Source organism: Porphyrobacter sp. MBR-155 (genome assembly GCF_040547625.1).
Lineage (GTDB): Bacteria > Pseudomonadota > Alphaproteobacteria > Sphingomonadales > Sphingomonadaceae > Erythrobacter.
On record NZ_JBEPQB010000001.1, the window covers coordinates 55,465 to 170,807 of the forward strand.

General features: G+C 62.7%; 99 protein-coding genes (2 of these 99 only partly in view). 46 read left to right on the forward strand and 53 right to left on the reverse strand.

Annotation, left to right across the window (positions count from 1 at the left end; all coding sequences use genetic code 11):
- Positions 1-2,943, reverse strand: partial view of a TonB-dependent receptor domain-containing protein gene (locus ABIE62_RS00300; RefSeq protein WP_354322568.1) — the 5' portion only. It extends 96 nt beyond the left edge of the window; the window shows 2,943 of its 3,039 coding nt (coding positions 1-2,943); its start codon is at positions 2,941-2,943; its stop codon lies beyond the left edge, outside the window.
- Positions 2,944-3,228: 285 nt separating this feature from the next.
- Between ABIE62_RS00300 and ABIE62_RS00305 the strand changes: the two genes are divergently transcribed.
- The 7 genes from ABIE62_RS00305 (at position 3,229) to ABIE62_RS00335 (ending at position 7,238) form a co-directional block, all read left to right on the forward strand.
- A complete protein-coding gene (locus ABIE62_RS00305; RefSeq protein ID WP_454184757.1) occupies positions 3,229-3,552 on the forward strand; it encodes a BufA1 family periplasmic bufferin-type metallophore in 324 nt (107 codons plus the stop codon).
- Between the two features lie 21 nt (positions 3,553-3,573).
- Positions 3,574-3,912, forward strand: coding sequence for a BufA1 family periplasmic bufferin-type metallophore (locus ABIE62_RS00310; protein WP_354322569.1), 339 nt, complete (start codon positions 3,574-3,576; stop codon positions 3,910-3,912).
- Between the two features lie 66 nt (positions 3,913-3,978).
- Positions 3,979-4,848 (forward strand): MNIO family bufferin maturase, encoded by an 870-nt coding sequence (bufB, locus tag ABIE62_RS00315; RefSeq protein WP_354322571.1) that lies wholly within the window; start codon positions 3,979-3,981, stop codon positions 4,846-4,848.
- Entirely contained in the window at positions 4,835-5,578 is a 744-nt protein-coding gene (locus ABIE62_RS00320) for an HvfC/BufC family peptide modification chaperone (protein WP_354322573.1), read from the forward strand. The genes bufB and ABIE62_RS00320 overlap by 14 nt, the downstream gene beginning before the upstream one ends.
- Positions 5,579-5,610: 32 nt before the next feature.
- Positions 5,611-6,069 (forward strand): DoxX family protein, encoded by a 459-nt coding sequence (locus ABIE62_RS00325; RefSeq protein WP_354322574.1) that lies wholly within the window; start codon positions 5,611-5,613, stop codon positions 6,067-6,069.
- Complete coding sequence (locus ABIE62_RS00330) at positions 6,066-6,590, forward strand: sigma-70 family RNA polymerase sigma factor (RefSeq protein WP_354322575.1); 525 nt, start codon at positions 6,066-6,068, stop codon at positions 6,588-6,590. Before ABIE62_RS00325 ends, ABIE62_RS00330 begins: the two co-directional genes overlap by 4 nt.
- A gap of 3 nt (positions 6,591-6,593) precedes the next feature.
- Positions 6,594-7,238, forward strand: coding sequence for an NrsF family protein (locus ABIE62_RS00335; RefSeq protein ID WP_354322576.1), 645 nt, complete (start codon positions 6,594-6,596; stop codon positions 7,236-7,238).
- A 13-nt stretch (positions 7,239-7,251) separates the two neighbouring features.
- Here the strand turns inward: ABIE62_RS00335 and ABIE62_RS00340 are convergent, their stop codons facing one another.
- Together ABIE62_RS00340 and ABIE62_RS00345 are read right to left on the reverse strand one after the other, a co-directional pair.
- Positions 7,252-7,902 carry a DUF6969 family protein gene (locus ABIE62_RS00340; protein ID WP_354322578.1) on the reverse strand — a complete coding sequence of 217 codons (651 nt, stop codon included), beginning with the start codon at positions 7,900-7,902 and terminating at the stop codon, positions 7,252-7,254.
- 77 nt (positions 7,903-7,979) lie between these two features.
- Positions 7,980-8,129: a hypothetical protein gene (locus ABIE62_RS00345; protein ID WP_354322579.1), complete on the reverse strand. Its 150-nt coding sequence runs from the start codon at positions 8,127-8,129 to the stop codon at positions 7,980-7,982.
- 529 nt (positions 8,130-8,658) lie between these two features.
- Here ABIE62_RS00345 and ABIE62_RS00350 point away from each other — a divergent pair.
- The 5 genes from ABIE62_RS00350 (at position 8,659) to ABIE62_RS00370 (ending at position 16,408) form a co-directional block, all read left to right on the forward strand.
- On the forward strand, positions 8,659-9,867 hold the full coding sequence (locus ABIE62_RS00350; protein ID WP_354322581.1) for an acyl-CoA dehydrogenase family protein: 1,209 nt from the start codon (positions 8,659-8,661) through the stop codon (positions 9,865-9,867).
- A 25-nt stretch (positions 9,868-9,892) separates the two neighbouring features.
- Entirely contained in the window at positions 9,893-11,023 is a 1,131-nt protein-coding gene (locus ABIE62_RS00355; protein ID WP_354322582.1) for an acyl-CoA dehydrogenase family protein, read from the forward strand.
- Positions 11,024-11,042: 19 nt separating this feature from the next.
- Positions 11,043-11,945 carry a DUF1295 domain-containing protein gene (locus tag ABIE62_RS00360; protein WP_354322583.1) on the forward strand — a complete coding sequence of 301 codons (903 nt, stop codon included), beginning with the start codon at positions 11,043-11,045 and terminating at the stop codon, positions 11,943-11,945.
- Positions 11,946-12,090: 145 nt separating this feature from the next.
- The gene (locus ABIE62_RS00365; protein WP_354322584.1) at positions 12,091-14,724 is read left to right on the forward strand and encodes a TonB-dependent receptor plug domain-containing protein; all 2,634 of its coding nucleotides are present in this window, start codon (positions 12,091-12,093) and stop codon (positions 14,722-14,724) included.
- A gap of 250 nt (positions 14,725-14,974) precedes the next feature.
- Entirely contained in the window at positions 14,975-16,408 is a 1,434-nt protein-coding gene (locus ABIE62_RS00370) for a porin (RefSeq protein WP_454184766.1), read from the forward strand.
- Positions 16,409-16,433: 25 nt separating this feature from the next.
- Here the strand turns inward: ABIE62_RS00370 and ABIE62_RS00375 are convergent, their stop codons facing one another.
- The 4 genes from ABIE62_RS00375 to ABIE62_RS00390 form a co-directional block, all read right to left on the reverse strand.
- Entirely contained in the window at positions 16,434-18,209 is a 1,776-nt protein-coding gene (locus ABIE62_RS00375) for a DEAD/DEAH box helicase (RefSeq protein ID WP_354322588.1), read from the reverse strand.
- Positions 18,210-18,380: 171 nt separating this feature from the next.
- Positions 18,381-18,641, reverse strand: a complete 261-nt coding sequence (locus ABIE62_RS00380) for a hypothetical protein (protein ID WP_354322590.1) — start codon at positions 18,639-18,641, stop codon at positions 18,381-18,383.
- A gap of 166 nt (positions 18,642-18,807) precedes the next feature.
- Positions 18,808-19,833 carry a LacI family DNA-binding transcriptional regulator gene (locus ABIE62_RS00385; protein WP_354322592.1) on the reverse strand — a complete coding sequence of 342 codons (1,026 nt, stop codon included), beginning with the start codon at positions 19,831-19,833 and terminating at the stop codon, positions 18,808-18,810.
- A gap of 2 nt (positions 19,834-19,835) precedes the next feature.
- Entirely contained in the window at positions 19,836-21,164 is a 1,329-nt protein-coding gene (locus ABIE62_RS00390) for an MFS transporter (protein ID WP_354322594.1), read from the reverse strand.
- Between the two features lie 176 nt (positions 21,165-21,340).
- Between ABIE62_RS00390 and ABIE62_RS00395 the strand changes: the two genes are divergently transcribed.
- The 3 genes from ABIE62_RS00395 (at position 21,341) to ABIE62_RS00405 (ending at position 25,835) form a co-directional block, all read left to right on the forward strand.
- Positions 21,341-23,806 carry a TonB-dependent receptor domain-containing protein gene (locus tag ABIE62_RS00395; RefSeq protein WP_354322596.1) on the forward strand — a complete coding sequence of 822 codons (2,466 nt, stop codon included), beginning with the start codon at positions 21,341-21,343 and terminating at the stop codon, positions 23,804-23,806.
- An 86-nt stretch (positions 23,807-23,892) separates the two neighbouring features.
- Positions 23,893-24,978 (forward strand): glycoside hydrolase family 68 protein, encoded by a 1,086-nt coding sequence (locus ABIE62_RS00400; protein WP_354322597.1) that lies wholly within the window; start codon positions 23,893-23,895, stop codon positions 24,976-24,978.
- Entirely contained in the window at positions 24,975-25,835 is an 861-nt protein-coding gene (locus ABIE62_RS00405; protein WP_354322599.1) for an ROK family protein, read from the forward strand. Before ABIE62_RS00400 ends, ABIE62_RS00405 begins: the two co-directional genes overlap by 4 nt.
- Here ABIE62_RS00405 and eda read toward each other — a convergent pair.
- The 4 genes from eda to ABIE62_RS00425 all read right to left on the reverse strand — a co-directional run bounded on the left by eda (position 25,827) and on the right by ABIE62_RS00425 (position 31,063).
- On the reverse strand, positions 25,827-26,438 hold the full coding sequence (eda, locus tag ABIE62_RS00410; protein ID WP_354322600.1) for a bifunctional 4-hydroxy-2-oxoglutarate aldolase/2-dehydro-3-deoxy-phosphogluconate aldolase: 612 nt from the start codon (positions 26,436-26,438) through the stop codon (positions 25,827-25,829). The genes ABIE62_RS00405 and eda overlap by 9 nt on opposite strands.
- Positions 26,439-26,440: 2 nt before the next feature.
- Complete coding sequence (gene edd / locus ABIE62_RS00415; protein WP_354322602.1) at positions 26,441-28,252, reverse strand: phosphogluconate dehydratase; 1,812 nt, start codon at positions 28,250-28,252, stop codon at positions 26,441-26,443.
- Positions 28,245-29,684 (reverse strand): glucose-6-phosphate dehydrogenase, encoded by a 1,440-nt coding sequence (gene zwf, locus ABIE62_RS00420; RefSeq protein WP_354322604.1) that lies wholly within the window; start codon positions 29,682-29,684, stop codon positions 28,245-28,247. The genes edd and zwf overlap by 8 nt, the downstream gene beginning before the upstream one ends.
- An 89-nt stretch (positions 29,685-29,773) precedes the next feature.
- Positions 29,774-31,063, reverse strand: a complete 1,290-nt coding sequence (locus ABIE62_RS00425; RefSeq protein WP_354322605.1) for a sugar MFS transporter — start codon at positions 31,061-31,063, stop codon at positions 29,774-29,776.
- A gap of 138 nt (positions 31,064-31,201) precedes the next feature.
- On the opposite strand from ABIE62_RS00425, the gene ABIE62_RS00430 reads away from it, so the two are divergent.
- On the forward strand, positions 31,202-32,236 hold the full coding sequence (locus tag ABIE62_RS00430; RefSeq protein ID WP_354322607.1) for a LacI family DNA-binding transcriptional regulator: 1,035 nt from the start codon (positions 31,202-31,204) through the stop codon (positions 32,234-32,236).
- A gap of 22 nt (positions 32,237-32,258) precedes the next feature.
- Here the strand turns inward: ABIE62_RS00430 and ABIE62_RS00435 are convergent, their stop codons facing one another.
- Entirely contained in the window at positions 32,259-35,039 is a 2,781-nt protein-coding gene (locus ABIE62_RS00435; protein WP_354322609.1) for a phosphoenolpyruvate carboxylase, read from the reverse strand.
- A complete protein-coding gene (gene glk / locus ABIE62_RS00440; RefSeq protein ID WP_354322610.1) occupies positions 35,036-36,034 on the reverse strand; it encodes a glucokinase in 999 nt (332 codons plus the stop codon). The genes ABIE62_RS00435 and glk overlap by 4 nt, the downstream gene beginning before the upstream one ends.
- 166 nt (positions 36,035-36,200) lie before the next feature.
- Here glk and ABIE62_RS00445 point away from each other — a divergent pair, with 166 nt between their 5' ends.
- Positions 36,201-37,040, forward strand: coding sequence for a hypothetical protein (locus tag ABIE62_RS00445; RefSeq protein ID WP_354322612.1), 840 nt, complete (start codon positions 36,201-36,203; stop codon positions 37,038-37,040).
- A 32-nt stretch (positions 37,041-37,072) separates the two neighbouring features.
- Here the strand turns inward: ABIE62_RS00445 and hemN are convergent, their stop codons facing one another.
- The 11 genes from hemN to ABIE62_RS00500 form a co-directional block, all read right to left on the reverse strand.
- Entirely contained in the window at positions 37,073-38,383 is a 1,311-nt protein-coding gene (hemN, locus tag ABIE62_RS00450; protein ID WP_354322614.1) for an oxygen-independent coproporphyrinogen III oxidase, read from the reverse strand.
- Positions 38,384-38,428: 45 nt separating this feature from the next.
- Positions 38,429-38,647, reverse strand: a complete 219-nt coding sequence (locus ABIE62_RS00455) for a hypothetical protein (protein WP_354322616.1) — start codon at positions 38,645-38,647, stop codon at positions 38,429-38,431.
- On the reverse strand, positions 38,644-38,793 hold the full coding sequence (ccoS, locus tag ABIE62_RS00460) for a cbb3-type cytochrome oxidase assembly protein CcoS (RefSeq protein WP_354322618.1): 150 nt from the start codon (positions 38,791-38,793) through the stop codon (positions 38,644-38,646). The genes ABIE62_RS00455 and ccoS overlap by 4 nt, the downstream gene beginning before the upstream one ends.
- Positions 38,790-40,910 carry a heavy metal translocating P-type ATPase gene (locus tag ABIE62_RS00465; protein ID WP_354322620.1) on the reverse strand — a complete coding sequence of 707 codons (2,121 nt, stop codon included), beginning with the start codon at positions 40,908-40,910 and terminating at the stop codon, positions 38,790-38,792. The genes ccoS and ABIE62_RS00465 overlap by 4 nt, the downstream gene beginning before the upstream one ends.
- The gene (locus tag ABIE62_RS00470) at positions 40,907-41,365 is read right to left on the reverse strand and encodes a FixH family protein (protein ID WP_354322622.1); all 459 of its coding nucleotides are present in this window, start codon (positions 41,363-41,365) and stop codon (positions 40,907-40,909) included. Before ABIE62_RS00470 ends, ABIE62_RS00465 begins: the two co-directional genes overlap by 4 nt.
- Entirely contained in the window at positions 41,362-42,903 is a 1,542-nt protein-coding gene (gene ccoG, locus ABIE62_RS00475) for a cytochrome c oxidase accessory protein CcoG (RefSeq protein WP_354322624.1), read from the reverse strand. The genes ABIE62_RS00470 and ccoG overlap by 4 nt, the downstream gene beginning before the upstream one ends.
- On the reverse strand, positions 42,896-43,822 hold the full coding sequence (ccoP, locus tag ABIE62_RS00480; RefSeq protein WP_354322626.1) for a cytochrome-c oxidase, cbb3-type subunit III: 927 nt from the start codon (positions 43,820-43,822) through the stop codon (positions 42,896-42,898). Before ccoP ends, ccoG begins: the two co-directional genes overlap by 8 nt.
- Complete coding sequence (locus ABIE62_RS00485; protein WP_354322627.1) at positions 43,812-43,976, reverse strand: cbb3-type cytochrome oxidase subunit 3; 165 nt, start codon at positions 43,974-43,976, stop codon at positions 43,812-43,814. The genes ccoP and ABIE62_RS00485 overlap by 11 nt, the downstream gene beginning before the upstream one ends.
- Complete coding sequence (ccoO, locus tag ABIE62_RS00490; protein ID WP_354322628.1) at positions 43,973-44,737, reverse strand: cytochrome-c oxidase, cbb3-type subunit II; 765 nt, start codon at positions 44,735-44,737, stop codon at positions 43,973-43,975. Before ccoO ends, ABIE62_RS00485 begins: the two co-directional genes overlap by 4 nt.
- Before the next feature lie 22 nt (positions 44,738-44,759).
- Positions 44,760-46,427, reverse strand: a complete 1,668-nt coding sequence (gene ccoN, locus ABIE62_RS00495; RefSeq protein ID WP_354322630.1) for a cytochrome-c oxidase, cbb3-type subunit I — start codon at positions 46,425-46,427, stop codon at positions 44,760-44,762.
- An 88-nt stretch (positions 46,428-46,515) separates the two neighbouring features.
- On the reverse strand, positions 46,516-47,316 hold the full coding sequence (locus ABIE62_RS00500; protein WP_354322632.1) for a Crp/Fnr family transcriptional regulator: 801 nt from the start codon (positions 47,314-47,316) through the stop codon (positions 46,516-46,518).
- Positions 47,317-47,413: 97 nt separating this feature from the next.
- On the opposite strand from ABIE62_RS00500, the gene ABIE62_RS00505 reads away from it, so the two are divergent.
- Together ABIE62_RS00505 and acs are read left to right on the forward strand one after the other, a co-directional pair.
- Positions 47,414-48,094, forward strand: a complete 681-nt coding sequence (locus ABIE62_RS00505) for an OmpW/AlkL family protein (protein WP_354322634.1) — start codon at positions 47,414-47,416, stop codon at positions 48,092-48,094.
- A gap of 275 nt (positions 48,095-48,369) precedes the next feature.
- A complete protein-coding gene (acs, locus tag ABIE62_RS00510) occupies positions 48,370-50,301 on the forward strand; it encodes an acetate--CoA ligase (RefSeq protein ID WP_354322635.1) in 1,932 nt (643 codons plus the stop codon).
- Between the two features lie 13 nt (positions 50,302-50,314).
- On the opposite strand, the gene ABIE62_RS00515 is transcribed toward acs, so the two are convergent.
- The 5 genes from ABIE62_RS00515 to ABIE62_RS00535 all read right to left on the reverse strand — a co-directional run bounded on the left by ABIE62_RS00515 (position 50,315) and on the right by ABIE62_RS00535 (position 58,188).
- Complete coding sequence (locus tag ABIE62_RS00515; RefSeq protein WP_354322637.1) at positions 50,315-52,090, reverse strand: sodium:solute symporter family protein; 1,776 nt, start codon at positions 52,088-52,090, stop codon at positions 50,315-50,317.
- Between the two features lie 13 nt (positions 52,091-52,103).
- The gene (locus ABIE62_RS00520) at positions 52,104-52,475 is read right to left on the reverse strand and encodes a DUF4212 domain-containing protein (protein ID WP_354322639.1); all 372 of its coding nucleotides are present in this window, start codon (positions 52,473-52,475) and stop codon (positions 52,104-52,106) included.
- A 163-nt stretch (positions 52,476-52,638) separates the two neighbouring features.
- Positions 52,639-52,941 carry a hypothetical protein gene (locus tag ABIE62_RS00525; protein WP_354322640.1) on the reverse strand — a complete coding sequence of 101 codons (303 nt, stop codon included), beginning with the start codon at positions 52,939-52,941 and terminating at the stop codon, positions 52,639-52,641.
- A gap of 155 nt (positions 52,942-53,096) precedes the next feature.
- The gene (locus ABIE62_RS00530) at positions 53,097-55,946 is read right to left on the reverse strand and encodes a M16 family metallopeptidase (RefSeq protein ID WP_354322641.1); all 2,850 of its coding nucleotides are present in this window, start codon (positions 55,944-55,946) and stop codon (positions 53,097-53,099) included.
- A 40-nt stretch (positions 55,947-55,986) separates the two neighbouring features.
- On the reverse strand, positions 55,987-58,188 hold the full coding sequence (locus tag ABIE62_RS00535; protein ID WP_354322642.1) for an acylase: 2,202 nt from the start codon (positions 58,186-58,188) through the stop codon (positions 55,987-55,989).
- Positions 58,189-58,392: 204 nt separating this feature from the next.
- Here ABIE62_RS00535 and clpB point away from each other — a divergent pair, with 204 nt between their 5' ends.
- Positions 58,393-60,969 carry an ATP-dependent chaperone ClpB gene (clpB, locus tag ABIE62_RS00540; RefSeq protein ID WP_354322644.1) on the forward strand — a complete coding sequence of 859 codons (2,577 nt, stop codon included), beginning with the start codon at positions 58,393-58,395 and terminating at the stop codon, positions 60,967-60,969.
- Positions 60,970-61,059: 90 nt separating this feature from the next.
- Here clpB and ABIE62_RS00545 read toward each other — a convergent pair whose 3' ends face one another.
- Together ABIE62_RS00545 and ABIE62_RS00550 are read right to left on the reverse strand one after the other, a co-directional pair.
- On the reverse strand, positions 61,060-64,251 hold the full coding sequence (locus ABIE62_RS00545; RefSeq protein ID WP_354322646.1) for a TonB-dependent receptor domain-containing protein: 3,192 nt from the start codon (positions 64,249-64,251) through the stop codon (positions 61,060-61,062).
- A gap of 336 nt (positions 64,252-64,587) precedes the next feature.
- Positions 64,588-67,533: a TonB-dependent receptor domain-containing protein gene (locus tag ABIE62_RS00550; protein ID WP_354322647.1), complete on the reverse strand. Its 2,946-nt coding sequence runs from the start codon at positions 67,531-67,533 to the stop codon at positions 64,588-64,590.
- 270 nt (positions 67,534-67,803) lie between these two features.
- Here ABIE62_RS00550 and ABIE62_RS00555 point away from each other — a divergent pair, with 270 nt between their 5' ends.
- From ABIE62_RS00555 to ABIE62_RS00580, 6 genes are all read left to right on the forward strand, one after another.
- Positions 67,804-68,358, forward strand: a complete 555-nt coding sequence (locus ABIE62_RS00555; RefSeq protein ID WP_354322649.1) for a hypothetical protein — start codon at positions 67,804-67,806, stop codon at positions 68,356-68,358.
- A 226-nt stretch (positions 68,359-68,584) separates the two neighbouring features.
- Positions 68,585-69,754 carry an acetyl-CoA C-acetyltransferase gene (locus ABIE62_RS00560; RefSeq protein WP_354322651.1) on the forward strand — a complete coding sequence of 390 codons (1,170 nt, stop codon included), beginning with the start codon at positions 68,585-68,587 and terminating at the stop codon, positions 69,752-69,754.
- 112 nt (positions 69,755-69,866) lie between these two features.
- On the forward strand, positions 69,867-70,652 hold the full coding sequence (locus tag ABIE62_RS00565) for an SDR family NAD(P)-dependent oxidoreductase (RefSeq protein WP_354322652.1): 786 nt from the start codon (positions 69,867-69,869) through the stop codon (positions 70,650-70,652).
- A 169-nt stretch (positions 70,653-70,821) separates the two neighbouring features.
- Positions 70,822-71,133 (forward strand): GIY-YIG nuclease family protein, encoded by a 312-nt coding sequence (locus ABIE62_RS00570; RefSeq protein ID WP_354322654.1) that lies wholly within the window; start codon positions 70,822-70,824, stop codon positions 71,131-71,133.
- A 283-nt stretch (positions 71,134-71,416) separates the two neighbouring features.
- Entirely contained in the window at positions 71,417-72,289 is an 873-nt protein-coding gene (locus ABIE62_RS00575) for a crotonase/enoyl-CoA hydratase family protein (protein WP_354322656.1), read from the forward strand.
- The gene (locus tag ABIE62_RS00580; RefSeq protein ID WP_354322658.1) at positions 72,282-72,758 is read left to right on the forward strand and encodes a MarR family winged helix-turn-helix transcriptional regulator; all 477 of its coding nucleotides are present in this window, start codon (positions 72,282-72,284) and stop codon (positions 72,756-72,758) included. Before ABIE62_RS00575 ends, ABIE62_RS00580 begins: the two co-directional genes overlap by 8 nt.
- 44 nt (positions 72,759-72,802) lie before the next feature.
- On the opposite strand, the gene ABIE62_RS00585 is transcribed toward ABIE62_RS00580, so the two are convergent.
- The 7 genes from ABIE62_RS00585 to ABIE62_RS00615 form a co-directional block, all read right to left on the reverse strand.
- Positions 72,803-73,798 carry a type II secretion system F family protein gene (locus ABIE62_RS00585; protein ID WP_354322659.1) on the reverse strand — a complete coding sequence of 332 codons (996 nt, stop codon included), beginning with the start codon at positions 73,796-73,798 and terminating at the stop codon, positions 72,803-72,805.
- A 19-nt stretch (positions 73,799-73,817) separates the two neighbouring features.
- Positions 73,818-74,789: a type II secretion system F family protein gene (locus ABIE62_RS00590; RefSeq protein ID WP_354322661.1), complete on the reverse strand. Its 972-nt coding sequence runs from the start codon at positions 74,787-74,789 to the stop codon at positions 73,818-73,820.
- A gap of 107 nt (positions 74,790-74,896) precedes the next feature.
- Entirely contained in the window at positions 74,897-76,177 is a 1,281-nt protein-coding gene (locus ABIE62_RS00595; RefSeq protein WP_354322663.1) for a pilus assembly protein CpaE, read from the reverse strand.
- A 3-nt stretch (positions 76,178-76,180) separates the two neighbouring features.
- A complete protein-coding gene (locus ABIE62_RS00600; RefSeq protein ID WP_354322664.1) occupies positions 76,181-76,858 on the reverse strand; it encodes a CpaD family pilus assembly protein in 678 nt (225 codons plus the stop codon).
- Positions 76,859-76,877: 19 nt separating this feature from the next.
- On the reverse strand, positions 76,878-78,464 hold the full coding sequence (locus tag ABIE62_RS00605) for a type II and III secretion system protein family protein (protein ID WP_354322666.1): 1,587 nt from the start codon (positions 78,462-78,464) through the stop codon (positions 76,878-76,880).
- 85 nt (positions 78,465-78,549) lie between these two features.
- Positions 78,550-79,650 carry a Flp pilus assembly protein CpaB gene (cpaB, locus tag ABIE62_RS00610; RefSeq protein WP_354322667.1) on the reverse strand — a complete coding sequence of 367 codons (1,101 nt, stop codon included), beginning with the start codon at positions 79,648-79,650 and terminating at the stop codon, positions 78,550-78,552.
- Positions 79,651-79,739: 89 nt separating this feature from the next.
- Positions 79,740-80,231, reverse strand: a complete 492-nt coding sequence (locus ABIE62_RS00615; protein WP_354322668.1) for an A24 family peptidase — start codon at positions 80,229-80,231, stop codon at positions 79,740-79,742.
- Between ABIE62_RS00615 and ABIE62_RS00620 the strand changes: the two genes are divergently transcribed.
- From ABIE62_RS00620 to ABIE62_RS00630, 3 genes are all read left to right on the forward strand, one after another.
- A complete protein-coding gene (locus ABIE62_RS00620) occupies positions 80,215-81,306 on the forward strand; it encodes an alpha/beta fold hydrolase (RefSeq protein WP_354322669.1) in 1,092 nt (363 codons plus the stop codon). The genes ABIE62_RS00615 and ABIE62_RS00620 overlap by 17 nt on opposite strands.
- Positions 81,303-82,430 carry an NAD(P)/FAD-dependent oxidoreductase gene (locus ABIE62_RS00625; protein ID WP_354322670.1) on the forward strand — a complete coding sequence of 376 codons (1,128 nt, stop codon included), beginning with the start codon at positions 81,303-81,305 and terminating at the stop codon, positions 82,428-82,430. Before ABIE62_RS00620 ends, ABIE62_RS00625 begins: the two co-directional genes overlap by 4 nt.
- A gap of 63 nt (positions 82,431-82,493) precedes the next feature.
- On the forward strand, positions 82,494-82,670 hold the full coding sequence (locus tag ABIE62_RS00630; protein WP_354322672.1) for a YegP family protein: 177 nt from the start codon (positions 82,494-82,496) through the stop codon (positions 82,668-82,670).
- A 36-nt stretch (positions 82,671-82,706) separates the two neighbouring features.
- Here the strand turns inward: ABIE62_RS00630 and rnhA are convergent, their stop codons facing one another.
- Genes rnhA through ispH form a run of 3 tightly spaced genes read right to left on the reverse strand, consistent with a single transcriptional unit; the run spans position 82,707 to position 85,160 of the window.
- The gene (rnhA, locus tag ABIE62_RS00635; protein WP_354322673.1) at positions 82,707-83,153 is read right to left on the reverse strand and encodes a ribonuclease HI; all 447 of its coding nucleotides are present in this window, start codon (positions 83,151-83,153) and stop codon (positions 82,707-82,709) included.
- 26 nt (positions 83,154-83,179) lie between these two features.
- On the reverse strand, positions 83,180-84,151 hold the full coding sequence (locus tag ABIE62_RS00640; RefSeq protein WP_354322675.1) for a homoserine kinase: 972 nt from the start codon (positions 84,149-84,151) through the stop codon (positions 83,180-83,182).
- A gap of 16 nt (positions 84,152-84,167) precedes the next feature.
- Positions 84,168-85,160, reverse strand: coding sequence for a 4-hydroxy-3-methylbut-2-enyl diphosphate reductase (gene ispH, locus ABIE62_RS00645; RefSeq protein WP_354322677.1), 993 nt, complete (start codon positions 85,158-85,160; stop codon positions 84,168-84,170).
- Between the two features lie 102 nt (positions 85,161-85,262).
- On the opposite strand from ispH, the gene ABIE62_RS00650 reads away from it, so the two are divergent.
- The 9 genes from ABIE62_RS00650 to tatC all read left to right on the forward strand — a co-directional run bounded on the left by ABIE62_RS00650 (position 85,263) and on the right by tatC (position 92,710).
- On the forward strand, positions 85,263-85,913 hold the full coding sequence (locus ABIE62_RS00650) for a hypothetical protein (protein WP_354322679.1): 651 nt from the start codon (positions 85,263-85,265) through the stop codon (positions 85,911-85,913).
- 186 nt (positions 85,914-86,099) lie between these two features.
- The gene (gene argS / locus ABIE62_RS00655) at positions 86,100-87,848 is read left to right on the forward strand and encodes an arginine--tRNA ligase (RefSeq protein ID WP_354322680.1); all 1,749 of its coding nucleotides are present in this window, start codon (positions 86,100-86,102) and stop codon (positions 87,846-87,848) included.
- Positions 87,849-87,879: 31 nt separating this feature from the next.
- Positions 87,880-88,572 (forward strand): SPOR domain-containing protein, encoded by a 693-nt coding sequence (locus tag ABIE62_RS00660; protein ID WP_354322681.1) that lies wholly within the window; start codon positions 87,880-87,882, stop codon positions 88,570-88,572.
- 197 nt (positions 88,573-88,769) lie between these two features.
- Positions 88,770-89,792 (forward strand): beta-N-acetylhexosaminidase, encoded by a 1,023-nt coding sequence (nagZ, locus tag ABIE62_RS00665; protein ID WP_354322682.1) that lies wholly within the window; start codon positions 88,770-88,772, stop codon positions 89,790-89,792.
- Complete coding sequence (locus ABIE62_RS00670; RefSeq protein ID WP_454184760.1) at positions 89,789-90,580, forward strand: segregation and condensation protein A; 792 nt, start codon at positions 89,789-89,791, stop codon at positions 90,578-90,580. Before nagZ ends, ABIE62_RS00670 begins: the two co-directional genes overlap by 4 nt.
- Positions 90,577-91,182: an SMC-Scp complex subunit ScpB gene (gene scpB, locus ABIE62_RS00675; protein ID WP_354322684.1), complete on the forward strand. Its 606-nt coding sequence runs from the start codon at positions 90,577-90,579 to the stop codon at positions 91,180-91,182. The genes ABIE62_RS00670 and scpB overlap by 4 nt, the downstream gene beginning before the upstream one ends.
- Before the next feature lie 97 nt (positions 91,183-91,279).
- Positions 91,280-91,516: a twin-arginine translocase TatA/TatE family subunit gene (gene tatA / locus ABIE62_RS00680; protein ID WP_354322686.1), complete on the forward strand. Its 237-nt coding sequence runs from the start codon at positions 91,280-91,282 to the stop codon at positions 91,514-91,516.
- 35 nt (positions 91,517-91,551) lie between these two features.
- Positions 91,552-91,926 carry a Sec-independent protein translocase protein TatB gene (gene tatB, locus ABIE62_RS00685; protein WP_354322688.1) on the forward strand — a complete coding sequence of 125 codons (375 nt, stop codon included), beginning with the start codon at positions 91,552-91,554 and terminating at the stop codon, positions 91,924-91,926.
- Positions 91,913-92,710, forward strand: coding sequence for a twin-arginine translocase subunit TatC (gene tatC, locus ABIE62_RS00690; protein WP_354322690.1), 798 nt, complete (start codon positions 91,913-91,915; stop codon positions 92,708-92,710). Before tatB ends, tatC begins: the two co-directional genes overlap by 14 nt.
- On the opposite strand, the gene ABIE62_RS00695 is transcribed toward tatC, so the two are convergent.
- Complete coding sequence (locus ABIE62_RS00695) at positions 92,711-94,363, reverse strand: amidohydrolase (protein ID WP_354322692.1); 1,653 nt, start codon at positions 94,361-94,363, stop codon at positions 92,711-92,713.
- Between the two features lie 153 nt (positions 94,364-94,516).
- Between ABIE62_RS00695 and ABIE62_RS00700 the strand changes: the two genes are divergently transcribed.
- The 4 genes from ABIE62_RS00700 (at position 94,517) to ABIE62_RS00715 (ending at position 103,360) form a co-directional block, all read left to right on the forward strand.
- Positions 94,517-95,779, forward strand: coding sequence for a threonine ammonia-lyase (locus ABIE62_RS00700; RefSeq protein ID WP_354322693.1), 1,263 nt, complete (start codon positions 94,517-94,519; stop codon positions 95,777-95,779).
- Positions 95,780-95,986: 207 nt separating this feature from the next.
- Positions 95,987-96,832, forward strand: a complete 846-nt coding sequence (locus ABIE62_RS00705; protein ID WP_354322695.1) for an arginyltransferase — start codon at positions 95,987-95,989, stop codon at positions 96,830-96,832.
- On the forward strand, positions 96,801-99,137 hold the full coding sequence (locus ABIE62_RS00710; protein ID WP_354322697.1) for a BamA/TamA family outer membrane protein: 2,337 nt from the start codon (positions 96,801-96,803) through the stop codon (positions 99,135-99,137). The genes ABIE62_RS00705 and ABIE62_RS00710 overlap by 32 nt, the downstream gene beginning before the upstream one ends.
- Positions 99,137-103,360, forward strand: a complete 4,224-nt coding sequence (locus ABIE62_RS00715; RefSeq protein WP_354322699.1) for a translocation/assembly module TamB domain-containing protein — start codon at positions 99,137-99,139, stop codon at positions 103,358-103,360. Before ABIE62_RS00710 ends, ABIE62_RS00715 begins: the two co-directional genes overlap by 1 nt.
- Here the strand turns inward: ABIE62_RS00715 and ABIE62_RS00720 are convergent.
- On the reverse strand, positions 103,354-104,019 hold the full coding sequence (locus ABIE62_RS00720) for a lysozyme (RefSeq protein ID WP_354322701.1): 666 nt from the start codon (positions 104,017-104,019) through the stop codon (positions 103,354-103,356). The two genes, ABIE62_RS00715 and ABIE62_RS00720, sit on opposite strands and share 7 nt — an antisense overlap.
- Positions 104,020-104,198: 179 nt before the next feature.
- Between ABIE62_RS00720 and ABIE62_RS00725 the strand changes: the two genes are divergently transcribed.
- Positions 104,199-104,324 (forward strand): hypothetical protein, encoded by a 126-nt coding sequence (locus ABIE62_RS00725; protein ID WP_354322703.1) that lies wholly within the window; start codon positions 104,199-104,201, stop codon positions 104,322-104,324.
- Positions 104,325-104,361: 37 nt separating this feature from the next.
- On the opposite strand, the gene ABIE62_RS00730 is transcribed toward ABIE62_RS00725, so the two are convergent.
- On the reverse strand, positions 104,362-104,748 hold the full coding sequence (locus ABIE62_RS00730) for a hypothetical protein (protein WP_354322704.1): 387 nt from the start codon (positions 104,746-104,748) through the stop codon (positions 104,362-104,364).
- A 175-nt stretch (positions 104,749-104,923) separates the two neighbouring features.
- On the opposite strand from ABIE62_RS00730, the gene ABIE62_RS00735 reads away from it, so the two are divergent.
- A complete protein-coding gene (locus ABIE62_RS00735; protein WP_354322706.1) occupies positions 104,924-105,130 on the forward strand; it encodes a helix-turn-helix transcriptional regulator in 207 nt (68 codons plus the stop codon).
- Positions 105,127-105,804 (forward strand): hypothetical protein, encoded by a 678-nt coding sequence (locus ABIE62_RS00740; protein ID WP_354322708.1) that lies wholly within the window; start codon positions 105,127-105,129, stop codon positions 105,802-105,804. Before ABIE62_RS00735 ends, ABIE62_RS00740 begins: the two co-directional genes overlap by 4 nt.
- Positions 105,805-105,831: 27 nt before the next feature.
- Here the strand turns inward: ABIE62_RS00740 and ABIE62_RS00745 are convergent, their stop codons facing one another.
- The 7 genes from ABIE62_RS00745 to ABIE62_RS00775 form a co-directional block, all read right to left on the reverse strand.
- Positions 105,832-107,055, reverse strand: a complete 1,224-nt coding sequence (locus ABIE62_RS00745) for an IS256 family transposase (RefSeq protein ID WP_354322710.1) — start codon at positions 107,053-107,055, stop codon at positions 105,832-105,834.
- Positions 107,056-107,149: 94 nt separating this feature from the next.
- Entirely contained in the window at positions 107,150-108,109 is a 960-nt protein-coding gene (locus tag ABIE62_RS00750) for a calcium/sodium antiporter (protein ID WP_354322711.1), read from the reverse strand.
- A 156-nt stretch (positions 108,110-108,265) separates the two neighbouring features.
- Complete coding sequence (glnA, locus tag ABIE62_RS00755; RefSeq protein WP_354322713.1) at positions 108,266-109,675, reverse strand: type I glutamate--ammonia ligase; 1,410 nt, start codon at positions 109,673-109,675, stop codon at positions 108,266-108,268.
- A 79-nt stretch (positions 109,676-109,754) separates the two neighbouring features.
- Positions 109,755-110,093: a P-II family nitrogen regulator gene (locus ABIE62_RS00760; RefSeq protein ID WP_354322715.1), complete on the reverse strand. Its 339-nt coding sequence runs from the start codon at positions 110,091-110,093 to the stop codon at positions 109,755-109,757.
- A gap of 199 nt (positions 110,094-110,292) precedes the next feature.
- Positions 110,293-111,228, reverse strand: a complete 936-nt coding sequence (argC, locus tag ABIE62_RS00765; protein ID WP_354322717.1) for an N-acetyl-gamma-glutamyl-phosphate reductase — start codon at positions 111,226-111,228, stop codon at positions 110,293-110,295.
- A 3-nt stretch (positions 111,229-111,231) separates the two neighbouring features.
- Positions 111,232-111,594 (reverse strand): hypothetical protein, encoded by a 363-nt coding sequence (locus ABIE62_RS00770; protein ID WP_354322719.1) that lies wholly within the window; start codon positions 111,592-111,594, stop codon positions 111,232-111,234.
- A 106-nt stretch (positions 111,595-111,700) separates the two neighbouring features.
- Complete coding sequence (locus ABIE62_RS00775) at positions 111,701-113,098, reverse strand: leucyl aminopeptidase family protein (RefSeq protein WP_354322721.1); 1,398 nt, start codon at positions 113,096-113,098, stop codon at positions 111,701-111,703.
- Positions 113,099-113,319: 221 nt separating this feature from the next.
- Here ABIE62_RS00775 and map point away from each other — a divergent pair, with 221 nt between their 5' ends.
- Entirely contained in the window at positions 113,320-114,147 is an 828-nt protein-coding gene (gene map / locus ABIE62_RS00780) for a type I methionyl aminopeptidase (protein WP_354322723.1), read from the forward strand.
- 267 nt (positions 114,148-114,414) lie between these two features.
- Here map and ABIE62_RS00785 read toward each other — a convergent pair whose 3' ends face one another.
- A complete protein-coding gene (locus ABIE62_RS00785; RefSeq protein WP_354322725.1) occupies positions 114,415-115,065 on the reverse strand; it encodes a heme exporter protein CcmB in 651 nt (216 codons plus the stop codon).
- A protein-coding gene (ccmA, locus tag ABIE62_RS00790) for a heme ABC exporter ATP-binding protein CcmA (protein WP_354322726.1) crosses the window boundary here: on the reverse strand, positions 115,062-115,343 show its end. The gene runs 330 nt beyond the window's last position; only the last 282 of its 612 coding nucleotides appear in the window; the start codon falls outside the window, past its right edge; it ends in the stop codon at positions 115,062-115,064. The genes ABIE62_RS00785 and ccmA overlap by 4 nt, the downstream gene beginning before the upstream one ends.

Here is a 115,343-nt window from a genome sequence, read left to right on the forward strand (position 1 = left end):
GGTGGTCGCGGCGTTGGCAAAACCGCTTTCGTTGTTGGTGTTCAGCAGGTTGAACACATCCGCGCTCACCTCGATCCGTCGGCCCAGCACCGGCAGGGCATAACGCAGGCCCAGATCGACCGTGGCTGACCACGGCAGGCGTTCGCTATTGCGGCTGGCACCGGGGAAACGGTCGGAATTGCCGACGAAGTTCTCGCCAAAGCTCGCCCCGTCGCCGTTGAGATCCTGCGTGCCGAAGATCAGCGCATCGGGCACCAGATTGACCGGTTGGCCCGATTGAAACAGCCCCGCCAGCGTCACCGTCAACCCGTCAACCGGATACACATATCCCACCGCCGAAATGACATGGCGGCGATCATTGGCTGATGGCCCCCATTCGGTGCTGAAATCATTGGCATTGGGGCTGCGGAAATTGATGTCGTCGGTATCATTGCGCAGCCGCGACAGCGTGTAGTTGATCTGAAAGCCATAATCATCATCGCCGCGCGCCTTGTTCGCCTGCAGGATCAGCGCGAGATATTCGGCCTTGCCTTCGGTTTCGGAGGTGGTGATCTGGCGCGCGCCGCCGGGCAACAGGCCGACCGGGCGCGACGCATCGGCATCAGCTTGCGAACGCACCAGCCCCAGGTTTTGGGCGAGCGCAAACCGGGCGGCATTATCGGGCTGGCTGCGCAACAGCGCAATGTTCGCTTCGGTCAGATTGGCGATGTTGGGCGTGAAGGATGCGGGCGCATTCAGATCGCGCAGCCGCACCAGATTGTGCGAGCGGCTATACAGCCCATCAATTGATAGCGTCAGATTATCGGCGGCCTGATACTGATAACCGCCGCTCAATTGCAGGCTCCATGGATTGTCAAAGCCATCGGGGTTGAGCACCCGCGCCTCATTGATGATCGCGGTGTCGCGCAAGTCCTGCACCTCAGCCGGGGTGGGGCATTCGGACACGGTCGCACAGGGCGGCGATACGGCAAGGTTGCCGTCAAAGGTAATCTCACTCAGATCGGCCCCGGCAGGGATCACGCCTGCCGCTTGCAATTGGCTGAGCTGGGTCAGGAACCCGGCTGAGGTGGTGTTGCGTTGCAGGGCGTCGGAAATCACCGCGTAGGATAGCTTGCCGGTGAAAATCCCCGCGCCAAACCGCACCGATGATCGCGCATCGGGCTGCCAGTTGAGCGCAAAGCGCGGGGCGATGTTGTCATAATCGCCGCCCCCGCCGCCGCGCGCGGTCAGGGTGTCGTAATCCCACCGCAGGCCCAGCGTCGCCGTGACATTGGGGGTGAGCTGCCACTGGTCTTCAAGGTAAAAGGCGATCAGGCTCTGGCTGGTACCGAAACTTTGCGGGCGCAATTCAACCGCGAAATTGGCAACCACCGGGTTGAGCGCGAGCACATCCTGCGCGGTCAGCCCCAGCCCGGGCGCGGTCAGGCTGGCGAGTTGATCGGCGGTCAGATCGACGGTGAAATTGCCCTCGGGATTGCCGCCGCCCAGCAGCGAAAAATCGGAATGGATCAGGTCCGCGCCGATGCTCAGCCGGTGCGCGCCGAAATCGCGTTGCAGTTTGTGGGTGGTCTGCCAGGTTTCCTCCAGATCATCGAACACAAAGCCCGGATGGCCAACCACGCCCGCCACCAGCCCCGATGGATCGCGCAGCGTCACCTGCGGCCCCGGTTCGCCGATCGGCTCACCGAAATCCCAGCGAAAGCGGCTATATTGCAGAGCCCCGTCATAGCTCCATTCCAGCCCGGAATAGCTGGCGGTGGCGGCCAGCAAGGTCGAAAACCGATCCTGCTTTGATCCAGCCGAGGGGAAGGTGGCGTTGCCGCCGCCCAGCCCGCCGCCGGGCCGGTCAATCGTCACCCGCCCGACATTGGCACGAAAACCCAGCGTCCAATCCTCGGTCAGCCGGTGGTCGAGCCGCAGCGAGCCGAGATGAAATTCATTATTGCCGGTGACAGTATCGACAATCCCCAGCGCGGGCGCATCGACCACCTGGGTGTTGCGATCACGGGTATATTCGTAATTGGCGTAAAAGAACGTGCGGTCGCGTTGCAGCGGCCCGCCGACGGCGAACCCGGTCTGATAGCGTTCAAAGCTTTCGCCCACGGCATTGCCCGAAAGGTCGCGGCGCGGGAACGGGGATCGCGAATCGAGCGGGCGGCCGGGGCGCACCAGCGCATAGACTTCGCCAGTATAGTCGTTGCTGCCCGAAGGCGTGGTGTAATTGACAATCCCGTTGGCCGTGCGCCCGAAGGCGGCGGAATAGCTGTTGGCCAGCACGGTCACTTCGCGGGTGAACCCCAATGGCACGGGAAACTTGATCCCACCGAGGAAATTCTCGTTATTGTCCATCCCGTCGATCAGGTAATTGGTGTCCAACCCGTTCGATCCGTTGATCGAAATCGACGGCGCTTCGGCAAAGAACCCGGTTGATGGCACCACGCCCGGCAGGCGGATCAGTGCGCCGATCACGTCGCGCCCTTCGATCGGCAAGGCCACCAGTTGTTCGCGCCCCAGCGAAGCGGAGATTTCGGCGTTGGAGGTGTTGAGCCCGGTAATCGCGCGCGATGCGGTAACGGTGATGCCTGCGCTGCCGACGTCGGCCAGTTGCAGGATCACGCTGCGCGAGAAATTGGCGCGCAATTCCACCGGGCGGGCGGCGATGGCTTCATATTTGTCCGAACCGGGAACCGAGACGAGGTATTCGCCCGCCGTGGTCAATCCGTCGACCCGCGCCTGCCCGCGTGCGTCGGTGCGAACTGTGCGGGCAAGGCCGATGGCGGTGTTTTCGATGACAACCTCGGTATCGGCGACCGGCGCACCGCCCGCATCGACCACCGCAATTTCGATGCCCGCCTGCTGGGCATATGCGGGCGGGGCAAGCACAAGCGAACCCGCGCCAAGCGCCGCAGCCCCGACGCTTGCGCGCAGAATATTCAAGATCATCAATGTCCTCGTATTGTTTTACCGCGCGGCACAGGCGGGTAGCGCGTCTCCGCCATCGTTCGTCTGTCTTGGGCAGGAGGTTACATGGCGTGGCCGATGCGCATTGGCAATGTTGATTGGGCGCGGGGCGCTCCCCTCCCTGCCGCGCTGGCAAGTTACCATTGCACCAGAGCGGCAATAGTGCCATGTTTTACCGCAGGATTGGTGTCCAGCTGCGGTTGGTCGATTTACCTGTAACCAATCCACGCATGCATTCGAACAAGTGCATGTGAGCCCACGAGGCTCATGCTGGTATGGGAAAGGAACCCCAACATGAAATCGACATTTGGTATGGCAGCTGCCTCGATGGCATCGCTCGCAGTAGCTTCGCTGATCACCGCTTCACCCGCCGTTGCTCAGGAAATGGGCGCCAAGGAAAAATGCTATGGCGTCGCGCTTAAGGGCAAGAATGATTGCGCTGCGGGCCCGGGCACCAGCTGTGCTGGCACCTCGACCGTTGACTATCAGGGCAATGCCTGGAAGCTGGTTGACAAGGGTGAATGCGAAAAAATGGGTGGCTCGCTCGCTGCCAAAAAGGGTAATACCAAGCCCGTGCCCAAACAGGGCTGATCTCGTTAGAAGGAAACACGAATGAATATTGCATTGGAAACCCGTGGCCTGATGGCCGTGATGGCATCGTCCGCACTGCTCGCAGCCTGTGGCTCGGGCGGCACCGCTCCTGCCGCTGAAGGTGACGGCGCGGCCGAAGCCACCAAAACTGCAGCAGCGGAACAGGAAAAATGCTTTGGCGTGGCGCTCAAGGGCGAAAATGATTGCGCTGCCGGGCCGGGCACGAGCTGTGCTGGCACTTCGACGGTAAACTATCAGGGCAATGCCTGGAAGCTGGTTGACGCCGGGGCCTGTGAAACCATGGGCGGGTCGCTGGTTGCCAAGGAAGGCAATGAAGCTCCGGTTCCCCAGCAGGGCTAACGCCCTCGGGTTGCCGCAATGCTGGCCGATATCACCCCACCTAGTCCTCTCCCCCCAGGTACTGGGGTGGGGCTCAAGCCGCAGCATTACTCGCAAGCGCTTGATCTGGTATCGGCCAGTACTTTCTGCACTGACAGCGTCCTCAGCTGGTTTGAGGTGCATCCGCAGAACTACTTTAGTGCAGGTGGCCCGCCACATCGCTGGTTGACCGCCTTTGCCGAACGCGTCCCGCTCAGTTTTCACTCGGTCGGCCTGTCGCTGGGCAGCCGCGATGGCGTGGATCTCGATGAGCTGGAGCAGCTCGCCGCGCTGTGCGATCGCTATGCGCCAGCGATGGTGTCCGATCACCTCAGCTGGAGCGGCAGTGCCAGCAACCGCTACCCCGATCTTCTCCCGGTGCCTTACACCGACGAGGCGCTCGATCACTTCGCGGCGCAAGTCGCCCGGGTGCAGGATCGCTTGGGCCGCACCATGCTGATCGAAAACCCCTCGCGCTATCTGGCCTTTGCCCGGGATGACATGAGCGAGGCTGATTTCCTGCACGCGCTGTGCGCCCGGACAGGCTGCGGTATCCTGTTTGATATCAATAATATCGAAGTGTCGGCCACCAATCTCGGGCTTGATGCCGATGCGATGGTCGATGCGATCGATCCGACGCTGGTCGGCGAAGTGCACCTGGCGGGCCACGCCCGTGAAGATCATGTGCACGGCGCGCTGCTGATCGATGACCATGGTTCGCAGGTGACTGATGAAACCTGGCACCTGTTCGAACGGTTCGCACTGCGCGCAGGCGCGCGTCCGGTGCTGATCGAATGGGATACGGATATCCCCGAATTTGATGCCCTGCTGGCCGAAGCCGCAATCGCCGCTGCAATCACCCGGCGGGCAACGCGCAACCGCCAATCGGTGCGGGGAGAGCTCCATGCGCTGGCTTGACAGCGGCCAGAGCGCGATGATGGCGGCGCTCGATCACGGTCCGGCGCATCTGCCCGCAGAACTGTTTGCCGGGTCGCCCGAACGGGTGCTGGCGGGCATGAAGGTTCATGCCAACACCATTTCCCATGCCCGGCTGGTGGCGCTGGAAGAGACATTTCCGCGCACCCGCGAACATATCGGGCATGATCGGTTTAACGAACACTCCCGGTTGTTCCTCCTTCAGCCGGGAGTGACCGCGCAGCCGCTTACGCAGATTGGCGCGGGGTTTGAACAGTTTCTGATCGATCAAGGCGAAGCCGCAGGCACCGCCGATCTGGCCCGGTTTGAATGGCTGTGGCTTACCGCCTATCACGCTGCCGAGGCAGAGCCGCTCGCGCTTGACGTGCTGACCAGCTTTGCGCCCGATGAATTGCTTGAACACACAATCGTGCATCATCCGGCGGCCATTGCCAGCCGGTTTGATCCGCTGGTGCACCAGGTGATCGGCGCGGAGGTTGCCGGGCTCGACGCGGCGGAGGCGATCGTCATCGCCCGCCCGCAAGCCCAAGTTCTGGTTTCCCCGGCGAGCGCGTTGATGGCGCAATTGCTGGCCGAGGCAAAAAATCCCGTCACCATCGGTAACCTTCTGATGCAGACGGGCGAAAGCATGGATAACAACGAGGCTGCGGTGGCTGCAATCATGCAGGCGCTGGTGGCGCTCATCAATGCAGGTGCCATCGCCCGATTGTGATGGTATCTGTTCGATAATTTAAGGGGACCGACATGAAAGCCATTTTTTCTGCCTATGATCGCGCCGTCGCATTTGTCAGTGGCACCATGGTGGAAGGCCTGACGCTGCTGCTCACCCGCATCGTGCTGGCGGGCATTTTCTGGCGTTCGGCGCGAACCAAGGTTGAAGAGGGTAGCTGGCTGTCGATCAATGACGGCACCTATTACCTTTTCGCCAATGATTATTCGGGTGTTCCGCTGCCCAGCGAATTTGCCGCTGTGCTGGCGACGGTTTCCGAACACGTCTTCCCGATCCTGTTGGTGCTGGGTCTGTTCACGCGCTTTTCTGCCTTGGCGCTGCTGGGGATGACGATGGTGATCCAGATCTTCGTCTATCCCGAACAATGGTGGGCGGTGCACTCGCTTTGGGCCGCGCTGGCGCTGATTCTGGTAGTGCGCGGCGGCGGGATGATCAGCCTTGATGCGGTCTTGCTTAAGGCTCGTCCCGCATGAGAGCTGACGAAGCCTCGCTGGCACGCCTGATGGCGATGTCGCAAAAAGGCGATCGGCACGCCTATGCGACGCTGCTGACGGAATGCCAGCGTTGGCTACAGAGGTATTACAGTCGCCGCATTGCTCCGGCGCAGCTTGATGATCTGGTGCAGGAAACGCTGATGGCGCTGCACAACAAGTTGGCCACGTGGGATTCCTCGCGCCCGTTCTTGCCGTGGCTGGCAGCGATTGCGCGCTATCGCTGGGTTGATCACCTGCGCCGCCTGTATCGCGCGGATGAATGTGAATTGGATACGGATTTTGCCGGGCATGATGATGAGCCTGCAATTTCCGCGCGGATCAGCATTGATCGGTTGCTGGGCATTCTGCCCGACGCTCAGGCCCGCGCTATCGAATTGGTAAAGATCGAAGGATTAAGCATTGCCGAGGCATCACAAGCCACCGGACAAAGCGAATCGCTCATTAAAGTAAACATCCACCGCGGCCTCAAGAAGCTGGCCCACATGGTCGAGAAAGCCTGATAAATGACACACAACTCCGATGTCCTGATTGCGAATCTGGTCGGCAATCTTGAGCCGGTAAAGCCGCTGCGCTTTGCCCACGGGTTTGGGCTGGCGCTGCTGGCTGCGGCGATATCGACGGTGCTGTTGATCGGCCTCTATGGAATGCGCCCGGATCTTCAGGTGGGCCACGTCAATCCGGTGCACCTGATCGCTACGGGCCTGTATCTTGGGCTGGCGATTGCCGCGAGCGTGACGGTAATCGTGATGAGCCGTCCGTGCGTTGGCACGGATCACAGCGGCTGGACATGGGCGGCGGCGATGGCTGCGCTGTTACCGGCGGCCGGGCTGATTGTCGGGCTGGCGGGCGGCGGCGACTTGTTGTCGCAGGACAGCCTTCGTCACGGGATTAATTGTTTCATGATCGGCGGGGCTGGCTCGCTGCTGGTGTTCGCGATGCTGGTGTGGTGGCTGCGCAAGGGCGCGCCGACCGCGCCTGATCGTGCTGGATTGGTGGCCGGGATCGCGGCAGGCAGTTTCGGCATCTTCGCCTTCTCGCTGCACTGCGCGGAAAACGATATCGTCCATATCGGTGTGTGGCACAGTGCTGTGGTGCTGGCGATGGCAGGCGTGGGCCGCGCGATTGTGCCGTCGCTGGTGCGCTGGTAATCGGCCCCGGCTTCTATTCGAGGTCAAGGCTTTCGATCTTGGCGTCAAGATCAATCGGGATGATTGCCAACACGGCATTGTCCGCCTCGTAAGCGGCTGGCCCTTGCGCCTCGATCAGCGGCACCATTGCAGCGTCGCGCGCATGCAGCAGGTCAACCAGCTCATCCCGATAAAGCGCGACCATTGCGGTCAATAACCGATTGACGAGCGTATCTTCAGCCGTCTGGTCGACATCGTAGCGCGCCAGATGCGCTGCCATGAACGGCGCCGGGTACAGAAACTCGTCAGTGACCCAGCGATTGGTGACAAACCAGCTGATCGGAATGCCGACATGGTTGACCGACAGCCCGGCAATATGCGTGACGTGCGCGGGTGCGTCTTCGCCCGCAGCTGGCGCCACGGTAAACGCTGCCGGATCATCCAGCTGGGTGCGGTGCAGGAAAAGATGGAAATGGCCATGTTCGCCCGGATCACGATCGCCCGGCGCATGTACGTGGTAATACCAGCGTGAGCGGGTGCGTTTGTCGCGGGCGTCTTTGTCGGGATAGTGTTGCCAGAACCGTACATCGGTCTCTGGTAAAACGCGCTGCATCAGCGGAACGCCTTCACCGGCCATCGCGGTGATCGTTTCGATAACGGTCAGGGCTGCTTGCCGCTGATCCATTGCTGCAATGCTCCTGCGCGTCATGGTGGGTCTGACGGGCAGCTATTGCCTCCGCCAGACCCGAACCAATCAAGCTGTCAGCGATTACTCGGCTGCAGCGGCGCAACCAGCGGCAGCACAACCAGCAGCAGCGCAACCAGCAGCGGCGCAGCCAGCAGCGGCGCAACCGTCAGCGGCGCAACCAGCAGCGGCGCAACCGTCAGCAGCGCAGCTGTTGGCAGTTTCATCAGCAGCCGCTTCGGCAGCGGGAGCGCAGTTGGCAGCTTCACAGGTGCCCGAGCAGGCGCCGGTTGCGAGCGTCAGGCCGCCCATGACGGCGAGCAGGCTGGTCAGTTTTGCATTCTTCATCGAATAAGCCCCTTATTGATCACGGTGCGATTGTTGAACCCTGATCCGCCGTGCACCAGCGACGAATCAGAACCTTGCAGGATTGCTCCTGCACAAATGGCGGCACTCGTTTGGCGCGAAACACAGGTTCGTGACAAGGTGGAAATGCCCCCCGGTCGCTTTTCGCTTCGTAGCGCGCCGTGGTTACAAGCGAAAAAAAATTATCAAACAGGCCATCTCATCAAGCCATCCGCGCCCGTGCAGACTTACTGACCGCACACTACGCCGACAATCGATCCGATCGACAATGGCCACATAGCTGCCACTTTGTCTTGGTGCAACGATTGCGTTCAGATTGCCTCTTTCAGTCCAGCCGCTCTCGTGACAAGAGGCAGGGTAACAACAGTCCCATCCAGGAGTGCCAAAATCATGAATCTCGAATTCACCCCGGAAGAGCAGGCGTTTCGCGACGAAGTGCGCAGCTTCATCGCTGACAATTATCCCGCGCATCTGGCCGATTTCGGTATGCGCGAAGATATGTCGCCTGAAGACATGCTCGCCTGGCACAAGATTCTGGGCGCGAAGGGATGGTCGGTTCCGGCCTGGCCGGTCGAATATGGTGGCACCGGCTGGACCCCGACCCAGCGTTATATCTGGTCGGAAGAAAACGCCCGCGCCAGCACCTTCATGCCGCTGCCGTTCGGCGTTTCGATGGTTGGCCCGGTAATCTACACCTTCGGCAACGAAGCGCAGAAAGCCCAGCACCTGCCCGGCATCCGCAGCGGCGATGTGTGGTGGTGTCAGGGCTATTCCGAACCGGGCGCGGGCAGCGATCTTGCCAGCTTGAAAACCACCGCCGTGCGGGACGGCGATCACTACGTCATCAACGGGCAGAAGACCTGGACCACGCTGGCGCAGCACGCCGACTGGGGTTTCTTCCTGTGCCGCACCGATCCCGCTGCTGCCAAGCCACAGGAAGGTATCAGCTTTATCCTGGTCGACATGAAAACGCCGGGCATCGAAGTGAAGCCGATCAAGCTGGTGGACGGCAGTTACGAGGTCAACGAAACCTGGTTGACCGATGTGCGCGTGCCGGTTGAAAATCTGGTGGGCGTCGAAAACAAGGGCTGGACCTATGCCAAGTTCCTGCTCGCGCATGAACGCAGCGGGATCGCCGGAGTCGCCCGGTCAAAACGCGGGGTGGAAAAGCTGCGCGAAATTGCTGCGGCTGAAACGCTGGACGGCGCGCCGCTGATCAAGGATTTCGATTTCGCCCGCAAGGTCAGCCAGCTGGAAATCGATCTGGCCGCTTTGGAAATCACCGAATTGCGCACGCTGGCAGGCGAACAGGCGGGCAAGGGGCCGGGGCCGGAAAGTTCAATCCTCAAGATCAAGGGCACCGAAATCCAGCAGCGCCTGACCGAACTGACACTGGAAGCGGTCGGCACCTATGGCACGCCGTTTTACGGAAATATCGCCAAGGTGCCGGGCGATGCGGGGTCGAACCAGTATCCGGTCGGCCCGGATTACGCGCAGCACGCCGCCGCGACCTATTTCAATATGCGCAAGACCTCGATCTATGGCGGATCGAACGAAATTCAGCGCAACATCATCAGCAAAATGATCCTCGGCCTTTAAGCGCCTGAGTGACGGGAGAGTTTACGTGGATTTCAATTTCACCGAAGAACAGGAAATGGTGCGCGATGGGCTGTCGCGGCTGGTGCGCGAACAATATGACTGGGAAACGCGGCGCAAAGCGGTCGCCAGCAATGATGGCTGGCGTCCCGAAATCTGGGCGCAATTGGCTGAACTGGGCATTCTCGGGATGCCGTTCAGCGAAGCTGATGGCGGCTTTGGCGGCGGCGCGGTTGATTCGATGATCATCATGCAGGAATTCGGCAAGGGGTTGGTGGTTGAACCCTTCCTGCCCACCGTGGTGTGCGCGGGCGGCTTTCTGAAGCACGCGGGCACGCCTGCACAAAAGGACGAACATATCGGCGGGATCGTGGCGGGCAGCCGGGTGTTCGCCTTTGCCTATGCCGAACCGCGCGGGCGCTATGACTATGCCGATCTGGAAACCACCGCGAAGAAGGACGGCAGCGGTTATGTGCTCAATGGGCACAAGGCGGTGGTGATCGGCGCGCCGTGGGCGAGCCATCTGATCGTGACCGCGCGCACCAGCGGCGAACGGCGCGATCGTGCTGGCGTGTCGGTGTTCGTGGTCGATAAATCCGCCCCCGGCATCGTTACCCGCGATTACGAGACCTTTGATGGCCGCCGCGCGTCGGAAGTCTATTTCGAAAAGGTGGCGATCCCGGCTGATGCCTTGATCGGGGAAGAGGGCGCAGGCCTGCCGCTGATCGAACTGGTGACAGATGAAGCCATCGCCGCGCTGTGCGCCGAAGCCTGCGGGGCGATGAAGGTCGCCCACGCGATGACGGTCGAATATTCGCGCCAGCGCAAGCAGTTCGGGGTGGCGATTGGCAGCTTCCAGGTGCTCCAGCACCGCATGGTCGATATGTACACCGCCTACGAACAATCAGTGTCGCTGACTTATCTTGCGACGCTGCGGCTTGACGCGCCCGACGCCGAGCGCGAGCGCGCGGTTTCGGCAGCCAAGGTCGGGGTTGGGCAGGCGGCGCGGCTGATCGGTCAGGATGCGGTGCAGATCCACGGCGGCAACGGCGTGACGGATGAATATGCGATTGGCCATTACTTCAAACGGCTGACCATCTTCGATTCCGAATTCGGCAATGTCGATCACCATATGAAGCGCCACATCGCATTGGCCTGAAAAACGACGGGGGGTAGACATGGAGAAAGACGGCTTATCATTCCGCCATGCACCGCGCAGCCTGCTGATTACAGTTGTGGCGGCGAATATCGGCCTCGCTTTTGCATGGCTGTCCGGTAGCGCTAGTATTGTGATTTCAGGGGTGCCAGCGGTGTTTTTGTGCGCGTGCCTGGCATTCGCGGTCAACTGGCTGGCATTCATACCGGCCGCGCTGTTCCAAAGCGACCGGTTTTACGACACGACCGGCGCGCTCACTTATCTGACGGTGATCGCGGCGGCGTGTCTGGCCGCTTGGCCGCTGGATAGCCGCGCGGCGGTGGTGGCGGTGATGGTGGCGATCTGGACGGTGCGGCTCGGCAGTTTCCTGTTTACGCGCATCCATGCCTCGGGCGGCACCGATCAACGGTTCGCAAAGATCAAGATCAACCCCCCGCGCTTTCTGGTGGCGTGGACGTTGCAGGCGGTGTGGGTGATTTTCACCGCATCAGCGGCGCTGATCATCATCACCGCGCCCAATCCTGTGCCGCTCGACGGCTTCTTCTGGGCGGGCGCGTTGCTGTGGGTGATCGGCTTCGCGTTCGAAGTGATCGCCGATGAACAGAAACGCCGGTTCAAGGCTGACCCCGCGAATGAAGGTCGCTTCATCACATCGGGCCTGTGGGCATGGTCACAGCATCCCAATTACTTTGGTGAAATCACGCTGTGGCTGGGTATTCTGGTGATCGCGCTGCCGCTGCTGTCGGGCTGGAGCTTCCTTGCGATTATCTCGCCGCTGTTTGTGGCGCTGTTGCTGACCAAGGTGAGCGGGATCAACCTGCTCGATGGCATCGCCAGAAAACGTTGGGGCGATGATCCGGCCTATCAGGCCTATCGCAAGACCACCCCGGTGCTGTTCCCACGGCCGCCGCGCGCGAACGGCTGATCTGATCCGAACAGAAGTTGCTCTAAACTGTGGCCTCTCGGTAACATGATGCAAACGTTTGTCGCTGTGTTGAATTTTTATTGCACCATTTTGACACTTTTGCGTTCATGGCGCGTCTCAGAAAAAATTTGAAACAGGGGTCTCTATGCGAATTCGTGCTCTGCTGCTTGCCAGCCTCGTCATGCCTGCAGTGCCCGCCTATGCGCAGGATGCCGACACCGCCGTTCAAGACGCCGGGCAGGCGATCATCGTTACCGGTTCGCGCCGGGCCGACCGCACCGTGGGTGACAGCGCGGTGCCGATCGATGTGATTTCTGCTGAACAGCTCAGCAATTCCGGCTTCACCGAAACCACGCGTCTGCTGCGCGATCTGGTGCCCAGCCTCAATTTCCCGCAGCCGTCGGTTACCGATGGCACCGATGTAATCCGCCCGGCAACCCTGCGCGGGCTGGGCGCGGATCAGACGCTGGTGTTGATCAATGGCAAGCGGCGCCATGCCTCGGCCCTGCTCAACATCAATGGTTCGGTCGGGCGCGGCACGCAGGCGGTGGACATCAACTTCATCCCCTCCTCCGCGATCCGCCAGGTCGAAGTGCTGCGTGACGGCGCGGCGGCGCAATATGGCTCGGATGCGATTGCAGGTGTGATCAATTTCCAGCTGAATAACGCCAGCGAGGGTGCAACCTTCAGCGCGACCTACGGCGGCTACATCACCTCGATTGAGGGGGTGAACCAGATTGACGGGCTGGCGTTGGATGGCAACGGTCAGCCCACCCTGGCACCGGACGGCACGCTGGCGGTCAATGATACCGGGCGCAACCGGAGCGTCGAAGATGGCGGCGTGCTGACGCTGGCGTCCAATTTCGGCCTGCCGCTGGGCGAAAATGGCTTTCTCAACCTGACGGCGGAATATCGTGACCGCAATGCGACCAACCGCACCGGCGCTGATCGCCGCCCGCAATTCAATGTGGTCGGCGGGGTGTTTGACCCGCGCGAGCAGAATTTTGATCGCCTGTCGCACCGGTTTGGTGATGCCAAGACCGAAGATTTCTCGCTGTTCGCCAACGCGGGCATCGAACTGAACGAGCAGGTCAACCTCTATGCCTTTGGCGGATATGGTGAACGCGATGGCAATTCTGCCGGATTTTTCCGCAGACCATCGGATGCGCGCAATGTGCCAGCCATTTTCCCTGACGGGTTCCTGCCCGAAATCGATACGCAGACGACCGACTGGGCGATTACCGGCGGCGTGCGCGGCGAAGTCAGCGGCTGGAATTACGACCTGTCGACGCAGTATGGCCGGAACGAGGTCGATTTCGAGATCCTGAATACGCTCAACGCATCGCTCGGCGCGGCCAGCCCGACTGAATTTGATGCGGGTGGCCTCGAATATACCCAATGGGTCAGCAATTTTGACGTCAGCCGCGACATCGCAGGCTTGTTCCAACGCACGACATTGGCCCTGGGGCTCGAATACCGGCGGGAAACCTTTCAGTTAAGCGCCGGTGAACCTGACAGCTTCCGCTTTGGCGGCGTTACCATAAACCAGAATAACCCGCTCAATTCCAGCACGGCAGGCGCTGCGCCCGGTAGCCAGGTGTTCCCCGGCTTCCAGCCGACCATCGGCGGGGTGTCGGTGGTGGACGGCAATGCCCGCAACAACTTCTCGGCCTATGCCGAACTCGACATCGACGTGATCGAACAGTGGAACGTCCAGTTGGCTGGCCGCTATGAAGATTATTCGGATTTCGGCAGCGACTGGAACGGCAAGATCGCCACCCGGTTCGAAGCGACCGATTGGCTGGCGCTGCGCGGTGCGGTTTCCACCGGTTTCCGCGCGCCGGGTGTGGCCCAGCAGTTCTTCGCCGCTGCGGCTACCAATAACGTGAACGGTGTGTTGGTGGATGCGGTGACGCTGCCGGTTGGCAACCCGGTTGCACAGGCGCTGGGTTCTACCCCGCTCAAGGCTGAAACCGCGGTCAACTGGTCGGTCGGGGCGGTGTTCAATCCGATCCCGCGGTTCAACCTGACCGTCGACTGGTTTCAGATCAATATCGATGATCGGATCGTGCTGACCGAAAACCTGACGGCGTCGCGTGACGCTGCCGGCAACCCCAACGGCAATCCCACGCAGCAAGCGATCGCGCAGATCCTGAATGATGCCGGGTTCAACACGATTTCCGCCGCGCGGTTCTTCATCAACGGGGTCGACACGCGCACGCGCGGGATTGATGCGATCGCCACCTATCGCATGGATGTTGGCGATGAGGGCAAGCTCAATCTGACCGCAGGCTACAACTGGACGCAAAACCGCATTACCGCGCGCAATGATACGCCCGGCGCGCTCAATCAAGTGCCGGGGATTGAACTGTTCGGGCGGCAGGAATCGCTGCGGATCGAACAAGGTCAGCCGCGTAACCGGACGAATCTTGGGCTGGATTATTCGCAAAACTGGCTCGGGTTTACGCTGCGCGGCAACCGCTACGGACGGGTGCTGGCTGCGGGCGGCAGCGAGTTTACCGATCTGAACATTGAATCGGCCTGGGTAGTGGATGCCGAAATCCGGGCGGAAGCGGTCAACGGGCTAGAGTTTGCGGTGGGTTCGAACAACCTGTTTGACAAATTCCCGACCAACCTGCCGACCGGCGTGGGCGTTGATCCGGACACCGGCAACCCGCGCAACAATTCAGCGAACAATTTCTTCCTGCCGTTTTCCAGCTTTTCACCGTTCGGGTTCAATGGCCGGTTTGTCTATGGCCGGGTGAGCTACCGGTTCTAGGGCAGTCTGGGCCAGTCTAAGGCAGGGCAAGAAAGAACTGATGCCAAAGGTCGACGAGTCAGACTCGTCGGCCTTTGGTTATGCCTGCGAACCAAGCTGGGCAAACCGGACTGGTCGCATTTGTCACATGGATGACACATAAACGCCATAATGGCGCGCAGGTGCTCACGCTTTGGTGGGCGTTTGCCAAAGGCTGTTGTCGATGCCGTTTGCGGTTCGGAATATTGGTGTGAGTGTTCTGGCTTTGGCGATGGCGGCAGGTGCCCATGCGCCGGTGCTAGCCCAATCCAACGCTGCTGCCGAAGCGGGCGAGGCCGATCAGGCCCGAACCATCGCCGATCTTCAGCGCCAGATTGATGAATTGAAGGCGGTGGTTGAACAGTTGAAAGCGGCGCAAGTGGCGACCGGACCTGCGCCCGAACCCGCCGGCACGGCGCTGGCGCAGCAGCAGCCTGTCCAGCAGGCAGTCAACCCGACTCAGCCGACTCCAGTTCTGGCACAGGTCGAAGCCCCCACCCGCGCCGCTGCGCCAACGCGCAAGGCCTGGTATGAAAAGCTGTCCCTGCGCGGCTACACCCAGATGCGGATAAACGAGATCGTTTCCGGCGATTCGACCGCACCTGCGGGTGTTTCGCGCCTGCGCACGATCGGCGATAGCGGCGTTCGCGATAACAGCAATTTCAGCCTGCGCCGCGTCCGCCTTGCGGTGCAGGGCGACGTCAACGACCATGTCTCGATCTACCTCCAGCCCGATTTCGCCGTTGCGGTATCCAACCAGACAGCGGGTGAGCGGCGCGAGGGGTTTGTGCAGTTGCGCGATGCCTATGCCGACGTGTTCCCGACCGGCGACAAGTCGTTCCGTATCCGGCTTGGCCAGGCGAAAGTGCCCTATGGCTGGGAGAACCTGCAATCGTCGTCCAACCGCCTCGCGCTGGATCGGACGGACGCGATCAACAGCGCCGTTCCGGGGGAGCGCGATGTGGGGATCGCCGCCTATTACACCCCGCCTCAGGTGCGCAAGATCTGGGATCGCTTGTCAGCCGATGGGCAGAAACTTTTCGGCAATTACGGCGCGTTCGGGCTGGGCGTGTTCAACGGACAGGGCACCAACCGCACCGAAACCAATGATAGTGTGATGACTGTGGCGCTGGCCACCTGGCCGTTTGAACTTGATGGTCTGGGGCTTGATGGGCAGGTGCTGGAACTGGGCGGATCGGCGATCCGCAACCGTTTCAACCCAGAACTGCGCAGCGGCGGGGTCAGCCCTGTCAGTTTCAAAGACAATCGCGCCGGGGTGCACGCGGTGCTGTATCCGCAGCCTATCGGTCTGCAGGTCGAATGGAACTGGGGCACCGGGCCGGAATTTGATCCGGCGACCGGGCAGATCGAACAACGTTCGCTCAATGGCGGCTATGTGCAGGCGATGGGGCGGGTCAAGCAGTCACCGCTCGGGCCGTTCTATCCCTTCGCGCGGTGGCAATATTATCGTGGCGGCTTCAAGGGCGCGGTCAATGCCCCCCGGCTGGAAACCGAGGAGCTGGAACTGGGTCTCGAATTCCTGCCAACTTCGGCGCTGGAACTGACCGCGACCTATGGCTGGGCATCGCGCAAGGAAGCCGACGAACGCCGGTTAGGGCAGGCTGACGGCCAGATCCTGCGGTTGCAGGCGCAGTGGAATTACTAATACCGGCGCGCTGGCATAGCGCGCTTTAGCCGCGACCCGTGGGTTTTGGCTTTGGCTTTGGCTTTGGCCTGCCATGCGCTGGGGCGTGGGGTTTGGCCTGTGCGCCCGCATGGGGCTTGGGCTTGAACGGGCGTGCCTGCGCGGGGCCGTTGGGTTTGCCGCGCTTGGCATTTTCGCGCGCGGCCATGCGCGGCGGTTCGGTGGAGGGGGCAATCGCGACATAACCGCCGTCCTCCTCGTTTCCGGCGGTTGCCACAATCGCTTCGGCAAATTTGCCTGCAATCGCGCGCGGCACCTGGAAAAAAGTTTCCTGCTGGCCGATGCGGATCGCGCCGATTTCGTTGCGGGTGATGTGACCGCGGCGGCAGATCAGCGGCATCACCCAGCGCGGATCGGCGTTCTGGCGGCGGCCGATATCCATCTTGAACCAAACCGTATCTTCAAATCCGGGGCGGTGTTTATCCTGATGCGCGCTACGCTGCGCTTCGACCGAGGCGGCGAGCAGTTCTTCGGGTTCGGGCATCGACGCGCGGTGCGCCTGCACAAGCATCGCGGCGATTTCCTGCGGTGAGCGGGTTTCGAGCAGCTTGTCCGCCAATTCGCGGTCGCCATCGGTCACTTCGACCGGCTGCATCAGCTTGTCGAGCAGCCGCACCCGGTCTTGGGCAATGATCGCATCACGATCAGGCGCGGTGGTCCATTCGGCGTTGATCTTGGCATGGCGCAGCATCGATTCGATCCGCTTGCGGCGCGGGTAGGGGACGATGATGACCGCCACGCCTTTCTTGCCCGCGCGCCCGGTGCGGCCCGAACGGTGCTGCAGGGTTTCGGCATCGCGGGGGATTTCGACATGGACGACCAGGCTGAGCGACGGCAGATCGATCCCGCGCGCGGCCACATCGGTCGCCACGCAAACGCGGGCGCGGCGGTCGCGCAGCGCCTGCAACGCCTGATTGCGTTCCTGCTGCGAATGTTCGCCCGACAGTGCGACCACGCCGAACCCGCGTTCCTGCAAGGTGGCATGGAGGTGGCGCACATTTTCGCGCGTCGCACAGAACAACATCGCGGTTTCCGCCTCGTGGAAACGCAGCAGGTTGACCACCGCGTTTTCAATCTCTGACGGTGAAACGGTGACCGCCTGATAGGCAATATCGCCATGCCCACGCTCGCTGCCGGCGGTGGAGATGCGCAGGGCGTTCTTCTGGTAACGCCGGGCCAGTGCCTCGATCGGGCGCGGCATGGTCGCCGAAAACATCAGCATCCGCCGTGTTTCGGGGGTGGCATCGAGGATTTCTTCCAGCTCTTCGCGGAACCCCATGTCGAGCATTTCGTCGGCTTCATCGAGCACCACGACCGCTAGCGATGACAGGTCGAGCGCACCGCGTTCCAGATGATCGCGCAGCCGCCCCGGCGTGCCGACAACTATGGTCGCCCCGGCTTGCAGCGCGCGGCGTTCGACCTGCGGGCTCATGCCGCCGACGCAGGTGGCGATGCGCGCACCGGCGGCCTTGTAAAGCCAGTCAAGCTCGCGCGCGACCTGCAACGCGAGTTCGCGGGTCGGCGCAATCACCAGTGCCAGCGGCGCGCGCGCGGGCGGCACCCGGCCATTATCGCCCAGCACCTGTTCGGCAAAGGCAAGGCCAAACGCCACGGTTTTGCCCGAACCGGTCTGCGCCGACACCACCAGATCGCGCCCATGCGCTTCGGGTTCCAGCACGGCGGTTTGCACCGGGGTGAGCGCTTCGTAGCCGCGCTGGGTCAGGGCCTCGGCAAGGCCAGCGGGAAGATCGGGAAATGGCATGGAAAAAGGCTTTCAGGCGAGTGCGCGCGCCAAGGGCAGGGGCACAAAGGAATGTGAAATCGACCGAGCAAGAACGGGGCGCTTGGCCCGTTCGCGGGTGCGTCGATGCGCGGCCCATACACGTTTGCAGGCGGTTTGGCTTGCGTTTAATTATACGGGCGCGGGCAGGGGTCAATCAGGCGCGGCGGCGGCCAGCATATCGATCAGATTGCGCGCGGCTTCACGGTCTTCCTCATGCGCGAAGGCAATGTCGAGATCGGGCGCATCGCCCAGCACCATCAACAGCGTCCACAGGGCAAAGCGCTGCCCGCGATCCTGCACCATGCCGAAATCCACCCGCATCCGCTCCACCCCGGCGGGCAGCGCAGCGGGCGCGACCTCGGCCAGATCGCGGGTGCCGAAATAACGTTGCAACAGGTCAGCCATGTCCATGACGGGGGCTTTATCGCAGCATTGCCCGCTTGGCTATCGGGTCATCGGGCGCTCAGAACGACTGCACCATTTGCAAGGGCATTTCATCGGGCGGCCACTGACTGCCGCAGATCTGGCCGCGCTGGTCAGCCAGCCTGAACCTGTCGCCGCCTGAAGGCCGCCAGCGTCAGGCGGTTTGCCGCACCACCAGTTGCGGGGGCAACACCAGGCTTTCGGTCTGTTCCCCGGCCAGCCGCCGCAGCAGCAGGTCAACCAGCCCGCGCGCGCCGGCCGCGATGTCCTGCTTGACCGTGGTCAGCAGCGGCACGGTATGCGACGCGATCGGCAGATCATCGAACCCGATCAGCTTGATGTCACCCGGCACCGCCACTCCGCGTGTCCGCAGGGCCGTGAGGCATAGCGCCGCAAGCGTGTCGGTCGCAGCAAAGATCCCGTCGATCCGGCCCATGACGGTGTCAAGATGGCGGGCAATTTCATCGCTCGCTCGCTCGGGGGAAAGGTGGGTCGGCAGTTCGATAATTGGCGGCAGGCCCATGCGCCGCGCGACATCTTCGGCGCCGGCAAAGCGCGCGGCGAATTCGATCGCGGTGGTGTCGCCCAGAAACGCCAGCCGCTGCGCTCCGGCAGCGATCAGGCGTTCAGCCGCCTGCCTGCCGCCCAGCCGGTTATCGGTGCCGACCACGCAATGGCGCTGGCCTTCGGCATGATTGCCCCACACCACCATCGGGCCATAGCCATCGGCGACCTCCTCGATCCGGTCGAACTGATCGGACTGACCGATCACGATCACCCCGTCGATCATGCCTGATCCGATGAACCGGTCGAGCCAGTCGGCGTCGTCCTTGGGCACCACGCGCCGCAGCATCAGGTCATAACCTCTGAGCGTAAGTTCATCGGCAAGGAAGCCGAGCAGGGTCATGAAGAAGGTGTCGGAAATCTGCTGGCGGGTGTCATGCCCCAGCGGGATGACCACCCCGATCACCCCGGTTTTCTGGCGGCGCAGCCCGCTCGCCATCTGGTTGGGGCGGAACCCGTGTTCGCGGGCAATCGCTTCGATCTTCTCGCGGGTTTTGGCGTTGACCAGGCTCTTGCCCGCCAGCGCGCGCGATACCGTTCCGGGCGATACCCCGGCCAGCCGTGCCAGATCGGTGATGGTGCGCACTGCGGTGCGCGCCGTTCTGTCCTCGCCCATGTCTAGCTTGCCACCAGCCCCTGTTCGCGCGGGCGGCGGTGCCCGGCATCGACCCGCAGCGTAGCTATCGCGCCAGCCAGCATCAAGACGCCGCCCAGCATCAGCACATTGCGCGGATCGCCGCCCAGCAGCGGGCGATAGATCAGCGGCATGGTGAGCGTCTGGATCAGCATCGGGATGACGATGAACAGGTTGAAAATGCCCATGTAAATGCCGTTTCGCGCCGGGGGGATGCAATCGGCCAGCATCACATAGGTGTTGCCCATCATCCCCGCCCAGCCAATCCCGATGCCCAGCATCAGCACAAACAGCGCCGCAGGCGTGCTGGCGCCAGGGATCATCAGCATCGCCGCGCCCGATGCGGCGAGGCACACCGCATGGACGTGCCGCGCCCCGAACCGCGCCACCACCGGGATCAGCGCCAATGCGCCCAGAAACGCGATGAAATTATACAAGGCACCCGCCTGCTGGGTGGTCAGCGTGGCTTCACGAAAGGCGGCGCTGGCAGGCGCGCTAGTATTGTAGATGCTGCGCCCCACGGCAAAGGTGATATATTGCCAGTATGCGAACATCGCATACCATTGGCACAGCATCGCGGCGGCAAGCTGGCGCATCGGGCGCGGCATATCGCGGATGGCGGAACCAATGTCAGCAAAGGTGGCGCGCACGGTCAGCGGTTTGGCCTCCAGATCAGCCAATTGTTCGGGCGACAGCGGCAGTTCGCGCACCCGGAATACCGACCACACAATGGTCGATATCGACAGGATCGCCCCGATGATGAAGGCAATCCGCACGATCACCGGAATGCCATTGGCGTCGAGCACATCGCGCGCCACGAACGCGGTCAGCAGGCTCGGCGCGAGATAGGACAGCGTCTGCGCAAGCCCGGTAAAGGCGCTCTGGGTCAGGAACCCGACCGAACGCTGGCTCGCCTTGAGCCGGTCGGCAACATAGGCGCGGTATGGCTCCATCGTGATGTTGTTGCCCGCGTCGAGGATCCACAGCAGGCTGGCTGCCATCCACAACGTGCTGGAATAGGGCATGGCGAACAGCGCCAGCGAACAGATCACCGCGCCGATCAGGAAATAGGGCGTGCGGCGGCCCAGCCGGGTGTTGGTGCGGTCGCTCATCGCGCCGACAATCGGCTGGATGATCAACCCGGTCATCGGGCCTGCCAGCCACAACAGCGGCATGGTTGCCTCGTCCGCGCCAAGAAAGCCGTAGATCGGCCCCATATTGGCCTGTTGCAGCCCGAAACTGAATTGCAGCCCGAAGAAGCCGATATTCATTTCGATGATTCGCAGCAGCGAAAGCCGGGGCTTTTCCGTCATATGCGCCTGTCCGATCCTCTTGTCCGCACGGATCTGTCGCCGCGCTGTGACATGGAAGTGACACGTTTCCCGGTAAAATGCAAACGTTTGCAAGATTCCTGTTGCAAACGTTTGCAATGGGCGTAGTCATGAACGTGTCGGCGCCACAGAAGCGCGAATTCGAGAGGAGACTACCCATGAAATTGCGTATCGCGCTTTGTGCAAGTGCAGCCCTGTGTGCCATCGCCAGTCCGGCTGTGGCGCAGGATAATCTCGCTGATGAAACGGCTGAGACCCAAGGCAACGAAATCATCGTCACCGCGGTTGCGCGCGGCCAGAACCGGATCGAAAGTTCGGTTTCGGTCAGCACCATCGGCGCGGACACCATCGCCAATCTTGGTTCGCCGTCTTCGGCTGACCTGATCCGCCAGATCCCCGGCATCCGTTCCGAAGCATCGGGCGGTGAAGGCAACGCCAACATCGCGGTGCGCGGCATCCCGGTATCAACCGGCGGGGCACGCTATATCCAGTTGCAGGAAGATGGCCTGCCGATCCTTGAATTCGGCGACATCATCTTCGGCAATGCCGATAACTTCCTGCGCGCCGATCGTTCTGTCGCCCGCGTCGAAGCGGTGCGCGGCGGCTCGGCCTCGACCTTCGCCTCGAACGCGCCGGGGGCGGTGATCAACTTCATCTCCAAGACCGGCCAGCAGGAAGGCGGCGCGATTCAGGGCAGTGTCGGGCTGGATTTTGAAAGCTACCGGCTCGATTTCGATTACGGCGCGCCGCTGGCTGATGACCTCTATTTCCATGTCGGCGGCTTCTACCGCACCGGCGAAGGCCCGCGCGATATCGGGTTCAACGGTTATGATGGCGGCCAGATCAAGGCCAATATCACCAAGGAATTCGATGGCGGCTATATCCGCTTTTCGGCCAAGTATCTGGATGATCGCACCCCGACCATTCTGCCGCAGCCGGTATTTGTGGGCGGGACTGACGCCAGCCCGGATTTCAACGCGATCCCCGGCTTCAACCCGCGCCGGGATTCGCTGCTCAGCCCGTTCCTGACCCCGGCGGTGACGCTGGATGGCAACAACAACCCCGCCAGCTTTGATTTCCGCGACGGGCTTTCGGTCGAAAGCTTCGCCTTCGGGATCGAAAGCGAGATCGACGTGGGTGGCGGGTGGACGCTGACCAACCGGTTCCGGTTTGCGGACAATTCGGGCAGCTTCCAATCGCCCTTCCCGGCGAGCGCCGACACCGCGCAGAATGTTGCCGACGCCATCGGCGGCGCGGGTTCGACGATCGAATTTGCCTCTGGCCCCAACACCGGCGCGGTCGCCAATGCGGCCAATATCGGCGGCAACGGGTTGCTCACCAATGTGGTGGTGTTCAACGTCCGGCTCAACAGCCTCGACAACATCACCAATGATTTTCGGGTGAACAAGGAATTCGATTTCAGCGGCGGTTCGGCCAATTTCACCACCGGCTTCTACCTGTCGCGCCAGACCATTGATACCGACTGGCTGTGGACGTCACACGTCCAGACCGTGCAGGGCAATGGTGAGGCGGTGCTGGTCGATATCCGCGATGTGAATGGAGATCTCGTCACGCAGAACGGCACGGTCGGGTTCGGCGCAAGCTTCTTCGGCAATTGCTGCCGCCGCAATTATGATGTCGATTACAGCACCTACGCACCCTTCGCGTCGCTTTCGCTGGAACTTGACCGACTGACGCTCGATGGCAGCATCCGTTATGACTTTGGCGATGCCGATGGCACGATCACCGGGGCTGACAGCGGCTTTGGCATCGGGCTGACCAGCTTTGATTTCGATAATGACGGCGTGATCAGCCCGGCTGAGGCGCAGACCAGCGTGCTCCCGCTCGGCAGTGCGCGTCCGGTCAATTACAACTTCGATTATTTCAGCTTCTCGCTCGGCGCGAATTACCTGCTGACCGATGATCTGGGCGTCTTTGCGCGTTACAGCCAGGGCGGCCGTCACACCGCCGACCGCAGCCTGTTTTCGCCCGCAGTCAGCGCGGTCGATGGCAGCCTGCCGGGCGGCGATTCCGGGGTGATTGCCAAGGTCGATCAGCTTGAAGCGGGGCTGAAATATCAGGCCAACGGATTGTCGGTATTTGCCACCGGCTTCTATGCTGAAACATCGGAAACCAATGTCGATATTGCCCCGGTGGTGCTGTTCGATACCGAGTTTGAGGCTTACGGTGTCGAACTCGAAGCTGCATACCGCATGGGCGGTTTCACCCTGTCAGGCGGCGCGACCTGGACCGATGCGGAAATCAAGGATGCGCTTGACCTCACCGTCATCGGCAACACGCCGCGGCGTCAGGCTGATCTGGTCTATCAGGCGACCGCGCAATATGATGCCGATCTGTTCACGCTGGGCGCGAATGTGGTGGGCACCACCAACAGCTTCACGCAGGATTCAAACCAGTTGAAGCTGCCCGGATTTACGCAGGTGAATGCGTTTGTCGCGGTGCGCCCGGTTGACCGGATCGAAATCGGGCTTAACGCGCAGAACCTGTTCAATTCCAACGGGTTCACCGAAGCGGAAGAAGGCGCAATCCCCGGCAACAACATCGTGCGTGCGCGCTCGATTGCGGGCCGGACGGTGCTGGCTTCGGTGCGGTTCGACTTCTGATCCACACCATCGCAAACGGGCTGGCCGCCAACTCTCCCGGTGGCCAGCCCGGTTTTTTGATTCAAGATTTGGGATAAGCTGCTGCCATGACGACAGCCTGGACCGCGGAGCACGTGCGCCAGATTACGCCGGGCGCTGCGGCGTTGATCCCGCCGATTATCGCGCCGGATTACTCGCGGCTTGATCCCGCGCGGCTCTATTGGGATATGTGGCCGGTGCAGGACGCGCACGGCCAGCCCGCCACCATCGCCGGGCGCGCGCTATGGATGGCCCTGACCGCGCCTGACAGGGGCGATCCGGGGCTGCGCCACTTCGAAGCGAAGATACACCTGATCGAACGGCGAGAAGGTGAATGGCTGGATCTTGGCCCGGTCCTCCCTGATTTTGATGTGCCATACGAACGCGAATGGGCAGGATCGGCGCTGTTTGATGACGGGGTGATGACGCTGTTCCTCACCGCCGCCGGCACCGCCGCAAAGGCCGGGGGCTATCAACAGCAGCTTTGGCAGGCGAGCGCGGCGGTAGGGGCCGATGGCCTGCCGGGCGAATGGAGCTTTCCCACCCCGTGTTTTGATAATTACGGCGCAGATTACATGCCCGCCGATGCCCATGATGGCGCACCCGGCATGATCAAGGCGTTCCGCGATCCGGCCTATTTCCGCGATCCGGCGGACGGCACCGAATACCTCGCCTTCACCGCGTCGCTGGCCGGGTCTGACAACGCGTTCAACGGTGCGTTCGGATTGGCGCGCAGGGATGCGTCAGGGTGGGTGTTGATCCCGCCTTGCCTCCATGCAGACGGCGTCAATAATGAGCTGGAGCGCGCGCATCTGGTGTTTCACGGCGGGCATTACTATGCCTTCTGGTCAACGCAGACAGGGACATTCGCACCCGAATTGCGCCATGCGCCGGGGGGGCTTTACGGGATGGTGGCGACATCGATGCAGGGGCCGTGGAAGCCGTTGAACGGCACCGGGCTGGTGCTTGCCAACCCGGCCGACCGCCCGCTGCAGAGCTATAGCTGGTTCGTCGATGCCAGCCTGACGGTGTGTTCCTTTGTCGATATGCTGCCCGATGGCGGTTTTGGCGGCGTGCCCGCGCCGTTGTTGCAGCTGGAACTGGATGGCGAGCGCGCGGCGCTGCGCGCGGTGCAATCACAAGGGGTCGCATGATGCTGGGCGGGATCGAGGCGGGCGGCACCAAATTTGTGCTGGCGGTGGGTTCTGCGCCTGATGCGATCAGCGCCCGCCACACCATCCCCACCCGCGATCCGGCCACGACGCTGGCCGAGGCGGCGGCGTGGTTCAAGACGCAGGGCGCGATCACAGCGCTGGGGATCGGCAGTTTCGGCCCGGTTGAACTTGACGCAGGCAGCCCACGCTGGGGCTTCATCACCAACACGCCCAAACCGGGCTGGGCCGATTGCGACATTGCCGGGTTCTTTGCAGGCAAGCTTGGCGTGCCGGTCGGCTTCGATACCGACGTGAACGCCGCCGCGCTGGCCGAATATGTGGCGGCCGGGGGGCAGGGCGGCAGCCTCGCCTACCTTACCATCGGCACCGGCATCGGCGGCGGACTGGTGCTGGATGGCGAGCCGGTGCATGGCATCGCGCATCCGGAAATGGGCCACATCTACCCGCGCCGCCACGCGGATGACCGCGACTTTGCCGGGATATGCCCGCATCATGGCGATTGTCTGGAAGGCCTTGCCAGCGGCCCCGCGATTGCCGCACGCTGGGGCAAGTCATTATCGCAATTGCCCGCGGATCACCCCGGCCATGCGATCATCGCCGACTATATCGCGCAGGCCTGCCATATGCTGTTCGCGAGCATCGCGGTGGGCGAAGTGGTGATCGGCGGCGGCGTGGCGAACACGCCCGGTCTGATCGAGCGGGTGGCTGATCGCGCACGGGAACTCGATGCGGGCTATCTGCCCGGCGGCCCGCGCCACCGCATCATCCGCCCGCGACGCGGCGCAGACGCCGGGATTATCGGCGCGCTGATGCTGGCGAAAGGTGTCTCAGCCTAAGCCGTAAGCGGCCTTTGCCATCGCTTCGATTGCTGCCTTGTCAGGCGCGCCCTTGGGAGACACCCAGCTTCCGCCAACGCACAGCACCGGATCGAAGGTGAGCCATTCGGCGGCATTGTCCGGCCCGATCCCGCCGGTGGGGCAGAACCGGCACTGACCAAACGGCGCGGCCAGCGCCTTTAACGCGGGCAAGCCGCCCGCCGCCATCGCGGGGAAGAACTTGAACCGGGTCAGCCCCATGTCCAGCCCGCGCATGATGTCACCGGCATTGGCGATGCCGGGCAGGAACGGGACACCGCTGGCAATCGCCGCCCTGCCCAATGGCTCGGTCAGGCCGGGGGAAACGATAAACTCGCTCCCCGCCGCCAGCGCCGCGTCCAGTTCTGCCGGGTTGGTGACGGTGCCCGCGCCGACAATCGCGCCGGGAACCTGTTTCATCGCGGTAATCGCGGGCAGCGCCGCCGGGGTGCGCAAGGTGACTTCGAGCACGCGCAATCCGCCTGCCACCAATGCCTCGGCCAGCGGCACCGCGTGGGCGACATCGTCAATCACGATCACCGGGATCACCGGGGCGATGCGCATCAAGTCATCAATCGTGGCCATCGTCAGATTCCCCCGGTGGCGAGCATCGCGCTCGCGCCTTGTTCGGCCCCATCGGCAAAGCGGCGCATCATCCCGAACAATTCGCGCCCCGTGCCCATGTCGGCGCGCGGATCGGGCACCGGATCGCGGGCCGAAAGATCGGCGGTGGTCGAAAGCTCACCCGTGACCGCGCAGACCTTGACCACATCGCCATCGCGCAGGCGCGCCAGCGGGCCGCCACCCAATGCTTCGGGCGTGCAGTGGATCGCGGCGGGCACCTTGCCGCTCGCCCCCGACATTCGCCCATCGGTGACGAGCGCCACGCGGAATCCGCGATCCTGCAACACGCCCAATGGCGGGGTGAGCGAATGCAGTTCGGGCATTCCGTTGGCGCGCGGGCCCTGGAACCGCACCACCACCACCACATCGCGGTCAAGCTCGCCCGCCTTGAACGCAGCCGAAACGGCGGCCTGATCGGCAAACACGCGGCACGGCGCCTCGATTGTCCAGCGTTCGCGATCAATCGCCGAGGTTTTGATGCAGGCGCGCCCCAGATTGCCGGTCAGCAACCGCATTCCGCCATCGGGCTTGAACGGGTCAGACACCGGGCGCAGCATCGTATCATCGCCCGCCGCGCCCACTTCGCGCCACGTCAGTTCTTCGCCATCAAGGCCGGGTTCGCGCGCATAGTCGCTGAGATCGCTACGCCCCACGGTCAGGATATCGCGGTGGGCAAGGCCCGCTTCGATCAGCTCGCCAATCACATAGCCCATGCCGCCCGCCGCGTGGAACTGGTTCACATCGCCCGATCCATTGGGATAGACCTGCGCGATCAGCGGGACGACCGATGACAGCGCCGACAGATCATCCCAGTCAAACACGATCCCCGCCGCGCGTGCCATCGCGGGAAGGTGGATCGCGTGGTTGGTCGATCCGCCGGTCGCCAGCAGGCCAACCGCGGCGTTGATGATCGCCTTTTCATCGACGCAGCGGCCCAGCGGGCGGTAATCATTGCCCTTGCGCCCCAGCGCGGCGACACGGTGCACCGCTTCACGGTCAAGCGCCTGACGCAATTGCGTGCCGGGCTGGATGAAGGCGCTGCCCGGAATGTGCAGCCCCATCATCTCCATCATCATCTGATTGGAATTGGCGGTGCCGAAAAAGGTGCAGGTGCCGGGCGAATGGTAACTGCCCATTTCGCTGGCCAGCAGTTCGGCGCGGGTCGCCTTGCCTTCGGCATACAGCTGGCGGACGCGCTGCTTTTCCTTGTTGGGAATGCCGCTGGGCATCGGGCCGCTGGGGACGAAGATGGTCGGCAGGTGTCCGAACCGCAGCGCCCCGATCAGCAATCCGGGCACGATCTTGTCGCAGATGCCGAGCATCAGCGCGCCATCATACATCGCATGGCTGAGGCCGACGGCGGCGGACAGCGCAATCACATCGCGGCTGAACAGCGACAATTCCATGCCGCTTTCGCCCTGTGTCACCCCGTCGCACATCGCCGGGGTGCCGCCCGCCACCTGCGCCGTGGCACCGATTTCGCGGGCGTAAATCTTCAGCCGATCGGGATAGCGGCCATAGGGCTGATGGGCGGACAGCATATCATTATAGGCGGTGATGATCCCGATATTCGCGCCCTTGCCCGCAACCAGCGCGGCCTGATCTTCCACCGCCCCGGCATAGGCATGGGCGAGGTTGGAGCACGATACAGCGCTGCGTTCACCCATATTATCGGCTTCGCGCGCGATCAGATCGAGATAGGCGGCGCGGCTGGAGCGGGAGTTTTCGATAACCCGCTGGGTGACGCGGTGAAGCGTGTCGTTGAGATCATTCATGCCACGTTACTCCGTCGCGTTCCGCCAGCGCGATGGCGGCGCTTGGCCCCCAGCTTCCGGCGGTATAGGTTTTTGGCGTCAGGCCTTCTTCTTCCCAGCCAGCGCGGATTGCGTCGATCCAGTCCCACTGCGCTTCCACCTCGTCGCGGCGCACGAATAGGGTCTGATCACCCTCAATCAGATCGAGCAGCAGGCGTTCATAGGCAATCCGCCGCACCGCGCCGCTGAATGCATCCTGCATCGCGATATTGAGCGGCACCTGCCGCAGACGGATGCCTTCGCGGTCCAGCCCCGGCACCTTGGCCATCAGCGACAAGGTGATGTTTTCTTCCGGCTGAATGCCGATCACTAGCTGGTTGGGCTGCATCGTTGCGCCTTTTCCGGCGAAAATGCTGTGCGGCACACTGCGGAACTGGATGACGATTTCGGTCACGCGCCGGGGCATCCGCTTGCCGGTGCGCAGGTAGAACGGCACGCCCTTCCAGCGCCAGTTATCGACGTGCGCCTTGATCGCGACAAAGGTTTCGGTGTCCGACGGCTTGCCCAATTCATCGTCATAACCCGGCACCGCAGCACCGTTTATGGCACCTGCACGATATTGCCCCGTCACCGTCTCGCCCGCTTCGACGGCGCGTAGCGCGCGCAGCACCTTGACCTTTTCATCGCGCACAGCCGTCGCATCGAAATGCGCGGGCGGCTCCATCGCCACCAGCGCGAGCAATTGCAGCATGTGGTTCTGCACCATGTCGCGGATTGCGCCCGCATCATCATAGAACGCGACGCGGCCTTCCAGCCCGACGGTTTCGGCGACGGTGATCTGCACGTGATCAATATGCGCCGCATTCCACAACGGTTCGAACATCAGATTGGCAAAGCGCAGTGCCAGCAGGTTCTGCACCGTCTCCTTGCCAAGATAGTGATCGATCCGGAAAATGCGGTCTTCGGGGAAGGCGGCGGCGACCGCATCATTGATTTCGCAGCTGGTAACGAGATCGGTGCCGAGCGGCTTTTCAAGGCACATCCGCACATTATCACCTGTCAGCCCGGCGGATTGCAGCCCCTTGATGGTGGGTTCAAACAGGCTCGGCGCGGTCGAGAGGAAGATCGCAAGCCCGCGCGCCGGGGTGCCGACTCTGGCGGCAAGATCGCCATAACCTTCAAGCGTGGTCGCATCGAGCGTCTGGTAGCTGAGGCGGTTGAGGAAATCCGCCATCCGCCCGCGCCGGTCAGCGGGGAGGTATTTCTCCAGCGCCGCGCGCGCGAAGCTGCGATATTCGCTGCTGGTCAGCTGGCTGCGGGCGGTGCCGATAATCTTGAGGTCATCGGCCAGCAAGCCATCGGCATCGAGCGCAAACAGGCTGGGCAGCAGCATCCGTTGGGCAAGGTCGCCCGTGGCTCCGAACAACAGCAGGCGGTCAGCGGTGAAGCTCATGCAGGGCGGCCTTTTTCCTAGAGCCCCCTACCTAGGCGCACGCGGCCGTCGCCGCCACCCCGCGCATACTTATTCAAGTGTGCGCAGGGTCATGCAGGTCGGCGGGCAAAGATCCCGAAGCCCGCAATAATGGCATAGCAAACAGCCGGCAGCACCAGCGCAAACGCCAGGCTGGTGGCATCGGCCAGCGCGCCATAAAGCACCGGCACCACCGCGCCGCCGCAAATGGCGACGTTGATGATCCCCGATCCGTCCGCAGTGCGCGGCCCCAGCTTTTCGCAGGCGAGGCTGAAAATGGTAGGGAACATGATCGCGTTCATCAGACCCACTGCCAGCAGCGAATAGCCTGCGATCACCCCGGTCGAATTGGCCGAAATCGCAATCAACGTGATCGCGCCCGCCGCCACCGTCGCCAGCAACAGGCCGGGGCTGACCATGCGCAGCAGGCCCGAGCCGATAAAGCGCCCCACCAACGCGCCGCCCCAATAGATTGAAATCAGCTGCCCTGCGCCTTGTTCGGGCAGGTTCAGCACGTGCGATTGCATCAGGTAGTTGACGATGAAACTGCCAATCGCGACTTCCGCGCCGACATACAGGAAAATTGACGCCGCGCCGTAGCCAAAGCGCGGGCGCTTGAGCAGGCCAAGCCCTTCGGCAAGGCTGGTGTGTTCGTGCTTTTCACCCTTCAACCGGTTGCGGAACAGCCAGACCACGCCCGCGACCACCGCAAGAGCGGCGGCAAGGCCGAGATAGCCGTTCACGATCGCCTGACTTTCCGCCGTGCGATAGGCGGCCAATTCGGCGCCTGACAATTCGGCGGCGGTGACGCTGGCTAGGCTGCCAAGGATCAGAATCGCGCCGAAATAGGGGAAAATCGTGGTGCCTAGCGAATTGAACGCCTGTGCAAAGGTGAGCCGGCTATGCGTCGTCTTCGCGGGGCCAAGCACGCTGATCAGCGGATTGGCGACAATCTGCACCAGCACCACGCCGGTGGCGAGGATGAAATAGGCCAACAGGAACATCGGGAACAGCGCCGTCTGGCTCGCCGGGATGAACAGCAGGCAGCCTGCCATCATCGTTACAAGCCCGGCCACCGCGCCGCGCATATAGCCCAGCTTCTTGACCAACCGCGCGCCGGGAATGCCGACCACCGCATAGGCGATGAAGAACCAGAACTGCACCAGACTCGCTTCAAAAAAGCTCAGCGTGAACAGTTCTTTCAGCTTGGGGATGATCACATCGTTCAGGCTGGTGATCCCGCCGAAGATGAAGAACAGCGCGAACACGAAATAGTTCAGCCCCGGCGCATCGACCTGCGGTGTATCATCCGCCCCGCTTGCCAACACCTCTGCCGGACTCACGCCTGGTGCAATTGCCATCGCTGCTCTCTCCTGTTGCGAACGTTCTCTCGACGCTCCCGCGCAATCCATGCGCGAGGCCGCTCTACAATTCCAGTGAGAATAGGAATGCACACGCGCGCTTGCACAGGGATATCAACAGGCCGTAGAGGTGCGAGCATGAGCGGAGCATCACGCAGACGGCCAACATCATTCGACGTGGCAGAGCGGGCGGGGGTCAGCCAGCCCACTGTCAGCCGCGCGCTATCCGGATCGCCCGCGATTGCCGAGGCGACCCGGCGCAAGGTGGTCGAGGCTGCCGAGGCGCTCGGTTACTTCGTCGATGAACGCGCCGCGCGGCTGCGGCGCGGATCGACCGGGACGCTCGCGGTGGTCGTCATCTGCCGCGAAGGCGATAGCGCGGCCACTATCAACCCGTTTGCCTACGCGCTGCTCGGCTCTGTCTGCGTCGCCGCGTCGGAACGCGGGTTTGAAACGCTGGTGTCGTTTCAGGCGCGCGCCGAGGCGTTTTTCGGCCACTATCAGGAACAGGGCCGCGCCGATGGTCTGGTGGTGATCGGCACCACCACCAACACCCCCGCATGGGAACATTTCCGCGCGCTTGATGGGGAAGGGCGCAGGGTCGCCTATTGGGGATCGCCGTTTGACGAGCTTGATTGGGTGCGGTCAGACAACCGCGCGGCGGGCAGGCTGGCGGTCGAACATCTGCTGGCCGCAGGCTATCGCCGCCCGTGCTTCCTCGGCGCGCTGAATACGCCGCAGGTGCAGTTTACCGAACGCTATGAAGGCTATGCCGAAGCTATGCGCGCCGCCGGGCTGGAGCCGTGCCTTGCCCCCACCGTCAACGCCGCCAGCCGCGAAGAAGAAGGCCGCCGCGCCGCGCGCCGCCTGATCGAGCGGGGCGATTTCGAACAGGGGGGCGTGGACGCGGTGTTCGCCGCCTGCGATGCGATGGCGCTGGGCGCGATGGAGGCCTTTGCCGCCGCCGATCTGACGGTGCCTGCGGATATGGGGGTGATGGGGTTCGATGATCTGCTGGCGGGCCGCTTCGCCCGTCCGGGGCTGACCACGATTGCCCCCGATCCCGCCGAAGCGGGCGCGGCGCTGGTCGAAGCGGTGCTCGATGAGAACGACGATAATGCCCGCCGCCGGGTGCCGGTATCGCTGATCGCGCGCGGCAGCACGGCGCGTTAAATCCTCCCCCACGGGAGGAGGATTACCCATGCGCCCCGAATTCATTGGCAATCGCGGTGCTGATCCTGAGCGATAGTGCGTGGGCGCGGGCGATCGGGGTCAGGAAATCGCGTTCAATCGCGCCGTAACCTTCCTCGCCGCCATCGGGGTAATCGCTGGCTTCATCGAGCGTGAAGTCGTGCGGCCCCGGCACCCGCACCGGAAACGCGCGCCGCAATTGCGCCAGCGCCTCGTCCACCCGCAAGGTCAGCACCATTTCGATCACATCGCCGCGGCTGATGTCGTTCGCGCGGCTGAAGGCGGGGACAGACACCGCCTTCAGGAACATATGCTGCAGCAGCGCGAGGCGCAGCGCCTGCAACACCCCGATACGGCGGCGCACGCGTTCGCGCCCAGGGGTATCGGCGGGGTTATCGGCGGGATTATCGAGGATCAGATCGGTCAACTGATGGAGTTTGAGCGCATCAATCCTGAGGTGTGAGGCAAGGCGGCGAAACACGCTGGTGCGATCATCGGCGACCAGATATTCGGCAAGGCTGGCACACGCCCCAGCCAGATGATCCTCTGTCCCGCGATAGGTGCGGCTGGCCCAATAGGCCGAATTGAACAGCTCGCCATAGGCCGCCACGGTCTTGATACTGCCCAGTGCATTGGCGGCGTTGAGCAGCCGCAGGATCTGCCGCCCGCGCGCGCTTTCAGTCAGCAGCGTGGCGATGTCTTCGCGGTTGGCGTCCGCCGCGCTGCCGATCCCGGCGATGACATTGACGGGGTAGCCAAGCTGCTGGAGAATCGCGTTGTGCGGGATCGCGCGGATCTGGCGCAGGCTCATCTCGCGGTCGGCGTTGATATCGCTCTGACGGCGCGACACGCGGCTGCCGGTGGTATTGAGCAGCCCCAGCCCGAACGCGGTAACGGCGCGGGCATAGGTGCGGCTGGCGAGGTGATCGCTCTGATGATCCTTCACCGCACGATAGAAATCGAGGCTGATGTCGGTGCGGTGGTAAAACGGATCGGCGGGCGCGGCGAGATCGGTTTCCGCCGGACGCAGCTCGGCAATGCGGGTGAGGGTGGCGAGCGCCAGTTCGGGGGTGGCGAAGAACAGGTAGCCATCGCCGCCCTGAAAGCTGACTTCGGGTTCCAGCCGGATACCCGCCCGCGCAAACCGCCGCCGTGCCCACGGGGACAGCGGCCATTCGAGCCGGTCCTGAAACGACGCCGGATGCGCGCCGCGGCCCATGCTTTCGCCGTGGGTGTTGAACACCAGCGCGGCGACATCGCCCAGACCATTGGCGGCCATCGCTTCGGCCAGCCGCCCTTGCAGCCGCTCAATCGCGAGGCTCGCCGGGATCTGCCCGACGAAACGCCCGGCATCGGAAAAGCCGGTCTGCACCGCCACCCGGCCCCGTTGCCGGGCGTAGGCGCGATAGGCAGGCTCTGCCAGCAAGGCATCCAGAAACCGCCCGCCATGTTCAAGCGCAGCCTCGGTTTCGAACAGCGGCGAGACATCGACCTTGCTCTCCACCCCGAACAGTTTGGCAAAATACAGCGCGGCGAGCACCGTGGCGGGCTGTTCGCATTCGGCCACCAGCATCCGGATCGGGGCATCGGCGTCGATGTGTTTGAGGATTTGCGCCATCGCGATGAATTGCCGGATCGCGGTGGAGCTTTCGGTGGCAAGGGCTGCAAAATTGGTGCGCAGCGGAGCGGCTTCATCCACCATCGCGCGCAGGGTGGCGAGCGCGCCTTTGCTCGCGAGTTCGATTACTTCGCCTTCGGGCAGCCGGCGGCGGATCGCGTTGTGGAGCTGTTTGGCGTTCACGCGGAAATGAATCCAGCCCATCCCCAGCCCATCGGCGCGCATCGCGGCGGCGAGCGTCAGCAGGGCGATGGCGCGGGTCTGCGGGGCGGTATCGGCCTCGGTTTCGAGCGCGGTGATCAGCGGCGTGAGCGACAGCAGGTTGTCGGGGCTGTGGGTGGTCAGCCGGTTGGCGGCGGCGGCCAGCGCTGCTTCGCTGCTGAGATCGCCTGCGAAATCGGCGGCGCGTTCAGCGGCGAACCGCGACGCGGGGCGCAGAGTGTCGAGCAGCGGGTGCGCCGGGTCGATGGCTTCCAGCGCGGCAGTGTAGCGCGCCAGCCGTTCAGCCTTTTCGGTCAGCCGGAACCCGATCGAGGTGTGCCAGCCAATATCGGTGCGCCCGTCCATGTCGTATCCGACCCAGCTGGCAAAGCGGAACGGCAGCGGGCGCAGGTCGCGCCATTGATCGGGCCAGCTCTGGCGCGCTTCATCGAGCAAGCGGGCGACAATCGCATCGCGCGCATCCTGCGCCCGGCCCATCGCGGCCATTGCGGCGCGGTGTTCGTGGTCAAGCGTCACGGCGGCGTGTTCGGGCGCGGCGACGCAGGCGCTATCGTCGATCACTCCATCGCCAGAGGCCGCAGCGGCAACCGCCTCGGCCTGTTCCGGCGCGAGCAGGAAGGTGGGGTGTGCGGTGAACACGGCGTGGAGTTGCGGGCGTTCCCAGCACGCGCGAAAGGCGTCGAAATCCGCATCCTCACCCGCCAATGTGGCGGCGCTATCGGCGGTTGGAGCCAGCAGCTTGCGCAGCTTGGCCGCGCGGGTTTTCAGCCCATCGCATTCCAGATCAGCCACCAGCGCGGCCAGATCATCTAGGCTCACCTGCCCCGCCTCAAGCCCGCGCGACAGATCGAGCGACAATTGAAACACCGGGTTGAACAGCGGGGTTTCACGGGTGCGCTGATGCAGGTCAGCCAGCCGTGCTTCAAGATCGGCGATGGTCTTCATGGCGATTCCCCGTGCTCGGTTGCAAAGGCCGCGGCCGCGCCAAACAGGCCGGGTTGCGGGTGGACGATCAGCTTGACCGGGATGCCTGCCATCAGGCTTTCAAACCGCCCCTTGGACTTGAACCTCGCAGCAAAGCCCGATGCGAGCAGCGTGTCGCGGATGCGGTAGCCAAGCCCGCCCGCGATCACCACGCCCGCAAACCCGCCCTGCGCCAGCGCCAGATCGCCCGCGACCGACCCCAATGACAGGCAGAAGCGGTCAACCGCTGCGGCTGCCAGAGAATCCTCGCCAGTGGTGCCGAGCGTCCAGATCTCAATCGCATCGCGTTCAGGCACGGTGCGGTGTTCCATGGCGGCGAGCGCCTGATAAATATCGACGATGCCGGGGCCAGCCACCACCCGCTCCACCGAAACGCGGTTGTGGCGGCTGCGCAGACGGGCGAGGATCGCGTCCTCGATGGTGTCGAGCGGGGCAAAGTCGATATGTCCGCCCTCGGTCGCCTGCACGCGGTAATTGGCGCCGGATCGCCACAGATGCGCGACCCCAAGCCCGGTGCCGGGGCCGATCACGCTGATCGTGCCATCGCGGCCCAGCGGCGCATCGGGGCCAGCCAGATGCAGGAATTGGTCGTCATCCGCGCGCGCTACGGCGTGGGCGACGGCGGCGAAATCATTGACCAGCGTGAAGCGTTCCACGCCGAGCTTGTCAGCGATCAGCGCGGGACGGATGATCCACGGATTGTTGGTAAAACGGATCACCGGATTGAGATTGCCGGGGCTGCCCACCGGCCCGGCAATCGCCATGCTGACCGCAGGTGGCAGGGTGCCGCCCTTGCGGTTGCGGAAGGCTTCCCACGCGGTTTGAAAGCTGGCGTGATCGGCGGTGTGGAGCGTTTCGGGCGCATCAAGGCTGATCGCCCCATTCGCGCCAATCGACGCGATGGCGAAGCGCGCATGGGTGCCGCCGATATCGACTACCACCAGATCGCGCATCATCTTTTCTCCCGCCGGTTGTGTAAGCAAGTCGGTGTTAGCAGGCGGCGCGCACAAATCCCACGCGCCGCATACTTATTCAGATTACACATTGGCTACTTGCGAATGATTATTAACTCGGCCATGGGGAATGCCAACCCTCGGTTTCACGCAAAGGACGACCCGTTCGATGAAAAGCACGCTCAAAATCTGGACTCAGTTGGGCCTTGGCACCGCGTTGGCGGGCGGCGTGCTGTCGGCGTGCAGCGACGAGGCGGGCGGCGAAGGCTCAGGTGGCGAAGGTGCGGGCACGCAAGCGGTCGCCCCCGGTGATAGCGCCGCTACAATCGGCGGCGGCACTGCAGGCGGTGAGGGTGAGGGCGGCGTGGCGGTGGCTGATGCGGGCCACGATCCGATCACCTATGGCATTGCGCTGGCCGTGACCGAGGCCCACGTTGTCGCCGCGCGCGATGCCTATGCGGCGGGTGAGAAACAGGCAGCCGCCGAAATGTTCGCCCATCCCGCGGCTGAAGTGCTGGTGGAAATGGACCCGGTGTTCGCGCAGTTGGGGGTTGCCGATTTCAAGCAATTGCTCACCGATGCCTCGATCGCCGCCTATGACGGCAAAAGCGCCGCAGAGGTGAACAAACGCTATGATGCGATCATCGCCGCGCTGCGCGGTGCGGCGACCAAAGCGCCCGATAATGGCGCATCCGAAGCCGCGGTGACCGCAGGCGTGATCGCCGACCAGATCGAACGCGCCAGCGCGATGTATCGCATCAGCGCCAGCGATGACCGCTTCGAACCGTATTTGGATGGCTATGGCTTTGCCAAGGTTGCCGAAACCGCATTTGCGGCATCGGGCGCGGCGATCAAGGCTGACAACCCGGCGCTCCACGCCCGCATCACCGAGGCGCTGGCTGTGCTGACACAGGCCTACCCCACGGCCACCCGTCCGGATGCGCTTGCCTTGAACCCCGGCGCGTTGTCGGCGGCGTCATCCAAGGTGTTGCTCGCGCTGGGCAGTTGAACGTTGCGGCGCAGGCGCTCGGGAATCAGTGATCAGATCGCCGAACTGAACTTGCGCTGCGTGATCGCGCGGTAACTATCGAACAGCGATGCGATCACCCGGGCATAGGGCAATCCGTCAGGCGCAATGCGCAAGCTGTTATCACTCAGCGTCGCCAGCCCGGCAGCGATAAACGGCGCAAGCTTATCCTGCACCTCGGCCAGCAGGCACGGCGACAGCGCCGCCTCGCCCCGGCACAGCAGCGCCTCGATCACGCCGCCGCGCAGCCGGTCTTGCGCCGCGCGCGCGATCCCGTGGTTGGCCGATAGCCGCCCTTCGCCGGACAGCGTGCGATAGCGGCCATTATGCTTGTCGTTCTGGGCAAGCAGGCCGGGAAAGCCGCTGATCGCCGATGAGCCCATCCCGATCAAAACCTCGGCCTGATCATCGGTGAAGCCCTGAAAATTGCGCCGCAGCATGCCATCCCGCGCCGCGCGCGCCAGCGGATCATGCGGCAGGGCGAAGTGATCGAAACCGATAGCGTCATAGCCGTTGCCGGTCAGGAAGGCGTGAGCCGCGCTCGCCATGGCAAAGCGCGCCTCGGCCCCCGGCAGCGTATCTTCGGGGATGACTTTCTGGCGCGGAACGAGATGGGGGACGTGGGCATAGCCGAACACCGCCACCCGGTCGGCCCCCAGTTTGCGCGTGTATTCGAGGCTTTCGGTCAGATCAGCAATGGTCTGATGCGGCAGGCCGTACATCAGATCGAAATTGAGCGAGGTCACGCCGCCGCTGCGCAGCCAATCGACACTGCGGCAGATCATCGCGGTGGGTTGTTCGCGCCCGATCACCTTCTGGCAATGCGGGGCGAAGGTCTGCACCCCCATGCTCGCGCGGGTGATGCCGACTTCGCTGATCACGTGGCTCCATTGCGCGTTCAGGCTGCGCGGATCGAGTTCGATTGACCATTCGGGAGCGAATAGCGGGAAATGGGCGTGAATCGCGTCAACCAGCGCCAGTAGTTCGCCCGGTTCAATCGCGTTGGGGCTGCCGCCGCCAAAGGCAATGCGCCGCACCCGCGCGGCTTCGGGAAGCAGGCTGGCGACCGTGGCGATTTCCTGATGCAGCGCGGCAAGATAGCTCTCCACCCGCGCACGCTTGCCCGCCGCCCCGGTGTTGCAGCCGCAATAATAGCAGATCTGTTCGCAAAACGGGATGTGGAGATAGAGCGAGATGTCACCATCCGCCCCCGCAATCGCACGCTCGATCGCGCCTTCGGGAAGCGCGCCGAAATCCGCCGCAGTGGGATAGCTGGTGTAACGCGGCACCGGCGTAGCGAGCAGTTCGGGATGATATTGCCACATGAGTGCGCTTAAAGCGGCTGCGCTGGCCCACGTCTTTGCGTGAGATCAAATTGTGCGTTTGGCCTTTTCGCGGCTGGTGCCCGCGTGGCATCCGCTGGGGTGGCATTGGCGGTTATCCATCGGCGCTTCGCCGTCACCCAGCGGGATGGTGAGGGTGCCGCCATTGCACAAGGGGACGGTCATCGCTTGGCTGTCCACTGGCAAGGGGCCGATCAGCACCGGCACCAGCGCGGTGATGGCATAGGGCAGGGCGGCGGCGCTCATAATTCGTCCTCTTCATCAATCAGGATCCGGCTGGCGGCCCCGTCCATGTCTTCATACTGCCCATCGCGCAGCGACCACAAGAAGGCGGCGAGGCCGAGTAACCCCATGCCGATGGCAATCGGGATCAGGAACGCAAGGCCGGTCATTTCGTCGATCTCGCCAGCCGTAGCGAATTGGCGACCACCACCAGCGAGCTGACCGACATGGCGATAGCCGCGATCAGCGGGGTGACGAGGCCGAACAAAGCCAGCGGCACTGCCAGCACGTTATAAATAATCGAAAAGCCGAAGTTCTGGCGCACGATCCGCATCGTCGCCTTGGCGACCCGCACCGCGAGCGCGACCGGCATCAGTTTCTCGCCAATAAACACCGCATCGGCGGCCTGCTGGCTGGCATCGGACGCGGTGCCCGGCGCGATCGAGGCGTGCGCGGCGGCCAATGCCGGGCCATCGTTCAAGCCATCGCCCACCATCAGCGGGCGGCGGCCCTGTGCCTTCAGCGCTTCCAATGCGGCGAGCTTGGCCTGCGGGCTGACTTCGGCTGTGGCAGCAAGGCCCAATTCGCGCGCCGCGGCGTCCACCGGCGCGGCGCGGTCGCCCGACAGGATGCTGGCTTCGATCCCCTCGGCCCGCAGCGCCGCAAGCGTCGCCGCAGCATCGGCGCGCAGCGGATCGGCGAATGCGATGGTCTGTGCGGTCTCCCCGATTCGCAGCCGGGCGGCGAGGGATTGCGCGGCATCGTCGGGCCGTTCGAGCGCGACCTCGACGCCGTTCCAGCGCCCCGAAAGCCCCGCACCGCTGACTTCGCGCACATCCGCGATTACCGCAGGCACCACGCCTTCGTGCAGCAAAGCAGCGGCGAGTCCCTGGCTCAGCGGATGGCGGCTCGCCTGCGCCAGCCCCAACGCGACGCTGCGCGCCTCAGCACCCAGCGCGGTAATATCCGCGCGCGGGGTGCCCAGCGTCAGCGTTCCGGTCTTGTCGAACAGCGCGATGTCGCATTCGGCGAGGCGTTCCAGCGCGCTGCCATCTTTTACCAGCAGGCCCCGGCGCAGCAACGCGCCGCTCGCCACCACCTGCGCGGCGGGCACGGCGAGGCCCATCGCGCAGGGGCAGGTGATAATCAGCACCGCAATCGCGATGGTGAGCGATTGGTGCCAACCCGCGCCCGCGATCATCCAGCCAACAAACGCCAGCGCGGCGAGGCTGTGCACCACCGGCGCATAGAGGCGGCTGGCGCGGTCGGCGATGCGGACATAGTGGCTGCGCGATTGGCCCGCCTCGTCCATCAGCCGCGCGATTTCGGCAATTGCGGTGTCATCCGCCACGGCGGTCAACCGCACCCGCAGCGGCGCGGAAAGGTTGATCGCGCCCGCGTGGACAATCGCCCCCGGCGCGACCGGTTCGGGCGCACTTTCGCCGGTCAGCATGGCGTTGTCGATGGCGCTTACCCCGTCTTCAACCGCGCCATCAGCGGCGAGCGCTTCGCCAGCCGCGACCAGCACCAGCATTCCCGGCTCAAGCTCTCCGGCAGCCACGCGGCGGGTGCTGCCATCGGGGCCGATCACGCTGGCGCTTTTCCCCATCCGGCCCAGCAAAGCGCCGATCCCGGCGCGCGTGCGGTCACGCATCACCGCATCGAGCACGCGCCCGGCGAGCAGGAAGAACAATAACATCACCGCGCTTTCAAAATAAGCGTGCCCGCCGCCGGTGATCGTTTCATAGAGGCTGAGCGCGGCCGCGAGGATCACGCCAATCGAAATCGGCACGTCCATATTGGTGCGGCGATGCGACAGCGCCATCCACGCGCTCGCGAAGAACGGGCGGCCCGAATAGGCAATCACCGGCATCGCGATCAGCGCCGACAGCCAGTGGAACAGATCGCGCGTCGGCCCATCCGCGCCCGACCAGATGCTGACCGACAGCAGCATCACATTCATCATCCCGAAGCCCGCCACGCCGAGCGCACGGATCAAACGCTTGCGCTCCTGCGTTTCCACGCCGAGCGGATTGTCCGCCACCGGCTGCGCTTCAAACCCGATCGCCAGCAGCGCGGCGGTGAGCGCGGTTTCATCGAGCGCGGGATCATGCTGGATCGCCACCCGCTTGGCCGAAAAATTGGCGCGCGCCGCGATGATGCCGTCAACCTTGGGCAGTTCCCGCTCAATCTTGCCGATGCAGCCAGCACACCGCATCCCTGGCACGGTGAAGCGGGTCGAGATCAGCGCGGGGCTATCGGCAAGGATGGGGGCAGGGGCGTTCACGGCAGCTTGCTTTCCCCTGTCCAGGTCTGGCCGCCAGCGGTCACGGTAAGGTGCAACGTCCAGCGCCCTTGCGCCAGCGCTTCGTTGGCGGTCCACGCATCTGCGCCCGCCGAGGCGAAGGTGAGGTTGGCGAGTTCGTGCTGACCCAGCGGTCGGCGTGCAATCGCGGTGATGGCCGCGCCTTCGGGCACGTCGGCGGTGGTCAGCGCGATGCGCCCGTCGGCAAGGTGGCGCGCTTCCACCTTCCAGCCGAGCGCGCGCGATTTTTCGGCCTCATCCATCCAGCCGTTGAATTTCTGGCTGGCGACATAGGAGTTTTCGACCACCAAGCCGTGAAAGCCGCTGACCGCAAAGCTCGCCATCACCAGGTTGACCGCGATCACCACGCCGAACCCGCCGATGAACACCATCGCCATGTGCTTGCCGGTGAATTTTTTGCTGTTGCTGGCCATCATTCGTTCCCCGGCATGGCAAATCTGGTTTCTGCCAGATCCTGTTCGCGCTGTTCATCAAGGCTGGTCAGGCGGAAGCTGAAACTGTCTGCCGTCGCACCCGGTGGCAGCATCACATAGGCGCGCACCACCTTGGTTTCATTGGCGGGCACGGCGATCACTTGCACCGGCGCGGCGTTTTCAAGGCTTACTGCGTCAGTCCAGATCACCGCGCCTTGCGGCAGGCCGGTCAGCGCAACTTCCATATCGCGCGGGCGAGCCTCCATATTGCGCAGCCGCAGCGTGTAGGCATTGCGCACCGATCCATCCTTCATCAGCATGAACGGCGGGTTGCGATCAGGCGAGACGGTAAGATCGGTATGCGTGCGGGCGCCCAGCGCAAATAACAGGCCTGCGCCAATCGCGCCCCAGACGCCGAAGTAGATAAAGACGCGCGGGCGCAGCAGCGCTTTCCACGCAGGCGTTGCGGGCGCGCCCGCCGCTTCGGCCTCGCATTGTTCGAGCGTGGCGTAATCGATCAGCCCGCGCGGGCGGCCGATGTCCTTCATCACCCGGTCGCAGGCGTCGATGCACAATCCGCAGGTGATGCAACCGATCTGCTGGCCTTCGCGAATGTCGACCCCGGTGGGGCACACCGCGACGCATTGCAGGCAATCGACGCAATCGCCGTAGGCTTCGGGGTTTTTGGCCGCTTTCTTCAGGCTGCCGCGCTGTTCGCCGCGCCAGTCCTTGTAAGTGACGATGAGGCTTTTTTCATCGAGCATCGCGGTCTGGATGCGCGGCCACGGGCACATATAGATGCACACCTGTTCGCGCATGAACCCGCCGAGCCAGAAGGTGGTTCCGGTCAGGATCGCCACGGTCGCATAGGCCACCGTCGCAGCTTCGCCGCGCCAGAAATCATAGGTGAGAGTGGGCGCGTCGGCGAAATACATGATCCATGCGCCGCCGGTCCAGAAGCTGATGACCAGATAGACCGCCCACTTTGAGGTGCGGCGGGTGATCTTGCCCGCCGTCCACGGTGCCTTGTCCAACCGTGCGCGGGCGTTGCGATCGCCATCGAAAAAGCGGTCAATATGCTGGAACAGATCAGTCCACACTGTCTGCGGGCAGGCATAACCGCACCACGCCCGGCCAACCGCGCTGGTGACGAGGAACAGCCCGATCCCCGCCATGATCAGCAACCCGGCGACGAAGTAAAATTCGTGCGGCCAGATTTCGATATCGAACATGTAGAACCGGCGATGCGCCAGATCGACCAGCACCGCCTGATCGGGTGCATATGGCCCGCGATCCCAACGGATCCACGGGGTGATGTAATAGACCGCCAGCGTGACCACCATCACCAGCCATTTGAACCGCCGGAACGGGCCGTCGATCCGCTTGTTATGGACGGTCTTGCCCTTTTCATAGAGCTCGATCTTCGCCGGGCCGGCAGCAGCGGGGGCGGGTTGCGGCGCGGCAGAGCCGAGCGCACCACTCCAGTCGCGAGGCTTGCCCGCTGGCGGATTGGTGCGCTCAGGCTCCTTGATGTCAGCCATCGGTTTCGGCCTTCGGCGCTTGCGCGACATCGGTTGCAGGTTCAGCCGCCGGGGCCGCCTGCTGCCCGCCGCCGCGCGAGTGCACGTAGGCTGCCAGCATCTTGATCGTCACCGGATCAAGCCGGTCTTTCCATCCCGGCATCACGCCGTGACGCGGGGCGAGGATCTGCTTGCGCACCGCCGCTTCGCTGCTGCCATAAAGCCAGATCGCGTCGTTGAGCGCCGGTGCGCCCATTTCGGGCAACCCGGCACCGGCCGCGCCGTGGCAGGCGACACAGTTTTCGGAATAGAGCACCCCGCCAGCGGCGTTCGGTTTGGCCTTGCCGCTTAATGACAGGACATGGCTGGTCAGCGCCGCCACCTGGCCTGCATCGAACATCCCTTCGAACGCGGGCATATAATTTGCCCGTGTCGCGTCAGACCCTTCCCAGCGGATACCGTGGGTAAGGGTGGTTTCGATATCGGTCAGCGTGCCGCCCCAGATCCAGTCATTATCATTGAGGTTGGGGTAGCCATATTCCTGATAGCCCGCCGCGCCCGCGCCGTGGCACTGCACGCAATTGACCTTGAACGCGGCCGCCCCCCCGGCAATCGCCTGCGCCATCAGTTCGGGCGAGGCGGGCAGGGCTTCGATATCGGTCGCGGCGATCTGGGCGATCACGCCTTGGCGCGCGGCATCGGCGGCGCTCATTTCCTTGGCGAGGTCGCCGCGGCTTGACCAGCCGAGCGTGCCCGAAGTCGCCTTGTCGATCATCGGCCACGCGGGATAGAGCACCACATAGACCAGCGACCATGCAATCGTGGCGTAGAACGTCCACAACCACCAGCGCGGCAGCGGGGTGTTGAGTTCTTCGATCCCGTCCCATTCGTGGCCGACGGTTTCGGTGCCGGTGGGTTGGTCAATCCGCTTATTGGACATCGTCTTCATCCTTGAAAATCGAATGCTTGGCTGCCTCCACATGGGCTTTTGCCCCGGGGCGGAAGTGCCACAGGCACAGCGTCAGATAGAGCGCGAAGATCACCACCAGTCCGAAGGAATCGGCGAAGTGGCGCAGGATTTCGTAAAGGCTCATCGCCCTTTCTCCTCAGCCAGTTCCTCCTGCGCGGCGGCGCTGTTCACATCGACCAGCGTGCCAAGCATCTGGAGATAGGCGACCAGCGCATCCATTTCGGTGACGCGGGTGGGATCGCCATCGAAATCGCGGATCTGCGCCTTGGGGTAACGCGCCGCCAGATCGCCCGCATCGGCATCGGGGTTGGCCTGCGCCATCAGATCAGCCCCGGCCTGCGCGATGTCGGTATCGGAATAGGGCACGCCCACGCGCCGCAACGCGGTGAGATTCGCCGCCGGATCGGGCACGTTCAGCGCCGTTTCCGCCAGGAAGCTGTAATTGGGCATGATGCTTTCCGGCACCACCGAACGCGGCGCCTTGAGATGCTGGACGTGCCATTCATCCGAATAGCGCCCGCCCACGCGCGCCAGATCCGGCCCGGTGCGTTTCGATCCCCATTGGAACGGGTGATCATACATCGATTCCGCCGCGAGGCTGTAATGGCCATAGCGTTCGACCTCGTCACGGAACGGACGGATCATCTGGCTGTGACACAGGTAGCAGCCTTCGCGGACGTAGATATCCCGCCCGGCCTGTTCCAGCGGGGTATAGGGACGCATCCCCTCCACCTTTTCGATTGTGTTATCGATCCAGAACAGCGGGGCGATTTCCACGATCCCGCCGATGGCGACCACCACAAAGGTTGCAGCGGCGAGCAGGGTGACGTTCTTTTCCAGCCGCTTGTGGCCTTCGAAGGGTTCCTTGCGCTTTGTATCAGTCATTGTTCGCGTTCCTTCCTGCCGCTTATTCAGCGGGCTGGGCTTGCGGTTCAGACAGGATCGGGCGATCGGCGGCTTCATCATGGGCGGTGTCACCCATCGGCGCTTCGTCGCGAAGCTTGCCGGCGATTGTCATCCAGATATTGTAAACCATGATGATAGCCCCGGAGAGATACATCAGCCCGCCGACAGCGCGCAGGATGTACATCGGGTGCAGCGCCGTAACCGTGTCGATGAAGCTGTTCACCAGATAACCGTCAGACCCGTATTCGCGCCACATCAGGCCCTGCGTGATCCCGGCGACCCACATGCTGGAAGCGTAAAAAACGATCCCCAGCGTCGCGAGCCAGAAGTGCCAGTTGATCATCCGCAGGCTGTATAGCCGCGGCTTGTTCCACAGGCGCGGCACCAGGAAATAGACACAGGCGAAAGTGATCATCCCGTTCCATCCCAGCGCGCCCGAATGGACGTGGCCGATGGTCCAGTCGGTATAGTGCGACAGGCTGTTGACCGCCTTGATCGACAGCATCGGGCCTTCAAACGTGCTCATCCCGTAGAACGCCAGCGCCAGCACCATCATGCGGATGATCGGATCGGTGCGCACCTTGTCCCATGCGCCGTTGAGCGTCATCAGACCGTTGATCATCCCGCCCCAGCTGGGCATCCAAAGCATGATCGAAAACACCATGCCCAACGTTTGCGCCCAATCGGGCAGGGCGGTGTAGTGGAGGTGGTGCGGCCCGGCCCAGATATAGAGGAAGATCAGCGACCAGAAGTGGATGATCGACAGGCGGTAGGAATAGACCGGCCGCCCCGCCTGTTTGGGCACGAAGTAATACATCATGGCGAGGAAGCCTGCGGTCAGGAAGAAACCCACCGCGTTGTGGCCATACCACCACTGGGTCAGCGCATCCTGCACCCCGGCAAAGGCGCTGTAGCTTTTGGTGCCAAGGAAGCTGACCGGGATCGCCAGATTATTGACCACGTGCAGCATCGCAATGGTGACGATGAAGGCGAGGTAGAACCAGTTGGCGACATAGATATGCGGTTCATGACGACGCAGCAGCGTGCCGACGAACACCGCCAGATAGGCGAGCCACACCACCGTTAGCCACAGATCGACATACCATTCGGGCTCGGCATATTCTTTCGATTGGGTGATACCGAGCAGGTATCCGGTCGCGGCCAGCACGATGAACAGCTGATACCCCCAGAACACGAACCGCGCCATGCCGGGGAACGCCAACGTGGTGCGGCAGGTGCGCTGCACGACGTAGAAACTTGTCGCGATCAGGGCATTGCCCCCGAACGCGAAAATCACCGCCGAGGTATGCAGCGGGCGCAACCGGCCGAAATTGAGGTAAGGTTCAAGGTTCAATTGCGGGAAGGCCAATTGCGTGGCGATCACCACGCCGACCAGCAGGCCCGCGATCCCCCAGAACATGGTCGCAATCACGCCCCAGCGCACCACGTCATCATCATAGCGCGATGGGCCAGGAGGCATCTTGAAGATGCTTTGCGCCTTGGCCAGCGGATCATAGCTGCGCAACGTGGCAATAATCACGATCAGGGCTGCCAGCCCCACGATCCCCATATGGATCGCAAACCCACTATCCGGGGTCAGTGCGATAGCGATAATGGCGAAAAGCAGGACAAATGCCCAGCCCCCCAGCCGCCTTACGACTGCTTCCATGTTGAATTGTCCCTTTCGTTGGCCCGCTGTAACCGGCCCCCGCATTGCGGTAGTTGATTCATATCAAAATTGCGAATTTTCGTCCGGCCTATCCCGCTTGCAGCTGCCCGCGTCCGGCCAGCCGCGTCAGCGCGGCAATATCGGTGAGCAGGATTTTTGAACGCCCCTCAGTCGTCAACAGGCCCGCCTCGCGCAGATCGGTCAATTGGCGGCTGACAGTCTCGATAGTGAGGCCAAGGCTGTCGCCGATGTCGCGGCGGCTCATTGGTAATGACATGGCGCAGGCCCCGGTGGTGCGATTGGTTAGCCTTTCGGCCATCGAAACAAGGAAATCGGCAATCCTTTGCTGCGCGGACTTGTGCCCCATCTGCATCATCCGCGTGCGGGAACGGTGCAGCGCCTGCAAACTGCGCGCCAGCACCGATCGCAGCACCGCCGGTTCAGCTTGCGCGATATCGAGGAACCGGTCGGCCGGAAAAATAACCAGATCGCAATTGGTCAATGCGACCAGCCGAAAGTCGCCCCACGGTTCACTGGCGCTTTGGCGCAATACCGAAATCAGATCACCGCCGAAATGGAATGCCAGCACCTGATTGACTGGTGATCCCGCCCCAGACGGCGCAACCAGTTTGGCGGAACCGTTGGCGATATAGACCAACCGGTCATCGCGCGGATCGGGGGCGAGCTGTTCGCCCTTGGCCAGATGCGCGAATGTGCCGATGGCACACAGCCGGTCAGCGGTGTCGGCACCGCGCGTTTCCTTCGGCAATGCAGCGCGGAATGCGGCAAGACCAGCGTCCAGATCAGAGCGCGGGGATGAAGGACTGAGGGTCGCCATGATGATGAAATATTGCCGCGAATTTCGCCACGCGTCTTTGATCCTGATCAATGATCGCAGGCATCGGCCAAGCCTATCGGGCGGCCACAGGCAGCAACCATCCTGGGCCGCGCAAGGCGGCCACTGCTGCTGGATGAAGGACACGAAAATGAAGACTATTCTGATGCTTGCCGGTGCCGCCTTGGCGCTTGCTGCCACGCCCGCCATGGCGCAGGATGACACTGACCGTGCAGGCGATATCCAGTTCAAACTGCTGGGCACCGCGGTTCTGCCCGATGGCAAGATCACTGACATCAGGGTCAACCTGCCGGGCCTGCCTGCGACCACGCAGACCCGCGCGAACGACAATGTCACGCCCACCATCGCGATCGAATATTTCATCAGCAACAACATCTCGATCGAAACGATTGCCGGGATGACCCAGCATGATGTTGATGCCACCGCCGGCCTTCCGGTCGGCGCGGAGCTGGTATCGAATGCCAAGCTGATCCCGGCGACGGTGACCGCCAAATATCACTTCGATCTGGGCGCGGTGAAACCCTATGTCGGGGCCGGGCCATCCTACTTCCTGTGGGTGGATGATGATCCGGGCGCGGCGACTTTGCCGCTGGGCGTGACCAAAAACACCTTGTCGAACGAGTTCGGCATTGCGTTGCAGGCCGGGTTCGATGTGCCGCTGAACGACACCGGGCTTGGCCTCAGCGTCGATGTGAAGCGTTACTTCATCGACACCACCGCGCGCTGGTTTGTGGGCAACACGCTGGCGATCGAAACCGAACACAAGTTGGATCCGTGGGTGATCAGCGCCGGGGTTGCCTACCGGTTCTGAACCTGCTGGTAATGACACGAAGCCCCGCTGGCATCATGTGATGCTGGCGGGGCTTTTTTGCGCCGGTCCAGGGTTGGGTTAGACCCCGGTTAGACCCCCTCTAGGTCGCGCTAGACCCCGCTTAGGGGCAGGTTTGGGCAATGTTTCACGTGAAACATCGCGCCGCAACGGCGGTGTCAGATGCGCCGGATGCCTTAAACGCCGTAAGCTCTTTGTCTGAACGCGCAGCGCGTGTAGCCTGCCGCCAACCCGCGTTCAGAACAGAGAGAATCGCCATGACCCCGATCGTCAAACGGCCAGAGCCCCACGCCCCGACCCATTGCACGCCCGAACAATACGCCGAAATGTATCGCCGCTCGATTGAGGCGCCCGACGCGTTCTGGCTGGAACAGGCGCAGCGGCTCGATTGGGTCAAGTCCCCGACGCAAGGCGGCGAGTGGGCCTATAGCCCGGTGGGTATCAGCTGGTTTGAGGACGGCAGCCTCAACCTGTGCCACAATGCGGTTGACCGGCACCTGGCGCAACACGCGAACACCACGGCACTGATTTTTGAGCCTGACGATCCAGCGAGTGCGGGCCGCAGCCTGACCTATGGCGAACTCCACGCCGAGGTGGTGCGGATGGCCAACGCGCTGAAATCGCTGGGCGTGACCAAGGGCGACCGGGTGACGATCTACATGCCGATGATCATCGAAGGCGTCACCGCGATGCTCGCCTGCGCGCGGCTGGGGGCGGTGCATTCGGTGGTGTTCGGCGGCTTCTCGCCCGAGGCGCTGGCGGGCCGGATCGAGGATTGCGCCAGCCGCTTTATCGTCACCGCCGATGAAGGCCTGCGCGGCGGCAAGCGGGTGCCGTTGAAAGCGAACGTCGATGCGGCCTTGAACCTCTCCGCCCATGCCATCCCGGTCGATGGGGTGCTGGTGGTGCGCCGCACCGGCGGGGCCATCGCGATGCAGGAAGGCCGCGATCACTGGCTTGAAGACATAGCCAGTAACGATGATTGCCCGTGCGAAGTCATGGCGGCAGAAGACCCGCTGTTCATCCTCTACACCTCAGGTTCCACCGGCAAGCCCAAAGGGGTACTCCACACCACCGGCGGATACGGCGTGTGGACGGCGAGCACGTTCCACTACGTTTTCGATTATCAGCCGGGCGAAGTGTTCTGGTGCACCGCCGATATCGGCTGGGTCACGGGGCACAGTTACGTGGTCTATGGCCCGCTGATCAATGCAGCGACCGCGGTGGTGTTTGAAGGCGTGCCCAATTACCCCGATCACGGGCGGTTCTGGGATGTGGTGGACAAGCACAAGGTGAACATCATCTACACCGCCCCCACCGCAATCCGCGCGCTGATGCGCGAAGGCGACGCCCACGTCACCAGCCGCAGCCGCGCGTCCTTGCGCCTGCTCGGCAGCGTCGGTGAGCCGATCAATCCCGAGGCGTGGCGCTGGTATTTCGACGTGGTGGGCGAAGGGCGCTGCCCGATCATCGACACCTGGTGGCAGACCGAAACCGGCGGCTGCATGATCACTACGTTGCCGGGCGCGCATGACATGAAACCGGGCAGCGCGGGCCTGCCGTTCTTTGGAATCCGCCCAGAGCTGGTCGATGGCGATGGCAAGACGCTTGACGGAGCAGCCGAGGGCAACCTGTGCATCACGCATAGCTGGCCGGGGCAGGCGCGCACCATTTACGGCGACCATGACCGCTTCGTGCAGACCTATTTCAGCACCTATGCGGGCAAATATTTCACCGGCGACGGGTGCAAGCGCGACGCGGACGGATATTACTGGATCACCGGCCGCGTCGATGATGTGATCAACGTCTCCGGCCACCGCATGGGCACCGCCGAGGTCGAAAGCGCGCTGGTGCTCCACCCCAAGGTGGCCGAGGCGGCGGTGGTCGGCTATCCCCACGATATCAAGGGGCAGGGCATCTATTGCTACGTCACCCTGAACGTGGGGGAGGAGGGATCGGACGCGCTGCTGGCCGAGTTGAAAGCCCATGTCCGCAAGGAAATCGGCCCGATTGCCACGCCCGATATCATCCACTTCACCGACGGCCTGCCCAAAACCCGATCGGGCAAGATCATGCGCCGCATCCTGCGCAAGATCGCCGAGAACGACTTCGGCGCGCTGGGCGATACTTCGACGCTGGCCGATCCGTCGCTTGTTGAGCGGCTGGTTGAGGGACGGCAGAACCGCTGAGCGCGACCTCGCTTTAGTGAGCCTGCGCCTCACCCACCCCGCGCGGGACGCGGATCGAATCGACCAGCTTGCGTACTTCGAGCGGTGGGCTTGCGGCTACCGATGACACCGCCAGCGCGATGCCAAAGTTGATCAGCATCCCGATCACCCCGATGCCTTCGGGCGAAATGCCCAGCAGCCAGTTCGCGGCATTGCTGGCTTGCGGGTTCACCAGCTTGAAATAGACGATGTAGCCGAAGGTAAACACCAGGCCTGATACCATCCCGGCAATCGCGCCTTCCTTGTTCATGCGCTTGGAAAAGATGCCCATGAAGATCGCCGGGAACAGCGTCGCTGCCGCGAGGCCAAAGGCGAACGCCACCACCTGCGCGACCCAGCCCGGCGGATAGACGCCGAGATAGCCCGCAATCACGATCGCCACCGTCGCCGCGATCCGCGCCGCGCGCAATTCGCCCTTTTCCGAAATGTCCGGGCGGAAGGTCTGTTTCAGCAGATCGTGGCTGACCGAGGCCGAGATCACCAATAGCAGGCCCGCCGCGGTGGACAGCGCCGCCGCCAGCCCGCCTGCCGCCACCAGCGCCACCACCCAACCCGGCAGATTGCCGATTTCCGGGTTGGCCAGCACCATGATGTCCTGATCGACATAAAGCTCGTTGGCGTTGCCTTCGACCGGAGCATTGCTCACCGCGCGTTCGCCCGATGCGCCGGTTTCTCCGGTGAATTCGGGCTTTCCGGCAAAGGCATCGCCCTTGCGGTATTGCATCACCCCGTCGCCGTTCTTGTCCTTGAACGCGATCAGGTCATTGCTTTCCCAATTGGTGAACCAGCCGGGGGCTTGGCTATAGGATTGCTCGTTGACGTTATCGATGAAGTTGAGCCGCGCAAAGGCGCCGACCGCTGGCGCGGTGGTGTACAGCAGGGCTATGAACACCAGCGCCCACCCGGCCGATTTGCGCGCATCAGACGCCTTGGGCACGGTGAAGAAGCGCACGATCACGTGCGGCAGGCCCGCCGTGCCGACCATCAGCGCCAGCGTGATGCAGAACACGTCGATCATGCTCTTCTGCCCATCGGTATAGGCGCCAAAGCCCAGATCGCCGAGCACCAGGTTGAGCTTTTCAAGCACATACAACCCCGACCCGTCGTTCACCGTCGAGCCCAGCCCCAGTTGCGGGATCGGGTTGCCGGTAATCATGAAGCTGAGGAAGAAGGCGGGCACCATATAGGCGAAGATCAGCACGCAGAACTGCGCCACCTGCGTATAGGTGATGCCCTTCATCCCGCCGAGCACCGAGTAGATGAACACGATCCCCATGCCGATGATCACCCCGGTGGTGATGCCCACATCAAGGAAGCGCGAAAACACGATCCCGACACCGCGCATCTGCCCGGCGATATAGGTGAAGCTGATGAAGATCAGGCAGATCACCGCAACCACGCGGGCGGCCTTGCTGTAATAGCGGGTGCCGATGAAATCGGGCACGGTGAACTGCCCGAACTTGCGCAGGTATGGTGCCAGCAACAGCGCCAGCAACACATAGCCGCCAGTCCAGCCCATCAGATAGACCGACGCATCATAGCCGACAAAGGCGATGATCCCGGCCATCGAGATGAAACTTGCCGCGCTCATCCAGTCGGCGGCGGTGGCCATGCCGTTGACCACCGGGTTTACTCCGCCGCCCGCGATGTAGAATTCCTTGGTTGATCCCGCGCGGCTCCAGATGGCGATGCCGATATAAAGCGCGAAGCTTGCCCCCACGAACAGGTAGATCAGGGTTTGCGTGTCCATTGTCTGCGCCCCCTCAATCGTCGAGATCGTACTTGCGCTCAATCCGCTTCATTGTGACGACGTAGACGAAAATCAGCCCAATAAAGACGTAGATTGAACCCTGCTGGGCGAACCAGAAACCGAGCGGGTATCCGCCCAGCATGAACTGGTCGAGAAATTCGCGAAACAGGATGCCCGCGCCGAACGAGCACGCGAACCAGATCGCCATCAGCACTATCAGCAGGCGGATATTTTCATGCCAATAGGCATCCTCGCGCAGATTGGTTTCACCGTCGGCGGTGGTTTGATTGATGTCGGGCAGGGCATCGACCCCATCGTGATGCATCGGCGCTGCGTCCGGGTCATCAGATCCCGGCACGTCGCCCTGCGGCGTCGGTTGGCTCATCTGTCATCCCCCTTTGTTGAGTGCGCCTGTGCGTGAGGGTGTGCCTGATCCCAAAGCGCCTTACCATCATCGCATTCACACAAAACGCCGCCGAAGCAGGTGCTCCGGCGGCGTTTTGCAATTTTGTGGCCTGACTACGCGCAAATCACGCAAGCCGGGACGATCAGGCTTCGCGCTGGCCCGTCAGCGGCATCGCGCCAAACGCGCCCGCATTGACCGAACCGGTCAGCTGGTCGCCGTCCACGGTCGCTTCGCAATCCAGCGTCATCGGCATCGGCACGACCATGTTCATCTTCCAGGTCAGCGTGTTGCCGGCAATCTTGCCATCAACCACATCCATCGAGCCCAGGCTGCCGACCAGCGAGCCAGTGAAGCTGTCACCATCACCCGGAACGACAGTAAAAGTGCCCGACTGATCGCCCATCGGGCTTTTCACGACGGATTTATAGGTACCTGCAACCGACATAATCTAACTCCTCGATTGGCCCGGAGCCGTGCGGCGATCCGGGCGTTGAAACACGTGTGGCCGGACGCTCCCGACCACGCAAACTTGTGGCCTGTTGTTTACACTTATGTCAGCGCGCTTCAACCGGATTTGGGCCAAAGCGCGCTGATCAAGGCTTATTCGCCTTCCAGCTCGCGCTGTTCGATCGGCAGGCCGAGCGGTTCGAGCTGGCTGCGTACCTTATCGGCATCGCCAACCACCACCCACACGAACTTGCCGGTATCAATGCTGGCGCGGGCGACGGCATCGAGGCTGTCCGCCGTCTGCGCGCGGTAGATGCTGGCGAGCGTTTCGGAAAAATTATCTGGCCGTCCGTAAAGCGCGTTGTTCTGCATTTCGCGCAGCACCGCCGGGGAGGTTTCGAACAGGCCCGGCAGCCTGCCAACCGACGATGCAATGGTGCGGTCCAGTTCGTCAGCGGTGACGCCCTTCTGGGTCAGGAACTCTTCTGTTTCGCGCAGCATTTCCGCCAGCGAATCCCCGGTGCGATCAGCCTGCACGCCGCCCGAAATGGCATAGATCACCGCATTTTCACGCGGTTGCGCGCCGCCACGCACGCCGTAGCTCCAGCCCTTGGTCTCGCGCAGGTTCATGTTGAGGCGGGCGAGGAAATCACCGCCCAGCGCGTTATTGGCGCTGTTAAAGGCAACGAAGGCCGGATCGCCTGCATCCAGCGGGGTGACTTGGCCGCCGTAGATAAAGCTCTGCGGCGAATTGGGGCGGTTAATCAGGATGATGCGCCCCCCTTCGCTGACCTGCTCGGCCGCGATCTGCTTGGTGCCCTTGGGCGCAGCCGGAGCCGCCCAGTCGCCAAACGCGCCGTTCAGTTCGGTGACGATGTCGGCCAGCGGACGATCGGAAATGACGAAGACTTCGCCATTATCGGGGCGGATCCAGCTGTCCTTGAACGCAATCAGATCATCACGGGTGATCGCGCTGACGCTTTCGACCGTGCTGACCCCGCCATAGGGCGTGTCCGCGCCGAACAGTTCGGGTGCCAGCGTGCGCACGGCGACGCCTTGCGGCGACTTCATCGCCTGACGGATGCCGGTAACGGTCTGGGTGCGCACGCGCTCCAGATCGGCCGGGTTGAACGCCGGTTCGCGCATGATCTGGCGCATCAGATCAAGGCTGGGGGCAAGGTTGGCGGTCAACGCCGACAGCGTGAAGGTTGACCGGTCATCGCCGCCGCCGACCGAGATATTCGCGCCCAGCCGTTCGCTGGCCTCGGCAATGCCTTGCCCGGTCAGCTTCGCCGTGCCTTCGTCGAACAACTCCATGGCGACGTTTTCAAGCCCGCGCTTGCCCGCCGGATCGGCGGCGCTGCCTGCGTTGAAACTCATCGCCACATAGGTCGCGGGCACCGCGGTGCGCTGGGCGTAAGTGACCTTCATGCCATTGGCGAGGGTTGCGCGTTCGAGATCGGGGAAATCAAGCTCTGCCACAGTGTCAATCGCGGGCTTGGGCCGTTCGACGGTGACGGTCAGCGTTTCGGCTTCGCGGTCGCGTTCCGAGGCATTGTCCGCAGCGGCGACCGAGGCGGCCTCCTGATACTCCGCATCGCGCGCGCCCGGTTCGAGCACCAGCGTGAAGGCGGGCTTGGTCATCCACCGTGCCATCGCGTCCTTGACCTCGGCGGGGGTGACTTTGGCGAGGCGTTCAAGCTCGGTCGCGTAGAACGAAGCATCGCCCGCCAGCACTTCGCCATTGGCCAGCGTCACTGCCTTGCCGCTGAACCCGCCGACCTGCTCCAGCCCGCGAATGGTGCGGGCAAGCTGACTGGTGGCTGCGCGGCGCACTTCGTCTTCGGTGGGGCCTTCAGCGATGAATTGTGCGACCAGTTCATTGAGCCGCGCTTCGAGCGTCGCAACATCCACGCCCGGCTTGGCCGTCGCGCTGACCGACAAAAGGCCGACCCGTTGGAAATTGCTGCTGTTTGCAGACACCGCGACTGCAAGCTGTTCATCGCGCACCAGCACTTCATCCAACCGGCTCGAAGCCAGCCCGCCCAGAATGCTCGTGCCAACATTGAGCGCGGTCAGATCGGCATCGGTGATGCCCGGCGCGGGCCAATAGCGGGTGACGCGGGTGGCCGCGACCTGATCTTTCATCACTGTGCGCACATCCTCCGCCAAGGTTGGCACGTCCGCAGCCTTGGGCGTGTTGACCGGCCCGCGCGCAATCGGGCCGAAATACTTTTCGGCCAGCACCTTTGCCTCAGCCGCCGAGACATCGCCCGCCATCACCAGCGTGGCGTTGTTGGGGCCGTATTTGTCGGTGAACCACTTGCGCACATCGTCCATCGACGCGGCGTCGAGATCGGCCATCGAGCCGATTATCGAATGGTGATAGGGGTGGCCTTCGGGGAACAGGGTTTTCAGCAGTTCATAGAACACCAGCCCGCCCGGCTGGTTATCGCCCTGCCGTTTTTCGTTCTGCACCACGCCGCGCTGGTTATCGAGTTTTTCCTGCGTCACCGCGCCGAGAAGATAGCCCATCCGGTCGCTTTCCAGCCACAACGCGCGCTCCAATGCCGGACGAGGCACGGTCTGGAAATAATTGGTGCGGTCGAAATTGGTGGTGCCGTTGTAATCGGTCGCGCCCATTTCGGCGAGGTATTGGAAGTAATCCTGCGGCGCGTTTTCCGAACCGTTGAACATCAGGTGTTCAAACAGGTGGGCAAAGCCGGTCTGGCCCTTGGGTTCGTCTTTCGAACCGACATTATACCACACCGCAACGCCGACCACGGGGGCCTTGCGATCTTCGTGCACGATCACGGTCAACCCGTTGTCGAGCACGAACCGCTGATAGGGAATCTGCACCTGCGCAACCAGTGCAGGCAGATCGGCGCTCGCCTGTGGGGCGGCGCTGCTGACGGCGTGATTATCGGCAAGCGCCGGGGTGAGCGGTGTGGCGAGCGCGAGGGCAAGCGCCGAAAGGCTGGTGGCAGCAAAACGGATGGTCATGTGTGATGGCTCCGGTGAGAAAACGAAAAGAAATTATCGGTTAGCGGGCGTTGGTAACGGTCGCCCGATTGCTGGCATTCGCCAGCACATCATCGCGCCAGAAATGCACCGGCTTCAGCTGTTGATCGACGAACAGCCGCATCTGGTCGGTGTAATGCGGGCTTTGGGGCCGGGTGGAGGCTGCACCAAACGGTTGAACCGAGCGGGAAAAAACCCGCTGACCCGGCTGCCATTCGATCCACATGATGAAACTGTCTCCATGTTTGAGGCTGAGACGCCCGTCGTCGTCCACATCCCATGTGGTCGAGGCGCGCAAGGTGTCCGACCCGCCATCGAGCGGCAAATCGACATCGCCCTGCCGCAACCGCAGCAGATCGGCCATCGGCGGATCAAGGCGCCCGAAATGGGTGGTGAGGTGATCGGCGGCGGCTTGCAGCTTTTCTTTGACGTCCGGAAATGGCTTGTTGGAATAGTCCGCCGACATGAAATCACGGATCACCAGCAGCGCAATCGCATCGGCACGGCCATTATTGTCAGCGGTGAAATCCCAGCTCAGCAGCAGATCGCGCGCTTCGTCCAACTGCCCATCAGCCTCCATCGCCGCCAGCGCATCGAACAGCCGCGCGACATAGCCTTCGCGCTCGTAAGCGGTATCATATTTGATCCGCTCCAGTGTCGCCCGGTCAAGCACGCTGGCTTCGCCCAGCAGCTTGTAAGCGCGCCACGAACGGTTGGTCTGCTTGCGCTCGATCCCCAGCACCGGCGAAAAATCATCGGGCGCAAGATCATCGCCCGCGCCCGCTGCGGTGAAGGGTTCGTTGTTGGAATTATACAGCCACCCGCTCGCCGGGTTCACCAGCTTGGGCAGCGCGGCGTAATCGACCGCGCCGTTCCAGATCAGGTCTGACCGGTCACCGGGCAGCACACCGCGCCAATCGACCCTCACATCTGCGGGCCGGTTGGGGATGGCGGCGTTGTAAACATAGGCGATGGTGCCAGTCTTGTCGGCATAGATGAAGTTGGTCGAAGGGATCGCCATCCGCGCCAGCTGCGCTTCCCATTCGGCAAAGCTGGTCGCCTTGTTGATGCGGTAATAGGCATCAAGCTGGTCGATCCGGCCAATCCCGCCATAGCGGATCGCAAAGGCGCCCTTGGCGTTGCGGATCACCGGGCCGTGGACCGAGCGCAGCACTTCGCGCCGGATTGGCAGCACCACCGGACCAACCTTGACCGGCAGCGTCACCCATGTGCTGTCCAGATCGCGCCATTCGCCATCCAGCCGGTAGCGGGTGCCTGTCTCGTCGAGTTCCAACTGGTAGATATCGATCATGTCCGGGGTGTTGACCGTGTTGGTCCAACCCAGATGTTCGTTATGGCCGAGGAAGGGGAAGGGCGATCCGGGGAAGTTCGCGCCGGCAAAATGCCAGCCCTCACCGCTTTCCACCACCAGTTCATACCACGCCACCCCGCCGCGCAAGGGCTGATGCGAATTGGAGATCAGCGTGGTCGGCCCGCCCGATTTTTCGGGACTGACGGCAAAGGCGTTGGAGCCAAGGTGCTGCGCGTCTTCGCCCAGCGGCAGCACCAGCGCCTTGGTCTGCTTCGGCGCAGCTTGGGCAGCTTCAGCTTCGGGCACTTGAGGGCGCGGGAAGCCGGGGATGTCGGGGCCGTGTTCGCGCGGCAAGGTGTCTCCTGCCACCAAGGGGCCGATCACCGCGTCCAGCCCGAAAAAGAACGGCTGGCGCAGCGCAAACCCGGCGGCGACGTCCACGCCAGTGACCGGAAACAGGTTGGCGAGCTTGAGCTCCGCAGGGTGCTGCTCGGCATAGTGGTTAAGACCCGCAGCATAGGCTTCAAACAGTGCGCGGGTATCTGCGGGAAGTTCTGGATAGCCGCGTTCAGCCGTGCCGCGCGCGTCGATCAGGTGGTAGGCGTAATCAATTTTCGCCCCGTCCTCGCCTGCAATAGCGCCGTAACGCCCGCGCGACATGGCGACCACGTCCTGCAAGGTGAAGAAATCATCCTCGGCATGGGCGACCGCAACCCCGAACGCGGCGTCGGCGTCAGTTTCGCCATAGATGTGCGGCACACCGAACTGGTCGCGGATGATTTCAGCGGTATAGGTGCGGGCGGCGGGCGCATTAGCGGCGCTGGCGAAATACGGCTCCCACGTGGCGAGCACCGTCAGGCCAAGCGCCAGCACACCGCCAAACGCAATCACGCCGCCCTTGATCCACTTCATCCGATTTCTCTCCCAAATCCTGCGCGATATGCATCGCTTGTGCGGGCAATCCGGTCAAGCGGACGAGCGCCCTCTTGCCGAAGTCAGTTGTCCGACCCACCTAGTTAGATAATACACCGGGCACCAATTATTTGCTTGCCGGGCTCTTGTGTTGCCAATTTACAACACTATCTCGCGGCGGTACGTTTGGAAGGGTTAAACGCCATGAATCTCGAAAAGTTCACCGACCGGGCCAAGGGCTTTCTGCAAAGCGCGCAAACGGTTGCGATCCGTATCAATCATCAGCGCATCACCCCGCTGCACCTGTTGAAGGCGCTGCTGGAAGATAGCGAAGGCATGGCTGCGGGTCTGATTCAGCGCGCAGGCGGTGAACCTGCCTTGGCGGTGGCGGCGGTCGATGCGGGGCTGGCCAAGATCCCGGCAGTGACTGGCAGCGGCGCGCAGGCGACGCCGGGGCTGGATAATGATGCGGTGCGGGTGCTGGATCAGGCCGAACAGATCGCAGACAAGGCGGGCGATTCCTACGTCACGGTAGAACGCCTCTTGGTCGCGCTGGCCCTGTCGCAGACTGCCGCAGGGGAGGCCTTGAAGGCCGCCAGCATCACTCCGCAAGGCCTCAATGCCGCGATTGAACAGCTGCGCGGCGGCAAGCGCGCCGATAGCGCCAGCGCCGAAAACACCTATGACGCGATGCAGAAATTCGCGCGCGACCTCACCCAGGCCGCGCGCGATGGCAAACTTGATCCGGTGATTGGCCGCGACGAGGAAATCCGCCGCACGATCCAGATTCTCGCCCGCCGCACCAAGAACAACCCTGCGCTGATCGGCGAACCCGGCACCGGGAAAACCGCGATTGCCGAAGGGCTTGCGCTGCGGATTGCCAATGGCGACGTGCCTGACAGCCTCAAGGGCCGCACCCTGATGAGCCTTGATATGGGCGCGTTGATTGCGGGTGCGAAATATCGCGGCGAGTTTGAGGAACGGCTGAAGAGCGTGCTCGACGAGGTGAAGGGCGCGGGCGGCCAGATCATTCTGTTCATTGATGAAATGCACACCCTGATCGGCGCGGGCGCGTCCGAAGGATCGATGGATGCATCGAACTTGCTCAAGCCCGCTCTGTCGCGCGGCGAATTGCACTGCATCGGGGCAACCACGCTCGACGAATATCAGAAATACGTCGAAAAAGACCCCGCGCTCCAGCGACGCTTCCAGCCGGTTTTCATCGCCGAGCCGAGCGTTGAGGACACCATCAGCATCCTGCGCGGGATCAAGGACAAGTACGAACTCCACCACGGCGTGCGCATCACCGATGGCGCGATTGTGGCGGCGGCGAAGCTGTCTGACCGCTACATCCAGAACCGCTTTCTACCCGACAAGGCAATCGACCTGATGGACGAAGCGGCCAGCCGCATCCGCATGGAGGTGGAGAGCAAGCCCGAGGAAATCGAAACGCTCGACCGGCGGATTATCCAGCTGAAGATCGAGGAATCAGCGCTCGGCAAGGAGAGCGATCAGGCGTCGAAAGACCGGCTGATCGCGCTGCGTGAAGAACTCGCCAACCTCGAACAGCAGTCGGCCGAACTCACCACCCGCTGGCAGAATGAACGCGACAAGATCGAGGCTGAAAGCCGGATCAAGGAACAGCTCGATGCCGCACGGCTGGAACTGGAACAGGCGCAGCGCACCGGCGATCTCGCCAAGGCGGGCGAGCTGTCTTACGGGCGCATTCCGGCACTCGAAAAGCAGCTCACCGACGCGCAGGCGCTGTCCGAAAACGCGCTGCTGCGCGAAGAAGTGACCGAGGAAGACATCGCCGGTGTCGTCAGCCGCTGGACGGGTGTGCCGGTCGACAAGATGATGGCGGGGGAACGCGAAAAGCTGCTGGCGATGGAGGCTATCCTTGGCAAGCGGGTGATCGGCCAGCGCCAAGCGATCGAGGCCGTCTCCAAGGCCGTGCGCCGTGCGCGCGCGGGGCTGCAAGACCCTGGCCGTCCGCTGGGCAGCTTCCTGTTCCTCGGCCCCACGGGCGTCGGCAAGACCGAGCTGACCAAGGCGCTGGCCGGGTTCCTGTTCGATGATGACAGCGCAATGGTGCGCATCGACATGAGCGAATTCATGGAGAAGCACGCAGTCGCCCGGTTGATCGGCGCGCCTCCGGGCTATGTCGGCTATGAAGAAGGCGGGGTGCTGACCGAAGCCGTGCGCCGCCGCCCCTATCAGGTGGTGCTGTTCGACGAGGTGGAAAAGGCGCACAGCGATGTCTTCAACGTGCTGCTGCAAGTGCTTGATGATGGCCGCCTGACCGACGGGCAGGGCCGGGTGGTCGATTTCAGCAACACGCTGATCATCCTCACCTCAAACCTCGGCAGCCAATATCTCGCCAACCTGCCCGACGGCGCGGAGCCTGCTGCGGTCGAAAAGGACGTGATGGACGTGGTGCGCGGGCATTTCCGGCCCGAGTTTCTCAACCGTCTGGACGAGATCATCCTGTTCCACCGGCTGGCGCAGGAACACATGGCGCCGATTGTCGAAATTCAGGTGGGCCGGGTGCAGAAGCTGCTCAGCGACCGAAAGATCACGCTTGAGCTGACCGATGCGGCGCTGCGCTGGCTTGGCCGGGTGGGCTATGATCCGGTTTACGGCGCACGGCCCCTGAAACGCGCGGTGCAGCGTTACCTGCAAGACCCGCTGGCGGAAATGCTGCTGGAGGGCAAGATCAGCGATGGTGCCACGCTACATATTGATGAGGGTGACGGCCAGCTTTCCATACAGGTCAGCTGATCGGAGACTTTACCCTTACGAGTGGCAACAAAAAAAGGCCCCGGTTTCCCGGGGCCTTTTCGTTTTCAGGCCTGCGCCCTTCCGGTCGAATTACAATTCCGCCCGGAACGATGCGAAGAACGTGCGGCCGCGGTTCGAGAAAATCCCTGAACCCGCGCCAGCTCCGGTAAGGCCGAACGGCGGCAGCTTGTCAGTGATATTGTCAACGCCGACCGTGAAACGGTAATTATCTTCGATGTCGATATCCAGCCGGACGTCCTGGGTAAGGCGCGTCGGAAATTTCTGAAACTCGGCATCGAACACATCAGGATTGCGCGGCGGTGCCTTGACCAGTTCACCGGTCGTGCAAGGGGTGTCTGTGCGGGGAATGGTGCCGGTCGTGCACAATTCGATATTGTTGTTGATGTTTTCACGAGCGCCGTTGAACTGACTATCGACAAAACGACCTGACCACGACAGCGTGAACGCCCCGGCGGTGTAGGCCGCGTTGAAGTTCGCCGCCCAGACCGGATCGCCAAGTTCGCCGCGGACATCATTGGGCACTTCCGGATTATTGGTATCGAGGAAGTTGGTCCGATCGATCACATAGGTCGCAATCGCACGCAGCGACAACCGGTGGCCATTGCCGAATGTCCTGACGTAGCGCGCGTCGAAATCAAGCCCTTCGGCTGTCAGTGCCGCAAAGTTGATCGGCCCGGTCACGAGCGCCGCATTGACATCGAGCGAGCCATCCGGCTGGCGTGGCCTGATCGCCTCGCAGAACGTATTGTTGAGATCGGCGGCATCGAAGCAATTGTTCAAAATAGCTTGCGGGCCGACGTTTGCGATCACGTTGTCAATGTCGATATTGTAGTAGTCGACCGACAGGCTGAAGCCCGGCAGGAACCGCGGCTGGATGATCGCACCCGCGGTAAAGCTGTCCGAAGTTTCTGCCCGCAGCAGAGTATTACCACCCTGTAAAACCGAGCGGTTGCCAGTGATGTTCTCGTCAAAACCGACAGGCACCCCGGCAGCAAGGCAGTTCGCTGCGCGCGTGCCCGACCCCTGATCGATGAAGTCCACATCGCACGGGTCATCGAAGAACAGGAAGTTGACCGTTTGCGGTGAGAACAGGTCAGACAATGTCGGCGAACGAACCGACCGCGAAAAGTTGGCGCGGAAGCGGAGATCACGGATCGGTGCCCAGATCCCGTTCAGGTTCCACGCTTCAACCGTCCCGGTCGATCCAGCGCCCGAGTTGTAATCGGAGATACGACCAGCAGCTGTAAAGGTCAGCTCTTCAAAGAAGGGCCGGTTCGCGAGCAGCGGTACGTTAATTTCGCCGAACAGTTCATACACTTCAAGTGCCGGTGGATCGAACACGTCAAAGGCGTTGAAGAAGGTGTTTCCGCCCGCCGAAAATTCATCGGGCTGTTCAAACGCGGTTTCGCGCCGCCATTCACCACCAACAACCACACCTACCGGGCCACCGGGCAGTTCAAAGAAGGGTGAACTGTCGGTCGAGATGAACCCAAGAACGTTGTATTGTTGTGCTTTCCCATCCAATTGCGATGTTGTGTTGATGAACGCGAGCGCTTCATCGCTCGGCGCGCCAAACCCGAACGGGTTGAGCGGAACACAGCCCGGCAGGTCGTTGGACGGATCGGCATCGACGTTGACGCGGCAGACAATGTTGCCGCCGTCAACCACCGAATCAAGCGCAGCGCGCGTGTTTGCGAAAATCAGATCATTCTGAGCCTCAAGCTGGGTAGTGAACCGGCCATAACTGAACGACAATTCATAGCGCGTGTTGCTGGAAATATCGCCATCAACCCCGCCGACGAAACGATAGGTTTCGCGGTTGAGCTTGTCATTGCGGGTGCCAAAATCGCTGTTGTTGCGATTGATGAAAAAGCCCTGCGACAGGCCAGCAGGTAGCCCGAAAAAGCCGAGCAGTTCATCCTGAATATTCGTGATCGTCTGTGCGTCAGCCGGATCAAGGAATGCGTTGGTAATCGGCACAAAGAAGAACGCCGATGATGCTACGTCAGCGCAACTCGGATCAAGCCCTGAGGCACCGGCCAGACCGCCGCAGAAGCTGTTGAAGAAAGACGGTGTTCCCTGACCCAAAGTGTCGATATTGACATATTTGAATTCAACAAACGGACGAAACGCGGACGACACCTCAAAATTGGCCAGAAGATTGATGGTGGTGCGTTCAATATCCGGAAGTAAAGTGCCGTCAGACAGTGCAGTACCCGTTCCGTTTGAGGCAAGCCCGTCAGCAGCGAACTGATCGGTGACTTCGCCGAACAGGCGTCCATCCGCGCCGAAGCGGAAACGGCGCTCCAGCCCGTTTGCATCGCATGCCAGAGGCTGCGAAACTTCGTCGGAAAGGCAGAAAGTCTGCACCGTCCCGCCATCGGAAATAAAGTCGAGCAGCAGGTTGCGGGCGAGGATGTTGTCGGGGATGCCGTTGCTGTTGGTCAGACCTTCGGCCGTAGTATCATCGGGGTTGACGACGAAGCCCGTAAAGCCAATGCCAAAACCCGAAATTTCCGGACGCTGTGAATTGAACACGCGTTGGCTATCGGCGTACTCAGCGGCCAAGGTGATGTTGCCGCGGCCATCGGCGAAATTCTTGCCCCAAACGCCTTCAACGCTGAACTGACGGCCATCTCCACGGTCAGAAATGCTGACAAGGCTATCAAGCTGGAGGCCTTCATAGTCGTCGCGCAGGACAAAGTTGACGACACCGGCGATGGCTTCTGAACCATACACAGCCGATGAACCACCGGTAACCACATCGACCCGTTCCAGCAGTGCGCTGGGGATCGTGTTGGTATCAACCTGGAATGATCCGACGCTGGACGTGACGTGCCGACGACCATTGACCACCGTCAGTGTGCGCGCCGTGCCCAAGCCGCGAAGATCGAGGAGGTTGAGGCCGGTCGTGCCAATGAACCGCTGCGAGTTCGAGCTGTTAAAGGTCGAACGCAATGCAGGCAGATCGTTCAGGGCATCGCCAAGGCTGATGTTGCCGTCGTTCAGGATTTCGTCGCGGGTCACCGAAATCACCGGAACCACCGAGTCGAGGTTTACGTCGCGGCGAATGCGCGAACCAGTGACTGTGATCCCGCGTGTTTCTGCGGCAGTTTGTTCGGGAGTTTCGGCGGTGGTGACCGCTACCTCTTCTTCAGTCTCCGCATCCTGCGCCAGCGCCGGAGCGGACATTGCCAGCGCGGCAACGCCAACACTTGCAAAAAGGCCGACGCGGCGTTCTGCATTGAAAAACCTGATCATGTATGAGGTCCCTTGTTAAGAGCGGAGCGCCCCCGCTTCCAAAGCGCAACCTAATTGCGTTCGCACCCGCTACGCAACGCCCAGACAGGTTCCTGAACAAAAATTCAGAATTAAATTGTTCAAAGTTGCAGTTTTGCAACATTCTAGCGTTAGATATGGCCCCTTGCGCGCCCAGCCTTTCGCGAGGGCCCGCCCGGCTTTGCCAATGTCCTGTGGCGAGCTTCCGCCGGGCCTAAGCTGCGTTGATTGCCCCTAACAGCCAACAGTTTGTGCGCTGGACAAAAAAAGAGGGCGCAGCTTGCGCTGCGCCCTCTGATTTTGTGCCGGAGCGACGTCTTAGAAGGTGACGCGACCGGTAACCGAGAACCGACGGCCCAACGGATCGTAGGTCGATGGGAAAATGTTCCCGCTGTTGAACGAAGTCGAACCGATGTTGCTGCCAACCACCTTCGGATCATTGTCGAAGAGGTTGATAACCGCAGCGGTAAACGCGAAGTTTTCGGTCGCCTGGAACCGCACGGTCAGGTCAAAGTAATGCTCTGCCCCGATGGTTTCAAATTCATCGAGGAACGGAGCCTGGCCGGCAGCGTTGAACACCGAACGTTCAAGCTTAACACCGTCGATGTAGCGCCACAGGAGCGATGCATCGACACGTTCAAACGACAATGTCGAACGCTGGGTGAACGCGAAATCAGGTGTGATCGATCCACAGTTGGTCCCGAAGAACCCGGCGCATTCAAACACCGTGTCAGTCGGGTCATTCGTGTTGGGATCAAAGCTGTTCGTGTCGGTCCAGTTACCGTTGAAGTTAAGGTTCAACCCGGCAAAGCCAAGATCGGTTGCGTAGTTGATCACCAGATCAATACCGTCAGTCTTGATCTGCCCGAGGTTCGACACGGAGGTCAGGATACCCGGGGTGGTTGCGACCGAGCCGAACAGGTTGCCGGTCGCCGGGTTGCGGCGGATGCTGTCGGTGCACAGCGGATCGCTGGCCGATGCAGCCGTCACGACTGGGGCGGTACGGAAGTTCGAACCAAAACAACCGATGAACACGCTATCCACGGTCGGCGAGGTGATCGCATCGGTCAGATTGATGTTGTAATAATCAACCGTGACCGACAGGCCCGGGACGAAGTCAGGTGTGAACACCACACCAACTGTCCAGGTGTCGGCTTCTTCCGCTTGGAGGTTCGGATTGCCGCCTTCGGTCAGGTTTACCTGACCCGCCGGATCGACGATGATGTTGCCGATCGAGGTGGCCGGAGCGCCCTGAGCAATACAAACTGCCCGAAGATCCGCGTTGGTGATGGCACCAGCGCAAGGGTCGCTGTCAAAGTTGTCAAGCCCGGTAACCCGCGGCGAGAACAGTTCACCAATGTTCGGCGCACGCGTCACCTGCTGGTAGTTGCCGCGGATCTGAACGCTGGGGATCGGGCTGATCGTGCCGCCCGCTTTCCAAGTATATTCAGTGCCGGTGGTCGAATAATCCGACACACGACCAGCGAGTTGCAGGGTGGCTTCGTGAACGAAACCGCCTTCAACCAGCGGAACGTTGAGTTCGCCGAATATTTCGCTGACATCATAGGTGCCGAAGCTATCAGGGCTAGCCGCACCATTGCCGAGCACTTCGCCCGGGGTCTGGGTCAGCAAGTCCGAACTGGTTCCAGCTTTATATTCCCGATATTCAGCGCCAACCACGAAGCTGACCGGGTTTGTTGCCCAGGGCAACGAAGCGCCGAAGTCGCCCGAAATGAAGCCCTGCACCTGGCCCAGCGAGGTTTCAGTCCCGGCCGAGTTGCCGGTATCGAGGAAGCCCTGAACTGCTGGCGTAATGCTGCCTTCCGGCCCGAACAGATCGATCGGCACACATCCGTTTGACGGATCGAGGCAAGCTGCCGGATCGGTCGAAAGGATCGACTGTTGCAGGCGCGAGAACAGGCCGTTGCCGCTCTGCCGCGAATCGATTTCGCTTTCACCATAGGCACCGAAAACTTCGTAGCTGATGTTATCGGTAATTCCGCCGCGGAAACCGGTCTTGAACTGCCAGAGCTGGGTTTCACGTTCGTTGTTGCGGGTGCCGAATTCTGTAAAACGACGACCGAAATCGATGTCGACAGTCTGGAAGTTGGGATCGGTCGGATCGGTCGCCAACGCACCGGCATCGCACTGAGCTTGCGTGAACAGCGGCGTACCACCACCAGTATCAAATCCGCAAATCTGGTTGCGGATACCGGCGGGCAGGAACGGGTTGGAAAGCGGGGTTTCAAACACGTTCCGGAATGTGCCCGAGGACGCGATGATCGTGCTGTTGGTGCTCTGCACGTACATCGCTTCGGAGAAGATTTCGACTCCCTCCGTAATTTCGTAGCGAGCAGTCCCAAAGAGGCGGTACTGTTCGAGCGGCACCTGGAAAATGTTCTGCGGGTTGAAGTTGAACGGCCGATCAAACGGAACCAGCGAAGTGCCATCAGGCGAGATTTGCAATGTTCCGCTGGTCGTCCCCGGAACGGAAATGACCGTTGGGACAGCAGTGCTCGACCCGCCCGCATTGCCAGTGACCGAGCTCAGGTTGAATTCACCGAAGGGGCGATCACCCTGAAACACGGCCTTGCGATCGGTGTAACCCATGCTGAGGGTGGCGTTACCGCGACCATCATCAAAATTGGCACCGATCGTCAAATCGACACGGTAGGTATCGCCGTCACCTTCGTCAGTAATCTGACTGGTGCCCGAAAGATCAACGCCAGCAAAATCACTTTTGGTGATGAAGTTGACGACACCCGAAATGGCATCCGCACCATAAGCAGCGCCAGCGCCGCCGGTAAGCACATCAACGCGCTCAATCAGCGCGACCGGAATGACATCGAGGTTGGTGATGCCGGCAAGGCCAGCCGGAACAACGCGCGTGCCATTGAGCAGCACGAGGTTGCGGTTTGCACCAATGCCGCGAAGATCGACAAAGGTCGAACCGCCGTTACCATTGTTCACCTGCGCGCCGATGCTCGGCGTGATGCCCGGAATTTCGCGAAGGAAATCATCCACCACGGTCGCCTGGCGAAAATCAATATCGTCCGCCGTGACCACGGAAACCGGGCTGGATGCCGTCAGGTTCGGGTTGTTAATACGCGAACCGGTCACGACAATCGTGCTCGCCGGATTTGCGGCGATATCGTCCTGCGCTGCGTCGTCCTGTGCGAACGCCGCCTGCGGCGCGAGCGCGAAGCTTAGCGCCGCAGTAGCGACACCAGCGTTAAGCGCCCTCAAAAACAATTTGCTTTTCATCAAGATCACCTTCTGTTGTGATGTGGTAATAAGATTACCGATAAACGCGGCCGACCGAGCATCTTTCGACCATCACATGCCAAGCCGCACTACCAATCCGCTGATTGACCCAAGGGGTAGCGGGTGTAAAGCGAAGGCCTGCCGCTGCGGGGAAGTTCCCCCCCCGGTGTGATTGAATTGCAACAGTTATCGACGTAGCGTTCTGGTTGCGCCAAGAGGTGGAGCCAGAGTCGCAAAAACGACATTTTTGCCACCCAGGAGACGCCCCCCATGTTTGTCCGAACAGCCTGCCGATCTGCAGGTCTTGCAATCGTTGCCGCCGCCATTCCTGTTGCGCTGCTTGGCGGCCCGGTTTTGGCGCAGACTGCGCCCTCGCAAGATGCCGCCAAAAGCGACGCGCCAGCGCAATTATCGGCCCTGCTCGCATGCCGCGATATCGGCGATAAAAGTGATCGGCTGGAGTGTTTTGACCGTGCGGCGCAACAGGTTGCAAACGTGCGGGATTCAGGCGATCTGCTGGTCGCGGATCGCGATATCGTGGAGGCCGAGCGCGAGGCGCGTTTTGGCGCAACCAGCAATGTGGACCTCTGGCTTGGCGATAACCAACTCGCCGAAAAGACCTATCGCCTCACCGCAGTCCAACTGAACCCGACCCGCTTATATACGTTCACGATGGACGATGGGGCGGTGTGGCAGCAGCTTGAAAGCGCCAGCATGCGTCCACCCAAGGCGGGTGATGAAGTGACGATCAAAGCTGGCATCATGGGCAGTTTCCGCGCGCGCATCAACGGCGGGCGGCCGCTGCGGGTTAAGCGCATTCGCTGATAGCGGCCTCGCTTTGCGTGGCAGTTTCCTGCGACCGTCGCCGGAGCCGAGCAACGCCATGAAAAGCAAGTAGAACAACAGGAACGAGATATCCTGCCGCGCGCCACCTTGCTTTGCCCGCTTGATTTGCAACTTCCGCTCCCATAGGCGCTACAGCACAAGCAAGTGGCGAAGCGAAACTGATTACTCGCCGCCGACGCGTTCGGATCAGCGCAAGGAGAGAGAAATGACCACAGCCTATATCGTAGAAGCCGTGCGCACTGCTGGCGGGCGTCGCGGCGGGCGGCTTGCCGGAGTGCACCCGGTTGACCTGCTGGCGACCTCGCTCGATGCGATAGTCGAACGCAGCGGGATCGATCCGACCGCGATCGAGGATGTGATCACCGGCTGCGTCAGTCAGGCAGGCGAGCAGGCGCTGCAGGTCGGGCGGATGGGCGTGCTGGCGTCAAAGCTGCTGCCGCAGTCCACGCCAGCGGTGACGATTGATCGCCAGTGCGGTTCCAGCCAGCAGGCGATCCAGTTCGCCGCGCAAGCCGTGATGAGCGGGACGCAGGACGTGGTGATCGCCAGCGGTGTCGAAAGCATGAGCCGCGTGCCGATGGGTTCCAACGTCACGCTGCACATGAAAGAAGGCCTCTACAGCAAGGCCGACGGGCTTGAGGAAAAGTTCCCCGGCATCAACTTCAGCCAGTTCATGGGCGCCGAGATGATCGTCAAGAAGCACGGGCTTTCCAAGGACGATCTTGATCGCTTTGCCTTCGCCAGCCACCAGAAAGCGATCGCCGCGACCAAGGGCGGGGCGTTTGATGCTGAAATCGTGCCGGTGCTGATCGAAACGCCTGAGGGCGCGCAGTTGCACACGATTGACGAAGGCATCCGGTTTGACGCGACGCTGGAAGGGATCGCAGGGGTCAAGCTGCTGTCGCCCGACGGCCTGCTGACCGCTGCATCGTCCAGCCAGATCTGCGACGGGTCGTCGGCGGTGCTGGTGGTATCCGAGGCAGCGTTGAAGCGCCACGGCCTGACCCCGCTGGCGCGCATCCACAACCTGACGGTGACGGCGGGCGACCCGGTGATCATGCTGGAAGAACCGCTGTTTGCGACCGATCGCGCCTTGCAGCGCGCAGGCCTCAGCATCGCCGATATCGATCTTTACGAAGTCAACGAAGCCTTCGCTTCGGTGCCGCTCGCGTGGCTCAAGCATACCGGCGCTGATCCCGAAAAGCTGAACGTGCACGGCGGCGCGATTGCGCTCGGCCACCCGCTCGGCGCGTCGGGCACCAAGCTGATGGCAACGCTGGTTCACGCGCTGCAACGCCACGGCAAGAAATATGGCCTGCAGACCATGTGCGAAGGCGGCGGGGTCGCCAACGTGACGATTATCGAGCGGCTTTGATTTGCCACGTCACCCCGGCGCAGGCCGGGGCCCAGGGCCGCAATCGCTCTGCCTATTTGCATGAGATCCCGGCCTTCGCCGGGATGACGATTTGATTGAGAGGAACACGAAAATGGAAGTTTCAGCCAACACCCCCGCCGTTGTCACCGGCGGCGCATCCGGCCTTGGGGCCGCCACCGCCCGCGCGCTTGCGGCCAAGGGCGCCAAGGTCGCGATCTTCGACATGAACGAGGAAAAGGGCGAAGCGGTCGCTGCCGAAATCGGCGGGGTGTTCTGCAAGGTCAACGTGACCAGCGATGACGATGTCGACGCCGGTTTCGCCAAGGCCCGCGCCGCCCACGGGCAGGAACGCATTCTGGTGAACTGCGCCGGGATTGGCAATGCGATCAAGACCGCCAGCCGCAGCAAGGAAGACGGTTCGATCAAGCACTTCCCGATTTCAGCCTTCGATTTCGTCATTCAGGTCAACCTGATCGGCACCTTCCGCTGCATCGCCAAATCGGCGGCGGGGATGCTGACCCTCGATCCGCTTGACGAGAATGGTGAGCGCGGCGCGATTGTGAACACCGCATCGGTGGCTGGCGAAGATGGTCAGATCGGTCAGGCGGCCTATTCGGCATCAAAGGCCGGGGTGATCGGCATGACCCTGCCGATCGCGCGCGACCTGATGAACGAAGGCATCCGCGTCAACACCATCCTGCCGGGCATTTTCGACACCCCGCTGCTGGCCGCAGCCCCGCAGAACGTCCGCGATGCGCTCGCCGCATCGGTGCCGTTCCCCAAGCGTTTGGGCACCCCCCCCGAATATGCCAAGCTCGCCATGTGCATGATCGAAACCGGCTATTTCAACGGCGAAGACGTGCGGCTGGACGGCGGCATCCGCATGGCACCGCGCTGAATCCCGGCCTTCCCGAATAAATGGAAAAGCCGCCCCGCGCCCAAAGGCAAGAGGGCGGCTTTTCTGTTTCTCACGTTACACTCGTCGCCCCGTGCTTGCCTGCCCCGGCGCAGGCCGGGGACACGGGGCTTGGCTTTCTTTTTCCCACGCGCCCGCCGATACACGGCTGATGGAAAAGGGTGGCTGGGTCTACATCATGGCGAACCGCTATCGCGGCGGGATGTATGTGGGTGTTACATCCAATGTGCTGCAGCGGGTTTACCAGCACCGCGAAGGCACCGGTTCCACGCATGTTGCCGACTTCGACAAGACGCGGCTCGTCTATGCCGAGCGTCACGACGAGATAGAGCGCGCAATTGCCCGTGAAAAGCTCGTCAAGAAATGGAAGCGTGAATGGAAGTTCGCGCTGATCGAAGCGGACAATCCTGACTGGGACGATCTCTGGGAAAAGTGGTTCACATTGAGCGCAGCGCAAGAATAGCCAAGCCCCGTGTCCCCGGCCTGCGCCGGGGCAGGCAAGCACGGGGCGACGAGGAAGTAAGCGGACGTTGGCAATGGATCGCCCGCTGATCGGCAGCTTTCCTACTTGCGGGGGCTGGCGCTAGATTCCCCGTATGCTCCGCACGCCGATCGCCTGCCTTCGTGCCCCTCGCAAAAATACGCCCGCGCGCGGGCTTGTTTTCCTGTTCTGGACAGTGTCACATGTGTCTCCAACAGGGCGCAGGCAGGCTGGCCGGTTGACCCGTCGAGGAAGAGAGAATCGCATGACCCAATACACCCAGATCATCGTCACCAAAGCCGATGGCATCGCCACCATCACCCTGAACCGCCCGGACAAGATGAACGCTTACACCCGCACGATGGGTGAGGAAATCATCGCGGCGATGGACGATATTGATGCCGACGATGCGGTTTGCGCGGTGATCTTCACCGGATCGGGTGAACGGGCATTCTGCGCGGGTGCCGATCTGACGCCCGAAGGGGGAGGGCATGTCTTTTCTGATCCCACGCAGGTTGATGATCTGTCCGACCCACGCGTGCGTGACGGCGGAGGGCGGCTGACGCTGCGGTTGTTTGAATCGAAAAAGCCGCTGATTTCCGCCTGCAACGGCGTCGCGGTAGGCGTCGGCGCGACGATGCAACTGGCGATGGACATCCGCCTCGCCAGTGACACCGCGCGTTATGGCTTTGTCTTTGCCCGGCGCGGGATTGTGCCTGAGGCCGCGTCAAGCTGGTTCCTGCCGCGTATCGTCGGCATCAGCCAGGCGCTGGAATGGTGCTACACAGGCCGGGTGTTCGACGCGGCTGAGGCCAAGGCGGGCGGGCTGGTGCGGTCAATCCATGCGCCGCAAGACCTGCTGCACGCGGCCAAAAGCCTCGCGACTGAAATTGCCGAAAATACCTCGGCCATTTCGGTGGCGATGACGCGGGCGATGATGTGGCGGCTGATGAGCGCGGATCACCCGATGGAAGCGCACAAGATCGATAGCCGCGCCATTTATCGCCTGTCACGTGGGGCCGATGCCAAGGAAGGCATCGCCAGCTTCCTTGAAAAACGCCGCCCGATGTATCCCGGCAAGGTCAGCGCCGACATGCCCGATTTCTACCCGTGGTGGGATGATCGCCCGTATGAGTGAGGAAACGGGCCAGCTCGGCGGGTTCCTGCCGTATCAGCTTTCGGTTGCCTCCAACGCGGTCAGCAGCCTGATTGCCGAGCGATATCGCAAGCGGTTTGGCCTCAAGATCCCTGAATGGCGGGTGATGGCGGTGCTGGGCGATGCAGGAACGATGACCCAGCGCGGGCTGACCGCGGCCACGGTGATGGACAAGGTCGCGGTCAACCGCGCAGTCAAGGTACTTGAGGAGCGCGGGCTGATCGCGCGTGTGCCCAATCCCGGCGACGGGCGTTCGCACCTGCTCGCATTAACGGGCGAGGGGCGTGCGATCCATGCCGAGGTGATGCCACTGGCCAAGGCGACCGAGCAGGAATTGATCGCAGGCTTGGCACCGGGCGAAGAAGCAATGCTGCGCGGCTTGCTGGCCGGGTTGCGCCAACGCGCCATGGAACTCGCGCGCCGTAACGATGCGGGGCCGGAGCAGGGTTGAAACCTGCCCCGGCCCACGCGCATCGGACTTTGGTGTTGCCGTTGCTATTTGACCAGGTTGTCCGAGATCGAACAGGCCGCCGGGCCAAGAATGACCACAAACAGCGTCGGCAGAATGAACATAATCAGCGGGATGGTCATGATCGCAGGCAGACGCGCGGCTTTTTCTTCGGCGCGCATCATACGTTCGTTGCGGAACTCAGCGGACAACACGCGCAGCGCACTGGCGAGCGGGGTGCCGTAACGTTCGGTCTGGATCATGGTCGTCACCACGCCCTTCACCGCGTCAAGATTGACGCGAAAGGCAAGGTTGTTGAAGGCCATCTTGCGTTCGTTGAGGAACGACAGCTCGATCGCGGTGAGGGCGAATTCATCACCCAGTTCGGGATAGGCACGGCCCAGTTCCTTGGCGACACGGTTGAACGCGGCGTCGACGGTCAGACCGGCTTCGGCGCAGATCACCAGCAGATCGAGCGCATCGGGCAGGCCCTTCTGGATTTCCTTGGTGCGTTTGGTCGCCTGATTGCCGATGTAGAGTTCTGGTCCCTTGTAGCTCAGGAACACGATCAGCGCGAAGGCACCAAGGCGCTTGAACGGGCCAAGATCGGGCCACAATTCGATGCCGTAAATCAGCAGCGCCGCAAGTCCGCCAAGCACCACCGGCATGATGGCACGCAGACCGATGATGATGACTGCCAGTTCTTTGTTGCGGTACCCTGCATGGGCGAGCTTCTGCTGAACAGCTTTGATCTGGCTTTCCTGCAGAATGTTGAGCTTGCCGAGGCTGTCCTTGACCTTGTCGGTCGTGTCGGTCCGACGCACCAGACTGGCGCGCTTCTTTGACCCCGAGATGATGATCCCGGCCTTGAGCTGTTCGCGCCGCGCTTCGAGCGCCTTGACACGCTTGGCCATCGGGTCGCGGATCGTGACTGCTGCATAGATGGCCAGCATCACGGCAAAAGCGGCAAGACCGGCCAGCATGGTTCCGACGAAAATGACGTCGAAGCCGAGCAGCGTGGGGCCAGTGGGTTGATCGATCATGGTTCAGATTCCCCCGGCGTCAGATTTCGAAATTGACCATCTTGGCCATGATGAACACGCCAATGCCCATCCACACCATCGCGCCCAGTCCGGCCACGATCAGGCGGTCATCGATGAAAAAGCCCCCCATGTATTCGGGGTTGATGAACGAGATCAGCCCGAAGACGATAAACGGCAGCGAACCGACGATGTAGGCCGATGCCTTGGATTCCGAGCTCATCGCGCGGATCTTGAGCTTCATCTGCGCGCGTTTGCGCAGCACCTCGGCCAGGTTTGAAAGCGTTTCGGCCAGGTTGCCCCCGGTTTCGCGCTGGATCGCCAAAGTTATCGTGAAGAAGTTGAATTCGGAAATCGCAAGCCGATCGGCCGTGTCCTGCAACGCATCTTCCATGGTCTTGCCGACCTTGATGCGGTCGATCACGCCCTTGAATTCAAGACCCACCGGGCCGGGCACTTCCTGCGCGACAATTCCCAGTGTTTCGGTAACGGGCAGGCCGGAACGCAAGCCGCGCACCAGCAATTCGATGCCGTCAGGAAACTTCGTGATGAACGCATTGGTGCGTTTGCCGATCAGACGGTTGATCCACAGGTGCGGCAGGCCGGCACCAATCAGCAGGCCCACGCCAAGCGACAGGAAGGGCGCCTTGGTGGCGATGAACATCACCACGGCAATCCCCAGAATCAGCCCGATCGAGGTGTAGGCATATTGCGTGACAGTCCAGTTCTTGCCCGTCCGGTCGAGCCGGGCGGCAAGCGCTTCCAGACGCGAGCCGGAGCCCTTGATCTTGAAGGTTTTCGGCTTGCGGGCGGCGACGGCCCGTTTGAACTGGGCATCGACCTTGGCGTCAAGGCTTTCCGAATGGCGATAGCGCAGCGACTGCACACGGCGCTTTTGCGCCTTGGCTACGCTCGAACCGCTCGCCAGCAGATAGCCCATGACCAGCACGGCGAAAATCACCAGCGTGATGAGCAGGGTTTGGAAAAAGTCCATGCTGTTGCTTCCTGCCTTGTCCCGCCGGAATGTGGCGGTCCCCTTCCAATGCCGACCGGCGCGGGGCGGGCGCGCGTTGGCGCGTCACACCCCGTACCGTCACTTGCTTATTCGACCTCCACGGGCTCGCTCTTCGCCTTTTTGGCGAGCAGCGACTTCAGATCGAATCCGCCAAGCAGCGATTTCTTCTCTTCGCCCAGCGAAGCCAGATCGTCTGTGGTCGCGCCCATCACGCGTTCGGCAATCTGCCGGATCGCGGCTGTGGCCTTGCTCGACCGGTTGGCATCGACGAACACCTGCCCCAGCTTCGCCGCGTTGGACGCAGCCTTGATGTCGTAGGGCACGACGAAGTCGATCTTGCGTTCGATAGACGCCTCGAAATCGGTGCGGCTGATCTCGGCAACGCCCGGTTGCACCTTGTTGGCTACAATCATCGGATGCGCGTGCCCGGCATTGGTCTTGAGCCAGGACAGAATGCGGATCGTGTCGCGCGCCGAGGCGAGGGTGAGCTCGCACGCCAGCAGCACCACATTCACGTCAGCCAGAAGCTGCGGGAAGTTGATGAGCATGTTGCGCGGCAGATCGATCACCGTCATTTCGAATGCCTGACGGAATTCGTCTTCCAGCTGCACAAACGCCGCACCATCGGTCATCAATGGCTGGTTGATCGGTGCTTCGGCCGACAGGATCGACAGATTGTCACCCGCCCGCACCATCGCCCGTTCAATGAACAGCGGGTCGATGCGGCTGGGGTTTTCGATCGCGTCGGTCAGGCCGCGGCCCGGTTCGAGATCGAGCGCCAGCGCGCCGGTGCCGAAGTGGACGTCCAGATCGAGCAATGCGGTCGGTGACTTGTGCTGTTCGCTGAACAACCAGGCCAGCGAGGTCGCCAGCGTCGAGGCTCCCACCCCGCCGCGCGTGCCGACCACAGCAGTCGAAATGTGCCGCCGGGCTCCATCGGCATCGCCTCCCTTGGGCGCCATGAAGACTGCCAGTGCCTGATTAAGCGCATCATGCACCTGCTGCGGCGATAGCGGCTTCAGCAGATAATCATGAATCCCGCTCGACAACAGGTCGCGGTAAAGGCGCACGTCATTGACCTGGCCCACGGCGATCACCACCGTGCCCGGTTCGCACACTTCAGCCAGTGCGTTGATATCGTTCAGCGGATCGCCGCATTCCGACAGGTCGACCATAAGGATCGCCGGGCTAGCGCTGACCGAAAGGGATTGCACTGCATTGCGCAGGCCACCCTTGTTGCACTTCTCCGGCTGCCAGCCCAGTTCGATGGCTACGGGACGGATTACGTCCAGTGCATTGTCATCGCAAATATAGGCCGAAAACGGATCACGATTGCCGGGCAAGCCCGATTTCCAGGGAGCGTTCATTGGTCAGTTTCCTCCGCCGCCACCACCGCCGCTGCCGGTCGACGCATCCATCAACCCGGCGGCTCCAGTAGGAGCTGTTTCACGATAAGTTGAGATCGCCTTGTTCGACGTGGCGATCACGGTTTCGCTCGCGCCCTTCTTGCCTTCGAGCAGGTCCTGCGGGTCGGCTACCATCGCCGCCAGGTTGCTGTTGATGGCGCAGCCATAGTTAGGGCTGGTGGCGTTGTTATAGTTCATGTCGGACTTGGCCGACCAGTCCGGGCAACCCGGAACCGAAGCGGTCGAGCGGGTAATCACCACCCTGGCCTGCCCGGGTTCAATGAAACCGTTGGTGACCGGTGCGGTATCGCTGATCATCAGACCATAACGCGATGCCAGATCGCCAACCGCAGTGGTTACTGCCGGGTTCTGGCCGGGGTTGTCGATCGCGACGCGATCACCGTAGCGCAGATCCATCGTCTCGAACCAGCCAATCAGGCGCTGTTGTTCCGAAATCGGCAGGCCGCTTGCGCTGGTGGCCACATCCATCGTGAAGGTGGCGCGTTCCACCACCGCCTGTTTGGTGCTGTAAAGCGAGGTATTGGTGGGCATCCCACCGCATCCCGCCAGCCCCAGGCCAAGCGTAACGGCAAGGGCGAGGGCGGGCATCCGTGCCAGCGTATTGTTTCGTGCAGGAGGCATCGTTTTGACCTTTCTCACGTTAGAGGCTGAAGCCCGGGGCAGCTGCGCTGGCCTCGCGTTCGTTCTTGCGGGTTTTCTTGTCGGCGCGGCGCGGCTTTTCAGGCTGCGTCGGTACGATTGCGGCCGGATCGGCTGCGCTCACTTTGGGCTCCGGCGCATCGGGCTGCGACGATGTCGGCGCGGGGCGCTGCTCACCCGAGACACCCGCATTTTCCTGGTAGCCAAGAAATTGCTGGAACTCGTTGGCGGAGCGGAAGCCATCAGTCGGCAGCTTGATGTCCTTGGCGTCCACCGGCTTGACCAGATAGGGGGTGACAACGATCACCAGCTCGGTTTCACCACGGCGGAATTCGCGGCTGCGGAAGAGGTTGCCGAGGATCGGCACGTCACCAAGGCCGGGTGCCTTGTCGAGCGTATTTTGCGAATTGGCGCTCATCAGCCCGGCGATCATGAAGCTTTGGCCCGAACCCAGTTCGACCGTGGTTTCAGTCCGGCGGGTTGTCAGCGCAGGCACCTGGAAGCCGTTCAGGACAATCGACCCCTGGGTCGACAGTTCCGAAATTTCAGGGCGCACGCGCAGCGAAATGCGGCCGTTTGACAGCACCGTCGGGGTGTAGGCGAGGCTGACGCCGAACTCGCGGAACTGCACTGTGACCTGGCCCAGACCCTGCGCGATCGGGATCGGGAACTCGCCGCCCGCAAGGAACATCGCGGTTTCACCTGAGAGGGCGGTGAGGTTCGGTTCGGTGAGCGTCGTCACCAAGCCGAGGCGTTCCGACAGATCAAGCGCGCCGAGTGTGTTGATACCAAAGAGCCGACCAAGGCCCGCGATCGAAGTTCCGTCAGCCGAATTAACCGAAGGCCCGACGATTTCGGTGCCGTCCGGCAGCAGCATAGACGTCTGCCCGGCGCCATTCCCGACACCCAGCGGCCCACGATAGTTGAACTCCTCCCCGCCAATCGAGCGGCCAGTGCCTACCCCGAAGCGGAAGCCGCCGGTGCCATCGGCGGTCTGCAGATTGCCGCCAATCTCGCGCAGCAGGCTGCGGCTGACTTCGGCGAACTTCACATGGAGGTTCACCTGCAACGGCGTAGCGGTCTTGAGGCGGCTGATGACGTTGGCTTCTTCGCCAAGGAAGGCCTGGACAAGGCGTTCAGCCTCCGCAGCGTCTTCGGGGGCAGCCACGGTGCCGGTCAGCAGCACGGTATTGGTGCCCATCGTCGACACGCTCACCTTGGCATCGGGCATCGCCATTGCCAGCATCTGATCGACGCTGCCAATGTTCGAGCCGACCCGGATATTGGCCGAAAAGATCACATCGCCGCTTGCGTTGCTGGCGTAGATGGTGGTTTCACCGCCCGCCTTGCCGAACACATACAATTGGCGCTGCGATTTGACCTGCACATCGGCAACGGAGTCATTGGCGACGAACACGTCCGCCATCGCGCCAGGCACCGTTACCAGCTCGCCGCGACCGATCGACAGGACGATTTCCTGCGCCGGGCTGACGACCTGCTGGGCAATCGCCGTGGTCGCGGGCATTGCCACCATCGGGACTGCCGCAAGGGCAGCCACCAGCAGCTTGGTCTTGAACTTGCGTGTCATGGGTTGTCCCCCCTCGGGTTTACCATTGCTCGCCTTGGTCGAAAGCGGACGAAACGAAGTGATGATCGGCATGGTGCGGTTCCCCTCAGAACGCCAAGGTCGAACCAGCGGCGGGCAGTTTGGCCCCGGCGCTGCGCGTGCCGCTCGATTGAGCGCTCAGGATGGCAGTGCTCGAGGCCTTGCTGCTGACCGGTGTTTCGGTGGTTGCATTGCCGCGGGTCACTCGCACGCTTGGGCCAACATTGACCGGCGCGCCGCCTCCACCCGAAGCCCGGGCAGGCGAGGAGTCATTGCTGGCCGGCGCATCCTTGACCCCTGCGGTCGAACGCTGGAAGCGCGACACGTCGGCACCGGTCACGAAGGACGCAGTCTTGTCGATCGGACGGGCCATCGCAGCTTTCAGCAGTTTTTCTTCCTGTTCGGGCGAGGCATTGGCCGGGATCTGGACATCGCCTGAGGCAATCGCCCGTTCGAGCTCCGACTGGTTGTCCGCGATCGAACGCAGCGCCAGATTGATCGTGCCAAAGGTCTGGCCCACCGCAATCTTCTCGGCGATCTTGGGCGTTACCTCGAGCGTAACGGTGCGGAATTCGGTCACCACGGTCTTGCCGTCTTCATCGGTGGTCTTTTCCGTGGTCTGGTCAGTGGCGAGCACACGCAGGTTGCGCACTATCGTTTCGGCAGCCCGCAGCGGCGGACCATCGTCCAGACTTGGGATTTCCTGGCTCAGCACCAGGTCGACACGGTCGCCCGGGAAGATGAACCCGGCAACCCCGGTCATCGCCGACACCGGCACCGTCACGGCGCGCATACCCGCCCCGAGCGCTGCGGCGAGGAAGCCACGGTCGCCCGGGCTTACCAGCGATCCTTGCGTGACTGGTTCACCAGCGGTGACGGGATAACGCACCACGGTGCCGAGCAGCTTGTTCATGTCGGCTTCGCCGTCGATGAAGTAGGCGTCCTGCACCAATTCTTTGGGCCAGGGCTGAAAGCCCAGCGCATCGATGGTGATGATTGTGCCTGCGGGCAGAGCGCGCTTGGCGACCAGAACCCGTGGGCCGGTTGGCTGAGCGGCGGCCTCGGCTTTGGGGGCCGCGTCTCCAACGAAGATGCTCCGAGCAGCAAAGGCTGTTCCGATCGCGATGATCAGCGCGCCGAGCAGCAGAACCAGTTTCTTCCTATCCATGGCTTGTATAGCCCCCTCGTAAATGCCCTTAGCTGGTTAGCGGGCAGGTATGGTTTCTGCGTGTAAGTCCCGATTGGTTAAAATCGGGTTCACAGCGACTGAGCCGCAACAGCGGCGCTCGGCAGATAGTTGGCGGCGAGCACCCACAGCCCGCCAAACGCGATGGCGACGCCGTAAGGGATCGCCAGCCGTTCCTTTTGCCGACGAATGGTGTGCCAGAAGAACATCACAATGGTCAGCACGCCTCCGGCGATCGCCATGATCACCAGCAGCTGCATGAACAGTTCGGGCCGCACCCACAGCGCGAGCACAGTAAGCAGCTTCACATCGCCGCCGCCCATCGCCTTTAGCGCAAACAGTCCGGCCAGCAGCGCGAACGCGGCGAGCGCCATGCCAAGCTGGATCGCAACATCGGGCCAAAGGGACAGGCCGCTTGACCACCAGAACAGCGGCGCGCCCAGCGCAATCGCGCCGTTCAGCCAATTGTCGATCTGACGCCGGCGGATGTCGGTAAATGCGGCTACCACCAGTGCAATTGCCAAGGCGATCAGCAGTCCGTAGGTTATGGTGTTCGTCAACATTGTGCCCCCGAAGTTGCCGTGCGATGCGCACGGGCGGCCCTTCATTGGGGACATTGCTACAGCTTATGACTTACCAAATAGTAACCATGCTGGGAGGCTGGCCATTCACGATAATTCAACAAGCGCGGCAACGGACAGGAGAGCGATCCCCGCTGATGCGCGTGAGAGCACATGGCAGGCGGGCGATGGCCATGCGATCCGGCGGATCGACTGGCCCGGAGCAGGCGAGGGCGATACCCCGCGCGGGTCAATCCTGTTCTTTCCGGGGCGCGGTGATTTCTACGAAAAATATCTCGAAACGCTTGATCAATGGCACCGTGAAGGCTGGCGGGTCACAGCGTCGGACTGGCGCGGGCAGGCGGGGTCTGGGCGATTGGGCAAGGATGCAGTCACCGGGCATATCGAGGATTTCAACGTCTGGATCGATGACCTCGCGTATTTCTGGCCGCGCTGGGTCGCCGCAACACCGGGGCCGCATGTGCTGGCGGCGCATTCGATGGGCGGGCATCTGGTGCTGCGCGCGTTGGTTGATCATCGGGTCAGCCCCGATGCGGCGGTGCTGAGCGCGCCGATGACCGGGGTCAGCGGCCCGCCATTGCCGCTGCCATTGCTGCAAGCGGTCGCCAAACTGATGTGCACCGTGGGCGATCCCACCCGGCAGGCATGGAAGTGGAGCGAGAAGCCGGGTGAACTGCCTGCCGACCGCGCTGACCTGCTGACTCATGACGCGGAGCGCTACGCCGATGAAATCTGGTGGCGCGATCACCGCCCACAACTGGTGATGGGCCCGGCGAGCTGGCGCTGGGTCGAGCGCGCCTATGCCTCAACGCGGCGGTTGGAGGCGGCTGGCGCGATGGAGGCGGTGGACGTGCCGGTGCTGATCCTTTCGACATCATCCGACAAGCTGGTTAGCCACCCGGCCAATGTCGCCGCCGCGCGCCGTCTTCCCAAGGGCGAATTGGTGGCATTAGGCGAAGAAGCGCATCACGAAATCCTGCGCGAAGTCGATGCAGTGCGCGACCGCGTGATCGCAGCCATCAGCGAATTTCTTGATCGGGAGGCACCGCAAAAGTGACCGCCGCGACGATCTATGATTTTGCCGTGATCGGGGCCGGAATGGCCGGTGCCAGCATCGCCGCCGAACTCGCGCCCCATGCGCGCGTGCTGCTGATAGAAGCCGAAGACGCGCCGGGATACCACGCCACCGGACGCTCAGCCGCGTTCCGCGAAGAATGCTATGGCGGGCCGGGCGTGGTGCCATTGACGCTGGCATCGGGGGCCTATCTTGAAGAGCACGGTTTTCTGACCCCGCGCGGCGCACTTTACGTCGGGCGGGGAAAAGACCGCGCGGCGATGGATGCGTTTTTCACCACCTTCGCCGGGACGGGCGTGACGATCGAACGCCTGTCATCCGCAGCGCTTGCCGACATGGTGCCGCATATCCGCCCTGATTGGAGCGAGGCGCTGTATCAGCCGGCCTGCGCCGATATTGATGTGGCGGGGCTGCACCAGCATTATCTGGGCGCAGCACGGCGGCATGGGGTCGACGTGGCCTGCCGGGCGCGGGTGGCCCGGATTGATCGGCATGGCGGCGTGTCGACGATCACCAGCGAGCGTGGGCAGCAATGGCGCGCGGCCACGATTATCAACGCGGCGGGTGCGTGGGTGGACGAGGTGGCGCAGATCGCGGGCGTGCGCCCCATCGGCATCACCCCGCTGCGCCGCACCGTGGCGGTATTGCGGGTTGCTCCGCACGCGCCCGCTGATCTTCCGCTGGTGCTCGACATCAACGGCGGCTTTTATTTCAAGCCTGATAATGGCCGCCTGTGGCTCAGCCCGCATGATGAAGTCCCGTCTGATCCGTGCGACGCCGCTCCTGAGGAAATCGATGTCGCCATTGCCATCGACCAGTTTCAGCAGGTGACTGACTGGCGGATCGAAGCGGTTGAGCGGCGCTGGGCGGGCCTGCGAAGCTTTGCGCCTGATCGCCTGCCGGTTTACGGGGCGGACCCCGATCAACCGGGCTTCTTCTGGTTTGCCGGCCAAGGCGGATTCGGCATCCAGACCGCGCCCGCTGCTGCCCGGTTGGGGGCGCAATTACTGCTGGGGCAGGAGGCGGACGCGATGACCGCACGGATCGATCCGGCAATGTATGCGCCGGGGCGGTTTTACCTTACCAGACAAGCGCAAGCGGGCTAGCCAAGCTTTGCCCGATCTGGCAGGTTCGCTTTGTCAATCAACCACAAGGGAAGGGGAAAGCCGATGGCTCACAAGTTTGAAATCTACAAGGACAAGGCGGGCGAGTTTCGCGTGCGGTTCAAATATAATTCCGAGATCATGTTCTCGACCGAAGGTTATTCCAGCAAATCGAGCGCGCAGAATGCGATTGATTCGATCAAGAAAAACGGCCCCGGTGCCGAGGTTGAAGATAATAGCTGATTTGTGACGGTGCTGGCGGGGGCAGGCTGACGGTTGTCAGGCGTTCCCCGCCGCGATCCGCGCGGCTTCTGCGCTGGCGAGCGCATCGACCCGTTCGTTCTCCGGGTGGCCATTATGCCCGCGCACCCAATGCCATGTCACCTGATGCGGGCGCGCGGCTTCGATCAGGTCGTGCCACAAATCGGCATTGCGCACCGGCTTTTTGGATGCATTGATCCAGCCATTCCGCTGCCAGCCGTGAATCCACTTGCTCATTCCATCGAGCACATATTTGCTGTCAGAATACAGATCGACCGCGCACGGCTCGATCAGCGCGTTCAGTCCCATGATCGCGGCGGTCATTTCCATGCGGTTATTGGTGGTATCAGGCTCTCCGCCCGACATTTCCTTTTCGTGATTGCCCATCCGCAGCAGCACGCCCCAACCTCCGGGGCCGGGATTGCCTTTGCACGCGCCGTCAGTAAAGATTTCGACCTGTTTCATGGGCAAGAGCCTTGGCGGGCCTTGGTTCAGCCTGCAAGCACGTCCGCGCCTACAGTGTCGTAAAACTTCCAGCGGGCGGCGAATTGCATCGGGTCCTTGTGGGTGACCAGCGCATCATCGGGGGTGTCCAGCCAGTCTTCGGCGCGGCTGGCGACAAACCGCAGGCACGCGCCCTTCGCAATCGCTGGAAATAGCGCACGCTCCGCCAGTTCGAGCGGACGGATGCTTTCATAGCCTGCGATCAACGCGCTGCCGAGTTCGGGCTGAAACCGGTTCGCGCCATCAAAACACCACGCCGCATGGGTCACCGCCAGATCAAGCGCCATCGGCCCGGTGCAGGCGAAGTAGAAATCGATCAGGCCTGTCACCCGGTCGCCCAGCATCAGCACATTGTCGGGAAACAGATCAGTATGCGTCTGCGATACGGGCAGCGCGGCCAGATCGAGCGCCGCCGCCGCATGGGCGTGATCCAGCATCGCCGGAAGCTGCGGGTGAATGGTCGCCAGCCGTTCAGCACCGCAGGCATCAAGGATTGCCGCGGTTGCGGCGAAATCCATCGCATTGGCGCGGGTGCGCGGAAAATCGCGCGCGGCCAAATGCATCTGCGCCAGCACTGCGCCGACGCTGCGCGCCTGTTCTGCGGTGGGCCGGGCGGGTGAGACGCCGGGGAGGAATTCAATCAGCGCCGCCGCCTTATCCTCAACCATGCGGAACGACGCGCCTGACCGGTCGTGCATGGTGCGCGGCACCGGGCACCCTTTGGCCGACAGGTGATCGAGCAGGTCGAGGAAGTAAGGCAGATCAGCCGTTTCGATCCGCCGTTCATACAACGTCAGGATGAACCGTGCGCCGCACCCTTCAACGCCGGTGGTGTCCACCAGCCAGTTGGAGTTCGACACGCCTTCGGCAATGCCTTTGGCCGATACCAGCTCGCCCACGTCGTATTGCGCGATCAGGAGGGCAAGTTCTTCGGCCCCAAGGTGCGTATAAACCGCCATAGCGCGCGCCGTGCCGTTACTCGGTCAGCTGGCGCGGCAGTTTGAACACCATCTTTTCTTCCGCTGCGGTGATGGTTTTTTCCACGACCGGGCGATAGCGCCCCAGCGCGTCAACCACTTCGCGCACCAGAATTTCCGGTGCCGATGCGCCAGCGGTCAGCCCCAGCGTTGTCACCCCATCGAGCCAGGCAAAATCGATCTCGCTGGCGCGCTGGATCAGCTTGGCAGGCGTACCCAGCCGTTCAGCGACTTCGACCAGCCGCAGTGCGTTGGACGAATTGGGTGAGCCGATCACCAGCACCAGATCGCAATCCTGTGCCAGATCCTTGACCGCCGCCTGCCGGTTCGACGTGGCGTAGCAGATATCCTCTGCCCGAGGCCCGCTGATATTGGGGTAACGCCGTTCGAGCGCCGCGATCACTTCGGCCGTGTCATCGACCGACAAGGTGGTCTGGGTGAGGTAGGCCAGTTCCTCGTCGGAATCGAACGGCAGCTTGTCGACATCCTCGATCGTTTCTACCAGCGTCATCTGCCCCGGATTGACCTGACCCATCGTGCCGATCACCTCAGGGTGGCCTTCGTGGCCGATGAAAATGATGTGACGGCCCTTTTCGATCTGGCGTTCGGCCTGGCGGTGCACCTTGGAAACCAGCGGGCAGGTGGCATCGACATATAGCAGCTTGCGGCGCATGGCTTCGGCCGGAACCGCCTTGGGCACGCCATGGGCGCTGAACACCACCGGCGCATCATCGGGCACATCGTCCAATTCCTCGACGAAAATCGCTCCCTTAGCCTTCAGCTCATCTACAACGTATTTGTTGTGGACGATTTCATGCCGGACATAGACCGGCGCGCCATAGCGTTCGAGCGCCTTTTCAACGATTTCGATCGCCCGGTCGACTCCGGCGCAGAACCCGCGCGGGGCGGCGATCAGCAGGTCGAGCGGGGCGCGCGAAGCAATGGCTGTGTCGCGGTTGGTGGGGGCGGTGGCAGGAAAGGGCGCGTTCATGTCGCTTCCTCTAGCGCTTTGCGGTGTCTCTCGCTAGAGCGCGGTTGCGATATGGCTCTGCACAGAGCAGCGCACCGGATTGGGATTATAGGACGGCTTCTGATGATGCTTCGCATGCGTTCACTTTCTGCCCTTGCTGTCATGGCGGCGCTTGTTGGCTGCGCCAAGGAAGGTGATCTGGTGGTCGATCAGGGCGTTGGCGTCACCAGCGTGCTCACGCTGTGCCCGGCGGTCGGCATCCCTGACTATACCGGCGATGTCACCACCTTTCGCAGCGGCGATGATCGCAGTATCGACAGTCTTGATATCAGCGCGGCAATGACCAATCTGCGCGCCACCTGCAACGACACCGGCGAACAGGTCTACAGCGAGGCGACGTTTGATGTGAACGCCCGCCGCTCCGATACGCGCGGCGCGCGCACGGTGACCTTGCCCTATTTCGTGACTGTGCTGCGCGGCGGCAGCGCGGTGGTGAGCAAGCGGGTTGGCGAAGTCACCCTGACCTTTGCTGATGGGCAGGAACGCGCGAGCGCCGCTGGCAAGGTCGGGTCATACATCAACCGTGCCGATGCCGCGTTGCCCGACGATATCCGTGAAAAGATCACCAAAAAACGCCGTGCCGGGGATGCCGAAGCTGCACTTGATCCGCTGGCTGATCCCGAAGTAAAGGCCGCGATTGCGCGCACCCGGTTCGAAATGCTGGTCGGCTTCCAGCTGTCTGAATCGCAACTGGTGTATAATGTGACGCGTTAGTTTGTCCGCAGCCCATCCGGGCTGCGAAATCCTCGCTCATGCGGCCTGGCGGCCGCGTCGCTGCGGGCGGCCGGTCGGCCTTGCGACGCCTTTGGCGCCAAATTTTGGCTAATTCTATCGTCTTCCCGGGCTTGACCCGGGACCCCGCTTCCTTTCTTGCATCCGCGCAAGACGCAAGAGAAACCGATGACCGAAACCACAACCCTTTATGCCGCCTATGCGACGCTGATCGAAACCGTGCTGGGTGAACTGGTGATAGAAGGCGTGCTGCCTGCTGGCACGTCGTTCGCCAATGTCACGCTCGAACCGCCGCGCGATCCTGCGCATGGCGATTTAGCGACCAACGCGGCTATGGTGCTGGCCAAGGGCGCAGGCACCAATCCGCGCGCATTGGCCGAGGCAATTACCGCCAAGCTGCGCGCGCAGCCTGCGATCACCAACGCCGACATTGCCGGGCCGGGGTTCATCAACCTGCGGCTTGCGCCCGGCGCGTGGCTGGACGAGCTCAAAACCATCGCCGCGCTGGGCGATCAATATGGCCGTTCCAGCATCGGTGCGGGCCGCCGGGTCAATGTCGAATATGTCTCTGCCAACCCGACCGGGCCGATGCACATGGGCCATTGCCGCGGCGCGGTGGTGGGCGATGCGCTGGCCAGCCTGCTCGAATGGGCCGGGCACCGGGTGATCCGCGAATATTACATCAATGATGCGGGCGGGCAGGTGGATGTGCTCGCGCGCTCGGTGCACCTGAGATATCGTGAGGCGCTGGGTGATGATATCGGCGCGATTCCCGATGGGCTTTATCCCGGCGATTATCTGAAGCCGGTCGGCGCGGCGCTGGCCGCGGAGTTTGGCGACCAATATCGCACTGCGCCAGAGGATGAATGGCTGCCATTGTTCCGCAAGCAAGCCGTGGCGCGGATGATGGAACTGATCAAATCCGATCTCGCGATGCTGGGCATCCACCACGATATTTTTGCGTCAGAGGCCGAATTGCAGGCGGCAGGCAAGCCCGAAGCGGCGGAAGGCTGGCTGCGCGCGCATGATCTGGTTTACGATGGCGAGCTGGAAGCCCCCAAGGGCAAGGCCCCGCCCGAAGATTGGGAGCCGGTCGAACTTCCGCTGTTCCGCTCGACCAGATTTGGCGACGATCAGGATCGCCCGATCAAGAAATCGAACGGCGCATGGACATATTTCGGTGCCGATCTCGCCTACCATATGCAAAAGGCCGAAACCGCCGATGAGCTGATCGACATCTGGGGCGCGGATCACGCCGGCACGGTCAAGCGGATCAAGGCGGCGGTCGCGGCGCTGTCCGAAGGCGAAGGCCGCCCGATTCCGTTCGACGTCAAGCTGGTGCAGATGGTGCAGCTGATGCGCGGCGGTGAGCCTGCGAAAATGTCCAAACGCTCGGGCAATTTCATCACTATTGCCGATATGATCGATGAAGTGGGCAAGGACGTGGTGCGTTTCACCATGCTGACCCGCAAGCCCGAAGCGCAGATGGAGTTTGACTTCGTCAAAGTGGTCGAAGCGTCAAAGGACAATCCGGTGTTTTATGTGCAATATGCCCATGCCCGGATTCAATCGACGCTGCGCAAGGCGGCGGAAGCCGGGTTTGCGCCCGATCCAGCCGCGATCGACCGGTTGGGGGACGAGGAAATCGCGCTGATCCGCCGCGCCGCGCAATTCCCGCGCGAAATCGAGGCCGCCGCCCGCGCGCGCGAACCACATCGGATTGCGTTCTATCTCTATGATCTGGCAGGCGACCTCCATGCCTTCTGGAACCTGGGTAATGACCGTGTTGAAAAGCGGTTCATCGTGGAACAGGATGCGCAGCTGACTGCGGCAAGGCTTTTCCTTGGCACCGCAATCGGGCAAGTGATCCGCAATGGGCTTGGCGTGTTGGGCGTCCAAGCTGTAGAGACGATGTAGCCGTTTTTGGGGGAAAGCCACGAGGTTCGCCATGATCGATGCTGAATATGAAGAACTGAACGAGGCTGACGGCAAACTTGACCTTGCCGACACCGATAGCCTGCCGTGGCTCGAATCCGATGAGGAGGATGATGGCGCGGGCGGGCTGGATACGGCGCAGATCCTCGGCTTTGCCGCGGCGTTGGTGTTGTTGCTGGGCGCGGTTGTTGGCGGCGTTTGGTTCTTCACGAACAAGGCGGCTGGCGGTGATCTGGTGGCCGATGGCAGCGTGATCGAAGCCCCCGCCGGGCCGATCAAGGAGCGTCCCGAAAACCCCGGCGGCAAGACCTTTGCCGGAACCGGCAATGTTGCCCCCGTAGTGGGTGAAGGCGGCACGCGCCCGGCGGTGGTGGCGACCAAGGATGCGCCTGCGGCAACAACAGCGCCCAAACCGTCGATTTCAACAGTATCGAGCACAGATGCTGTTCCTGCCAGCGCGCCTGCCGCCATAACCGGCGTCGGCGTTCAGCTCGCCGCCTATGGCACGCGCGCGCGGGCCGAACAGGGGTGGAACGACCTGTCGCGCCGCACTGACAAGCTGGCGGGCGTGAAACACCGGGTGGTCGAAGGCAAGGTCGATATCGGCACGGTTTATCGCTTGCAGGCTGTGGTGCCGGATCGGGCTGCGGCCGAACAGCTGTGCGCGGCGCTGAAATCTGACGGGCTCGACTGCCAGATCAAGTAAGGGCGGCGTCAAAGGCGACCTATGCCAGCGCGCTGAGATGCTGACGCATCACGCGCTGGTTATGCTCAAGCGCCGCACGGGCTTAACCAAATCGCGATGGGCGATGCTCATCGCGCTTTGGTATTAGATCGGCTTTTCCCCGCCCTAGACACCCCCTTGCCCTTGCTTGCGCCGCGCTAGCCTGCGATTTTGCCCAGATGATTCCGGCAATCTTCGGCCTCAGCGGCCCGCATCTGACGGCAGACGAGCGCGCGTTTTTCCGCGATGCTGATCCGGCGGGCTATATCCTGTTCGCTCGCAATTGCGCCAGTCCTGAACAATTGCGCAGCCTGACCGATGACCTGCGCAGCATCCATGGGCGCGACCATCTGCTGGTGTCGATCGATCAGGAAGGCGGCCGAGTGGCGCGGCTCCGTCCGCCGCTGTGGTCGGCCTATCCCTGCGGTGAATCCTTTGATAAACTATATGAACTGGCACCGGCCAGCGCGATAGAGGCGGCCCGCGCCAATGCCACCGCGATGGGCCAGGAACTGTCGGCGATGGGGATCACGGTCGATTATCACCCACCGTTAGACCTGCGCCTTCCCGGCGCGCATGATGTGATCGGAGACCGCGCGCTGGGCCGCGATCCGATGCAGGTCGCCGCCTTGGGCCGCGCGATCATCGACGGGCTGGCCGCAGGCGGGGTTGCCGGGTGCATCAAGCATATGCCGGGCCACGGCCGCAGCGATGTCGATACCCACAAGGCGCTGCCCACCGTGACCGCGAGCGCTGCTGATCTGGAGGCCGACATCGCCCCGTTCCGCGCGCTGAATCAGGCGCTTATCGGCATGACCGGGCATTTGCTGTTCCCGGTGTGGGATGCGCAAAACCCCGCCACGCTGTCCCCCACCATCATTGCCGATATTATTCGTGGGTTAATCGGCTTTGATGGCCTGCTGCTGACCGATGATATCGACATGGAGGCGCTGGGCGGCACGATCCCCGAACGCGCCGCCCGCGCCCACGCGGCGGGGTGCGATATCATCCTCAATTGCTGGGCGAAGATGGCGGACATGCAGGGCATTTGCGCGGCGCTCCCGCCCATGTCAGCCGCCACCACCGCGCGGCTTGATCGCGCGCTGGCGGGCACGCGGATTGCCCCGGCGATGGCGCCCGACCATGCCGAATTGCTGGCGAAACGCGATGAATTGCTGGCGCTGACCGGGGCGGCGGCATGAACGACGTGGCCGAACCTTTCATGTTCCCGCAGACCGATCCGGCCAAGCCCGATACGGACGCGCTCTATCTCGAACTCGATGGCTGGGAAGGCCCGCTTGACCTGCTGCTCGATCTGGCGCGGCGGCAGAAGGTCGATCTCAGGCAGATTTCGATCCTCGCGCTGGTCGATCAATACCTGATCTATATCGAACGGGCCGGCGCGCTCAGGTTGGAACTTGCGGCCGATTACCTCGTGATGGCGGCGTGGCTCGCCTACCTCAAATCGGCGATGCTGCTGCCCAAGGCCGAGCAGGAAGACCCTTCGCCCGAAGAACTGGCGCTGCGCCTGCAATTGCGTCTGCAACGGCTCGGCGCGATGCGTGAGGCGGCGGCGCGGCTGATGGGGCGTGACCGGATCGGGCGCGATGTGTTTGTGCGGGGCGCGCCCGAAGGCCTGCGCACCGATCGCAAGACCGTGTGGCGCAGCGATATGTTCGCGCTGATCCAGGCCTATGGGCAGGTGAAAGCGCGCACTGCCCCGCGCATCTACCACGTCGCTAATCGCCCGGTGATGACACTCGATTCCGCGCTCGAACGGGTGTCGGCGATGTTGGGCGTGACGCTCGACTGGATGGATATCCGCGATTTTCTGCCTCCCCATGCTGAACCGGCACTGCGGCGCTCGGCATTGGCATCGAGCTTTGTCGCGGCGCTGGAACTGGCGCGGCGCGGGCGGGCGGAGTTGGCGCAGGAAGCGGCCTTCGCTCCCTTGCGCATCCGGCGGTTGAAGCAGGAAGCGTGCCCATGAGCAGCGAACCCGGAACGCTGGAACGCGCGGTCGAGGCGACCCTGTTCGCGTCAGACGAACCCATGACCATTGCCGCGCTGGCCGTGCATCTGGGCGGGGTTGAGCCTGCCGACTTGCGCGATGCGCTGAGCGCGCTCGCCACGCAGTATGCGGCGCGCGGGGTGCATCTGGTTGAGCGCGGCGGGCGCTGGCATTTTGAAACCGCGCCTGATCTTGCCCACTTGCTGCGGCGCGAAAAGGAGCAGGTGCGCCGGTTAAGCCGCGCGGCGACCGAAGTGCTGGCGATCATCGCTTATCACGAGCCGGTCAGCCGCGCTGAAATCGAATCGATTCGCGGGGTGCAGACCAGCGCAGGGACATTGGACGTGTTGATGGAGGCAGGCTGGATCAGACTGGCGGGCCGCCGCGAAGTGCCGGGCCGCCCGGTGATCTATGCCACCACGCCCGAATTTCTCGACCATTTCGGCCTCGCCAGCCGCCGCGATCTGCCCGGAATCGACGAATTGCGCGCCGCCGGGTTGCTCGATCCGGTCGATGATGCGCTGGAAGAAGCGATGCGGTTTGATCCCGATGATGCCGAAGCAGAAGGAGATAGCGCGTAACCGCGTTATCCTGCTACGAAGCCACCTGCGCAGCCGGGTGGCATCCCGGCGGCAAGGCCCCTATATAAGGGGCGCAACCCAACACGAGTCTCGCCCCATGAATATCGGTATCTGGCAAATCCTCATCCTCGCACTGGTCGTGCTGGTCCTGTTCGGGCGGGGGCGCATTTCGGAAATGATGGGCGATTTCGGCAAGGGCATCTCCAGTTTCAAAAAGGGGATGAGCGAGACTGAAGAGCCCGCGCCCAAGGCCCGGATCGAACCGCCTGCCAACGGCGCTCCCCCGGCAGAAACCCCTGCTCCGGCAGATAAAAACGACACGACCGGCGCGTAACCTCGCCTGAAGGAGGCGGTAGAGCCGCACCTCGCATGTTCGATATCGGCGCCGCAGAACTGCTGGTCATCATCATCGTCGCGGTCGTTGTGATCGGGCCGAAGGACTTGCCGCTCGCCATGCGCGTGGCGGGCCGGTGGATCGGTAAGCTGCGGCGGGTCTCGGCCCATTTCCGCAGCGGTATCGATACGATGGTACGCGAAGCCGAGCTGGAAGACATGGAAAAGAAGTGGAAGGCGCAGAACGAGGAAATCATGCGCCGTTCCGCTGCCCTGACCGAGGCTGAGGTGGCGGCCAGTTCCGATGCGGAGCTGATGGCCGGGCCGCCCCCGGTTGATGCGCCTTCCGATACTCCGGCGGAACCTGCGCCCGAAACCCCTCGCAAAGGCAGCGATCATGCTCAAGATTGATGATCTTGACGAGAGCCGCGCGCCGCTGCTCGATCACCTGATCGAACTGCGCACCCGCATCATCCGCGCCTTATTGGCGCTGGCGGTGGGGTTTGGGGTGTGCCTGTATTTCGCCGACGATATCCTCGGCTTTCTGGTGTGGCCATTGAAGCAGGCGTTCCCCGATGGCGAGGGCCAGCTGATTTTCACCAAACTGCCCGAAGTGTTCTTTGTCGAGCTGAAAGTCGCGCTGTTTGCGGGCTTCATGGTCAGCTTTCCGATCATCGCCAACCAGCTCTGGGCGTTTGTCGCACCGGGGCTGTATGCACGTGAGAAGAAGGCGTTTCTGCCGTTCCTGATCGCGACCCCGCTGCTGTTTCTGGGCGGCGCGTCGCTCGCCTATTTCGTGGTGATGCCCACCGCGTTCCGGTTCTTCCTCGGGTTTGGCGGGGAGGCGGGGGGGATGCAGCTACAGGCCTTGCCCAGCGCGGGCGAATATCTCAGTCTGGTGATGCAGTTTATCCTTGCCTTCGGGCTGACGTTTCTGCTGCCGGTGCTGTTATTGCTGCTGCACCGCGCAGGGATTGTCACCCGCGCGCAGATGGCGGGCGCGCGCAAATATGTGATCGTCGGGATTTTCGCGATTGCCGCGATTGTCACGCCGCCCGATCCCGGCTCGCAGGTGATTCTGGCGCTGCCGCTGATCCTGCTGTTCGAGGCATCGCTGGTGCTGATGCGGTTGCAGGAGCGCAAGGTTGAGGCTGGGCGCGTGGCCGACACCGAGGAACAGGCGGCGGCGGAGTAATTACTCGCCGCTCACCTTCACCCCGCCGATCCACACCTCATGCACCTGCGCGGCGCGAATATCGTCGGGCGAGGCGAGCAGCGGGTCGCGGTCAACCAGCAGGAAATCCGCGCGTTCGCCGGGGATCAATCGGCCGAAGCGCCCTTCGGCGAACCCGGCAAAGGCCGCGTCGGAGGTGAACCCTGCGAGCGCCTGTTCACGGCTGACGGTTTCTTGCGGCAACCACCCGCCGAACGGCTGGCCATCGGCATCGGTGCGGCTGATCGCGGCGGCGAGGCCCGTGAAGGGATCGGCAGGTTCAACCGGCGCGTCCGATCCGAACGCCAGCCGTCCGCCCGCTGCCACGATGCTGCGCCACGCATAGGCCCCGCCCAGCCGATCCGGCCCCAGCCGCGCTTCGGCCATTGTCCGGTCAGACGTCTGGTGCAGCGGCTGCATCGAGGCGATGATGCCGTGCTGGCCCACCCGCGCGATGTCAGCCGGATCAATGATCTGCGCGTGCTCAATCCGCCAGCGCCGGTCGCCGGCATAGCTTTCGGAAAGTTCCTCGATCGCCGCCAGAACATCGGCATTGGCCGCATCGCCGATGGCGTGAACGGCGGTCTGGAAATTGTCCATCGCGGCGCGGCTCATCAGGTTGCGCAATTGCGCCGGGGTGAGGAACGCCAGCCCCTTGACCCCGGCTTCATCGGCGTAAGGCGCCTTCAGGCTCGCCCCGCGTGATCCCAATGCGCCGTCGAGGTAAATCTTGATCCCGCCCATCCGCAGTTTGTCGTCATACAGCCAGCCAGTCGGCTGCGGCCCGGCGACCAGTTCCAGCGTGTCGAAACTGTCGGCATAGGCCATGATCCGGATGCGCAGCCGTCCGGCATCGCCCGCGCGGCGATAGGTGCCCCAATCAGCCATGTCGGTGCCCATATCGGCAACCGCTGTCACACCCTTGGCTAGCAGCACTTCCTGCGCGCGAAAGAAGGCGAGATCGCGGTCTTCGGGGCGCGGCGCGGGAACGACCTTGGCGACCAGACCGATGGCGTTGTCGATGAACACGCCCGTTGGTTTGCCGCTGGCGTCGCGGATGATCATGCCGCCTGCCGGATCGCGCGTTTCGGCGGTTACGCCTGCGGTGGTGAGCGCCAGCGTGTTGCCCCAATTGGCGTGATTATCCGCGCGTTCGAGCCACACCGGACGATCTGCCACCACTCCATCAAGCTCAGCCGCCGTGGGGAAGCGGCCTAAGCCCCACTTTTCCTGATTCCACCCGCGCCCCAAAATCCACGGGCGACCGGGATTGTCATCAGCAAACGCCTTGACCTTCGCCAGCGCATCGTCAAGCGAGGTGGTGTCCGATAGGTCGAGCGTCAGCGCGGCAAAGCCGATATCCATCACGTGCACGTGCGCGTCGATCATGCCGGGGATCATCACGCGCCCCTGCCCATCCAGCCGGAAATCGACCACGGGGCGTTTATCCCGGCGCCCCAGCACCGCCGCAACCTTGCCCTCATCATCGAACACCAGCCCGGTGAAGCGCAGCACCTTGCCTTCGCCATCAATCGTCACGCCATCGACATTATCGATCAGCGTATCGGCCAGCGCAGGGGCAGAAAGGGCGAGCAACGAGCAGGCGGCAAAGGCAAAAGCAAGGGTGCGGCGCATGGGTTTCCTTTGGGCAGGGTGATTGTGTCGGGCAAGACAGACCGGACGCGGTGACTATCGCCTTGCCGCGCGCTTGCCAATCGCAGCCGAATAGAAAATCCCTGCGTAAACAAATTGCCCTTGGCGCGCCGAGCCTCTAATCGCCGCGGCATCATGTCGACACAGCCTGTATCATCCCGCCCCAAAGGTGCCGCCGCCAGCCCGGCCGACCTTACCATTGACGATGTCCGCGCCGCCGCCGCGCGGATTGATGGCGCGGTGGTCAAAACCCCGATGATGCATTCGATCACCCTGTCGGAAATCACCGGCGCGGATATCTGGTTGAAGTTTGAAAACCTGCAATTCACCGCTGCTTACAAGGAACGCGGCGCGCTCAATGCTTTGCTGCTGCTCAATAATGAACAGCGCGCGCGCGGGGTGATTGCGGCCTCGGCGGGGAACCATTCGCAAGGCCTGTCGTACCACGGCACCCGGTTGGGCGTGCCCGTCACCATCGTCATGCCGCGCACCACCCCCACGGTAAAGGTGATGCAGACCGAAAGCGTCGGCGGCAAGGTGGTGCTCGAAGGCGAAACCTTCGACGAAGCCTATACCCATGCCCGGATGCTGGAAAAGGAACTGGGCCTGACCTTCGTGCATCCGTTTGATGATCCCGATGTGGCAGCGGGCGCGGGCACGGTGGCGCTGGAAATGTTCGCCGTGAAGCCTGATCTGGATTGCATCGTCACGCCGATTGGCGGGGGCGGGCTGATTTCGGGCATGGCAACCGTGGCCAAGGCATTGAATCCGGACATCGAAGTTATCGGCGTGCAGGCCGGGCTGTTTCCTTCGATGTTCGACCGAATCAAGGGTGAAAGCCACGATTGCGGCGGCGATACGCTGGCCGAAGGGATCGCGGTCAAACAGCCGGGCGATTTCACCGCGCAGGTCATCGCCGAGAAGGTCGACGACATTCTGCTGGTGGATGAACCCGCGCTGGAAAAGGCGGTGGCGCTGCTGCTCCAGATCGAAAAGACCGTGGTCGAAGGTGCGGGCGCGGCGGGGCTGGCGGCGGTGCTCAGCAATCCGGAGCGGTTTGCCGGCAAAAGCGTCGGCCTGGCGCTGTGCGGCGGCAATATCGACACCCGGCTGCTCGCCAATGTGCTGCTGCGCGATCTGGCGCGGCAGGGGCGGCTGGCGCGGCTGCGGATCACCTTGCAGGATCGCCCCGGCGCGCTGTTCAAGGTGATGCGCCTGTTTGACGAACACAACGTCAACATCATCGAAATCTATCACCAGCGGATTTTCACCACGCTGCCGGCCAAGGGCCTGATTACCGATATCGAATGCGAAGCGCGCGATGCCGATCAGGTCGATCGGCTGGTTGAAGGCCTGCGGGCCAAGGGATATTCGGTGCAGATGGTCGAACTGGCCTGATCCGCGCGAAACTTCGCCTTGCGGGGAAGGCGAAACCTCCCGATTCAAGCCATCGCCGATGATCTTCGTGCGGCAGACCGTGCATTCCCGCGTATAATTCGCATGGATTTATGGTTAAGGGACTTTTACCGCGGGGCCAGTGCAGGCATAAGATTTTCTTAACGCTTGCACTGACGCGATTCACGCGTGAAAGGATACGCCCAACCCGTGACGGCACCGATCCGCTTTCCCCGGTTCTTCGTGACCAGCCCGGCGCCGTGCCCCTATCTGCCGGGGCGCAGCGAACGCAAGGTGTTCACTGAACTTAAAGGCCCCCACGCCGATCAGCTGAACGAGGCTTTGGGCCGCATCGGGTTCCGCCGCAGTCAGACGGTGGCTTATCGCCCGTCCTGCCTCGATTGCCAGGCCTGCGTTTCGGTGCGGGTGGTGGCCGGCCAATTCCAGCCTTCAAGCACGCAAAAACGCGATCAGAAACGCAATGATGATCTGATCGTCACCGAATGCCGCCCGTGGGCGACCGACGAACAGTTTGACTTGCTGGCGAAATATCTCGGCGCACGCCATCCTGATGGCGGTATGTTGGCGATGGATGAACTCGATTATGCCGACATGATCGAACATACCCCGGTGTCCAGCGTAGTGACCGAATATCGCGAACCGGGGCTGGGCGGAGGTCCGGGGCGGCTGATCGGTGCCTGCCTGACAGACCGGCAAAGCGATGGCCTGTCGATGATCTATTCGTTTTATGATCCCGACCATCAAACGCGCGCGGGGCTGGGCAATTTCATCATCCTCGATCACATCCGCCGTGCTGCCGCCGAAGGCCTGCCCTATGTCTATCTTGGCTATTGGGTCGAAGGCAGTCCGCGGATGCAATACAAGGTGCGTTACCGTCCGCTGGAACGGCTGACCCGCGAAGGCTGGCAGTTGATGGATGCGGAAGAACAGCAGCGGCTGATCGCTGCGGCGACCGCGCCGCGACAGCCGCAGGACGCGCCGCTGGTCGGTGCGCGGGGCAAGGATGGCCAGCCTGTCAAGTTTCCGGAAAGCTGAGCTCCGCCGCTTTTTCAAGCTTGCTCTCGCACTCACCGCAGGATTGGGGCAGGGCGCGCTGGCGCTGACAGCGGTGCCGGTGGCGGCACAAGACGCGCCAGAGGATGTTGGCACCGCGGCAGAGCCGCCGGGCGAGGCCTTGCCCGCCCCGGATTTTGCGCCCGAACCAGCGCCGGTTCCGCTGTCGCTGGACGCGCTGATCCCGGTTGACGCGGTTGATGACCCCGATCTCTGGGCCGCAGCCGGGGTTGCCAATCCGGCCGCAGCATCCGAAGAAGTCGGCTTCGCGCTAGACACGTCCAGCCCCGTGCTTGACCCCGCCTTGACCGGGCTTGCCTCCCAGTCAGACTCGGCTTTGATGGCTGACATTGATGCGGTTTTTGCCGATCTGACACTCGATGCGCCAACCCCGCTTGAACCTGATCCCGAGCTTGAAGCGCTCGCCAGCATTGCCGCGCCAGTGTTGGCTGAGTTGCCCGAACTGGAAGAAATCCGGATCAATAAGACTGTCGTGGTGGCGGTGCCGGTGGCGCCGGATGCCTTTCCTGAGGGTCGTAGGTTTATACAACGGTTCAGAGAGTTGTCGAACTTGCGACAGATCGGCGACGATCCGGAATCGGTGCCGCAGGTGGCTTCCAGCGCCCGCGCGGACGAAGAATTGCTCGGTAATATGCTGCGCACTTACGGCTATTATGATGGCGACGTGGTGCGCCAGCTATCGGGTGGCCGCCGTGCGCGCGAAAACGGCGATGCCGATGTCGAAAATGTCGCCACACAGCCCAGCGTCCGGTTCGATATTCTGCCCGGCACCCGCTACCAATTCGGCCGCGTTGACCTCGGCGCGCTGCCTGCTCTGCCGGAGCCTGACGCCAGCCGGTTGATGGCGGCGTTCGCGATCAAGCCGGGCGATCCGCTTTATGCCGATCGGATCATAGAGCGCGAGATCGAACTGCGTGTGGCGCTGGGTGAAAGCGGTTATCCCTTTGCCAATATTGAAGAACCCGAACTGCTGATCGATCACGCCCGGAGCGAAGGCGATCTGACGCTGGATGTCCAGCCGGGCGGTAAATATGTGTTTGGCGAAATCGTTAGCAGCGACCCCCGGTTCCTGTCCGGGCGGCATTTTGCACGGATCGCCCGGTTCGACCCCGGTGATGGGTTCCAGCAGAGCCTTGAAACCGACCTGCGCCGCGCGGTGATCGCCACCGGGTTGGTGTCGAGCGTCACCGTCACCCCGCGCGAAACCCGCGCGCCCGAAGGCGATCAACCGGGCGAAGTCGTGCTCGACGTCGGGTTTGAACGCGCGCCGCTGCGCACCATCGCGGGGGCCATCGGGTATGGCACCGAAGATGGTTTCAAGGTCGAGGGTCGATGGGAGCACCGCAACCTGTTCCCGCCCGAAGGCGCGCTGCGGCTGCGCACGATCCTTGGCACGCGCGAAGCGCTTGCCAGCATCGGAGTGCGCCGCAACAATTTCCGTGGCCGCGATCAGGTGCTGAGCGTCGATCTGTTTGCCAGCGACATCACCACGCAAGCGGTGGATTCGCGTGGCTTCGGGACGCGCGCAACCTTTGAAAAAGTGTCGAACCTGCTGTTTCAGAAGCCGCTGAGTTGGCAAATCGGCGGTGAGTTGCTCTATACTGACGAGCGCAATCGCACCGTCAGGATAGCACCTGGAGGCCCGCTGCCGCGCCGCAGCTTTCTGATCGGCGGGCTGTTCGGCAGCGTCACATTGGATGGCAGCGATGATCTGCTCGATCCCACCAGTGGTTATCGCGCGACGCTCTATCTCGCCCCGGAAGCGTCACGTTCGCAAGGGGCGGGGTCGTTCTATCTGCGCACGCAGGGCGATGCCAGCTACTACCAGTCGGTTGGAACAACAGTGCTGGCCGGGCGTGTGCGAGTGGCAACCATTCAGGGCGCTGATGCCGATGATATCGCACCTTCGCGGCGGCTTTACGCTGGCGGCGGCGCATCGGTGCGTGGTTTCGGGTTTCAGGGTGTTGGCCCGCGCGATGCTTTCGGCAACCCGATTGGCGGGGCATCGCTAGTCGAATTTGCGCTCGAAGCACGGGTCGATACGCCGTTGTTCGATGGCGCGCTTGAAGTGGTTCCGTTCATCGATGCGGGTTCGGTCAGGCGCGGATCGACCCCCGGGTTTGATGAATTTCGTGTCGGCGCCGGGATTGGTATTCGTTACAAGACCACCTTCGGCCCGATCCGTGTCGATGTGGCGACCCCGGTCAATCCGACCCCGTTTGATAGCCCGGTGGTGGTCTATGTCAGCCTTGGGCAGGCGTTCTGATGGCCGATATGCCTGATACCGCGCCCTCAAAGCGCCGCCGCTGGGGCAAGCGGCTTGGGTGGGCGCTGGCGCTGTTGCTCGCCCCGTTTGTGCTGGTTGCCGGGTTTCTGGCTACACCAATCGGCAAGCGTGTCATTGCCGATCAGATTGCCGCCGCCGCTCCGGCATCGGGCCTGCGCTTCAAGGTCGGACGGATTGAAGGCGATATCTATAGCAAGGCGGTGCTGCGATCGGTCGAGGTAAGCGACCCCAAAGGCGTGTTCCTGACTATTCCCGAAGTCCGCCTTGACTGGCGGCCGCTGCATTGGCTGTGGAGCGGGCTGGATATTCGTGAGGTCACAACCCGGCGCGGGCGGCTTGAACGGCTGCCCGAACTGCTGCCCGGCGATTCCGATGCACCATTGCTGCCCGATTTTGATATCCGGGTGGACAAGCTCGCGATGGAAGACCTGGTGATTGCCAAGGGGGTGGCGACCGACAGCGATGAACGCGCCAACCTGCACGCCAAGGTTGATATTCGCGCAGGCCGCGCGCTGATTGATGCCAAGGCGCAATTGGGCGCGCAGGATCGCATTACGCTGCTGCTGGATGCAGAGCCTGATGGCGACCGCTTCGATCTTGATGGCGATTATCTTGCGCCTGCAGGCGGGGTGTTGGCCGGGCTTGCCGGGTTTGAGGCGGGCTATAGCGCCAAGGTGGTCGGGGATGGAACCTGGGCGCGCTGGCGCGGGGTGGCAGTGGCGCGGCGCATTGCAAAATCAGCCGATGGCGACAGGGTTACAGCGCCAGTGGCGGCGTTCCAGATTTCCAACGACGCGGGGCGTTACGGCGTGCTGGGGCAGGTGCGCGCCGGTTTGGGTGACCGAACCGTGGTTGCACGCGCGCTGGGCGACCAACTGTCGCTGGCCGCGAATTTTGCGCTCAAGGACAGCGTGATCGAAGGGCGCGCGGCGGCGGTATCCAACGCGATTGACCTGCGCAGCGGCGGGGTGGTCGATCTGGCGGATAAGGCGGTAGACGGCGCGCGGGTGATGTTGACGTTGCGCGATCCCGATCTGCTGGGGGCAGGGCTGCGGCTGGAGGGTGCCAAGCTGGCCGCCAATCTCAGCGGTGACTTTGATGACCTGGCGATCAAGCACCGGATTGATGTTGCTCGGCTGCAATCGGGTGACGTGACGGCAGATGGGTTGGTGCAGGAAGGCAGCGCGCGGTTCAATGGCAAAGCGATTTCAGTGCCGCTGGCGGTGACGGCTGAGCGGGTGACGACCGGCATTGCGCTGGCCGATCCGCGATTGGTCAAAGGGCGGCTGGGCGGCGCTCTGACCTATGATTTTGCGCGCCAGCGGCTTGATGCCGATAATGCCCGGATCACCTTCCCCGGTTTGGAGGCGGTGCTGGCGCTGCGCGGCGATGTGGCAGCTGGAGCCTATGCGCTGGCGGGGCCGGTCACCGCGCGCGGGCTCAAAATTGATGGCGCGGGTGATATCACCGCCAATGCCAAGATCCTTGCCAAGTTCGGCCCCACTGTGCCGTGGAGCCTGCGCGCCAATCTGGCGGGCGTGCTCGACGCGATCGGCAATCCCACCATCGTCAATCTGGCGGGCGAGCAGATTCGATTTAATGGCGCGTTGGGCATGGGGGCAGGCGAACCGATAATCCTGCGCGAAGTGGCGATCACCTCAGCCCGGCTCCACGCGCAGTTCGATAGCAAGCTGGTGCCGGGCAGCGATGGCACCCGCACGACGCTGGCGGGGAGCGGGCGGCAGGCGGACTACGGCCCGTTCACCTTCGATGCCGAAATCGCCGCCGATGGCCCGCGCGCGGTGATGGTGCTGGCCGATCCTTTGCCAGCAGCAGGCCTCAAGGATGTGCGTGTGGCGCTTGCGCCCAGCGACGAAGGGTTCGGGTTTGATGTCGCAGGCCAATCGCTGCTCGGGCCGTTTTCCGGCGCACTCGAACTGTTTTTGCCTGATGCCGCGCCAGCCAGGATCGCGGTCAACCGGCTTGAAGTCTATCGCACCAATGTGACCGGCGCGCTCACGTTGGGCGAGGCAGGCATGACGGGCGACTTGCGGCTGGCGGGCGGCGGGGTGAACGGCACCGTGAACTTCCGGCCACAGGCCGCAGGGGCAGTTGGTTTTGCGGTCAATCTGGCCGCCCGCAATGCGGCATTCGCAGGGGAAACCCCGATCAGCATCGCCCGCGCCGACATCGCCGCCACCGGCCGCTATGCCGATGGCAAGGCGCGGGTTGATGCCGATATCAGCGCGGCGGGGGTGGAATATGGCGCGCTCAACATTGCCAATCTCACCGCCAAGGCGGCGATTGATGATGGACGCGGCAAAGTGACAGGAGCGATTGCCGGGCGGCGGGCAGATCGCTTTGCGCTCAATTTTGATGCCACACTCGCGCCCGAACAAATCGCCGCTGCGGTGCGCGGGGAATATGGCGGGGAGGCTATCACCATGCCGCGCCGCGCGGTGCTGACCGCGCAGGAGGATGGCGGATGGCGGCTTGCCCCAACGCAGATCGGTTTTTCGCGTGGTTACGCCATTGCCGAAGGCCGCTTTGGCGGGGATGAGACCGCGCTAGAGGTAAAGCTGGCGCGGATGCCGCTGCGACTGCTTGATCTGGCGGGGGCGGGGCTTGGGCTGGGCGGGCGGCTTTCGGGTGTCATTGATTACCGCCAACAGGGCCGCGCGCCGCCATCGGCCACGGCGCGGGTGCGGATTGACCGCTTCAGCCGCGCCGGGCTGGTGTTGTCATCCAAACCGGTCAATGTGCTGGGGGTCATCGACCTTTCGGCAGATCGGTTGACGGCAGCCGGACGCCTTCTTGAAGGCGATGCACGGCTTGGTGATGTGGCGGTCAGGATCACCGGGTTGGGCGAGGACGGTGCGTTGATGGAGCGGCTGACGCGCGGGCGGCTGGATGCTCGGTTGGCGTTTGATGGCGCGGCGGAAACGTTGTGGCGGCTGGCAGCGATCGAGGCGTTCGACCTCACCGGCCCAGTGACCATCGCCGCACGCGCCACCGGAACGCTCGGCGACCCGCGCATATCGGGAACGCTGGCGAGTGATAATCTGACGCTCGAAAGCGCTGTGACCGGCACCCGCATCGAAACGGTGAAAGCCCGCGGGCGGTTTGCCGGTTCGCGGCTCGAACTCTCCCGCTTTGCCGGAAACACGCGCGGCGGCGGAACAATCACCGGCAGCGGCACGGTCGATCTGGCCGGGATCAGCGCAACGCGCGGCCCGCAGCTTGATCTGCGCGCTGCGGCCAGGAATGCGCGGCTGCTGGACGCAACCGGGCTGGAGGCGACCATCACCGGTCCCTTGCGGATCGTCTCCAGCGGGCGGGGCGGCACCATTGCAGGGCGTGTGACGATCAATCGCGCGCGCTGGGCACTGGGGGTCGCAGCCGAAGACGTCGCCCTGCCGCAAATCGCCACGCGCGAAATTAACGGCGAAGGCGGGGGCGGGCGCACGCAGGTATCGGCGCGGGACAACGCATGGCGCTATCTGGTCAATGCCACGGCCCCGAACCGGGTCGCAGTGGACGGCATGGGGCTTGAAAGCGAATGGGGGATCGACATTGCGCTGCGCGGCACGGTCAATGATCCGCGCATCGGCGGCAGTGCGCGGTTGGTGCGCGGGGATTACACCTTCGCCGGAACCCGGTTCGAACTCACCCGTGGCCGCATCCTGTTTGATGAGAACGAGCCGATTGATCCGCGGCTGGATATCCTTGCCGAAACATCGCGCAGTGGCACCAATGTCGATATTGCGATTACAGGTAACGCGCAGTCGCCCGCGATTGCGTTTTCGAGCGAACCGGCGCTGCCAGAGGAAGAAATCCTGTCCCGGCTGCTGTTTGGCGGGTCGGTAACATCGCTGTCAGCGACCGATGCTGTGCAACTGGCCGCTGCGCTGGCGGCATTGCAGGGCGGCGGCGCAGGACTTGACCCGATTGGCGAGCTGCGCCGTTCAATCGGGCTGGATCAATTGCGGATCATCAGTGCAGATCCGCTGATCGGGCGCGAAACCGGGGTTGCGCTGGGCAAGAATATCACCCGCAACCTTTATGTCGAATTGCTGACCGATGGGCGCGGATACAGCGCCACTCAGGTCGAATACCGGATCACCAGCTGGCTGGCGCTGCTGGGTACGGTATCGACCATTGGGCGCGACAGCGTGCTTGTGGAAGTGTCGCGGGATTATTGAAGGTAAAGTTCAGCCTCAGCCGCGCGGCGACGCACAAGCCCTTTGAGCACCCGCCCGCCCGCGCGGTTCCAGCGCGCAAATTCGCGCGCGGCGCCCTGATAGTCACCCACTATGTGTTTTTTCGTCAGCGTCGCACGGGCAATCGCGCCGGTGTTGTAGTGAAAGCTGACCAACGCATCGAATTGCGATTGCGTGGCGGGGGCTTCCCCCAGCGCGCGCGCAACATCGGCGGCATAGCGCACCAGATCATCGGTCAGCCGGGCATCGCATTGCGCCTGCGTCCAGACAGTGCCCTTGGCGATGCGTCCGCCATGCACATGATCGCGCCCCGTCGCGCCCCAGCCGATGGTCCAAGGATCGCCGCCGGTGCCGGGATCGGGGTAGGCCTCGACCAGCCCATCGGTGCGCAGCCGCGCGCAGCCTTCAAACCGCTTGATCAGGGCGATTCCGGCAGGGCCGATGGTGCGCGGCTGGCGCTGGCGGCGAATGGAGGGGACAGACGCGGTGGCAGGCTCCCTTTCCAGCGCCGGTTTCGGCCTTTCAACGTCATCGAGCGCGGCGTCGATTTGCCTGACCTCCGACTGCCGGAATCCGCGTCCAAGCAGGCGGTGAATGATGTCGAAGACCGGCTTGCGGTCGGGGGCGGCGGTTTTGGTCATGGGGGCACCTCGATGGCTGGGGGCGGAAACACGAGGTCTCCTGACTAGGCAGAAAAAGGTGGTGTAGGAAAATGCAAAATCGCCCGCGCGGCACCTGATTGCTTGCCGGAGGGGTCATTCCTGCCCGATGATTGCACCCGGCCTATGGCGCGGACCATGCGAGCGTGGCCGGGGCGTGTGTGACGATCCGCAAAGCGTGGTTCGACACCTCCGCCGTGCTGGCCGAGGTTGGCGGCAAGGTCGCACTCCACACCGCCGAACAGATCGCGGCTGCGGGCGGGCCTGTGACCAATGGGGGGCAGTAGGCCGTCCGGGCAACCGGGCGGCCTTCGTGCGTCAGGGTTACGGTTTGAGCGCGGTGAGCAGGGTTTCGCAGGCGTAATAGTCCCGTGCGCATTCCGCTTCGAGCAAGGCGGCGGCTCCGGCGCGATCGATGTCGCCGCCGCGCCCATCGATCATCATGTCGGCCAGCACCACGCAGCTGTCGCGGTCGCCGGTGTCGCAGCCCTGACGATAGGCGCGGCGCGCCTGTTCCCACGCGGCGGTCCGTTGCGCGTCAGTGGCAGCTCTGTCGCCAGCGTCGCAGGCTTCGGTCACGATCGCCCGAGCACCTTCGTTGTCGTATTGCGCTGCGGCAGCGCGCGCGGCTTCAACCGCCGGACTTTGTCTAGACGCGATTACTGGTGCCGCGAGCAAGGCCAGACCGGCAAGCATCTTCAAGAATGGCATCGAATTTCCCCCAAGGCCCCACAGGAGCTACGCGAATTCCAACGGGAATCGTCGGCGGGGGGAGCCGAATTGTGCAGGCTGGATGGGTCGTTCCTGTAAAGATCTCTTGACTGACAAGAGGTCTTTACAGTAAAGAGCTCTTTACAGGAACGAATCGCTGCAAGGGGAAACCGATTTGCTCAACCGCTTGAAGGAATATCGCGAGGCGCACGGCTGGAGCCAAGGCGAATTGGCCCGGCGGCTGGGTGTGTCGCGGCAGACCATCAACGCGGTCGAAACCGACAAATACGACCCCTCGCTGCCGCTGGCGCTGCGTATGGCAAAGCTGTTCGCGGTGAGCGTGCCCGAGCTGTTTATTGATGATTGGGAGCCCGAACAATGACGACGGATGGCAATGTACAAGCGGGCGGAAAATGGCGACCCAAGGGCCTTAAGGGTACGGTGATTCTGAGCATTTTCGGCGGTTTGGTCGGCTATCTTGTCGGTAAACTTGTCGCCAGGACTGGATTGGATATCGACACCTCCATGCTGGACGCACTCGGCCTGTCGGGCATCGTAGCGCTCAGCATCGGGGGCTTATACCTGATTGTTGGACTGATCCTGCTGGCAGTGCTTGCCGCGCCCAAGGTCGGGCAGAATTTCCTGACGGGTCCGAATGCGCAGGACCTTGAGGATTCCCGTTCGCTCTATCTCTTGCAGACTGCGGCAGTCGTATTTCTGGGGCTGGCTCTGATTGTCCTGACGTTATCAGGACCCAGCATTTGGCTGAATCCGATGGCCGGCGGGGTAATTTTCTTCGTGTTGATGATCGTAGGTTTGGCGTTCTGGATGAAGAGCCTGCCCCTTATGGACGAGCTGGTGCGCGCGGCGACCCTCGAATCGGCTGTCTGGACTTATGGCTTCATGCTGGCAATCGGGGGCAGCTGGGCAGCAGTGGGGTATCTTGGCCTCGTCAGTGCACCGTCTGCGCTGGATTGGCTCAGCCTTTTTTGGGGGTTCTCGCTTGTGGGATCGTTCATCGCGGCAACCAAGCGGGGCATGCGGGAGTGTCATTAATTTCGTGTTTGGGCGGGCGGTTTAACATTACGCCGCCATGGCTTTGGTAAAGCGCTCACCGAACATGACGGCGAACTGGGCCTTTGCCATGGTCCATTCACGAGGCGGCATCTTCCACTCTTTTTCCGATCTGTTCAAGATCAGATAGAGCAGTTTCATTGCGGCGTCGTCACTCGGGAAGTGCCCTCTGGCCCGGACCGCCCGGCGCAGCTTGGAGTTCAGCGCCTCGATCGCGTTGGTCGTATAGATAATCCGGCGCACTTCGGCCGGGAACGCGAAGAACGGGACGACCTCGGCCCAGGCGCGCCGCCAGCTCTGGGCGATAGCGCCATAACTCTGGCCCCATTCGCTGGCCTCAAAGGCGACGAGGGCCTCTTCTGCGGCTTTGGCATCGGCGGCACGGTAAATGGCCTTCAGCGCCTTTGCCAGGGGCTTCCTGTCTTTCCAGGACACAAAGCTCATCGAGTTGCGCAGCAGATGGACGATGCATGTCTGAACGACAGCATCAGGGAACACTGCCGTGATCGCATCGGGGAAGCCCTTGAGGCCGTCGACCACTGCCAGCATGATGTCGTCGACGCCGCGGTTCTTGAGCTCGTTCATGACGCGCAGCCAGAACTTGGCGCCTTCATTCTCCTCGATCCATAACCCCAGGACTTCCTTGCGGCCATCGGCGCGGACACCCAGGGCAATGTGGATGGCTTTGTTACGCACCAGGCCTTCGTCGCGGATCTTGACCCGGATCGCGTCAAAGAACACCAGCGGATAGGCCGGATCAAGCGGACGCGCCTGCCAGGCCGCAACCTCTTCGAGCACCGCATCAGTCACCGTCGATATCAGGTCGGGCGATACGTCGAGACCGTACAACTCACGCAGACAGCTGGTGATCTCACGCGTGCTCATACCACGTGCATACATCGCGACGATCTTGTCATCGAAACCGGGAAAGCGGCGCTGGTATTTGCCGATCAGTTGCGGATCGAAGCTGCCGGATCGGTCGCGCGGAATCTCGATGTCGATCTTGCCGTTGTCGGTAAACACAGACTTCTGGCCATAGCCGTTGCGGATATTGCCTGCCTGCTCATCAGTGGCCAGATGATGGTCCATCTCGGCATTGAGCGCCCGTTCGGACAGCGCCTTCTTCAACGCATCGAACAGACCTCCCTGGTCAAATGCCGCACTGACATCGCTGCCAGCAAGCAACTGGTCGAGAAGTTCATTCGGAATACTGGGTGCTTTGCGTCGTGACATAGTGGGTCTCCTTTTGATCCATTATGCCCGCCCAAACACGAAATTAATGACACTCCCGGGCATGCTCGACGAATGAGCCGTCCCGCCAACCACCTCACCGCATCAGCAGGAACACCGTGTAACCCGCGAACAGGCTGACCAGCAACGCACCTTCAACCCGCGACAGCCGCCAGCCGCTGCGCAGTTGCACGATCAGCAGCGCGGTCACGCCAAGCATCACCCAGACATCGATCCTGGCAATTTCGGCAGGCACCTCAATCGGATGGATCATCGCGGTAAGGCCCAGAATACCGCACAGGTTGTAGATGTTCGACCCCACGACATTGCCCAGAGCGACATCGCCGTGCTTACGGATCACCGCGATCACGCAAGCGATCAGTTCGGGCAGGCTGGTGCCGATTGCGACCACGGTGAGGCCGATCACGCTTTGCGAAACCCCAGCCGCGCTCGCCAGCACGACTGCGCCGTCAACCAGCAGTCCTGCACCGAAAATCGCGGCGGCAAGACCGGCGATAATCAGTCCGCCCAACACCACCGGGCCCGTATCGGGCGGCACGGTGTGTTCTTCAGCTTCGGCTTCGTGGCGGTGCGCTTCATCGTCATCCGACGCGCTTTCGGACTTGTACGCCCACCAGATATAGCCCGCGAGCGCGCAAAACAGGATGGCGCCCGGCACCATCCCGATCACGCCGAGCATCACTGCCCCTGTCGCCAGCAGAGCGGCCCCGCCCATGGCGATCGAATCGCGCTTGAATGATGCCGGGTTGACCGCGATCGGCAGGATCAGCGCCGACACCCCAAGCACAAGCAGACTGTTGGCGACATTCGACCCGATCACATTCCCAAGCGCAATCCCCGGTGAGCCGCCCATCGCGGCCTGCACACTGGTGGCCAGTTCGGGCATCGAGGTGCCAAAGCCAACGATGGTAAGCCCGGCGAGCAAGGGCGATATGCCCAGCCGTGCCGCCATCCCCACCGCGCCACGCACCAGCAATTCGCCGCCCAGTGCCAGCAGCACCAGCCCCCCGGCCACCAGCAGGATTGAATTGGTCATGATTGTTCCTGATGTTGTGACACGCACGCGGCCATAGCCTTGCGCGAAGGGCAGAGAAAGGGGTGACATTTGAGAAAAAGGGCCGCCCGGATCACCGGACGGCCCATTGCATTTTACCAGACTGCCTCTGCCCGTGGCGGGTTGAGAGGCGCAAAATCACATCGAATAATACATGTCATATTCGACCGGGCACGGGGTGGTTTCGGTGCGCATCACCTCTTCCCACTTCAGTTCAGCATAGGCATCGATCTGATCTTTGGTGAACACGTCGCCCTTGAGCAGGAATTCGTAATCGGCCGCCAGCGAATCGAGTGCTTCACGCAAGGAACCGCACACCGTCGGCACCTCGGCGAGTTCGGCCGGGGGCAGATCATATAGGTTCTTGTCCATCGCCTCGCCCGGGTGGATCTTGTTCTCGATCCCGTCGAGCCCCGCCATCAGCAGCGCCGCATAGCACAGGTAGGGGTTCGCCATCGCGTCGGGGAAACGGAATTCCACGCGCTTGGCTTTGTCGCCCGATCCGTACGGAATGCGGCAAGACGCCGAACGGTTGCGCGCCGAATAGGCCAGCAGCACCGGCGCTTCGAAGCCCGGAACCAGCCGTTTATAGCTGTTTGTGGTCGGGTTGGTGAAGGCATTCAGCGCCTTGGCATGCTTGATCACGCCGCCGATGAAAAACAGGCACATTTCCGACAGGCCAGCATATTCATTGCCGGCAAACATCGGCTTGCCTTCTTTCCAGATCGAGATGTGGGTGTGCATCCCCGACCCGTTATCGTCCTTGATCGGCTTGGGCATGAAGGTTGCGGTCTTGCCATAGGCGTGGGCAACCTGATGCACGACATATTTGTAGATCTGCATCCGGTCGGCGGTCTGCACCAGCGTGCCGAAGGTCAGGCCCAATTCGTGCTGCGCCGCGGCGACTTCGTGGTGGTGTTTGTCACACGGAAGGCCCATTTCGAGCATCGTGGTGACCATTTCGCCGCGGATATCCACGGCACTGTCGACCGGCGCGACCGGGAAGTAACCGCCCTTGGCGCGCGGGCGGTGGCCCATGTTGCCGCCGTCATATTCCTTCGAAGTGTTGCCCGGCAATTCGATATCGTCGATCGCAAAGCCTGAACCGGCATAGCCATCTTCAAACCGCACATCGTCGAACATGAAGAATTCAGCCTCGGGGCCGACATAGACGGTATCACCGATCCCGGTTGATTTCAGGTAGACTTCGGCGCGCTTGGCCGTGGTGCGCGGATCGCGCGCGTACCAATCGCCGGTTGATGGCTCAACAATGTCGCAGTTGATGATCAGCATCGGCGAAGCGCTGAATGGGTCGATCCAGGTTTCGGTCAGATCGGGCTTCAGGATCATGTCGGATTCGTTGATCACCTTCCAGCCTGCGATTGACGAACCATCGAACATCAACCCGTCTTCCAGCTCGTCTTCGCCCATGACGCCGGCGACCATGGTCAGGTGCTGCCACTTGCCCTTGGGGTCGGTGAAGCGCAGATCGATCCACTCGATTTCTTCGTCCTTGATCAGTTTCAGGACGTCTTTTGCTTTTGACATTTGTTTGGTGACTCCGGGTTATTCTGGCGTGTTAGGCAAAGCCGGCCTGCCATTGCGGCAGGCAGGAGAGGGTGGAAAATCAGATCGCATCGTCGTTGGTTTCGCCGGTGCGGATGCGCAGCGCGCTTTCGATCGCGGTGACGAAAATCTTGCCGTCGCCGATGCGGCCGGTCTGCGCGGCGGCGGCGATGGCTTCGACCACACGTTCGGCCTGATCATCGGACACCACCACCTCAAGTTTTACCTTGGGCAGGAAATCGACGACATATTCAGCGCCGCGATAGAGTTCGGTATGGCCTTTCTGGCGGCCAAAACCCTTGGCTTCGATGACGGTGATGCCGGACACGCCGATTTCGTGCAGCGCCTCCTTCACTTCGTCGAGCTTGAAGGGTTTGATGATCGCTTCGATCTTTTTCACGTTTTCCCCATCCGCGCCTGGCTGATTGCTGACCAATTCTTAACAAGAATCGTGCCAAGCATCATGGTGCTCGCATTGAACGATCCTTGCCGCCTGAAGACTCAGGACGAAGGATGTCTTTCGTCGAAGGCCAGCGGTTAGCAAGATTATGGTGCACTGCGCAATGGTGCACAGCATCTGATCGGGGCTTGCCTAAATTTTAAGCAGGCCCGAGGCGCAAGCCGGTGGTTTCGGGCAGGCTGCACATCAGGTTGAGGTTCTGGATCGCCGCGCCCGATGCGCCTTTGCCGAGGTTGTCGAGCACGGCGACAAGGCGGGCGTGCCAGCCCCCGTCGTTGCCAAAGACGTGCAGCGTCATCGAATCGGACGGCGCGGCCGCGCGTTCCAGTAGAATCTCGCCCGCGTCACAATTTTTACTAACCGAAATCACTTCTGATCCGGCGTAGAACTGGCCGAGCGCATCGCGCAATTGGTCGGCGGTCGGCTCACCGCGCATCGCGCCAAGATGCAGTGGCACTTCGACCACCATCCCGCGATAGGCCGGGACGACTGCGGGGGCGAAAATCACGCCATGTTCCAGGCCCGCGTGCAGCTGCATTTCCGGGCGATGTTTGTGCGCCATGTCATACCCATAGGAGCGGAACGCGGGCGCGCCTTCGGCTTCGAACCGGGCAATCAAGGCATTGCCGCCGCCCGAATATCCGCTCACCGCGTTGACGGTATAGGGCCAGTCGACGGGCAACAAACCCGCGCGCACCAGCGGCGCGATTAGCGCGAGGAAGCCGGTGGGATAACAGCCGGGATTGCTCACCAACCGCGCGTTGGCGATGGCAGAGCGCCCGATGATTTCGGGGAAACCGTAAGTCCACCCCTCGGCCACGCGGTGCGCCGATGAGGCGTCGATGATGCGGGTGCCAGACCCTTCAGCCAGCTTCACCGCCTCTTTCGCGGCCTCATCCGGCAGGCACAGAATCGCAATATCGGCGGCGTGGAGCGCATCGCGGCGCGCGGCTTCGTCCTTGCGCTGGGCATCGTTGAGCACGATCAGATCGAACTCATCGCGCCCCTGCAACCGCTCGCGAATCTCAAGGCCGGTGGTGCCTGCCGCACCGTCGATGAACAGGCGGATCGCCATGGCCTACGCGCCTTCCGGGGCGAGTTCGCCCGTCCGGCACCAGCCTGCGGGGCCGTGCGGGCCGGGGCAGCCCCATACCCATCCGCCAGCGACATCGAGCAATTCGAACCTTGTGCCGGGGGCAAGCTGCGCAAACACCTCGCTATCATCGCGCGGGGCGATCCGCAGGCCTGCGCCAGCTTCGCCCACCACGCGCACCTGCGGGATCACGTAATGCGCGGCGAGATGCGTTCCGGCGAGCGCGATATGCGCCAGATCCCCGCGCAGCGGCAGCGCGCCGGGCGCAGGCTTTTCGACCGGGCCTTTCAGACCCAGCACGCCCGCAGGCACAGCGTATTCCGTTTCCTCGCGCGTCGCGCCGCTCATTTGCGTTCCGTCAGCTAAAGTCGGTGTGGCCGCGCTTTCCCCGGCGGCGGCGTGGGAGGCCCGTTAGCGACAAGTCGCGATCAGAGCAAGCGGGCGGCCATCACCGTCACCCGTCATAACGCGCCTTAATCGCGTGCCAGGCAGCGCGCAGCCCCAAACCGCGCCCGCCGCGCGCGCGTCCGGGCTTGGGCGCGGGGTTCCACGCGAAGGTATCGAAATGCACCCAGTCCAGCCCTTCTGTCACGAACCGGTCGAGGAACAATCCAGCGACGCTCGCCCCGGCAAAGGGATTGGCCGAGGCGTTGGTCATATCGGCGACGTCCGATGATAGGTATTCGCGGTAAGCCTCGGGCAGGGGCAGGCGCCAGGGCGGATCATCATTGGCTGTGCCCGCCGCCAGAAACGCCTCCGCCGTTGCGTCACTGCGCGCCATCATCGCCGGATAATCGGGGCCAAGCGCCACCCGCGCCGCGCCGGTCAGCGTGGCAAAATCGACGATCAGATCGGGGTTCTCCTCGCTCGCGCGGGTCAGCGCATCGCCGAGGATCAGCCGCCCTTCGGCATCGGTATTGTGGATCTCAACCGTCAGGCCCTGACGGCTCTTGAGCACATCGCCGGGGCGGAAGGACGAACCCGAAATCGCGTTTTCCACCGCCGGGATCAGCAGATGCAGCCGCACCTTCAGCCCCGCGCCCATGATCAGATCGGCCAGCGCCAGCGCGTGGGCCGCGCCGCCCATGTCCTTCTTCATCAGCCGCATTCCTGACGACGGCTTGATATCCAGCCCGCCAGTATCGAAACTCACCCCCTTGCCCACGATGGCGAGCACCGGGTCGCTGTCCTTGCCCCACACAAGGTGCATCAGCCGCGGCGCATGGTGGCGCGTGGCGGCGCGCCCGACCGCATGAACCATCGGATAGCCTTGTTCCAAAGCATCGCCGCGCACGACGGTGAGCTGCGCCTTGTGCGCCTTGGCAAGCCGCTCGCACTCGGCCTCCAGCGCGGCTGGCCCCATGTCTTCGGGCGGGGTGTTGACCAGATCGCGCACCAGACATTCGGCCTCGGCCTCGGCTGTGACAGCGCCGATTTGCCCGACCTGCGTGGTCAGTAGCACCCGCGCGCCTACCGGCTTGTCATCGCTGCGATAGCGGGCAAAGCGATATTGCCCGGTGATCCAGCCGAACATCGCCGGGCCGGGGCCAGAACCTTCAGCGCCATTCGCCACACGATAGGTTCCCTCGGGCAGGTCTTCCGCCAGCTTGGCAAGGCACCAGCTCGACAGGCTTTCGGGGTCGGCAACCCCGCCCACCGCGAACCAGCTATCGCCATCGGGGACGATCCCGACCTGATAGCCGCCGCCTTCAAACTTCTGGCCCGCAAGGCTTGCCCGCTGGCCAGCCGACAGGGTCTTGGTGAAGGCGGCAAAGCCATCCTTGTTCACCAGATGGATGGCAATCGCGTCGGCTCCGCGATCGGGCTGGATCAGTGCTTTGGGTTTGCTCATGCCTGTTTCATAATCGCGGCTGGCGGCTTGTCACCCATAGATTGAGATTGCCCGGCAGCGCGATGGCGGCAAGCCGAATGTTTCACGTGAAACATTGACCAAGGCGGGCCTAGAAGGGGTCTAGCCGGGGTCTGGGCGGAAGTTTGGGCGCAGATGACGTGGCCGCTGGCCCATGCGCGTGAAATGTAGCTTTTCGCCGCGCGCGGCGCTATATGGCCGCTATGCACCAATACCAACTCGTTGACAGCGATCAGACCGTTTACCGCGACGGCACCATCAAACTGCATGGGCCAGAAGGCTTTGACGCGATGCGCAAGGCGGGGCGGCTGGCCGCCGAAATCCTTGATGCCTGCGTTGATCTGGTCAGGCCCGGCGTTACTACCGGCAGCATCGACGATGCGATCCGGGGTATGATGCTGGATGCAGGCGCGGTGCCCGCGACGCTCGGCTATCGCGGCTATGCGCATTCGTCGTGCATTTCGATCAACCACGTGATCTGCCACGGCATTCCGGGTGACAAGGTGTTGAAGGATGGTGACATTCTCAACATTGACGTGACCCCGCTGGTCGATGGCTGGCACGGCGACACATCGCGGATGTTCTACGCGGGTGAGCCGTCGTTGAAGGCGAAGAAGCTGGTCGAAGTCACCTATGAATGCCTGATGCTGGGCATCGCGGCAGCACAACCCGGCGCGCGGCTGGGCGATATCGGCGCGGCGATTGAAGCCCACGCCAACCAATTCCGTTACGGCGTGGTGCGCGAATTTTGCGGCCACGGCGTCGGCCGCCTGTTCCACGACGCGCCCGAAGTGGTCCACGCGGCCAAGGCCGGGACGGGGCCGGAATTGAAGCCGGGGATGTTCTTCACCATCGAACCGATGATCAACCTCGGCAAGCCTTGGGCCAAGGTGCTGGGCGATGGCTGGACCGCGGTGACGCGCGACAAGTCGCTGAGCGCGCAGTTCGAACATTCGATTGCGATCACCGACACGGGCAACGAGATTTTCACGAAAAGCCCGACGGGTCGGGATTGCCCGCCTTACGTTTAGGTTTTTCGCACGCCCCTCCGGGCGCGCGATCCTCGCTAGACGGGCAGCAAAGCTGCCCCCGCTGCGGGCGGGCGCCCCATCTCTTTGGCGCCCTTGCGGCCCTGAGGGCCGAGACAACACTGCGTCATCCCGGACTTGATCCGGGATCCCGCTTCCTTTTGATCTCCGGGCAGCGACAATGCGCGATCTGATCGAGAATGCGAGCCGCCAATTGTTCCCGCGTTGAATAAGCTGGACCCCGGATCAAGTCCGGGGTGACGATGGTAGTCAGTTCTCCCGCGCCGCGCGGATTGCGGCTCCGGCGGCAAATGGGGCGATGGCCACCAGCGCTAGGCTGATTGCGGCGACGAAGCCGAGGCTGACCTGATCCTGACGCGCCAGCGCGCCCGCGCCGAAAATCAGGATCGGCAGCGCAAGCGGGATCAGCAGCAGGCCGGACAGTGCCGCGCCTGCGCGCAAGGAGGCGGTGAGCGCGGCGATCATCAACCCGATTGCCGCCAGCCCCGGTGTCCCGACCAGCAGGCCTACAGCCAAAATCTGCAAGGTCTCGCCCTCGATCTTCAGCAGCGCCGCCGCGGGGAAGGTCGCCAGTACCAGCGGCGGGCCAAAGCTGAGCCAGTGGGCGATCAGCCGCACTGCCATCATCGCTTCTTCCGCCATGCCACGCAGTTTCAACTGGTCGAAGAAACCGAGTTCAATATCGCGCGCCACCAGCTTTTCCAGCGGCAGGATCGCCGCCAGCAGCGCCGCGATCCACACCACCCCGCCGCCCGTCCGCGCCAGCAGATTGGCATCCGGCCCAACCGCGAAGGGGAACAGCATCGCCACCGCGACGAAGAACACCACCGGCAGGGCTGCACCACTTCCCGTGAAGGGGAAGAGTTGCGCCAGATCGCGTTTGAGAAGCGCGGCGATCATGCGCCGTGCTCCTGAGGCGCGAAGTCCTCGATGGCGAAACTCGTCATCCTCGGCACATCGAGCATCTGGTGCGATGCGATCAGCGCGATCCCGCCGCCATCGCGGTGTTCGCGCACCAACGCGCTGACGAGCGTCTGCGAGGCGGCGTCGAGGCCCGACAACGGCTCATCCAGCAGCCAGATTTGCGCCTGCTGGCCGACCAGGCGGGCGAGCGCGGCGCGCTTCTTCTGCCCGGTCGAAAGAAACCGCACCGGCACTTCGAGCAGGCCGCCCAGACC

Bases quoted from the DNA above. Each gene is read 5' to 3' on its own strand.
- ABIE62_RS00305 (WP_454184757.1), top strand. From the start codon at position 3,229: ATGCTGGTATGGGAAAGGAACCCCAACATGAAATCGACATTTGGTATG.
- ABIE62_RS00310 (WP_354322569.1), top strand. From the start codon at position 3,574: ATGAATATTGCATTGGAAACCCGTGGCCTGATGGCCGTGATGGCATCG.
- ABIE62_RS00320 (WP_354322573.1), top strand. From the start codon at position 4,835: ATGCGCTGGCTTGACAGCGGCCAGAGCGCGATGATGGCGGCGCTCGAT.
- ABIE62_RS00325 (WP_354322574.1), top strand. From the start codon at position 5,611: ATGAAAGCCATTTTTTCTGCCTATGATCGCGCCGTCGCATTTGTCAGT.
- ABIE62_RS00330 (WP_354322575.1), top strand. From the start codon at position 6,066: ATGAGAGCTGACGAAGCCTCGCTGGCACGCCTGATGGCGATGTCGCAA.
- ABIE62_RS00335 (WP_354322576.1), top strand. From the start codon at position 6,594: ATGACACACAACTCCGATGTCCTGATTGCGAATCTGGTCGGCAATCTT.
- ABIE62_RS00340 (WP_354322578.1), bottom strand. From the start codon at position 7,902: ATGGATCAGCGGCAAGCAGCCCTGACCGTTATCGAAACGATCACCGCG.
- ABIE62_RS00345 (WP_354322579.1), bottom strand. From the start codon at position 8,129: ATGAAACTGCCAACAGCTGCGCTGCTGACGGTTGCGCCGCTGCTGGTT.
- ABIE62_RS00350 (WP_354322581.1), top strand. From the start codon at position 8,659: ATGAATCTCGAATTCACCCCGGAAGAGCAGGCGTTTCGCGACGAAGTG.
- ABIE62_RS00360 (WP_354322583.1), top strand. From the start codon at position 11,043: ATGGAGAAAGACGGCTTATCATTCCGCCATGCACCGCGCAGCCTGCTG.
- ABIE62_RS00365 (WP_354322584.1), top strand. From the start codon at position 12,091: ATGCGAATTCGTGCTCTGCTGCTTGCCAGCCTCGTCATGCCTGCAGTG.
- ABIE62_RS00370 (WP_454184766.1), top strand. From the start codon at position 14,975: ATGGCGGCAGGTGCCCATGCGCCGGTGCTAGCCCAATCCAACGCTGCT.
- ABIE62_RS00375 (WP_354322588.1), bottom strand. From the start codon at position 18,209: ATGCCATTTCCCGATCTTCCCGCTGGCCTTGCCGAGGCCCTGACCCAG.
- ABIE62_RS00380 (WP_354322590.1), bottom strand. From the start codon at position 18,641: ATGGACATGGCTGACCTGTTGCAACGTTATTTCGGCACCCGCGATCTG.
- ABIE62_RS00385 (WP_354322592.1), bottom strand. From the start codon at position 19,833: ATGGGCGAGGACAGAACGGCGCGCACCGCAGTGCGCACCATCACCGAT.
- ABIE62_RS00390 (WP_354322594.1), bottom strand. From the start codon at position 21,164: ATGACGGAAAAGCCCCGGCTTTCGCTGCTGCGAATCATCGAAATGAAT.
- ABIE62_RS00395 (WP_354322596.1), top strand. From the start codon at position 21,341: ATGAAATTGCGTATCGCGCTTTGTGCAAGTGCAGCCCTGTGTGCCATC.
- ABIE62_RS00400 (WP_354322597.1), top strand. From the start codon at position 23,893: ATGACGACAGCCTGGACCGCGGAGCACGTGCGCCAGATTACGCCGGGC.
- ABIE62_RS00405 (WP_354322599.1), top strand. From the start codon at position 24,975: ATGATGCTGGGCGGGATCGAGGCGGGCGGCACCAAATTTGTGCTGGCG.
- eda (WP_354322600.1), bottom strand. From the start codon at position 26,438: ATGGCCACGATTGATGACTTGATGCGCATCGCCCCGGTGATCCCGGTG.
- edd (WP_354322602.1), bottom strand. From the start codon at position 28,252: ATGAATGATCTCAACGACACGCTTCACCGCGTCACCCAGCGGGTTATC.
- zwf (WP_354322604.1), bottom strand. From the start codon at position 29,684: ATGAGCTTCACCGCTGACCGCCTGCTGTTGTTCGGAGCCACGGGCGAC.
- ABIE62_RS00425 (WP_354322605.1), bottom strand. From the start codon at position 31,063: ATGGCAATTGCACCAGGCGTGAGTCCGGCAGAGGTGTTGGCAAGCGGG.
- ABIE62_RS00430 (WP_354322607.1), top strand. From the start codon at position 31,202: ATGAGCGGAGCATCACGCAGACGGCCAACATCATTCGACGTGGCAGAG.
- ABIE62_RS00435 (WP_354322609.1), bottom strand. From the start codon at position 35,039: ATGAAGACCATCGCCGATCTTGAAGCACGGCTGGCTGACCTGCATCAG.
- glk (WP_354322610.1), bottom strand. From the start codon at position 36,034: ATGATGCGCGATCTGGTGGTAGTCGATATCGGCGGCACCCATGCGCGC.
- ABIE62_RS00445 (WP_354322612.1), top strand. From the start codon at position 36,201: ATGAAAAGCACGCTCAAAATCTGGACTCAGTTGGGCCTTGGCACCGCG.
- hemN (WP_354322614.1), bottom strand. From the start codon at position 38,383: ATGTGGCAATATCATCCCGAACTGCTCGCTACGCCGGTGCCGCGTTAC.
- ABIE62_RS00455 (WP_354322616.1), bottom strand. From the start codon at position 38,647: ATGAGCGCCGCCGCCCTGCCCTATGCCATCACCGCGCTGGTGCCGGTG.
- ccoS (WP_354322618.1), bottom strand. From the start codon at position 38,793: ATGACCGGCCTTGCGTTCCTGATCCCGATTGCCATCGGCATGGGGTTA.
- ABIE62_RS00470 (WP_354322622.1), bottom strand. From the start codon at position 41,365: ATGATGGCCAGCAACAGCAAAAAATTCACCGGCAAGCACATGGCGATG.
- ccoG (WP_354322624.1), bottom strand. From the start codon at position 42,903: ATGGCTGACATCAAGGAGCCTGAGCGCACCAATCCGCCAGCGGGCAAG.
- ccoP (WP_354322626.1), bottom strand. From the start codon at position 43,822: ATGTCCAATAAGCGGATTGACCAACCCACCGGCACCGAAACCGTCGGC.
- ABIE62_RS00485 (WP_354322627.1), bottom strand. From the start codon at position 43,976: ATGAGCCTTTACGAAATCCTGCGCCACTTCGCCGATTCCTTCGGACTG.
- ccoO (WP_354322628.1), bottom strand. From the start codon at position 44,737: ATGACTGATACAAAGCGCAAGGAACCCTTCGAAGGCCACAAGCGGCTG.
- ccoN (WP_354322630.1), bottom strand. From the start codon at position 46,427: ATGGAAGCAGTCGTAAGGCGGCTGGGGGGCTGGGCATTTGTCCTGCTT.
- ABIE62_RS00505 (WP_354322634.1), top strand. From the start codon at position 47,414: ATGAAGACTATTCTGATGCTTGCCGGTGCCGCCTTGGCGCTTGCTGCC.
- acs (WP_354322635.1), top strand. From the start codon at position 48,370: ATGACCCCGATCGTCAAACGGCCAGAGCCCCACGCCCCGACCCATTGC.
- ABIE62_RS00515 (WP_354322637.1), bottom strand. From the start codon at position 52,090: ATGGACACGCAAACCCTGATCTACCTGTTCGTGGGGGCAAGCTTCGCG.
- ABIE62_RS00520 (WP_354322639.1), bottom strand. From the start codon at position 52,475: ATGAGCCAACCGACGCCGCAGGGCGACGTGCCGGGATCTGATGACCCG.
- ABIE62_RS00525 (WP_354322640.1), bottom strand. From the start codon at position 52,941: ATGTCGGTTGCAGGTACCTATAAATCCGTCGTGAAAAGCCCGATGGGC.
- ABIE62_RS00530 (WP_354322641.1), bottom strand. From the start codon at position 55,946: ATGACCATCCGTTTTGCTGCCACCAGCCTTTCGGCGCTTGCCCTCGCG.
- ABIE62_RS00535 (WP_354322642.1), bottom strand. From the start codon at position 58,188: ATGAAGTGGATCAAGGGCGGCGTGATTGCGTTTGGCGGTGTGCTGGCG.
- clpB (WP_354322644.1), top strand. From the start codon at position 58,393: ATGAATCTCGAAAAGTTCACCGACCGGGCCAAGGGCTTTCTGCAAAGC.
- ABIE62_RS00545 (WP_354322646.1), bottom strand. From the start codon at position 64,251: ATGATCAGGTTTTTCAATGCAGAACGCCGCGTCGGCCTTTTTGCAAGT.
- ABIE62_RS00550 (WP_354322647.1), bottom strand. From the start codon at position 67,533: ATGAAAAGCAAATTGTTTTTGAGGGCGCTTAACGCTGGTGTCGCTACT.
- ABIE62_RS00555 (WP_354322649.1), top strand. From the start codon at position 67,804: ATGTTTGTCCGAACAGCCTGCCGATCTGCAGGTCTTGCAATCGTTGCC.
- ABIE62_RS00560 (WP_354322651.1), top strand. From the start codon at position 68,585: ATGACCACAGCCTATATCGTAGAAGCCGTGCGCACTGCTGGCGGGCGT.
- ABIE62_RS00565 (WP_354322652.1), top strand. From the start codon at position 69,867: ATGGAAGTTTCAGCCAACACCCCCGCCGTTGTCACCGGCGGCGCATCC.
- ABIE62_RS00570 (WP_354322654.1), top strand. From the start codon at position 70,822: ATGGAAAAGGGTGGCTGGGTCTACATCATGGCGAACCGCTATCGCGGC.
- ABIE62_RS00575 (WP_354322656.1), top strand. From the start codon at position 71,417: ATGACCCAATACACCCAGATCATCGTCACCAAAGCCGATGGCATCGCC.
- ABIE62_RS00580 (WP_354322658.1), top strand. From the start codon at position 72,282: ATGAGTGAGGAAACGGGCCAGCTCGGCGGGTTCCTGCCGTATCAGCTT.
- ABIE62_RS00585 (WP_354322659.1), bottom strand. From the start codon at position 73,798: ATGATCGATCAACCCACTGGCCCCACGCTGCTCGGCTTCGACGTCATT.
- ABIE62_RS00590 (WP_354322661.1), bottom strand. From the start codon at position 74,789: ATGGACTTTTTCCAAACCCTGCTCATCACGCTGGTGATTTTCGCCGTG.
- ABIE62_RS00595 (WP_354322663.1), bottom strand. From the start codon at position 76,177: ATGAACGCTCCCTGGAAATCGGGCTTGCCCGGCAATCGTGATCCGTTT.
- ABIE62_RS00600 (WP_354322664.1), bottom strand. From the start codon at position 76,858: ATGCCTCCTGCACGAAACAATACGCTGGCACGGATGCCCGCCCTCGCC.
- ABIE62_RS00605 (WP_354322666.1), bottom strand. From the start codon at position 78,464: ATGACACGCAAGTTCAAGACCAAGCTGCTGGTGGCTGCCCTTGCGGCA.
- cpaB (WP_354322667.1), bottom strand. From the start codon at position 79,650: ATGGATAGGAAGAAACTGGTTCTGCTGCTCGGCGCGCTGATCATCGCG.
- ABIE62_RS00620 (WP_354322669.1), top strand. From the start codon at position 80,215: ATGGTGTTCGTCAACATTGTGCCCCCGAAGTTGCCGTGCGATGCGCAC.
- ABIE62_RS00615 (WP_354322668.1), bottom strand. From the start codon at position 80,231: ATGTTGACGAACACCATAACCTACGGACTGCTGATCGCCTTGGCAATT.
- ABIE62_RS00630 (WP_354322672.1), top strand. From the start codon at position 82,494: ATGGCTCACAAGTTTGAAATCTACAAGGACAAGGCGGGCGAGTTTCGC.
- rnhA (WP_354322673.1), bottom strand. From the start codon at position 83,153: ATGAAACAGGTCGAAATCTTTACTGACGGCGCGTGCAAAGGCAATCCC.
- ABIE62_RS00640 (WP_354322675.1), bottom strand. From the start codon at position 84,151: ATGGCGGTTTATACGCACCTTGGGGCCGAAGAACTTGCCCTCCTGATC.
- ispH (WP_354322677.1), bottom strand. From the start codon at position 85,160: ATGAACGCGCCCTTTCCTGCCACCGCCCCCACCAACCGCGACACAGCC.
- ABIE62_RS00650 (WP_354322679.1), top strand. From the start codon at position 85,263: ATGATGCTTCGCATGCGTTCACTTTCTGCCCTTGCTGTCATGGCGGCG.
- argS (WP_354322680.1), top strand. From the start codon at position 86,100: ATGACCGAAACCACAACCCTTTATGCCGCCTATGCGACGCTGATCGAA.
- ABIE62_RS00660 (WP_354322681.1), top strand. From the start codon at position 87,880: ATGATCGATGCTGAATATGAAGAACTGAACGAGGCTGACGGCAAACTT.
- nagZ (WP_354322682.1), top strand. From the start codon at position 88,770: ATGATTCCGGCAATCTTCGGCCTCAGCGGCCCGCATCTGACGGCAGAC.
- ABIE62_RS00670 (WP_454184760.1), top strand. From the start codon at position 89,789: ATGAACGACGTGGCCGAACCTTTCATGTTCCCGCAGACCGATCCGGCC.
- scpB (WP_354322684.1), top strand. From the start codon at position 90,577: ATGAGCAGCGAACCCGGAACGCTGGAACGCGCGGTCGAGGCGACCCTG.
- tatA (WP_354322686.1), top strand. From the start codon at position 91,280: ATGAATATCGGTATCTGGCAAATCCTCATCCTCGCACTGGTCGTGCTG.
- tatB (WP_354322688.1), top strand. From the start codon at position 91,552: ATGTTCGATATCGGCGCCGCAGAACTGCTGGTCATCATCATCGTCGCG.
- tatC (WP_354322690.1), top strand. From the start codon at position 91,913: ATGCTCAAGATTGATGATCTTGACGAGAGCCGCGCGCCGCTGCTCGAT.
- ABIE62_RS00695 (WP_354322692.1), bottom strand. From the start codon at position 94,363: ATGCGCCGCACCCTTGCTTTTGCCTTTGCCGCCTGCTCGTTGCTCGCC.
- ABIE62_RS00700 (WP_354322693.1), top strand. From the start codon at position 94,517: ATGTCGACACAGCCTGTATCATCCCGCCCCAAAGGTGCCGCCGCCAGC.
- ABIE62_RS00710 (WP_354322697.1), top strand. From the start codon at position 96,801: ATGGCCAGCCTGTCAAGTTTCCGGAAAGCTGAGCTCCGCCGCTTTTTC.
- ABIE62_RS00715 (WP_354322699.1), top strand. From the start codon at position 99,137: ATGGCCGATATGCCTGATACCGCGCCCTCAAAGCGCCGCCGCTGGGGC.
- ABIE62_RS00720 (WP_354322701.1), bottom strand. From the start codon at position 104,019: ATGACCAAAACCGCCGCCCCCGACCGCAAGCCGGTCTTCGACATCATT.
- ABIE62_RS00730 (WP_354322704.1), bottom strand. From the start codon at position 104,748: ATGCCATTCTTGAAGATGCTTGCCGGTCTGGCCTTGCTCGCGGCACCA.
- ABIE62_RS00740 (WP_354322708.1), top strand. From the start codon at position 105,127: ATGACGACGGATGGCAATGTACAAGCGGGCGGAAAATGGCGACCCAAG.
- ABIE62_RS00745 (WP_354322710.1), bottom strand. From the start codon at position 107,055: ATGTCACGACGCAAAGCACCCAGTATTCCGAATGAACTTCTCGACCAG.
- ABIE62_RS00750 (WP_354322711.1), bottom strand. From the start codon at position 108,109: ATGACCAATTCAATCCTGCTGGTGGCCGGGGGGCTGGTGCTGCTGGCA.
- glnA (WP_354322713.1), bottom strand. From the start codon at position 109,675: ATGTCAAAAGCAAAAGACGTCCTGAAACTGATCAAGGACGAAGAAATC.
- argC (WP_354322717.1), bottom strand. From the start codon at position 111,228: ATGGCGATCCGCCTGTTCATCGACGGTGCGGCAGGCACCACCGGCCTT.
- ABIE62_RS00770 (WP_354322719.1), bottom strand. From the start codon at position 111,594: ATGAGCGGCGCGACGCGCGAGGAAACGGAATACGCTGTGCCTGCGGGC.
- ABIE62_RS00775 (WP_354322721.1), bottom strand. From the start codon at position 113,098: ATGAGCAAACCCAAAGCACTGATCCAGCCCGATCGCGGAGCCGACGCG.
- map (WP_354322723.1), top strand. From the start codon at position 113,320: ATGCACCAATACCAACTCGTTGACAGCGATCAGACCGTTTACCGCGAC.
- ABIE62_RS00785 (WP_354322725.1), bottom strand. From the start codon at position 115,065: ATGATCGCCGCGCTTCTCAAACGCGATCTGGCGCAACTCTTCCCCTTC.